The organism is Pseudomonas sp. P4_B4 (assembly GCF_056402255.1).
Genome location: NZ_JBFUHS010000015.1, coordinates 54,503 through 168,809, shown reverse-complemented (window position 1 = coordinate 168,809; position 114,307 = coordinate 54,503). Strand labels below are relative to the sequence as shown.

Sequence of the window (114,307 nt, the reverse complement as noted above, 5' to 3'; positions counted from 1 at the left end):
CAAGTTCAAGTTTCCCTTCATCATGGCGGTAAAAGGCAGCAACCGGCATCAGATCCTCGCAGCGTTCGAAACGCGCATTCACAACCCGGTAGACACCGAGTTCAGATGCGCGCTGGCGGAGATCAACAAGATCGCCCTGTTCCGATTACTGACCCTATAGCAAGCCTGGCCCATGTGAATTCATGAACGCCGAATTCACTCCGGGCCTTGCAAGCATCCCAAGCCACTTATTTAAAGGCAGACAAGAAGAATGAAAGCTTACGCCGTACCTTTCGAGAAGTTCGTCAACCTGGCCGATGCCCGCCTGGGCACCAAAATCATCTCGGTCACCGATGACTGGTTTGCAGACGCCAACCGTCTGTTCCAACCGACCCCGGCCGTATGGAAGGAGGGCGTGTTCGATGACAACGGCAAGTGGATGGACGGCTGGGAATCGCGCCGCAAGCGCTTCGAAGGCTTCGACAGCGCCGTGATCCGCCTGGGCGTAGCGGGTTCGATCAAGGGCGTCGACATCGACACTTCATTCTTCACCGGCAACTTCCCGCCGTCGGCGTCCCTGGAGGCCTGCTTCCTGGCTGAAGGCGAGCCGACCGAAAACACCCAGTGGGTTGAAGTGCTGTCCGCCGTCGAGCTGCAAGGCAACAGCCACCACTACCACGAAATCAGCAACGACCAGGCCTTCAGCCACCTGCGCTTCAACATCTACCCGGATGGCGGCGTGGCCCGTCTGCGCGTGTACGGCGTGCCGTTCCGTGACTGGTCGGCTACCGGCGACAACGAGCAAGTCGACCTGGCCGCGGCCCTCAACGGTGGTCGCGCCCTCGCCTGCTCCGATGAACACTTCGGTCGCATGAGCAACATCCTCAACCCGGGCCGTGGCATCAACATGGGCGACGGCTGGGAAACCGCGCGTCGTCGTACCCCGGGCAATGACTGGGTCATCGTCGCGCTGGGCCATGCCGGCGAAGTCGAGAAAGTCATCGTCGACACCCTGCACTTCAAAGGCAACTACCCGGACACCTGCTCTATCCAGGGCGCGTTCGTGAAGGGCGGTACCGACAGCCAGATCGAAACCCAGTCGCTGTTCTGGCGTGAACTGCTGCCAAGCCAGAAGCTGGAAATGCACGCCGAACACACCTTCGCCGAGCAGATCAAGGCACTGGGCCCGATCACCCACATCCGCCTGAACGTGTTCCCGGATGGTGGTGTGAGCCGCCTGCGTGTACTGGGCAAAGTCGCGAAGTAATGCTGAGCCTGTAGGAGCGAGCTTGCTCGCGATGGACGTGAACGATAACGCGCGCAACCAGGATGAACGCGGTGTCCTTGAGTTCTTCGCGAGCAATCGAACGTCGACCGGCTGCTCCTACAAAGAATCATCCACACCTGAACAAATTAAGAAGAACAGCATGCGCACACTGACGATTGAACCGCTGACCAAAGAAGCCTTCGCCCCTTTCGGTGACGTGATCGAAACCGACGGCAGCGATCACTTCATGATCAACAACGGTTCGACCATGCGCTTCCATAAACTGGCGACGGTCGAAACCGCTACGCCTGAGGACAACGCGATCATCAGCATCTTCCGCGCCGACGCGCAGGACATGCCGCTGACCGTCAGCATGCTGGAGCGCCATCCGCTGGGCAGCCAGGCCTTCATTCCGCTGCTCGGCAACCCCTTTCTGATCGTGGTCGCGCCACTTGGCGATGAACCTGTATCAGGCTTGGTCCGCGCCTTCGTCACCAACGGCAGGCAGGGCATTAATTACCATCGCGGCGTCTGGCACCACCCGGTGCTGACGATCGAAAAGCGGGATGACTTCCTGGTGGTTGATCGCAGTGGCACAGGCAATAACTGCGATGAGCATTTTTTCAAAGAGGATGAGCGTTTGATCCTCGCCCCCCACCAATAAGAGAAGGTCTGATCACTCGACAACAGAGTGACAGGCGAGAGGTAAAGACTGTGGAAGCACATCTGTTGGAATGGCTGAACCTGAGCGTGCGCTGGGTTCACATGATTACTGGCGTGGCCTGGATCGGTGCGTCGTTCTATTTCGTATGGCTGGAAAACAACCTCAATCGGGTCAACCCGAAAAGCGGTCTGGCTGGCGATTTGTGGGCAATCCACGGTGGCGGTATCTACCACCTGGAAAAATACAAACTGGCTCCACCGACCATGCCGGACAACCTGCACTGGTTCAAATGGGAAGCCTACTTCACCTGGATGTCGGGTATCGCGCTGCTGTGCGTGGTGTTCTACTCCAACCCGACGCTCTACCTGCTGGCTCCGGGCAGCTCCCTGAGCGGTCCTGAAGGCGTGGCCATCGGTCTCGGTTCGCTGTTCATCGGCTGGTTCATCTACTCCTTCCTGTGCGACTCGGCCCTGGGCAAACGCCCTGCCCTGTTAGGCTTCATCCTGTTCGTACTGATCATCGGCGCGGCCTACGGCTTCAGCAAAGTGTTCAGCGGTCGGGGTGCGTACCTGCACGTCGGCGCGATCATCGGCACCATCATGGTCGGCAACGTGTTCCGCATCATCATGCCGGCGCAACGCGCTCTGGTAGCGGCGATCGCCGAGAACCGTACGCCCGATCCGGCGTTGCCGGCCAAAGGCCTGCTGCGTTCGCGTCACAACAACTACTTCACCTTGCCGGTGCTGTTCATCATGATCAGCAACCACTTCCCGAGCACCTACGGCAGCCAGTACAACTGGTTGATCCTGGCCGGGATCGCGGTACTGGCGGTGTTGGTGCGTCACTACTTCAACACCCGCCACGACAGCCACAAGTTTGCCTGGACCCTGCCTGTGGCAGCCGTCGGCATGATCAGCCTGGCTTACGTCACCGGCCCCGCGCCGCTGAACAGCCCGGAAGTGGCCAAGGCACCCGCCAAGATCGAATACCAGCCGCTGCCGGAAACAGCAGTGGGCGGTGGTTTGAAACCGGCTGAAGCCAAACCTGAAGAAACGCCAGCCGCCGCACCGGCGCAAGCGTCCAACGCCGGCCCTGGCTTTGACAAAGTGCACAGCGTGATTCAGGAACGTTGCGCGGTTTGCCATTCGGCCAAGCCGACCAGCCCGCTGTTCAGTGCGGCCCCTGCCGGTGTGATGTTCGACACCCCCGAGCAGATCCGCCAGAACGCACCGCGGATTCAGGCGCAAGCCGTCACCAGCCAGATCATGCCACTGGGCAACATCACGCAGATGACCCAGCAGGAACGTGACCTGATCGGTGCCTGGATTGTGCAGGGAGCCCAGACCAATTAATCGTTAAAAGCTTCGCGAGCAGGCTCGCTCCCACAGGTTTTGCATGGCCTGTGTGGGAGCGGGCTTGCCTGCGATTGGCCGCAAAGCGGCCCACCTGATTCGAATACAGCTGCCAGCAGCACGCAGCTGTAAATCACAAGAATAAAAAAGATCCGAGGTGTTGCATGTCCGAGCTATCCACAGCGCGCATCCCCGACGCACCCGCCATTCAGCGTTTGCCCCTCCTGCAACTGATCCTGGTCGGTTTGCAACATGTTCTGCTGATGTACGGTGGTGCCATCGCGGTACCGCTGATCATCGGACAGGCCGCTGGCCTGAGTCGTGAAGAAATCGCCTTCCTGATCAACGCCGACCTGCTGGTGGCGGGTATCGCCACCATCGTCCAGTCCCTCGGCATCGGCCCCATGGGCATTCGCATGCCGGTGATGATGGGCGCCAGTTTCGCCGCCGTCGGCAGCATGGTCGCCATGGCCGGCATGCCCGGTATCGGCCTGCAAGGGATCTTCGGCGCGACCATCGCCGCCGGGTTCTTCGGCATGCTCATCGCCCCGTTCATGTCCAAGGTCGTGCGCTTCTTCCCACCGCTGGTGACCGGAACGGTCATCACCTCGATCGGTTTGTCGCTGTTCCCCGTGGCCGTGAACTGGGCTGGCGGCGGTGCCAGCGCCGCTCAATTCGGTTCACCGATTTACCTGACCATCGCCGCACTGGTACTGGGCACCATCTTGCTGGTGCACCGTTTCATGCGCGGCTTCTGGGTCAACATTTCCGTGCTGATCGGCATGTGCCTGGGCTACGTGCTCTGCGGCCTGCTCGGCATGGTCGACCTCAGCGATATGGCTCAGGCGCCATGGCTGCAATTCGTCACTCCGCTGCACTTCGGCATGCCGAAATTTGAACTCGCGCCGATCCTGTCGATGTGCCTGGTGGTGGTGATCATTTTCGTCGAGTCCACCGGGATGTTTCTGGCGCTGGGCAAGATCACCGGCCAGGAAGTCTGCCCTCGGATGCTGCGTCGCGGCTTGCTGTGCGATGCCGGTGCCTCGTTCTTTGCCGGCTTCTTCAACACCTTCACTCACTCCTCCTTCGCCCAGAACATCGGCCTGGTGCAGATGACCGGCGTGCGCTGCCGTTCGGTGACCATCGTCGCTGGCGGTTTGCTGATCGTGCTGAGCCTGCTGCCAAAGGCCGCATTCCTGGTAGCGTCGATTCCTCCGGCAGTACTGGGCGGCGCAGCGATTGCGATGTTCGGCATGGTCGCCGCCACCGGGATCAAGATCCTGCAGGAAGCCGACATCGGTGACCGTCGCAACCAGTTGCTGGTGGCGGTGAGCATCGGCATGGGTCTGATCCCGGTTGTACGCCCGGAGTTTTTCGCCCACCTGCCCGTGTGGATGAGCCCGATCACCCACAGCGGCATCGCCATGGCCACCCTCAGCGCGCTTACGCTGAACCTGCTGTTCAACATCCTTGGTGGCGCCGAACGCGCGGCCATCAACGACTGCCACGCTCACACCCTTTGATCTGACGGATAACCAAGGGGGCCTGCCTGTGGCCAGCCCCCTGGCCACAACCTGCGCCTCAAAAATAAAAACAAGAGGGAGCAACAGATGATTCGGACACAAACCAACCTGCTGTTGGGTGCTGGCCTGCTGGCCGCGAGTCAGGCCATGGCCGGCGATTTGCTGCTGTGGCAGACCAACAGCCTGAGCTACCTGTACGGCAAGGATTTCGTGGTCAACCCGTCGATCCAGCAGACGATAACCTTCGAGCACGCCGACCGCTGGAAGTACGGCGACAACTTCCTGTTCGTCGACAGCACCTGGTACAACGGCGAGCAAGACCGCAACAAAGGCGCTCACGCCTACTACGGCGAGTTCAGCCCGCGCCTCTCCTTCGGCAAGATCCTCGACCGCCGTTTCGAATTCGGCCCGATCAAGGACGTGCTGTTGGCCATGACCTACGAGAACGGCGAAGACGACACTGAGGCCTACCTGATCGGCCCCGGTTTCGACCTCGCGGTACCGGGCTTCAATTTTTTCACTTTGAACTTCTATTACCGCCAGACCGAAGGCTCGCGCCCCGGCGACGATGTCTGGCAGATCACCCCGGCCTGGTCCTACACCCTTCCATTGGGCAACTCGAACCTGTTGATCGACGGCTACATGGACTGGGTGGTGGAGAACGACCAGAACTCACACGGCACTTATCACGCCAACCTGCATTTCAACCCACAGATCAAGTACGACCTGGGCAAGGCCCTGAGCTGGCGGGAGAAACAGGTGTACGTCGGCGTCGAATACAGCTACTGGAAAGACAAGTACGGCATCGAAAACAGTTCCAGCTTCGACACCAATGAAAACACCACCAGCCTGCTGGTGAAGGTGCATTTCTGATGCAGCCCCGCAACCGTGCCCCAAACCTGTCGTCGGTGCGCCGTTGCGGAGCACTTGAGACCTGGCCGAGGAGTCAGTATTCTCCGCGGCCGCCCGAATCCGGTTTAAAAAAAAGCCCGGATGTAAAACCTGACCAGAAGGCCAACTTATCCCGGCTCTGGCAGGCACCAAGGCACTCCAAAACCCCTCTCAATCGACCGCTCTTGAGCCGCCGAACGGGAGTTTTTTTGCTTTTTGAAAGCCTTGGCTCAGCTCTTGCTAACAGCACCAAAGCTGACCGAATGGATGATTTTTTGCCGCTACGGAAACAGGCGCCACACCAGAGCGCCGACTTTAAAAAAATAACGTGGAACCACCTACTTTTTGGGAGCAACCGAATGAAACGTACGTGCACTAGCCTGATGCTGGCGGGATCATTGCTGGCGGGGGGTCAGGCCATGGCCGGCGACTTGCTGCAATGGCAAAACAACAGCCTGTCCTACCTTTACGGAAAGGACTTCCAGGTCAACCCGCGCATTCAGCAGACGGTGACCTTTGAACACGCCGATGGTTGGAAATACGGCGACAACTTCTTCTTCATCGACAAGATCTTCTACAACGGCAAGGAAGACGCCTTCGCGGGCAAGAACAGCCACTACGGCGAGCTCAGCCCGCGCCTGTCGTTCAACAAGATCTTCGACCAGAAGTTCGAGTTCGGCCCGATCAAGGACGTGCTGCTGGCCATGACCTACGAGTTCGGTGAAGACGATACCGAGTCCTACCTGATCGGCCCTGGTTTCGACCTGGCCATCCCGGGCTTCGACTACTTCCAGTTGAACTTCTACAACCGCCACACCGAAGGCGATCGCCCGGGCGACAACATCTGGCAGGTCACGCCGGTCTGGTCCTACACCATCCCGGTGGGTGGCTCGGATGTGCTGATCGACGGCTTCATGGATTGGGTCGTCGACAACGACGTCAACAACAAAGGCGAATACCACGCCAACCTGCACTTCAATCCGCAGGTCAAATACGACCTGGGCAAGGCGTTGAATCTGGGTGCCAAGCAGTTGTACGTCGGTGTCGAGTATGACTACTGGAAAAACAAGTACGGGATTGAAGACAGCCAGGGCTTCAAGACTGATCAGAGCGTGACCAGTTTCCTGGTTAAGGTTCACTTCTGATGATTCTTTGATCGTTCCGCGCCTCACTAACGAGGCGCAGTTCGATTTTATCGCAAAGCGATATTCAGTACTTCTCCCGGAAACCGCGTGTACGATCTTCTTTTGCTGACAGCCGAAGGAGGTTCAACTGACTTCAACCCTCTATCCACCATCGGTATAGGTCTCACGCTAACAAAACGCTTAGATACAGACTTTTCTGGAGTAATTTCCACGCTCAAATACTGATTAATTGCAGCTTTTGTTTTCACACCACTCAAACCAACCTGTATCTCGAGCAGTCTCTCTTTATGGGTATTTTCTCGTGTAATAATTGACGGCACGTCATGAACTTCAATAGCTAGCACCCCTCCGTTCTTGGAAAGATAGTCCCGCACGGCTTTAGACTTTTCTTCATTTCCTGAGACTTCTCCTCCCAAACCGGCAAGACTCACATTATTCCCCTGCAAATCACGCAAGACTACTGCGCCTCTGACCAGACTGGGCTGACCGGCCGCCGAATTAAATGCCTCAATGTACCTTCTAGGCCAAACCTCCATTGTTCGGCTTGACGGGTTATGCTGAAACATATCCGCCTTAAATCTCCAAGACTGTTTTTTTGAAAAATCATTAAGCGTTATTTTTTCCTTCCATTTTAAGTTTGGCATTTCCTGAAATACGCCAAGCACACTATCTTTCCAATCCGGTTTGTAGGAAAGCTCAATGTTGGCGACAACATTATTCCCGACAGCGTCATCTGAATTCAGATCAGAATAAGAAAACTGCAATTTTTTAAGCTGCCATTTGCCAATTTTCTCAGGCAACTTCGAATTCACATCATCCCCAATCAGCCCTTGCTCATCCTTCAACGACACAGGGCGATTATTCACCATTGAAAACAGGTTCAAACCGTCTACGCTGCCAACAGGATCCGCACTCACCCACCGCTGCAACCACGGTGCGTAATAGCGATAGCCATAATAATAAAGCCCCGTCGCATCCCGCTCCTTGCCCGAGTAACGAATCGTCTTGTATTTGGCCTCAATTTCACTGGTACCCGCCCACACCGCCGTCCCACCAAACGGGTAATAAACCTCCCGACTCAGCAGCGCGCCCTGCTCATCCAGTTCCAGCGTGCACGAGTTCAGGTGGTCATTCAGGCAAAAACGCAGTTGGTCATTGCGCACGCCCTTGGGCAATTTCTCAACCCAGTGCAAGGCCCGCACACGGCTAAGCCCCGCCTCGACATTGACCACATGCCGCTCTTCGCCGGTAGCCGTATCCCGATGGATTTCCAGCCCCGGCAAGTAACGCACTTCAGCACGCAGCGTGCGACGAGCCGTCTCGGTGAGTTGGACTTTTCTTAGCCGATGCCCGGGACTGTCGTAGAAATAACACTCGGTATCGTCAGGCCCATCCTCACGCCGGACCATCGTCACGCGACTCAACTGATTGCGGATGTCCCAACTCATATTCTGGCCGCGTAACAGTTCCAGCTGATTACCGTTGGCATCAAAGCCATCCGCCAGATTGCCTTCATCCGCAACGCTGCGATTGCTGTAGTTCGAGGTAAACATCTCAAACGTTTCCACGCCGCTGTGGTGGCGGGTTTGCAGATTCCCGGCGGCGTCGTAATTGAAGGATTGGGTGTAATTGCGCAGCTGGTTAGGGTCCAGCGGCGTAGTTTGCCAAGCAGGTAATGCGGGACCGTAACCGGGCTGGCTGACTTCCCGGCCAGAGGCTTCGACCAGTTGATACAGGCTGTCATAGCGATAGCGGTTGATCGGCTCGATCCGTTGATGATTGAAATAGCGCCTCAACGCTACCTTGTCCTCGACGCTCGAGATATTGCCGACTGGATCGTAGGCATATTCGAACTGCTGGAGCGGCGTGCCTCGGGCATCGCAAGACAGCAATCCGGCCAGTCGCCCATCTTCAGCCACGTACCGGGCAGTGGTTACGACGCCATTAGCGGCTCGTTCACGCTCAACCTTGCCAACGGCGTCGTAACGGATGTCACCCACCAGCACTTGAGGAGGGCCAGATGCGCCAGCCAACCTCAGTCGGGTTTCCTGCAACTCACCGGCCTGGTTGTAAGCGAATGCCCTGAGGTTATCCTTGGCGTCGGTCTGGTAGAGCATTTCCCCTAAAGGTCCATACTGCTGAGCCGTCCTGAAAACCTCGTCTTCCAGGCGGGCATCGGCAAATTCGGACGACCAGTCCGGCGGGGCCAGCTCGAGCATGAAGCGGGTATCTTCGGCCAGAAGCAAACCACCCACGCCATATTCGCAAAGGCTGCGCCTGCCAGCCGGGTGGTCATGACGAATCAGTTGGCCACACTGGTTATGCGCCGCAAACTCATCACTCGCCCCTGCATAAGCAAAACGCTCGGCGACGCGCGGCGAGTCACCCTTCATCTGCTCTGTCACAGTCGTGGGCCGCTGAAGCTCATCGTACTCAGTATGCAGCTGGCTCCCGCGACCGTCCCAGAACGAACGCATCACGCCAGCCTGATCCAGCAAGCTCAGTTGCCAACCGGCATCGACGCTGTCCACCAGCAGAGGCTGATTCTGTAGATCGTGCGTCGTGGCGAGGTTCGGTTTTGGCGCGGTGCCCCACAATCGTGGATCCCAGGAAGCCACCAGCCGTCCGGCAGCGTCAAAGTGATTGCGGGTGATGCGAGTCTCAATGGACGGGTTCAGCGGATGACGGCAATAGGCGATACTGCGCACAGCCAAACCGCGCGGATCCGCCACCGACACAGTTGGTGTGTGAGCATCAATCCATTGCGCAGCCGCCATCTTCGAACCCTCTGCCTGAGGGGTTCAATTTGATGGAAAAACCTGAGCACATCTACTGTCAGATCTGACAGTTCAAACGGTTTCAGCCACCGAAATCCCGAGAAACCGGCACAACTCCCCGCGCTTGGCCAACGCATCCCGCCGCCCCAGCTCAATCAATTCGCTGCAATACCCCGCCTCGAACAACAGATAGCTCAGCACCCCTGCCCCGCTGGTCTTAGTCGCGCCCGGCCCGCGCAGAAACAGGCGCAGTGCCGCCGGCAATTCCTGACGATGGCGCGCGGCAATCTCGTCGATTGGCTGGCTCGGTGAAATCACCAATACGTCCACCGGCGCCACGCCCAATGCGCGGGTTGGCGTGCCGTCGGGCATGAGGTGACTGAACTGGTTCAGGCGCTGCAACAACTCGATGTCGCTTTCCAGGCTATCAATGAACGTACTGTTGAGCATGTGCCCGCCGATCTGCGCCAGGGTCGGCTGCTGACCGGTGTAGCTGCGCAGCAAGGGTTGTTGCGGGTCGACCCCGCGGGGGTTGCCACTGACGCCCACCACCAGCACCCGACTGGCGCCCAGATGCAGCGCCGGACTGATCGGCGCCGACTGACGCACCGCGCCATCACCGAAATACTCTTCGCCGATTTTCACCGGGGCGAACAGCAGAGGAATCGCCGAACTGGCGAGTAGATGTTCAACCGACAGTTGGGTGGGAACGCCGATGCGTCGATGGCGCAACCAGGCATCGATCTTGCCGCCGCCCTGATAGAAGGTGACTGCCTGGCCGGACTCATAGCCGAACGCGGTGACCGCCACTGCATGCAATTGTTGCTGTGCGATCGCTTCGGCGATGCCGCCCATATGCAGCTTGTCGTTGAGCAAGTCCCGCAGCGGAGAACTGTTGAGCAGCGCCACCGGCATGTGCCTACCGATGCCGAGCAAACTGTGGCTGACAAAGCGGCTGGCCTGGCGGATCACCCCGGGCCAGTCGCTGCGCAATACCAGGTGACTGCGAAAGCCCTGCCAGAAGGCCGTCAGGCGTTCGATGGCGTTACGAAAATCCATCGCCCCGCTGGCGAGGCTGACGGCGTTGATCGCGCCCGCCGATGTGCCGACGATCACCGGAAACGGGTTGCGTGCCCCCGGCGGCAGCAATTCGGCAATCGCCGCCAGCACCCCGACCTGATAGGCCGCCCGAGCCCCGCCGCCGGAAAGAATCAACCCTGTAACCGGTTCAGCTGGACTCATCGCAACACTCCATGGTGCTCAAAGGGATCGATTACTCAACGACGTTTGGCGTACAGCTTGGGCTCGCCCGGTGGACGGCTCTTGAAGCGGCGGTGAGCCCACAGATATTGCTCGGGATGCTCGCGCAGAACGCTTTCGATCCATTGGTTGATGCGCAGGCAGTCCTCTTCTTCGGTTTCGCCGGGGAAGCCTTTGAGCGGCGCATGGATCACCAGGCGATAACCGCTACCGTCCGCCAGACGCTCCTGGGTAAACGGCACCACCAGCGCCTTGCCCAGCCGCGCAAACTTGCTCGTGGCGGTGACGGTCGCAGCCTGAATGCCGAACAGCGGCACGAAGATGCTTTGCTTGGCGCCGTAGTCCTGATCCGGTGCGTACCAGATTGCGCGGCCCGAGCGCAGCAATTTGAGCATGCCGCGCACGTCTTCGCGTTCCACCGCCAATGAGTCGAGGTTGTGCCGCTCGCGGCCCTGGCGCTGGATGTAGTCGAACAGCGGATTCTTGTGCTCGCGGTACATGCCATCGATGGTGTGCTGCTGACCGAGCAACGCCGCGCCGATTTCCAGCGTCGTGAAGTGCAGCGCCATCAGGATCACGCCCTTGCCTTCACGCTGGGCCTGCTGCAGATACTCCAGCCCTTCGATATGAGCGAGATTCGCCAGGCGCTTGCGCGACCACCACCAGCTCATCGCCATCTCAAAAAAAGCGATGCCGGTAGAGGCGAAGTTTTCCTTGAGCAGGCGCTTGCGCTCGACGGCGGTTTTTTCAGGAAAACACAGTTCCAGATTGCGCTGGGCGATGCGCCGTCTGTCGCCAGCCACCCGATACATCAATGCACCCAGAACACGACCGATCCACAGCAGTGCCGGATACGGCAACTGGACGATCAGCCACAACAGCCCCAGGCCACACCACAGCGGCCAGAAACGTGGAGATAGAAATGCTTTTCGAAAACGCGGGCGGTCCATTAATGCTTCCGGAATGACAATGGCCGCGCATTCTACATCGTTCGACCCGGCTTGCGGCCCGCGGGCGTTCTCGTTATAAGTCTCGGCACTTTTAGTGACAAGTCGTTGTATGCCGACCATGAGCCAAACCGAACCGCTAGACCAAGATCCCGTGTTCCAGTTGAAGGGCAGCATGCTGGCCATTACGGTGCTGGAACTGGCCCGTAACGACCTCGAAAGCCTTGATCGGCAACTGGCCGCCAAGGTCGCCCTGGCGCCCAACTTCTTCAGCAACGCGCCGCTGGTACTGGCCCTGGACAAACTCCCGGCCAACGAAGGTGCGGTCGATCTGCCAGGGCTGATGCGCGTTTGCCGCCAGCATGGCCTGCGTACCCTGGCGATCCGCGCCAGCCGCATCGAAGACATTGCCGCCGCCATCGCGGTCGACCTGCCGGTGCTGCCACCGTCCGGCGCCCGGGAGCGTCCACTGGACCTGACCGAAGGCGAACCGAAGAAAAAACCGGAAAAACCGCCCGAGCCGACCATCAAGCCGACGAAAATCATCACCTCGCCGGTACGCGGTGGCCAGCAGATTTATGCCCAGGGCAGCGATCTGGTGGTGATCTCCTCGGTCAGCCCGGGGGCGGAACTTCTCGCCGATGGCAACATCCATGTATACGGCCCGATGCGTGGTCGTGTGTTGGCCGGCGTCAAGGGCGACACCAAGGCGCGGATTTTCTGTCAGCAAATGAGTGCTGAACTGATTTCCATCGCCGGGCATTACAAGGTTTCCGAAGATCTGCGCCGCGACCCTCTATGGGGTTCGGGTGTGCAGGTCAGCCTGTCCGGCGACGTGTTGAACATCATTCGGCTTTAACGGATACTGCCGCATTTTCCAAGCATCTCTAAAACGTAGCGAAAACGGCTCAAACGAAGTAGGAAAAAGGCCGAAAGCAGTGTTTACCGGGGGTAAACGCCGCTCTAAACCGGATTCCAGCCAAGGCTGTCCGACTGCAGTAGTTTTTCAGGAGATGTTTTTCAGGGACTGAAAAGTCCTTTTTCCTTAGGGGTGAAACACCTTGGCCAAGATTCTCGTGGTTACATCCGGCAAGGGTGGTGTGGGTAAGACCACCACCAGCGCCGCTATCGGTACCGGCCTCGCTCTGCGCGGCCACAAAACAGTGATCGTCGACTTCGACGTGGGCTTGCGTAACCTCGACCTGATCATGGGTTGCGAGCGCCGCGTGGTGTATGACTTCGTCAACGTGGTCAACGGCGAAGCCAACCTGCAACAGGCCCTGATCAAAGACAAGCGCCTGGAAAATCTCTACGTGCTGGCCGCCAGCCAGACCCGCGACAAAGACGCGCTGACCGTCGAAGGCGTGGAAAAAGTCCTGATGCAACTCAAGGAAGACTTTGAGTTCGTGGTCTGCGACTCCCCGGCAGGTATCGAGAAAGGCGCCCACCTGGCCATGTACTTCGCCGATGAAGCGATCGTCGTGACCAACCCGGAAGTCTCCTCGGTACGTGACTCCGACCGCATGCTCGGCCTGCTGGCCAGCAAGTCCCGTCGCGCCGAACGCGGCGAAGACCCGATCAAGGAACACCTGCTGATTACCCGTTATCACCCGGAACGTGTGAGCAAAGGCGAAATGCTCGGCGTAGAAGACGTCAAGGAAATCCTTTCGGTGACCCTGCTCGGCGTGATCCCTGAATCCCAGGCGGTGCTCAAGGCATCCAACCAGGGTGTTCCGGTGATTCTCGACGACCAGAGCGATGCCGGCCAGGCCTACAGCGATACCGTAGACCGCCTGCTGGGCAAGACCGTGGATCATCGATTCCTCGATGTACAGAAGAAGGGATTCTTCGAGCGCCTGTTTGGAGGCAACTAAGCAATGAACCTTTTTGACTTCTTTCGTGCCAACAAAAAGCAAAGCACCGCGTCGGTAGCGAAAGAGCGTCTACAGATCATCGTGGCGCACGAACGCGGCCAACGCAGTACCCCGGACTACCTGCCGGCCTTGCAAAAGGAACTGGTCGAGGTGATCCGCAAGTACGTCAATATCGGGTCCGATGACGTGCATGTCGCACTGGAAAGCCAGGGCAGCTGCTCGATTCTGGAACTCAATATCACCCTGCCTGATCGCTGAGTCGATCCGGCTGGAGCCACGGCGGCTCAGGTCCCTTCTGCAACCGGAAGGGACCTGAGCCGCCGTTGGCGTTTGTTACGAGGCTGTTTTAATGCCGTTGTCCAACATCCACATCATCCATCAGGACGCCGCCGTACTGGTGGTGAACAAACCGACCCTGTTGCTCTCTGTCCCTGGCCGGGCCGATGACAACAAGGACTGCCTGATTACCCGCCTGCAGGAAAACGGCTACCCGGAAGCGCGAATCGTCCACCGGCTGGACTGGGAGACTTCCGGCATCATCCTGCTGGCCCGCGACCCGGACACCCATCGCGAGCTGTCCCGGCAATTTCACGACCGCGAAACCGAAAAGGCCTACACCGCCCTGTGCTGGGGCCAGCCGGAACTGGACAGCGGCAGCATCGACCTGCCCTTGCGCTACGACCCGCCGACCAAGCCACGCCACGTGGTCGACCATGAGTTCGGCAAACATGCGCTGACCTTCTGGCGCGTGCTCGAACGTTGCGGCGACTGGTGCCGCGTTGAGCTGACACCGATCACCGGCCGTTCCCACCAGTTGCGCGTGCACATGCTCTCGATTGGCCATCCGCTGCTGGGTGACGGGCTTTATGCCCATGAACAGGCTTTGGCGGCCTGGCCGCGATTGTGCCTGCACGCGAGCATGCTCAGCTTCACCCACCCGCAAAGTGGCGAGCGCCTGCGCTTCGAGTGTCCTGCACCGTTCTGACCTCCTCGATATCTGAGGGTTCTTGCTCCCGTCGGGCTGCACAGCAGCCCCAAAATCGGCTATCGCGCCCGTTCAGGCGGACCGCACTCACCGGATTTGCGACTGCTGCGCAGCCGAGCGGGACGGTGCGGCGATCCGACAAGCTCCCTCGCCACAGTCGATCCAGGTCACCACAAAAACTGCGCAACCCCAATTGCGCAACCAATACGTTAAACTGGCGCCACTGCTGTCTGGAGCTACTTTATGCGCGAAGAGTTGAACCAAGGCCTGATCGATTTTCTCAAGGCCTCCCCTACCCCGTTCCATGCCACCGCCAGCCTTGTTCAGCGTCTGGAAGCGGCGGGCTATCAACGCCTCGACGAGCGCGAGCCGTGGAATACCGAAGCCAACGGTCGTTACTACGTCACCCGCAACGACTCTTCGATTGTCGCGATCAAGATGGGCCGCCATTCACCGTTGCACGGCGGCATTCGCCTGGTCGGCGCCCACACCGACAGCCCGTGCCTGCGCGTCAAGCCGCAACCGGAGCTGCAACGCCAGGGCTTCTGGCAACTGGGCGTCGAAGTCTATGGCGGCGCGCTGCTGGCTCCATGGTTCGACCGTGACCTGTCCCTGGCGGGCCGCGTAACTTTCCGGCGTGATGGCAAGGTCGAAAGCCAGTTGATCGACTTCAAGGCTCCGGTCGCGATCATTCCGAACCTGGCGATTCACCTCAACCGTGAAGCCAACATGGGTTGGGCAATCAATGCCCAGACCGAACTGCCGCCGATCCTCGCGCAATTTGCCGGTGACGAACGCGTGGACTTCCGCGCAGTGCTCACCGACCAGCTCGCCCGCGAACACGGCCTGAATGCTGACGTGGTGCTCGATTACGAGCTGAGTTTCTACGACACCCAAAGCGCTGCGGTCATTGGCCTGCATGGCGACTTCATCGCCGGCGCGCGCCTGGACAACCTGCTGTCGTGCTACGCCGGCCTGCAAGCGCTGCTGACGACCGACACCGACGAAACCTGCGTGCTGGTCTGCAACGACCACGAAGAAGTCGGTTCCTGCTCGGCCTGCGGTGCCGACGGCCCGATGCTTGAGCAAACCTTGCGGCGCCTGCTGCCTGAAGGTGATGAATTCGTACGCACCATTCAGAAATCCCTGCTGGTTTCGGCTGACAACGCCCACGGCGTGCATCCGAACTACGCCGACAAGCACGACGCCAACCACGGCCCGAAACTCAACGCCGGCCCGGTGATCAAGGTCAACAGCAACCAACGCTACGCCACCAACAGCGAAACCGCCGGGTTCTTCCGTCATCTATGTATGGCTGAAGAAGTGCCGGTGCAAAGTTTCGTGGTGCGCAGCGACATGGGCTGTGGTTCGACCATCGGCCCGATCACCGCCAGCCACCTGGGTGTGCGCACCGTGGACATCGGCCTGCCGACGTTCGCCATGCACTCGATCCGCGAACTGTGCGGCAGCCATGACCTGGCGCATCTGGTCAAGGTACTGAGCGCGTTCTACGCCTGCCGCGAGTTGCCGTAACAAAACCCTGTAGGAGCGAGCTTGCTCGCGATGAACGTCAGGGCACCGCGATCATCCCGGTAGGCTCCGTCAACGTTCAAGTCCATCGTCGGATCGCCGCCCGGAGCAAGCTCGCTCCTACACACATCACACCGGCCGCGTCAAAAGCGGCCTAGACTTCAAGTATCCCTTTGACAAGGCTGTCTCCATGATTTCGATGTCTACCTTCCACGCCATGCTGATCCCGATTCTAGCCGGGATGATCATGCTGGCCGTCGGCTTCAACTTTCGCGACAAAAATGCCGGTGTGTTTGTCATGTGGATCGGCATGCTGAGCATCCTCGCGACCGTGGTGATCAAGATCCTCGCCAAGCTCAACGAATAATTCATCGCCCTTGGCTCGCTTTGATTTTGACGGGCTCGTACACTCGGTCGATCCGCTCCCTGCGAGGTTGACCGCCTAGTGTTCGCTCGTCTTTTTGCCCTCCCGTGTATTGTCCTTGTCTGTCTGATGACGCTGCTGTCAGTGGCACCTGCCCAGGCGGCCGGCCTGCCAGGCCTGCTCAACACCCAGGCCAAGGCGCAGCCCGAAGCACAGGAGCCGCTGGGGCAATCCCTGGACGAAGTGATCAAGTCGCTGGAGAACGACCAGCAACGCAGCAAGCTGCTGGCCGATCTGAAAAAGCTCCGTGACACCACCAAACAGGCCCAGCCGATTACCGAAGAAGGCGTGCTGGGCCTGATTGGCGGAACCCTGGCCACTATCGAGAAGAAGTTTACCGGCGACGACAGCCCACTCACGCGCTGGTCCAGTGAGTTCGATCAAGCCAAGGAAGAACTGGTGGCGCTGGCGCTGCCGGCCAATGAATGGCTGCCCATGCTTTTCGCTTTCGCCATGATCCTGATGGTCTGGAGCCTGCTGGCCGCTGCCCTGATCTGGATCAGCCACCGCGTGCGGATGCGTTTCGGCCTGACCGAAGAACTGCCGCAGCATCCCCGTGCACTGGACATGTTGCGTTTTGCGCTGCGCAAACTCGGGCCATGGCTGATCGCCCTGGTTATCACGGTCTACATGAGCTACGCCCTGCCCTCGTCCCTGGGCAAAAGCCTGGCGATGGTGCTGGCCTATGCACTAGTGGTCGGCACCTGCTTCTCGGCCATCTGCGTGATTGCCTTTTCCCTGCTCGACGGCCCGCACCGCCACCGCGCCTTGTACATCCTGCGGCACCAGGCGTTTCGACCGCTGTGGCTGATCGGCAGCTTCGCCGCGTTTGGCGAAGCGCTGAGCGATCCGCAACTGGTCAACAGCCTCGGTAGCCATCTGGCCCATACCGCCGCGACTGTGGCCAATGTCCTCGCTGCGCTCTCCACGGGGCGCTTCATCCTGCGTTTCCGTCGGCCGATCGCCCACCTGATCCGCAACCAGCCGCTGTCCCGGCGCCTGACCCGCCGCGCCCTCAACGACACCCTGTCGATTATCGGCACCTTCTGGTACGTGCCAGCACTGGTGCTGGTGGCCATCTCGCTGTTCGCGACGTTCATTTCCGCTGGCGACACCAGCACCGCCCTGCGCCAGTCGCTGATCTGTACCGTTTTGCTGGTGTTGTGCATGGTCATCAACGGCCTGGTACGCCGCCATGGCCTCAAACCCCAACGCGGTATCCGGCGATACGCCGTGTATTCGGAACGGCTGAAAAATTTCTTCTACACCATCGTCCACCTGTTGGTGTGGCTGGCCTTTATCGAACTCGGCCTGCGGGTCTGGGGCATGTCGTTGATCCGCTTTACCGAAGGCGACGGCCATGAAGTCAGCGTCAAACTGTTCAGCCTCGCCGGCACGCTGCTGTTCGCCTGGCTGATCTGGATTCTCAGCGACACCGCCGTGCACCACGCTCTGACCCGTTCGCGCAAAGGCCTGGCCAATGCCCGCGCGCAGACGATGATGCCGCTGATCCGCAATGTGCTGTTCATAGCGATTTTTATCGTCGCGCTGATTGTCGCCCTGGCGAACATGGGCATGAACGTGACGCCACTGCTGGCCGGTGCCGGTGTGATCGGCCTGGCCATCGGTTTTGGTGCACAGTCGCTGGTAGCCGACCTGATTACCGGGTTGTTCATCATCATCGAAGACTCCCTGGCCATCGACGACTACGTGGATGTCGGCGGTCACCTCGGCACGGTCGAAGGCCTGACCATCCGCACCGTGCGCCTGCGGGACATCGACGGCATCGTCCACACCATTCCGTTCAGCGAAATCAAAAGCATCAAGAACTACTCCCGGGAATTCGGCTACGCGATCTTCCGGGTAGCAGTGCCCGCCAGCATGGACATCGACAACGCAATCAAACTGATGCGCGAAGTCGCCCAGAAAATGCGCACCGATCCGTTGCAGCGGCGCAATATCTGGTCGCCGCTGGAGTTCCAGGGGGTGGAAAGTTTCGAGTCGGGCAACGCAATCCTTCGCGCCCGCTTCAAGACCGCGCCAATCAAGCAGTGGGAAGTGTCGCGAGCGTTCAACCTGTCGCTCAAGCGGCACATGGATGAAGCCGGACTGGATCTGGCGACACCGCGGATGAGTATCCAGGTGATTACCGCCGGAGGTGGGGAGCAGAAGGAATGACGTCGCAACCCGACGACCTGCCGCTTGAAGCTTGAAGCTTGAAGCTGCCTTTAAGCCACATCCACCCCGACATGAATCGCATCATGCCGCCAGAACTCCAGGTCGCAGTCGATCAGGCGTTCGTGCTGGTCATAGTTGACCCGGGCAATCCGCAGGCCCGGGCTGCCCACCGACACCTTCAACGCCGCCGCCGCATCCACCGACAACGCCGTGGGCACAATCTCGAAGCGCACCCGCCCGTAGTGCAAGTCGTAATGCCGCGCATACAACTCGGTGATTGACTGATTCAAATCGAAATCGAGGATCCCGGGAAAGTACTGCGGGTTCAGATAGTGCTCCACATACAGCACCAGCCGCCCGTCGATCCGCCGTGAGCGGCAGATCTGAATCACGCTCGACAACGCCGGCAATTGCAGCCAGGCACACACCGCCGCCGATGCCGGTTGCAATCGCGCCGAAATCACCTCGGTGGACGGCACTCGCCCCTGGGCGCTGACCATCGCGTGAAAGTGGCTGCGCTGCATCAGGTTGTACGCCAGGCGCGGCGGCGAGACGAACCAGCCGCGACGCTCCTCGCGATAAATCTGCCCCTGCGACTCCAACTGCAACAACGCTTCACGCAAAGTGATCCGCGTGGTGCCGAACAATTCACTGAGTTTGCGCTCGGCCGGCAATTTGCTGCCGGGAATCAACAGTCCATGGTCGATCTGTTCCTGAAGCACCTGGCCGATGGCTGTTACCGCTTTGGTTGCCTCTTCACGCATTAATGTTTCCTATCTGGACTAGGCCAGAACCAATTCAGGGCAGAACCGCAGCAAAAACCGGCTCATTCAATAGTCTGCAAGCGTAGGCAGCGCAGATGACCGAGATGTGACAAAACGGCCCAACGGTCGCCATTCGCGACTTCAAGAACCTGCAATACATCGGCAAATCCCCTTGCCCGCTGGGGCTTTGACCATGGTCTACGCTTAGCAGGCCACCCGCGATACCGCTCAACAAAAAGTCATCCCGGGCGACGAACGACATCAAAGTGTCATCCAGCCCCCTTAAATTGGCTCAGGTATTGCTGACCTAGACCAACACAACCGCAATCGCAGCGTTGAACACGACCCAAGGAGCTTCGGAATGAAAAAGCTTTTCCTGGCATCACTGTTAGGCTCGACCATCGCAATGTGCACCGCCGCCATGGCGGCCGATGATCTGAAAACCCTGGAAGCCGCTGCGAAAGCGGAAGGCGCCGTCAACAGCGTCGGCATGCCCGATGACTGGGCCAACTGGGCCGGCACCTGGAAAGACCTGAGCGATAAATACGGCCTCAAGCACATCGACACCGACATGAGCTCGGCCCAAGAGATCGCCAAGTTCGCCGCGGAAAAAGACAACGCCAGCGCCGACATCGGCGACGTCGGTGCAGCGTTTGGCCCGATCGCGGTCAAGCAAGGCGTGGTCCAGCCTTACAAGCCTTCGACCTGGGATCAGGTTCCAGCCTGGGCCAAGGACAAGGACGGCAACTGGGCACTGGCCTACACCGGCACCATCGCTTTCATCGTCAACAAGAAGTTGCTGCACGGTTCCGACGCCCCAACCAAGTGGGCTGACCTCAAGGGCGGTAAATACAAGGTCTCCATTGGCGACGTGAGTACCGCGGCCCAGGCGGCCAACGGCGTACTGGCCGCGGCACTGGCCAACGGTGGCGACGAGAAAAACCTCAAGCCTGCCCTGGATCTGTTCGCCGACATCGCCAAGCAAGGTCGCCTGTCGATGTCCAACCCGACGATTGCCACCATGGAAAAAGGCGAAATCGAAGTCGGCGTGGTCTGGGACTTCAACGGCTTGAGCTACAAGGCCAAGATGGCCAACCCGGATGACTACGTGGTGCTGATCCCGTCCGACGGTTCGGTGATCTCCGGCTACACCACCATCATCAACAAGTACGCGAAAAACCCGAATGCCGCCAAGCTGGCCCGCGAATACATCTTCAGCGACGCCGGCCAGATCAACCTGGCCAAGGGCAATGCCCGTCCGATCCGTGCCGAGCACCTGACCCTGCCAGCCGAAGTGCAGGCCAAGCTGCTGCCTAACGAGCAGTACAAAAAGGTCACGCCGATCAAGGACGCGGACGCCTGGGAAAAGACTTCCAAGGGGCTTCCTCAGAAGTGGCAGGAAGAAGTCATCATCAATATGCAGTAAGCGGGTAGGCCACCAACGGGAGGCCTGATGGAGATCCCTGTGGGAGCGAGCCTGCTCGCGATAGCGTCGTTTCAGTCAGCATCAATGTTGAATGGTCGGCCACCATCGTGAGCAGGCTCGCTCACACAAGGGATTGGTTGCGTACTTGAATCATCTGTTTCACGGAGTCATCGCCCCTATGAAACACAACGTCATCCTTGTCGTGCTCGACGGCCTCAACTACGAGGTCGCCCGCCACGCCATGGGGCACCTGCAGGCGTACGTCGGCGCCGGACGCGCCGCACTCTACAAACTGGAGTGCGAGTTGCCAGCCCTGTCCCGTCCGCTGTACGAATGCATCCTGACCGGCGTGGCGCCGATCGACAGCGGCATCGTCCACAACAACGTTTCGCGCCTGTCCAACCAACGCAGCATCTATCACTACGCCACCGACGCCGGGCTGACGACCGCTGCAGCGGCCTATCACTGGGTCAGCGAGCTGTACAACCGTTCGCCCTTCGTGGCGGCCCGGGACCGTCACACCGATGACCCGCAACTGCCGATCCAGCACGGGCATTTCTACTGGAACGATCACTACCCGGATTCGCACCTGTTCGCCGACGCCGAAAACCTGCGCCTGCGCCATGCACCGAACTTTTTGCTGATCCACCCGATGAACATCGACGACGCCGGGCACAAGCACGGACTCGACACCCCGCAGTACCGCAACAGCGCCCGCTCGGCCGACATCATCCTGGCCGACTACCTGCAAGGCTGGCTCGATGCCGGCTATCAGGTGCTGGTCACCGCCGACCACGGCATGAACAACGACCGCTCCCACAACGGCCTGCTGCCGGAAGAACGGGAAGTACCGCTGTTCGTGCTCGGTGACGCATTCAGCTTCGACGCCGGCGCCGCGCCGAAACAGACCGAGATCTGCGGCACCGTCTGCGAGTTGCTTGGCGTGCCCCACGACAAACCGGTCTGCCGGGAGTTGCTCAAGTGAAGGCCATGACTCGCAGCAAATGGCTCGCTGCCCTGTGCGTGATGCCCTTCGCACTGTTCTTTATCGTGTTCGAAATTGCCCCGTTGACCTGGGTAATGATCAACAGCCTGGAGTCGGAAGAGTTCGGCTGGGGCCTGGCCAACTTCAGCAAGATCTTCAGCTCGAAGTTTTACCTGCAGGCGATCCAGTACAGCCTTGAGATCAGCTTCTGGTCCAGCGCGTTCGGGATCATCATCGCCATACTGGGCGCCTACTCCCTGCGCCGGGTCGATTCGAAACTGCGCAACTTCGTCAACGCCTTCGCCAACATGACCAGCAATTTCGCCGGTGTGCCCCTGGCCTTCGCGTTCATCATTTTGCTCGGCTTCAACGGCAGCTTCACCATCATGCTCAAGCAGGCCGGAATCATTCAGGACTTCAACCTGTACTCGAAAACCGGGCTGATCATTCTCTACACCTACTTCCAGATTCCCCTCGGCGTGCTGCTGCTGTACCCGGCCTTCGATGCCTTGCGCGAAGACTGGCGTGAGTCCGCCGCGCTGCTCGGCGCGAGCGGCTGGCAATTCTGGCGGCACATCGGTTTGCCGGTGCTGACCCCGGCGCTGCTCGGCACGTTCGTGATCCTGCTGGCCAACGCCCTCGGCGCCTATGCCACGGTGTACGCCTTGACCACCGGCAACTTCAACGTGCTGCCGATCCGTATCGCGGCGATGGTGTCCGGTGACATTTCCCTGGACCCGAACCTGGCCAGCGCCCTGGCCGTGGTGCTGGTGGCCTTGATGACCCTGGTGACCATCGTGCATCAGTTGCTGTTGAAGAGGAGCTACCATGTCTCGCGCTGAACTGGGGCCCGTCGGTGTCTACCACCGCGTCGTGGTGTACTTGCTGTTTGCCATCCTGCTGTTGCCGCTGGCCGGCACGCTGATCTACTCGATCGCCAGCAGTTGGTCGGCGACCATCCTGCCCAGCGGTTTCACCCTCAAGTGGTACATCCAATTGTGGAGCGATCCGCGCTTCCTGCATGCGTTCGGGCAATCGCTGCTGGTCTGCGTCGGCTCGTTGATTCTTTCGGTAGTGCTGATTCTGCCGCTGCTGTTCGTGGTGCATTACCACTTCCCGAAACTCGACGCGCTGATGAACATCCTGATCCTGCTGCCCTTCGCCGTGCCGCCGGTGGTGTCGTCGGTGGGGCTGTTGCAGCTCTACGGTTCAGGGCCTTTCGCCATGGTCGGGACGCCCTGGATCCTGATCGGTTGCTACTTCACCGTAGCGCTGCCGTTCATGTACCGGGCGATCACCAACAACCTGCAAGCAATCAACCTGCGCGACCTGATGGACGCCGCCCAGTTGCTCGGTGCCAGCACCTGGCAAGCCGCCTTCCTGGTGGTGCTGCCGAACCTGCGCAAGGGCTTGATGGTGGCACTGCTGCTGTCGTTCTCGTTCCTGTTCGGTGAGTTCGTGTTTGCCAACATCCTTGTCGGTACCCGCTACGAAACCCTGCAGGTCTATCTCAACAACATGCGCAACAGCAGCGGTCATTTCACCAGTGCGCTGGTGATCTCCTACTTCTTCTTTGTGCTGGTTCTGACCTGGATTGCCAATATCTTGAACAGGGACAAAAGCGAATGAGCTATGTCAGCGTCCAACATCTTCAGAAAAGCTTCGCGGGCACCACGGTGTTCAGCGACATCAATTGCGAAATCCAGAAAGGTGAGTTCGTCACCCTGCTCGGCCCGTCCGGTTGCGGCAAATCCACCCTGCTGCGCTGCATCGCCGGCCTGACTTCGGTGGATGGTGGCAAAATCCTGCTCGATGGCGTCGATATCGTGCCGGTGAGCCCGCAGAAACGCGGGATCGGCATGGTGTTCCAGAGCTATGCGCTGTTCCCTAACATGACTGTGGAGCAAAACGTCGCCTTCGGCTTGCGCATGCAAAAGGTCAATGCCGATGACAGCCGTAAACGCGTCGCGGAAGTGCTCAGACTGGTGGAGCTCAATGACTTTGCCGCGCGTTACCCGCATCAGCTGTCGGGGGGCCAGTGCCAGCGCGTCGCCCTCGCCCGCTCCCTGGTGACCCGGCCACGCCTGCTGCTGCTCGACGAACCGTTGTCGGCCCTGGACGCGCGGATTCGCAAGCATCTGCGTGAACAGATTCGTCAGATCCAGCGCGAACTGGGCCTGACCACGATTTTCGTCACACACGATCAGGAAGAAGCCCTGACCATGTCTGACCGGATTTTCCTGATGAATCAGGGAAAAATCGTACAAAGCGGCGACGCCGAAACCCTCTATACCGCGCCGGTGGATGTGTTCGCCGCCGGTTTCATCGGCAACTACAACCTGCTGGATGCCGACAGCGCTTCGAAGCTGTTGCAGCGACCGATCAGCAAGCGCATCGCCATTCGCCCGGAAGCCATCGAACTGAGCCTTAACGGCGAACTGGACGCGCAGATTCGCAGCCACAGCCTGCTGGGCAACGTGATTCGCTACCGGGTCGAAGCCCGGGGCGTGGAATTGGTGGTGGATGTGCTGAACCGCTCGGCGGCCGACCTGCATCCCGATGGTCAGCGCCTGGCGCTTTCCATCGATCCGACGGCCCTGTGTGAGGTAGCTTGAAGACAGCTGCAAGCTTCAAGCTTCAAGTTGTAAACTGCTGACCACCTAAATCAACTTCTTGCAGCTTGAAGCTTGCAGCTGTTCTCAGAGAGAACCCGATGGCCCTGGCAATTTTTGATCTGGACGAAACCCTGATCCACGGCGACTGCGCCACCCTTTGGAGCGAGCAGATGGGCCGCCTGGGCTGGGTCGACCCCGAGTCGTTCATGCGGCAGAACAACGAGCTGATGGATGCCTACAGTCACGGCAAATTGCGCATGGAAGACTACATGACCTTCAGCCTGGAGCCGATGATCGGCCGCACGCCGCAAGAGGTTGAGCATCTGGTTGGTCCGTGGGTGGAAGACTTCATCGAACCAATCATTTTCAGTGACGCCACCAAAGCCATAGCCGCCCATCGCAAGGCCGGCGACCGGATCCTGGTGATCTCGGCCTCGGGCACGCATCTGGTCGGCCCCATCGCTGAGCGCCTTGGCATCGACGAGATTCTGGGCATCGAACTGGAAGTGGCTCACGGCGTTTACACCGGCCACACCGTCGGTACCCTGACCTACCGCGAAGGCAAGATCACCCGTTTGCTGGAGTGGCTGGATGCAGAGGAGGAAAACCTTGAAGGCGCGAGTTTCTATTCCGACTCACGCAACGACCTGCCGTTGTTGCTGAAAGTGGATTTCCCCCACGTGGTCAACCCGGATCCGGTGTTGCGCGAGCAGGCTGAAAAGGCTGGATGGCCAATCCACCACTGGAAATAACACAAGCCCCCTGTGGGAGCGGGCTTGCTCCCACAGTTTTTTGTGTTGTCAGCTCAGGCTTTCATCAATCACCAACACCACCTTCCCCGCCACGGTATTGCTCGCCAGCTCGGCAAACGCCGCCTCGGCATCCTTGATCGGGAACGTCCTGGCCAGCTGCGGGCTCAACCGCCCCTCGGCAAACAACGGCCACACATGCTGACTGAGATCACTGAACAGATCCGCCTTGAACTGATCATCCCGGCTGCGCAGGGTCGAACCCAGCAACTGCACGCGCTTGGCCAGCACCTGGGCCAGGTCGAGTTTGGCCTCGCGGCCGCCCATCAGACCGATCAGCACCCAACGGCCGTCCTGCGCCAGCAGCTTGAGGTTCAACGCCGCGTAATTGCCGCCCACCGGGTCGAGAATCACGTCGAACGGCCCCAGATCCCGCAGGCTCTCCAGATCACCATTACGCACCACGCCGCCCTGGGCACCCAGCGCTTCGCAGTACGCCAACCGCTCGGCGGAGCCGACGCTGACCCAGCACGGGTTGCCGAAGGCCTTGCACAGCTGAATGGCCGCTGAACCAATTCCACTTGCCCCGGCATGCAGCAGAACTTTCTGACCCGGTTTGAGCGCAGCCAGTTGAAACAAATTCAACCAGACTGTTGCATAAACTTCGGGCAATGCAGCCGCTTCGACCAGTGACACTCCGTCGGGAACCGGCAGCACATGCCGTCCGTCGACAACCACCTCTTCGGCCATCCCGCCCCCGGCCAGCAAGGCGCAAACCCGATCGCCAATTTGCCAGGAGGACCCGGCGCCAACCTCGCTGATCACGCCCGAGCACTCTAGACCAAGCACTTGGCTAGCCCCCGGCGGCGGCGGATAAAGGCCTGCCTTCTGCAATAAATCGGCGCGATTGAGACCCGCTGCCGACACTCGGATGCGAACTTGCCCTACATCGCATGTAGGACTCGCCTCATCAACCCACACCACTCGACCGTCAACGCCTTGCAATGCTTTCACAGTGCCTCCATAGTGAGTCTGGACTGAGCCCGAAGCTATAGCGTCGGGCTTTTTGCATTATGCGACCGGTTCCCAAAGAGCCGGCGACTTCAAAGACGGCCTAATATGCGTTATCAATTGTCCCCGCGTCGAATCAGCATGAAGCATCTGTTCCCCAGCACTGCCCTCGCCTTATTCATCGGTATCGGCTTGCTGCCGATGTCGAGCAATACATTCGCAGCCAATAGCTGGGACAAGCTTCAACCCGATCGTGACGAAGTGATCGCAAGCTTGAACGTCGTGGAGTTGCTCAAGCGCCACCACTACAGCAAGCCGCCACTCGATGACGCGCGCTCGGTAATCATCTACGACAGCTACCTCAAGCTGCTGGATCCGTCGCGCAGCTACTTCATGGCCAGCGACATTGCCGAATTCGACAAGTGGAAGACGCAGTTCGACGACTTCCTCAAAAGCGGCGACCTGAACGCCGGGTTCACCATCTACAAGCGCTACCTGGACCGCGTAAAGGCGCGTCTGGACTTCGCCCTTGCCGAGCTGGACAAAGGCGTCGACAAGATCGACTTCACCACCAAGGAAACCTTGCTGATCGACCGCAAGGACGCCCCTTGGCTCAAATCCAGCGCAGAACTCGACGACCTGTGGCGCAAACGCGTCAAGGATGAAGTGCTGCGGATGAAGATCGCCGGCAAAGAGCCCAAGCAGATCCAGGAAACCCTGACCAAGCGCTACAAGAACCAGTTGGCGCGTCTGGACCAGACCCGCGCGGAAGACATCTTCCAGGCGTACATCAACACCTTCGCCATGTCCTACGACCCGCACACCAACTATCTGTCGCCGGATAACGCGGAGAACTTCGACATCAACATGAGCCTGTCCCTCGAGGGCATCGGCGCCGTGTTGCAGAGCGATAACGACCAGGTGAAAGTCGTGCGCCTGGTGCCGGCAGGTCCGGCGGACAAGACCAAGCAGGTTGCACCGGCCGACAAGATCATCGGCGTTGCCCAGGGCAACAAGGAAATGGTCGACGTCGTGGGCTGGCGCCTGGACGAAGTGGTCAAGCTGATCCGTGGTCCGAAGGGCACCGTGGTGCGCCTGGAAGTCATCCCGGCCAGCAATGCGCCGAACGACCAGACCACCAAGATCGTGCCGATCACCCGTGAAGCGGTGAAGCTTGAAGATCAGGCCGTGAAGAAATCGGTCTTGAACCTGAAGCAGGACGGCAAGGACTACAAGCTCGGCATTATCGAAATCCCGGCGTTCTATCTGGACTTCAAGGCCTTCCGTGCCGGCGACCCGGATTACAAGAGCACCACCCGCGACGTCAAGAAACTGCTGACCGAGCTGCAGAAAGAGAAAGTCGACGGCGTCGTCATCGACCTGCGTAACAACGGTGGCGGCTCCTTGCAAGAGGCCACCGAGCTGACCAGCCTGTTCATCGACAAAGGCCCGACCGTACTCGTGCGTAACGCCGATGGCCGCGTCGATGTCCTGGAAGATGAAAACCCGGGCGCGTTCTACAAAGGCCCGATGGCGTTGCTGGTCAACCGCCTGTCCGCCTCGGCTTCGGAGATTTTTGCCGGCGCCATGCAGGACTACCACCGCGCACTGATCATTGGCGGCCAGACCTTCGGCAAAGGCACCGTGCAGACCATTCAGCCGCTCAACCATGGCGAACTGAAACTGACCCTGGCCAAGTTCTACCGGGTTTCCGGGCAGAGCACCCAGCATCAGGGCGTCTTGCCGGACATCGATTACCCGTCGATCATCGACACCAAGGAAATCGGTGAAAGCGCCCTGCCGGAAGCCATGCCGTGGGACACCATCAAGGCGGCGATCAAGCCTGCGGTGGATCCGTTCAAGCCGTACATTTCGCAGCTCAAGTCCGAGCATGACGTGCGTACGGCCAAGGATGCGGAGTTCGTGTTCATCCGCGACAAGCTGGCCCTGGCGCAGAAACTGATGACCGAGAAAACCGTCAGCCTCAATGAAGCCGAGCGTCGTGCCCAGCACGCCGACATCGAAGCCAAACAGCTGACCATGGAAAACATCCGTCGCAAGGCCAAGGGCGAAGAACCGCTCAAAGAGCTGAAGAAAGAAGACGAGGACGCGATTGCAGCCGAGGATGACAAGACCAAACCGGAAGACGACGCCTACCTCAGCGAAACCGGGCGGATTCTGCTGGACTACCTGAAACTCAACACGGCAGTGGCCAAGCACTGAGTTTTCACCAGCAACTGATGGCAATTTAATGCTGACGCTCCCCGGAGCGTCATCAAACAGTCATCACTCTGTCGTGAAATAAAGGACCGGGCGTGCTCTTTCTACCAAGAGCACGCCCGGTCCTTTTTTTATCGCCAGAGATCGCCATGACCACAACCGAACAGCTGAGTGCCTTGAGCTCGATCCTGAGTCAAAGCGGTTTGCACAGCCTGTTCCAACCGATCATCAGCCTCTCTGAACGACGCATCCTCGGCTACGAAGCCCTCAGTCGCGGCCCCTCCAACAGCCCTCTGCACTCCCCTGTCGCCCTGTTCGCCGTCGCCCGCCAGGCCGGACGCCTGAGCGAGCTGGAAATTGCCTGCCGCGAAAGCGCTTGCCGACGCTTCAATGAGCAACAACTGCCAGGCATGTTGTTCCTCAATGTATCCCCGGAGTCCCTGCTCGAAGCGGCCCATCAACCGGGGCGCACCCTGCAATTGCTGCAGGACTTCGGCATTGCGCCGAGCCAGGTGGTCATCGAGCTCACGGAACAGACGCCGACGGATGATTTCCAGCTGTTGCAAACCGCCCTGCATCACTATCGGGCGATGGGGTTTTCGATTGCGCTGGATGATCTGGGGGCGGGCTATTCAAGTTTGCGCTTATGGTCCGAGCTGCGGCCGGATTACGTGAAAATCGACCGGCATTTCATTGATGGCATTCATCAGGACGCGCTCAAGCGCGAGTTCGTCGGCTCGATACTGCAAATCGCCAAGGCCTCACGGGCGCAAGTCATTGCCGAAGGTATCGAGCTGCCCGAAGAGCTCGCGGTGCTGACCGAAATGGGCGTGGACCTGGTGCAGGGGTATCTGCTCTGCCGCCCCCAGGAACACCCACCGCGGGATGCCCGGGCATTGATGCCGCGACAGGACAGCACCGCCGTTGTACTGAGTGAAGACGGCAGCGACCTCAGCGCCCTGCTCAACGAGCTACCCGCGGTGAACCGTGACACCCCGACCGCCACGGTGCTCGAAGCCTTTCGGCGCCAGGCCAACCTGAACTCGCTGGCAGTCCTGGATGAACAGGGTCAGCCCTGCGGCATTGTCCATCGTCATTCGCTCTCCGATGCCCTGCTCAAGCCCTTTGCCACCGACCTGTTCGCCCGCAAGCCCATCAGCCGCCTGATGAACGATGACTTCCTCGCCGTCGAACTGAGCCAGTCCCTGCAACAGGTCAGCCGCCTGATCACCAGCCGTGCCCGCCAGCGTATCGAGGAGGATTTCATCATCACCCTCAACGGCGGTTATCTGGGCCTGGGCCGGGTGATTGACGTACTCAAGCTGATCACGGAACTGAAGATCCAGCAGGCTCGCTACGCCAACCCGCTGACCTTGCTTCCGGGCAACGTGCCGATCCAGCACTGCCTGACGCGGCTGCTGCAACAGCAACGGGAATCGGTGATCTGCTACGTGGACATTGATAGCTTCAAACCCTTCAATGACATCTACGGCTATGGTCGCGGCGACGAAGTCCTGCTGTGCCTGGCGCAATGCCTGAACGACCGCGTCGACCCGTCCCGCGACTTCGTCGGCCACATCGGCGGCGATGATTTTCTGCTGGTGCTCGGCCCGGAAGACTGGCGCAACCGTCTGAACCAGTTGCTCGACGACTTCCAGAGCCAGTGCCGGCGCTTCTACCGCAGCGAACACCTGGAAGCCGGCTGCTTTATCGCACCGAATCGCCAGGGTCAGCGCCAGGAGTTTGCGCTGTTGTCGCTGTCGATCGGCGTGGTGCATTTGCATCCACAGGCCTGTGGACAACTCGATGCGAGTCAGCTGGCGGAAATGGCATCACAGGCCAAGCACCACGCCAAGAATGTGCAGGGCTATAGCGTGCATGTGATTGATAGCCTGGTGGTTTCGACTGTTGATGAGGTGCTCGTTTCCGGGCATCGATAAGGGAGCTTTTCGGCATCACTCCAATCAACGAGGCGCCGAGGAAGACTTCAGTTCTTCGAGCTTGATCGGCGCCAACGGATGCCCGGCCTTCGCCGCGATCTCCCAGAATCGCGCGGCCGCAACCGGGTCCGGAGCCTTGCTCGCCGTCCCTGCCAGACTGATCACGCCCACTTGATACGCCGCCTTGCCATCGCCCGCCAACGCCGCCAGGCGCAACAAACGCACGCCCTCCTCACGAGCACCGAGGCCGACGCCGCGAAACGTCAGGATGTGCCCATAGAAGCTCTGGGCGCCGACATCGCCCAGGTTGGCCATGCGTGCGAACTGGCCTTCGAGCCAGCGCCAGCCGCGTGGCTGACGGACAAACCATGGCCAGTGAAACAATCGGCGCGCGAGCCAGTAACCGGCCCGCGCCTTGAGTTGTAAAAACATTCAGGCCTCGGCCGATTCCGGGTATTCGTACTCGAACACCCGCACCACTTCCGAAGCATGCCAGGACGCGGCGGCAACGCCGTCCGACGGCCCGGAAAAACGCCCGAGACGCTCGACACATTCAAAGAATCCGGTGCGCGGCAAGCGGCTGGCGCCCTGACTGATCACCAGTGAACTGCGCAATGGCTGCTCCGCCCTGGCGTCCAGGGCCGCCAGATGCTCAAGGGCCGCTGTCAGGGTTTGCATGGCCGGAGTCGGTAACTGCAAACGTTCCAGTAATGCCCGATAAGTCAGGAGATGGCGCTGACGACGCGCCTGATCCAGTTCGCCCAGCAATCCGTCCCAATGTTGACGACTGATGCGTACGCTCACGATTCATCCCTCCACCCCGGCACCGTCAATTCCCAGGCCAGGCTGCGACGAATCGCGGCGTCGGGCAGACGCTCGCCACTTTCGATCATGGCCAGGTAAGACGGGCTGATGCCTACCGTGCGGGCCAGCGCCTCGATGGCGATGCCCTTCCCTTCGCGCAAACTGCGTAGTTGATCCAGACCCGGAAGAATCGCGTCTGGTGTTGCCGCCTGAAGCTTCGTGGCTTGAGGCGACGCTTGCTCCTTGACCCCCGCTGCTTTCAGTAACGCCTGATACTGAGCCCATGGCAGAACCGCATATTCGGGTTCGCCTTCGCGTGTAATTATCTGAATATCCATGACTACCCCGTAGGACAACAACACTTAGCGAGTCGGCACTTTTCCCTAGAAGTGTAATCCTAACAGCGGCCAAGGTCGCGGGGGGGAATCAATCTGTGAACAGGTCGAAATCGACTCAGTGTTTTTTCGGGCCTTGAAGTTGCAGTTGCTCGGGGGTATCAGGCAGACGCTCGACCACCGCGAGTTTCTCCGGTACCTGCCGTTTGCGCCAGGCGCGGAAGGCATTGAGCTCGTCATCGAGCACTTTCATCAGCCATGCCAGTACCGCGATGTCATCGAGCATGCCGAACACTGGAATGAAATCCGGGATTGCATCCAATGGACTGAGGAAATACATCAGGCCCGCGACAACCGAAACCAGCGCCTTGGGGCTGATGGCTCGATACTCACCACGCCAGTAGGCCAGGCAGAGTGCCTGCAACAGCTTCAAGTCGTCCTTGATCTTGCCCAGTCGATTGCCCTGGCTCGCGCCTTTGCTGGCAACGGCGAACAACAGCGTCGGCAATCGGCCGCGTGCCAGCAGGCGTCCGGCCAGTGGCAGGAAACGAGCGAAATTCCAGGGTATTTTCATCATTCCTCCCATTGAAATGTTATCCACACAAATTGTGGATAACCTTGTGAACAGAGCTGCTTTTCGTCGCTGTAAGGCCCGTTTTACAAGGCCTGCGTTCAGATCGGGCGTTTTTTACTCATCAAAAAAAACCTATAATTTCATTGACTTGGCGGTCTTGTACGGCTACCGCCAACGCTACTATGCCTAAGACTCCGGCCTAGAGCGTCTGTTCGTTTTGTTTACCCGTGCCGAACGCCAGATGCAACAACGCCCCGCATGAGCGAGGCGTTGTTATCGAAGCAGACGCTGGTTACTGGGCAGCGGCGTCTTCTTTTGCCGGATCCTTGATGGCCAGCAGTTCCAGGTCGAATACCAGCACCGAGTTGGCCGGAATCGCCGGGCTTGGGCTTTGAGCGCCGTAAGCCAGGTCAGCAGGGATGTACAGTTTGTACTTCTCGCCAACGTGCATCAGTTGCAGGCCTTCGACCCAACCCGGGATCACACCGCTGACCGGCAGATCGATCGGGCTGCCGCGCTCGACGGAACTGTCGAATACGGTGCCGTTGGTCAGCTTGCCGGTGTAGTGAACGGTCACTACGTCAGACGGCTTTGGCTGAGGGCCATCGGCTTTCTTCACGACTTCGTACTGCAAGCCCGAAGCGGTGGTGGTCACGCCAGCTTTCTTGGCGTTTTCTTCGAGGAATTTCTTGCCGGCAGCGGCCGACTCTTCGCTCATCTTGGCCATGCGTTCTTCGGCACGCTTTTGCAGTGCGGCGAACGCCTCGACCAATTCTTCGTCTTTGAGCTTCTGCTCTTTCTTGCCGACGGCGTCTTCGATGCCCTGGGCTACAGCCTTGGAATCCAGGTCATCCATGCCTTCCTGAGCCAGGCTCTTGCCCATGTTCAGGCCAATGCCGTAGGAAGCTTTTTGCGCCGGAGTTTTCAGCTCTACGCTGGTCTGCGAATCACAACCCGCGAGTACCAGGCCAACCAGGGCCACCGCCGCCGCCAACCGATGCTGTTTCATGCTATTTCCTTGTTCATGCGCCTAAAGGGCAATCGAGTAAAGCCGCGAGCTTATCAGGCCGCCACGACCAATGGCTACCGGCATGAGAGCCGGAAACAATTGATAAGTTCAGGTGTTTAAACGCTATTCACAATTCGGCTGATGAAGCTTCTTTCATCTTGTTCCGACGCAGGCTCATTCCTGAGCCTACAATATCTGGCGTAATGGCCTCTTGCCGCACCTAGGGTACTCGGGCATAACGGCATGTCAATTCAACAAGGATGTTTATCTTGCGCCTCTTCTTTCGCTTGCTGGCTCTCATCGCAGTACTGCTCGGGCTGGTCATGGCCGTGGTTCTTTACTACGTCGCCAACCCGAAATTGCCGGCCTGGTCGCCTGCACAACAGGTGCATTACCTGGAGCAATGGAGCGCCGCCGATCGCGAGACCTATTACTTCACACCCCAGGGCACTCAGGTCAAAGGCTTGCGCTATGACTGGTTCACAGCCCTCGAACTGCCCTTCTCGCAGCAACGCTTCGCCGCCCCCGAATACCTCGCCCGCTTCGGTTTTCTGGTGGACCCCGGCCAGAAACCGACACCGAACAACCCCGGCAACCTCCCGGCAGGCTTTACCCGGCACCAGAATGCGGGGAGCCCGGATGTGTTTCTGGATATCACCTGCGCGGCCTGCCACACCGGTGAACTGCGTTTCAAGGGGCAAGCCGTGCGTATCGACGGTGGCTCGGCGCAGCATGTCCTGCCTTCCAGTGTTCCTACACTCAAAGGAGGCAGTTTCGGACAAGCTCTGGTGGCCAGCCTCGCCTCCACTTACTACAACCCGTGGAAATTCGAGCGCTTTGCACGCAGCGTTCTGGGTCAGGACTACGAGACGCGCCACCAACAGTTGCGCAAAGATTTCAAATCTTCACTGGACACATTCCTCAAGGTGGCCTGGAACGACACCCATCGCGGGCTCTATCCGACCGAGGAAGGCCCGGGGCGCACAGACGCCTTCGGGCGCATTGCCAACGCCAGCTTCGGTGATGCGATTTCCCCCGATAACTACCGCGTGGCCAATGCCCCGGTCGATTATCCGCAGTTGTGGGACATGTGGACGTTCGAATGGGTGCAGTGGAACGGCTCGGCGAAACAACCGATGGCCCGCAACATCGGCGAGGCGTTAGGCGTCGGTGCCACGCTGAATTTCTTCGACAAGAACGGCCAGCCGCTGATGGGCGATGCCCGCTATCCCTCCAGTGTCCGCGTGCGCGATCTGCACCTGATCGAAGAAACCCTGCAACGACTTTCACCACCGGCCTGGCCGGAAGAACTGTTGGGCGTGGTCGACAAACCTCTGGCAGCCAAGGGCCGCGCCCTGTTCGCCGAAAACTGCGCAGGTTGTCATGTACCGCGCACCAGCCAGGGCGAGGGACGATACGTCCAGCACCTGAAAATGCTCCCGGTGGATTACATCGGCACGGACCCCGGCGCGGCCAACAACATCGCCGACCACCGCTTCGACCTGACAGCGTTGCAATGGAACCAGGCGGAACTGGAAAAGCTCGATGTCGAGCCAAAACCCACCGAGCCTCTGGACCTGAGCAAGCTGTCCGTGGCCAAGGGGCTGGCCTATGTCACGGCATTTGTCCAGGACCGCGCGTATCAAGACGTCAATGTCACCCCTGCCGAGCGTCCTGCAATGGACGGTTTCGGCCTGCCGATCGGTGTGCGCGAATTGCGTTCGTACAAGGCCAGGCCATTGGCGGGTGTATGGGCGACAGCGCCGTTTCTGCACAACGGTTCGGTCCCGAGCCTTTATCAATTGCTGTCGCCTCACGATGAGCGTGCGACCACGTTCTACAAAGGCACTTTCGAGTACGACCCGGGACACCTGGGTTACCGCACCGAAGCCTTTACCAACGGTTTCCTCTTCGACACGCGAATCACCGGCAACCATAACAGCGGCCATGAGTTCCGCGCCGGCAAACTCGGCAATGGCGTGATCGGCCGCTGGTTGCAGCCGCAAGAACGCTGGGCACTGCTGGAATATCTGAAAGTGCTGGGCGGCCCGCTGGAAGCGCAATTGCCATGACCACAGCCGCAGTTCAAAGGACGTTTCCATGCTGATAACGCTCTGGATGCGCCTGGGCGCCTTCCTCGCCAGGCTGTTGCTGTGGCTACTGGGTCTCGGCGTGCTGGGTTGGGCCCTGACCAGCGCCTGGTTTGCCTGGCAGCATCGCGGGCCGGTCTCGGCGCAGGAGTTGATTGCGGACGACGAAGCCGCGATGACCCAGGACATCATCCAGACCGCCGTGCGCATCGTCGATCAGTACCGCGAAAGCACCCGCTACCTGCGCGACGCCCATGCCAAGGCCCACGGCTGTGTGAAGGCCGAAGTTCAGGTGCTGCCGGAACTGCCAGGCGAACTGCGCCAGGGCGTGTTCAGCGAGCCGGGCAAAACCTGGCAAGCGACGATGCGCCTGTCCAACGGCAATGCCTACCCGCAGTTCGACAGCATCCGCGATGCTCGGGGCATGGCGATCAAACTGCTCGATGTGCCGGGCAAGCAACTGTTGAGCGACCGGCAGGGGCGAGGCGAACAGGACTTTGTGATGTTCAGCCACCCGAACTTCTTTGTCAGTAATGTCGCCGAATACCGTCAGAACGTCGCAGCCCAGGCCGATGGTAAAAAGATGATGGCCTTCTTCCCTGGTTGGGATCCACGCACCTGGCAGGTTCGCCACCTGTTCATTGCCCTGGCGACACTGGCCCCTGCCCCGTCGAGCCCGACCCAGACGACGTATTTTTCGGTTTCACCCTACAAATTCGGTGAAGCCAATGCGAAGTTCCGGGTCATGCCCGATCCGGATAGCTGCCCGGCCTACAACCTGCCGGAACAGAATCGCAAGTTGCCGAACTTCCTGCGCAATGCGCTGAACCAACAGCTGTCGACCGACCGGATGCCCGCGTGTTTCGCCTTGCAGATCCAGCGACAGGACGCCAACAAGTACATGCCGATTGAAGACACCAGTATTGAGTGGAGCGAGAGCGATGCGCCCTTCGAGACGGTGGCGCGGATCAAGGTGCCGGCGCAGGACTTCGATACACCGGCGCTGAACCTGCAATGCGACAACCAGTCGTTCAATCCCTGGTTCGGCGTCGAGGCGCACCGCCCCATCGGCGGGATCAATCGCCTGCGCAAGGCCGTGTATGAAGCTGTCAGCGACTACCGTCACGCCCGCAATGCTGGACTGTAGGAGCGAGCTTGCTCGCGAAAAAGCCATGGCCGCCGCTGGGTATCTGAATTTACGCGTTATCGTTCACGACCTTCGCGAGCTAGCTCGCCCCTACAGAGAGCGAGGAAAGCCAAATCCCGGACAGCAAAAAGCCCGCACAAGGCGGGCTTTCTGTGGTGACCTGGCGTTCAGTGTTCCAGGTTACCGAATATGGCGCAGCGGACGGGACTCGAACCCGCGACCCCCGGCGTGACAGGCCGGTATTCTAACCGACTGAACTACCGCTGCGCATAGCGTTGAAAGTAAGTGGTGGGTGATGACGGGATCGAACCGCCGACATTCTGCTTGTAAGGCAGACGCTCTCCCAGCTGAGCTAATCACCCTTTACCTTCGTTGCGGGGCACATTATGCCACAGGTTTTTATAAAGTGTTGATTTATTTGAAGTTTTTTCAAAAAAATCTAAAAACCGGTGAAACGACGCAACCCACAGGAACAACCGTGAAACTTGAGGCAGAAAAAAACCCGCCTAAGCGGGCTTTTCCGTGGTGACCTGGCGTTCAGTGTTCCAGGTTACCGAATATGGCGCAGCGGACGGGACTCGAACCCGCGACCCCCGGCGTGACAGGCCGGTATTCTAACCGACTGAACTACCGCTGCGCGTAACACTTGAAACGAATGGTGGGTGATGACGGGATCGAACCGCCGACATTCTGCTTGTAAGGCAGACGCTCTCCCAGCTGAGCTAATCACCCTTCGCTTCGGTGTGGCGCGCATTCTACGGAGCGACCCAACCTCTGGCAAGCACTTTTTAAAATAATTTTCTCAGGCCTTCCAAAGGCTTAGAGAAAGGTTGGCCTATGGCACGGCGAAGACAATAATGCCCCCCTTTGTATAAAGGAGAGACTCACCCCATGTGGTTCAAAAACCTGCTTATCTATCGCCTGACCCAAGATCTGCCTGTTGATGCCGAGGCGTTGGAAACTGCACTGGCCACCAAACTGGCGCGCCCATGTGCAAGCCAGGAGTTGACCACCTACGGTTTCGTCGCGCCGTTCGGCAAAGGCGAAGATGCGCCACTGGTACACGTCAGCGGTGACTTCCTGCTGGTGTCCGCCCGCAAGGAAGAACGTATTTTGCCGGGCAGCGTCGTGCGTGATGCGGTCAAGGAAAAGGTCGAAGAGATCGAAGCCGAGCAAATGCGCAAGGTCTATAAGAAGGAACGCGATCAGATCAAGGATGAAATCATCCAGGCCTTCCTGCCCCGCGCCTTTATCCGCCGCTCGTCGACCTTCGCCGCCATCGCGCCGAAACAGGGCCTGATCCTGGTCAACTCGGCCAGCCCGAAACGCGCCGAAGACTTGCTGTCGACCCTGCGTGAAGTGATCGGCACCCTGCCGGTGCGCCCACTGACCGTGAAGATGTCCCCGACCGCGACCATGACCGAGTGGGTCACCACCCAGAAAGCCGCGGACGATTTCTTTGTGCTGGACGAGTGCGAGTTGCGCGACACCCACGAAGACGGCGGCATCGTGCGTTGCAAGCGCCAGGACCTGACCAGCGAAGAAATCCAGTTGCACCTGAGCACCGGCAAAGTGGTCACTCAACTGTCCCTGGCCTGGCAGGACAAACTGTCGTTCGTCCTCGACGACAAAATGGTGGTCAAGCGCCTGAAGTTCGAAGACCTGCTGCAAGACCAGGCGGAACAGGATGGCGGCGACGAAGCCGGTACTGACTGATACTCCGCTTTCGCGAGCAAGCCCGCTCCCACATTTGGTTTTGTGGTGCTACTAAATAAAAAGGATCAGGCCATGCGCGCACTGGCTGCATTGAGTCGTTTTGTCGGCAACACCTTCGCTTACTGGGTACTGATTTTCGCTGTCGTGGCGTTTCTGCAGCCGGCATGGTTCCTCGGCCTCAAAGGCGCCATCGTGCCCTTGCTGGGGCTGGTGATGTTCGGCATGGGCCTGACCCTCAAACTCGAAGACTTCGCCGAAGTCGCTCGCCATCCATGGCGCGTGGCCCTGGGCGTGGTTGCCCATTTCGTGATCATGCCCGGCGTGGCGTGGTTGCTCTGCCAGGCGTTCCACTTGCCGCCGGAAATCGCCGTCGGCGTGATTCTGGTCGGCTGCTGCCCAAGCGGCACCTCGTCGAACGTGATGACCTGGCTGGCCCGTGGCGACCTGGCGCTGTCGGTGGCCATCGCCGCCGTCACCACCCTCCTCGCCCCGCTGCTGACCCCAGCCCTGATCTGGCTGCTGGCCTCGGCCTGGTTGCCGGTATCGTTCATGGAGTTGTTCTGGTCGATCCTGCAAGTGGTGCTGTTGCCAATCGTGCTGGGCGTGGTTGCCCAACGGGTGCTCGGCGACAAGGTTCGCCACGCCGTGGACGTATTGCCGCTGGTGTCGGTGGTCAGCATCGTGATCATCGTCACGGCAGTCGTCGCCGCCAGCCAGGCCAAGATCGCAGAGTCCGGCCTGTTGATCATGGCCGTGGTCATGCTGCACAACAGCTTCGGCTACTTGCTGGGTTACTTCACCGGGCGCCTGTTCAAGCTGCCTCTGGCCCAGCGCAAGTCCCTGGCCCTGGAAGTCGGCATGCAGAACTCCGGGTTGGGTGCCGCGCTGGCGAGTGCACACTTCTCGCCGCTGGCGGCGGTGCCAAGTGCATTGTTCAGTGTCTGGCACAATATTTCCGGGGCATTGCTCTCCACGTATTTCCGCCGCATGAGCGAGAAACAGGATCGGGAAATGGCGGCGCAACAGGTCAGTGACTGACTCGCGATCTTGATCCGCGATCTTGATCTGAAAACTTGATCCCCGGGTTAATGCTGGGCACTATATTGCGCATCGCGAGGACGACCTCGCGGCTCGATCGAGTCATTAATCAGGGGACGACCCCCGTCAAACGATGGAGGTCTTCATGTCCTGGATCATTCTGTTTTTCGCCGGCCTGTTCGAAGTGGGCTGGGCCGTCGGCCTCAAGTACACCGACGGCTTCACCCGCCCGCTCCCCACTGTGTTGACCGTTGCGGCCATGGCTATCAGCCTTGGCTTGCTCGGCCTTGCAATGAAGGAGTTACCGCTGGGTACGGCCTATGCGATCTGGACCGGTGTCGGCGCCGTTGGCACGGTGATCGCCGGGATCATTCTGTTTGGCGAATCCATGGCGCTGGTGCGGTTGGCGAGTGTGGCGTTGATCATTTCCGGGCTCGTTGGCCTGAAGGTTAGCGCTTAACTTTCAGACCGCCATCGCGAGCAGGCTCGCTCCCACAGGAATCGCAGGTGTTGCGACAATCTGCGACACACCGTGGATCCCTTGTGTGCGAGCCTGCTCGCGAAGCGGCCCGCGCAAACAACCGCTATCTGACAGCCCCGCGCAACTCACCCACCATCGCCTGCAACTTCGCCGGCTCCGCCACTTCAACCGCCACTGCCGGCCCTGCTACTAATGTCACCCGTGACCACAGGCGATGAAACAATCCCTTGCCCGGATCGCGGCTGAAGAAACTCCCCCACAACCCCTGCAAAGCCAGCGGAATCACCGGCACCGGCGTCTCTTCGAGAATCCGCGTCAACCCGCCCTTGAACTCGTTGATCTCGCCATCGGCGGTCAATTTACCCTCGGGGAAGATGCACACCAGCTCACCGTCCTTCAGATACCGGGCAATGCGCGTGAAGGCCTTTTCGTAGATCTGGATGTCTTCCTGGCGCCCGGCAATCGGAATCGTCCCCGCGGTACGAAAGATGAAGTTCAGCACCGGCAGGTTGTAGATCTTGTAGTACATGACAAAGCGAATCGGCCGACGCACCGCGCCACCAATCAGCAAGGCGTCGACGAAGGACACGTGGTTGCACACCAGCAGCGCCGCGCCTTCATCGGGGATCAGATCCAGATTGCGGTGCTCGACGCGGTACATGGAATGGCTGAGCAGCCAGATCATGAAACGCATGGTGAACTCGGGGACGATCTTGAAGATGTAGGCGTTGACGCCGATGTTCAGCAACGACACCACCAGGAACAGCTGCGGGATCGACAGCTTCGCCACACTCAGCAAGACGATCGAAACAATCGCCGACACCACCATGAACAACGCATTGAGGATGTTGTTGGCGGCAATCACCCGCGCCCGTTCGTTCTCCGCGGTACGTGACTGGATCAGCGCGTACAGCGGCACGATGTAGAAACCGCCGAAGACGCCCAGGCCGAGGATGTCGAGCAACACCAGCCAGGCTTGGCCAAAACCGAGGATCTCGATCCAGCCATGGCCGGCGGCGCTGTCTGGAATTGCGCCGGAATGCCACCACAGCAGCAGACCGAAAACGGTCAGGCCGAACGATCCGAACGGCACCAGGCCAATCTCGACTTTGCGCCCGGAGAGTTTCTCGCACAGCATCGAACCCAATGCGATGCCGACCGAGAACACCGTCAGAATCAGCGTCACCACGGTTTCGTCGCCGTGCATCCATTCCTTGGCATAGGCCGGGATCTGCGTCAGGTAAATCGCCCCGACGAACCAGAACCACGAGTTGCCGACAATCGAGCGCGACACCGCCGGTGTTTGCCCCAGGCCCAGTTTCAACGTGGCCCAGGACTGGCTGAAAATGTTCCAGTTCAGGCGCATTTGCGGCGTGGCGGCCGCCGCCCGGGGAATGCTGCGGCTGGCCAGGTAGCCGAGCACGGCAGTGCCGATGATCGCCATGGACACCACCGGCGCGTAATGCGCCGAAGACATCATGACCCCGGCGCCAATGGTGCCGGCGAGGATCGCCAGGAAGGTGCCCATTTCCACCAGGCCGTTGCCGCCTACCAGCTCATCTTCATGCAGGGCTTGTGGCAGGATCGAGTACTTCACCGGCCCGAACAGCGCCGAGTGGGTGCCCATGGCGAACAGCGCCACCAGCATCAACGACAAGTGATCGAACATGAAGCCGACCGCGCCGACCGCCATGATGGCGATTTCTCCAAGCTTGATCAGGCGGATCAACGCATCCTTGGCGAACTTTTCCCCGAATTGCCCGGCCAGGGCCGAGAACAGGAAAAACGGCAGGATAAACAGCAGCGCACACAGGTTGACCCAGATCGAGCGGTCACCTTCGATGGTCAGCTTGTACAAAATGGCGAGGATCAACGACTGTTTGAACACGTTGTCGTTGAACGCCCCGAGGGACTGGGTGATGAAGAACGGCAGGAAGCGCCGGGTGCGCAGCAAGGTGAACTGTGAGGGGTGACTCATCTTCCATGTGTCCCTGATTTTAGGTAGCGAGTGGCCTGGATTCTTATTGGATTATCAAAAGTCGATCCAGGCCACACCTTACCTAATCTTTGCCGGTTATTTCTTCAATCCGGCAATGCACGGCGAGACAAACAGCTCACCGCGCCAGGCGCCCAGCACCGTGCGCTTGCCGACGATCAGCCACATCACCGCCAGCAATGCCACCAGCACGCAGCCAAACACACTGAAGAACATCAGGTTCAAGGTACTGGCCAGCTTCAACGTCGCCAGGGAATAGACGCCCAACGGAAAAGTGAAGCCCCACCAGCCGAGATTGAAAGGAATGCCGGCACGCAGGTAGCGCACAGTGATAAGCAACGCCATCAGCATCCACCACAGGCCGAAGCCCCACAGGGTGATGCCGGCCATCAGCCCCAGCCCTGCAGCAATCTCACCGACTCCCGGCATACCGTTGGCCGCGAAAATCAGCGGTGCATCGCCGCCCAGTACCAGCATGCCCAACGCGCCGGTGCCGATCGGGCCAAGGGCCAGCCAGCTTGAGGCGGCCATGTTTTCGTGGGGCAGTTTATGCAGGGCCATGCGCAGCAACAGAATGGTCAGGATGCTGAAGGCCACCGGCAGGGAAAAGGCCCAGAGCACATAGCTGGTCACCAGCACCACCAGTTGCGAATGAGCATCGACCAAATGCGGCGCCAACAGCCCCCCGCTGGCGGCCGCCACTTCTGCCGCAACCACCGGCAACAACCAGACCGCTGTCATCTGGTCGATGCTGTGCTCCTGACGGGTGAACATCATGTAGGGAATCAGCACGCCGCAGGCCAGCGACATCGCCACATCCAGCCACCACAGCACCTCGGCGAGGTGAATCACACCGTCGCCCCAGCGCGGCAGGCCAAACACCAGGAAGCCATTGATGATGGTCGCCAGGCCCATGGGGATGGTGCCGAAAAACATCGAAACCGTGGAGTGGCCGAAAATCCGCCGCGCTTCGTCGAAAAACAGCACCCAACGCGCCGTGTATACCACCGTAAACAGCAGAAACAGTGCGATATTGAACAGCCAGAGGGCTTCGGCAAAAGCGTGCAAGGCGGGTATGGCGACCGGCAATTGCACCAGTGCCAACGCCAGCACGCCAGTGCCCATGGTGGCCGCGAACCAGTTGGGGGTGAACTGGCGGATCACCTCGCGGGGATGCTGCAAATGGCTGAAAGGTTTGATTCCGGGCTTGATGCTATTGGCGCATGTCATGGCGAACTCCTGTCCTCTCGTGAGGTAGGGCCCATGTTAGATCCGAATCGAATATCTATATAACGGGTAATATCTCTATATCTTATCGATATAGTCTATATAGAATCAGACACTTCCTTCCGATTCGACCACCAATATCCGAGCCGGCCCTACAGGATGCGCCACATGCTCAGTGCCAACCGAGGCATAAAAAATATCACTGACCTCCAGCAAAGCTTCCCGCTCCACCCCCTCTTCGCGATAACGCATCCGCACCTGGCCATCGAGCACCACGAACACTTCCTCGCCATCGTTGACGTGCCACTTGTAGGGTTGATCGGTCCAGTGCAGCCGCGTGGTGATGCCGTTCATGCTGGCGATGTCCAGCGCGGCCCAGGCACGCTCGCCAGTGAACGATTTGCTGCGGATTATCTTCATGGTCCGATCCTTCGAGTGAGCTGAGTGGGTGCCAAGGCTAACTCAATTTTACCGGTTGACCTCGCAGACTCTGGTCGAACGTGATCGCAGTAAACCCGCCATTGCACTGAGGGCCAGCACCATCAGCACCGCACCATAGCCATCGGTGGTTGCCACCAGACCAAAGGTCCGCGCCAGGTTCCCGGCCAGCAGCGCCGGAAGGCAGAACGCCAGATAACTCAACGCGTAATACGCCGACATCAACCCGGCGCGCTCATGGGGCAAGGCCAGCGGCACCAGACTGCGCACCGCCCCGAGGAAACCGGCGCCGAAGCCACAACCGGCGACCAGCGTGCCGAGGAAAAACAGGGGCAAACTGGCGCTGTGCACACCCAGTAAAATCAAGACGACTCCCGCCGGCAACGAACTGGCGCCCAGTTGCAGCGCCTTGGTCGCAGCCTGATTGCGCAGTGTGTAAATCATCAGGGCACCGGTCACCGTCAATGCGGCGACGGTCGCCCCGCCAATCAGGTTCGAGATCGAACCGGTCGCCGTGCGCACCAATGAAGGTGCCAGCGACGCGTAAAATCCGCCCAGCGCCCAGGTCGCCGTGTTGAGCGGCAACACCCGCCATAACGTCGCACGCGCCTGGACCGGCACATGCAGGGTGGGTCGCAATGATGCCCAAGCCCCGGACTGGCGCGTGACGCTCTCCGGCAAACGCCAGACAAATACAGCCTGCATCGCGAACAGGACCAGTAGCAGCCAATAGGTCAGGTGCAACGGCGCCGGAGCAAACTCGGCCAGCAAACCGCAGCCCAACCCACCCAGAGCCATGCCGAGCAAGGGTGCGACGCTATTGACCAGCGGGCCTTGCTGGCGATCGGTGTCCAGCAGCGTTGCACTCAACACGGCAGTCGCCATGCCGGTGGCAAACCCTTGCAGGACCCGGGCACTGATCAGCCACCCGACGCTGTCGGCGTAGATAAACAGCAACATCGCCAGGATGTTCAGCATCACTGCCGTAAAAATCACCGGTTTGCGCCCCAGGTAATCCGACAGCGAGCCGACCGTCAGCAACGCCGCCAACAGGCTGAGGGCGTAGACGCCGAAAATCAGGGTCAAGGTCGCTGCCGAAAACTGCATCTGCTCCTGATACAGGTGATACAGCGGCGTCGGCGCAGTGGAGGCCGCCAGGAAACTGAGCAAGGTAACGGCCAGAAACCACAGGCTGGCACGATTTGAATGAGAACCGGGCATGGACACACTCCACAAAAGCTAATTTTTTGCTTTTGCGGAGTGTGCTACTGGATCCCTCTTAAAGCAAATTCTTTGTGTTAAGGTCCGATGCATGGCTTTCAGGACCGGATGCCAGCCGCAAGACCCGGTGCAATACAGGAAACACAAGATGACAGCTCCCACATTACGCCCTGGTGGCCGTAGCGCCCGGGTACAAGAGTCGATTCATTCGGCCGTGCGCCAACTCCTTGAGGAGCAGGACCGCGCCAGCGTGACGGTGCCGCAAATTGCGGCGCGCGCGGGTGTCACACCGTCCACCATCTATCGACGCTGGGGCGATGTGTCGGCGCTGCTGGCCGACGTCGCCCTCGCCCGCATGCAACCCGACAACGAGCCGGCCAATACCGGCAGCCTTCATGGTGACGTGCGGGCCTGGGCGGAACAGTACCTGGACGAGATGAGCTCCGAACCCGGCCGCAACATGCTATGCGACGTGCAGGCGGCGTTGAAGCCGAGTTATTGCGCGACGATCATTGGCGGGCAACTGCAGACGATTCTGGATCGCTATCCGAATCAGCCCAAGCCCAGTGTCGATCGGCTGATCAATCTTATCGCCGCGCCGACGGTGTTTCGCATCCTGTTTGCCGAGGCGCCGCTGGAGGTTGAGGAATTGCACCGATTGATTGAAGTTGCATTGAATCAGTGAGGCCCCCATCGCGAGCAGGCTCGCTCTCACATTTGCCCTGTGTTCGCCGCCCCCTGTGGGAGCGAGCCTGCTCGCGATGAGGCCGGTCCAGACACTGCAAATTCCCCTGCGACACCCCACCACGCCACGACCTTGGTCGACACTGACTAACGTTGGCGGTCGTGCGAGACTGTCTGTCCGGGCGGGAGCCCGGGTGTCTTTTGTCTGGAGTCCCCATGTCGCTGTCCACCGGGCTGATTGCCGTCGTCGCCCTGGCCTATATGGCCATCATGTTCGCCATCGCCTTCTATGGCGACCGTCGCAGCGCGCCCTTGCCGCCGCGTGTGCGAGCCTGGGTGTACAGCCTGTCGCTGGCGGTCTACTGCACCAGCTGGACCTTTTTCGGCGCGGTGGGCCAGGCCGCCGAACAGCTCTGGTCGTTCCTGCCGATCTACCTCGGGCCGATTCTGTTGCTGGTCGGCGCACCGTGGGTCCTGCAAAAAATGGTGATGATCAGCAAACAGGAAAACATCACCTCGATCGCCGACTTCATCGCCGCACGCTATGGCAAATCCCAGTCGCTGGCGGTGGTGGTGGCGCTGATTTGCCTGGTCGGTGTGTTGCCTTACATAGCGCTGCAACTCAAAGGCATCGTGCTCGGTGTGAACCTGCTGATCGGTGCCGGCGCTGACGCCATGGGCACCCGTGCCCAGGACACCGCGCTGATCGTGTCCTTGGTGCTGGCGCTGTTCACCATCGTCTTCGGTACCCGCAACCTCGACGCCACGGAGCACCACCGCGGCATGGTGCTTGCGATTGCCTTCGAATCGCTGGTCAAGCTGTTTGCGTTTCTCGCCGTCGGCGCCTTCGTGACCTACGGCCTGTACGACGGTTTCGACGACCTGTTCGACCAGGCCATGCTGGCGCCGCGACTCGAACAGTACTGGAAGGAAACCATCAACTGGCCGTCGATGGTGGTGCAGACCGGTGTGGCGATGATGGCGATCATTTGCCTGCCACGGCAGTTCCACGTGACCGTTGTCGAGAACATCGATCCCCAGGATCTGCGCCTGGCCAAGTGGGTATTCCCGGCCTACCTTGCCCTCGCCGCATTGTTTGTCGTGCCGATCGCCCTGGCCGGCCAGATGATGCTGCCCAGCTCGGTGTTGCCGGACTCGTTCGTCATCAGCCTGCCCCTGGCCCAGGCGCATCCGGCGTTGGCCCTGCTGGCGTTTATCGGTGGCGCATCGGCGGCCACCGGGATGGTGATCGTAGCCAGCGTGGCGCTGTCGACCATGGTTTCCAACGATATGCTGTTGCCCTGGCTGCTGCGTCGCAACAATGCCGAACGCCCGTTCGAAGTGTTCCGCCAGTGGATGCTGTCGGTGCGACGCGTCAGCATCGTGGTCATTCTGCTGCTGGCCTACGTCAGTTATCGCCTGCTGGGCTCGACCGCCAGCCTGGCGACCATTGGCCAGATCGCCTTCGCCGCCGTAACCCAGCTGGCCCCCGCCATGCTCGGTGCGCTGTACTGGAAGCAGGCCAACCGCCGCGGTGTTTTCGCTGGCCTCGCCGCAGGCACCTTCCTGTGGTTCTACACCTTGATCCTGCCGATTGCCGCCCTCAGCCTCGGCCTGTCCTTGAGCACCTTTCCGGGGCTGGCCTGGTTGCACAGCAATCCACTGAACCTGCCGATCACCCCGCTGACCCAGGGCGTGGTGCTGTCGCTGGCAGGCAACTTCACGCTGTTCGCCTGGGTCTCGGTGCTGTCGCGCACCCGGGTTTCCGAGCACTGGCAAGCGGGCCGCTTCATCGGTCAGGAAATCAGTGCCCGCCCCAGCGCACGCTCGATGCTTTCAGTGCAGATCGACGACCTGCTGCAACTGGCGGCGCGCTTCGTCGGCGAAGAACGCGCCCGTCAAAGCTTCATCCGCTTTGCCTATCGCCAGGGCAAAGGCTTCAACCCGAACCAGAACGCCGACAGTGAATGGATCGCCCATACCGAACGCCTGCTGGCCGGTGTGCTGGGTGCCTCTTCGACCCGCGCGGTGGTAAAAGCCGCCATTGAAGGGCGGGAGATGCAACTGGAAGACGTCGTGCGCATCGCCGACGAAGCCTCGGAAGTGCTGCAGTTCAACCGTGCCTTGCTGCAAGGCGCCATCGAGAACATCACCCAGGGCATCAGCGTGGTCGACCAGTCGCTGAAGCTGGTGGCCTGGAACCGTCGATACCTGGAGCTGTTCAACTACCCGGACGGCTTGATCAGCGTCGGCCGGCCCATCGCCGACATCATTCGCCACAATGCCGAGCGCGGCCTGTGTGGCCCCGGCGAAGCCGAAGTGCACGTCGCTCGCCGTCTGCACTGGATGCGTCAGGGCCGCGCGCACACCTCCGAGCGCTTGTTCCCCAACGGCCGGGTGATCGAGCTGATCGGCAACCCGATGCCGGGCGGCGGCTTCGTCATGAGTTTCACCGACATCACCGCGTTCCGCGAAGCCGAACAGGCGTTGACCGAAGCCAACGAAGGCCTGGAGCAACGGGTCACCGAACGGACCCACGAATTGTCGCAGCTCAACGTTGCCCTGACCGAAGCCAAGGGCAACGCCGAGGCGGCCAACCAGTCCAAGACCCGTTTCCTCGCGGCCGTCAGCCATGACTTGATGCAACCTTTGAATGCGGCGCGGCTGTTCTCCGCCGCCCTCTCCCATCAGGACGATGGTTTGTCCGGCGAAGCACAGAAACTGGTCGGGCACCTGGACAGCTCGCTGCGCTCGGCCGAGGACTTGATCAGCGACCTGCTGGACATTTCCCGCCTGGAGAACGGCAAGATCAACCCCAATCGCCAGCCATTCGCCCTTCACGAACTGTTCGATACCCTCGGTACCGAGTTCAGGGTGCTGGCGCAGGAACAAGGGCTGGAGTTCCGGGTTCGCGCAAGCTCGTTGCGGGTCGACAGCGACATCAAATTGCTGCGGCGGATTTTGCAGAACTTCCTGACCAACGCTTTCCGCTACGGCAAAGGGCCGGTGCTACTGGGGGTTCGCCGGCACAAGGAAGCATTGAGCCTGGAAGTCTGGGACCGTGGGCCGGGTATTCCGGAAGATAAACGACAAGTGATTTTCGAAGAGTTCAAGCGCCTCGACAGCCACCAGACACGGGCCGAAAAAGGCCTCGGCCTGGGGCTGGCGATTGCCGACGGGCTATGTCGCGTGCTCGGTCATACCTTGCGTGTACGCTCCTGGCCGGGGCGCGGTAGCGTCTTCAGCGTCAGCGTGCCGCTGGCCCGGGCGCAAACCGCAGCGCCGGTCAAGGTCGCGGAGCTCAATGGCAAATTGCTCAATGGCGCGCAGGTGCTGTGTATCGACAACGAGGACAGCATCCTGATCGGCATGAACAGCCTGCTCAGCCGCTGGGGTTGCCAGGTCTGGACCGCGCGCAATCGGGAGGAATGCGCCGCATTGCTTGGCGAAGGCATGCGCCCGCAATTGGCACTGGTGGATTACCACCTCGATCATGGTGAGACCGGAACCGATTTGATGGCCTGGTTGCGCACGCAAATGGGCGAGCCGGTTCCAGGGGTGGTGATCAGCGCCGATGGCCGGCCGGAGACAGTCGACCTGGTGCATGCCGCGGGACTGGATTACCTGGCCAAACCGGTGAAACCGGCGGCGTTGCGCGCGTTGTTGAGCCGGTATTTGCCGTTGTAACGCGGTTCAACACAGCCCCCTCGCCACAAGGTCCACGCTCGCCCGGGGCTACTCCGGCAACTCGACCAGCCCATCCACATCGGTCATCGCCCGCTCCAGCAAGTCCGCCGGCAGGCTCTTGCTCGCCCGCGCGCCCAGCAGCTTGAGTTGCTCACTGCGACTGACCAGGTTGCCACGTCCCTCTGTCAGCTTGTTGCGTGCCGAACTGTAGGCCTTGTCCAGTTGCTGCAGGCGATTGCCGACCTCATCCAGATCCTGAATGAACAGCACGAACTTGTCGTACAGCCACCCGGCCCGCTCGGCGATTTCCCGGGCATTCTGGCTCTGGCGCTCCTGCTTCCACAGGCTGTCGATGACACGCAGGGTCGCCAACAAGGTGGTGGGGCTGACGATCACGATGTTACGGTCGAACGCCTCCTGAAACAGCGTCGGCTCAGCCTGCAACGCAGCAGAAAACGCCGCCTCGATCGGCACGAAGAGCAACACGAAATCCAGGCTGTGCAAGCCATCGAGGCGTTTGTAGTCCTTGCCGGCCAGGCCTTTGACGTGATTACGCAACGACAGCACGTGCTGCTTGATCGCGATCTGGCCGATGGCCTCGTCTTCAGCCGCCACGTATTGCTGATAGGCCGTCAGGCTGACCTTGGAGTCGACCACCACCTGTTTGTCGCCCGGCAGATAAATGATCACGTCCGGCTGGAAGCGCTCGCCGTCCGGCCCCTTGAGATTGACCTGAGTCTGGTACTCGCGGCCCTTCTCCAGCCCCGCATGTTCAAGCACGCGCTCAAGAATCAGCTCGCCCCAGTTGCCCTGGGTCTTCTGCCCCTTCAAGGCGCGGGTCAGGTTGGTGGCTTCGTCGCTCAGGCGCAAATTCAACTGTTGCAGGCGCTCCAGCTCCTTGGCTAGGGAGAAACGCTCACGGGCCTCGTTCTGATAGCTTTCCTCGACACGCTTTTCGAAGGACTGGATGCGTTCCTTGAGTGGATCAAGCAACTGCCCCAGGCGCTGCTGGCTGGTTTCGGCAAAACGCTGCTCGCGCTCATCGAAAATCTTCCCCGCCAGCTCGGCGAACTGCGCGCGCAACTCGTCCCGCGAACCTTGCAGGTCGTTGAGGCGTTGCTGATGACTGTCCTGTTGCTCGCGCAATTCGGCGTTGAGCGACGCTGCCTGGGCATCCAGACGGCGCAATTCGGCTTCTTTGCCGGCGCGTTCGATATTCCACGCATGGGAGGCGTCCCGGGCGTCGTCGCGCTCGATCTGCAACAGTTCGACTTCACGACGCAGCGCAGCCAGATCAGCCTGTTTGGCGGCGTTGGCCTGGGTCAGGTCAGCCGCTTCATCGCGGCTGGATTCGAGCTGGGCATTCAATCCGTCCTGCGCCAGTTGCGCCATGGCCAGGCGTTCTTGCAGCAGCGCGACATCGGCTTGCGTGCTGCTGGCCCGACGCTGCAGTTGCCAGGCCAATACCAGCAACGGCAACGCAGCCGCTGCCAGACCCAGCAATACGCTGGTCAAGTCCATTGCCATAGCCACTCCTGCCATTCGGATAAAGCCTGAAGGTTAACCAAGGCGTCCGGTCTTGGACAGCTCAGTCTTCGATCAGCCCCAGTTCCTGTTGAGCGCGGTGATCGCCTGCCCGAGCGGCCTGACGCAACAGGTCCTGACCGATCCGGCGGTCCCGGGCATTCCCGCATTCGCGGCACATCAACTGGCCAAGGCGACTTTGCGCAGCCACTACGCCTTCACGGGCCGGTTGCTTGAGCAGACGTCCGGCGATGTGTTTGACGTTACGGTTTTCGCCCAGATGCGGACTGTCCAACAGCCACTCCGCCACGCGCATGGAAAAGCGCTTGGTAGGGGCAACAGAGGGTGGTGTGGAGGAAGAGGAAACGGAGGCTGAGCGAAACTTCATAAAGCACTGTGGGGCAGATCGGAAGGCGCGCAACTTTACTCTCTTTTTCTTACAGGTAAAGCTGAAAATATCCCGGCACGCCCGTCCTAGAGCAAGCGCTCGGGACAATCCACAGAAGCTGTGGATAACTCAGTGGACAACCGCCCTTCAACTCGCTCAAAGCCCTGTGGAATGGGGCTCGCAGTCAAACTGACGATTTTTTCACCAGTAAAAAAAAGCGATGTTTTTCATTGACTTAAATTTTGGTTGCAGGCAGCCATTGCGCTTGAACATGAGATGACAGCGGGGTGACAGACCGCGCAACTAATGTGCACAAGTCCCTTTGCGACGGTTATATCGACGCACTTTTTCGGCGCATTTTTTTGTCGTGCCTGGGGATAAGCCCTGGCAAACCCGCTGTTTAGGCGGCTGCGTTGCTACAAACTTCGATGACCGGTGGTCGGATTCTGTTCGAATACAGGGCGTATCAATCGGAGGCCGCGCAGCTTTATGCGCATCTCTAAATGGCAAAACAGCCCGATCAGGCACCTGCCGGGAAATTCTTTTCGCTAACACACTTCCCTTGGCCAGTTCAATCCGTTAGTATCCGCGGCGTTAGTACCAAGCTGAAAGTCAATTCTGGTCGAACAAATCCCCCCGGTCAGCCTTCCCGACGGAAGCCTCCACCGAACAAGCGGGATCGACCACCTCGATGGTTTCCAGGTAAATCCTGCGCCAACACAACCTTTGAATCGAAAGCAAAGGGTGTTGCTCCGCCTGCTTACTCTGCTCGAACCAACCTGCAAATTGATCAGGATCTTCACCCCGGGCCCAGAACCTTTGCCCTCGATGTGTTGCCTGCCCTCCTAAGTACCTACCTGCCAGCCCAAGCGCGCCAATTTGTCAGCGCTTCAAACTGGCTGCTTTGTTCCAGTCGGGTTCTTCGTTCGATCAATGGTGATCGACGTTACTGGAACGTTTTAACGTTGCACGGTTCTTATCCGTGTCATTTGTAGGAACACCCAATAATGTCTACTCAAATCCACACTCAGGATGCCATTCGCACCCTAACCAACGCTTTTGCACCAATGAACTGCCTGATCATGGCCGCTCGCAAAGGCTGCTTCAGCTTCACCCTGGTCAACGAACACGGTATCGCTCGTCACAGCGAACGCCTGTACCCCGATCAATACTCCAGCGCCGAGCCGCTGCAGGCCGTGATCGAGCGTACCCGTCAGGCACTGGTTGCCTGAAACGCCAGAAAGGCTGAAAAACCGAAAGCCCTGCCCAAAAAGCGGGGCTTTTTATTGCCCGATATTTCCCTTTCCTCGAATCACGACTAAGCACGATCCGATATAACGGTTATAACTGGTCGCTGGAAATATTTTAAAAACAGGCCTTTACAGCGCGAATATGACACTACACTTCAACTCAAGCGGCTTGACCCGCTTGCGGCGAGCCTGAGTCGATTCACTGCTGCCAAGCCCCCCCCTTCAGGTATCGCCGTCCAACTCAGGCTTCGAGGGTTTTATGGGTATCGCTGCCAGCGAACTGTGCCGCTACGTGATTCGTCCGACCCTGATCTACCTCGGACGCCATAGCGCTACTGCCGAATCCCTGCTACTGGGCATTGCCGCCAGCCAGTCCGCCCTTGGTTCCGCCCTGCATGACCGCCGTGGGCACGGCCTGTACCGCATCGCCGAGCCCCGCCACCAGGCCCTTTGGGACCATTACCTGGCCCTTGATCCGGACCGTGCAAGCCTGGTCCGCGGCTTGGCCAGCCAGCATGCGTTTCTCAGTAGCCCGCACCTCGAATTGACCGTCAACCTGCGTTACGCCACAGCCATCGCCTGGCTGCTGGTGGAAGAACAGAATACCCCCCTCCCCGCCCCTGATGATTTGCTGGGTATGGCCAGAATCTGGCGCCAGACCTTTCAACCCCAAGGGCGTCTGCGTGATTTCACCTGCGCCTGGCAAACCTGTGTTTCACCGCTGAATCAGGTAGCCTGCTGACCCCTCTGGATCCAAAGATCGCGTAACACGTCGCGATTCTGGTCGGATTGTCCTACAAAACCGCTCTAAATCAAGCCATACAGCCTATGGCGCTGGGACGAAAATGTTGGTAATTTTCGCCCCGGTGATCACCAGGAGTTCTAATAATGAAAAAAGTAATGCTCAAAACCACCATCAGTCTCGCCGTTGCCATGGCATCCACCCAGATTTTCGCAAGTGGCTTTGCCGTTAACGAACAAAGCATCAGCGGGATGGGTACGGGTTTTGCCGGGCGATCTTCCTCTGCCGATGACGCAAGTACAATTTTTGGCAACCCTGCCGGCATGTCGCGCATCAAGCGCGAACAAGTCACCGGCGGTGTTGCGATGATCGACGCACACACTGATATCAGCCACGCAAGCTCCCGCCCGAACAGCGGCAGCAACGACGGCGACATGGTTCCGCTCATCGCCGTCCCTATGGGCTACTACGTCAAGCCAATCGACGACAAGTGGGCCTTCGGTGTGGGCGTATACGCACCATTCGGTCTGGTAACCGACTATGAAAACGGCTTTGCCGGTCGCTACTTCGGCAGCAAGAGCGAAGTTAAAATCATCACCCTGCAACCGACTGTCAGCTACGCCTTCAACGACAAGGTTTCCATCGGTTTCGGCCCGACCATCAACCGTATTGACGGCACCCTGGAATCGAACCTGTCGATCACCCAGGCCGCGCCGGACGGCAAGGTCAAGATCACAGGTGACGACACCGCGCTGGGCTACAACATCGGCGTGCTGGTTCAAGCCACCGACAGCACCCGCGTCGGCCTGACCTACCACTCGAAAGTGAAGTACACGCTCGACGGTAACACCAAGGTCAACTACAACGTGCTGGGCCTGATCGGCCAGAACCCAAACCAGAAGTACGACGCTTCGCTGGACCTGACCACACCTGAATCGGTGGACTTCTCAGTCACTCACCAGCTCGACGACAAGTGGACTCTTTACGCAGGCAGCACCTGGACCCGCTGGAGCCGCCTGCAAGACATCACCGTTGAAAACAAAGGCGTTCCAGCCGTTCTGAACGGCCAGTTCGGCACCATCACCGAAGAACAGAACTGGCACGACACCTGGGCTCACGCCATCGGCGCGTCCTACCAGCTGAACAAGCAATGGGTACTGCGTACCGGTCTGTCCGTTGACCAGGCACCGACCAACAACGTCAATCGTTCCCCACGTATCCCGACTGGCGATCGCAAGATTTTCAGCGTAGGCGCCGGCTGGAGCCCGACCGACGACCTGACCATCGACCTGGCGTATTCGTACCTGCGCGAAGAATCGGTCAAGGTCAACAACAGCAACAACCGTGGCCAGAGCTACAACGCCGAGTATGAAAACTACGCGAACGGTTTCGGTCTCGGTGCGACCTACCGCTTCTGATGATTCCCGGCGAGCCTGAACCGCTCGCCCGCTGAAAAAAAAAGCCCCGCTCTCTTGTACAGAGGCGGGGCTTTTTAGTGGGTGCGGATCAAGGTTGTGAAGCCAGGGCTTGCTCCACCGCTGCAATGAACTCGGGATCATCGGGCTTGGTCAGGCTGGAAAAGTTGGCGATCACCTTACCCTTGCGATCGACCACATATTTGTAGAAATTCCATTTTGGCGCACTACTCTGTTCGGCCAGCACCTTGAACAGATGGGTTGCGTCGGCGCCACGTACCGACTGCGGCTCGGTCATAGTGAAAGTCACGCCATAGTTGACGTAACAAACCTTGGCGGTTTCGGCACCGTCCTTGGACTCCTGCTTGAAGTCATTGGACGGAACACCCAGCACTTCCAGCCCCTGCCCTTTGTAACGCTGATTCAGCGCCTCAAGGCTTTTGAACTGCGGGGCGAAACCGCAGAAGCTCGCAGTATTGACCACCACCAGCGGCTTACCTTCATACCGCTGGCACAGGTCGATGGATTCCTTGGCGCGCAGCTTTTGCAGTGATCCTTGCAACAGCTCCGGGCACTCGGCCGCGTAGGCCAGCCCGGTAAACGTCACCAGCAACGCGGGGACTGCAATCCAGCGCATCAGCATGTCGGTGCATCCTTGATAATTCGTCAAAAGCGACGTTACTCGCCCTCGCCGCTCGCTAGCAAGCACCCATGCCCAACTGCATCAGCGCCAATCCGCCCTGATGCCAGCCCCACCACGACAACGCCAGCAATAAGGCGCAGACGGCGGCTAAAGCGATCCGCGACCAAAGACTGTTCATATCGCACTCATTTGTGATTGCAGACGCTCTACCGGCCGCTCACGCACCGGCCAGTTGAGGGCAGCGGCCAACAGGCTCAAGAGAATCGCGACCTGCCAGATCAAGTCATAGCTGCCGGTACGGTCGTACACCACGCCACCCAGCCAGCCGCCCAGGAACGAACCGAGCTGGTGAAACAGGAAAACAATCCCGCCGAGCATGGACAGGTTTCGCACACCAAACAAGGTCGCTACCGTGCCATTGGTCAACGGCACCGTCGACAGCCACAGGAAGCCCATGGCCATGCCGAACAGGTAAGCCGTGGTGGTCGTCACCGGCGCCCACAGGAACAACGCAATGACCACCGCCCGCAGCAAGTACAAACCTGTGAGCAGACGCGGCTTGGACATGCGCCCGCCGAGCCATCCAGCGGTATAGGTGCCGAAGATGTTGAACAGGCCGATCAGCGCCAGCACCGTGGTGCCGACCGTCGCCGGAAGATGTTGATCCACCAGATAGGCCGGCAAGTGCACGCCGATGAACACCACCTGGAATCCGCACACAAAAAAGCCGAACGCCAGCAGCCAGAATCCGGAGTGGGAGCAGGCTTCGCGCAGCGCTTCGCCAAGGGTCTGTTCGTGGCCCAGGACGGGCAGCGGTTTGTCCTTGAGCATGCTCACCAGCGGCACGATCAATGCCACCAGCAAGCCCAGCGCCAGCAGCGCCGCGGACCAGCCAAGCCATCCGATCAAACCGAGTGTGCCGGGCAGCATCGCGAACTGGCCGAACGAACCGGCAGCACTGGCGATCCCCATGCCCATACTGCGTTTTTCCGGCGGCACCGCGCGGCCGACCACCCCCAGAATCACCGAGAACGACGTGCCGGACAGTCCGATGCCGATCAGCAGGCCGGCGCTCAGGGACAAGGTCAGCGCCGAGTCGGAGAGCCCCATGCAGATCAGCCCGGCCGCGTACAGGACACCACCGATCAGCACCACTTTCGCCGCACCGAAGCGGTCGGCCAGGGCGCCGGTGAACGGCTGAGCGAGGCCCCAGATCAGGTTCTGCAGGGCGATGGCGAAGGCAAAGACTTCACGGCCCCAGCCGAACTCGGCGCTCATCGGCGCCAGAAACAACCCGAAGCCGTGGCGAACGCCCAGCGACAACGCAAGGATCAGCGCACTCCCCAACAGGACCCAGCCGCATGTACGCCACATCGATGTCATTGTTGTTCTCCGGTAGCGGGTATATACCCGCTTAAGATCGAAAAAACCGGCATCATGCCAGTTCATCCAGCAGCTTCAGTAAGATTTCGCGCTTCTCGGCCCCCAGGCGATCGATCAAGCGTTGCTGCGCGGCTTCCCAGGCCGGCAAGGCAGCCTTGAGGCGCTCTGCCCCGGCCTCGGTCAGCAGGACGATGCGGTTACGCATGTCCTCGCCCTCGACCAGCGTCACCAGGCCATCACCCTCCAGCACCCGCAAATTGCGCCCCAGGGTGCTGCGATCCAGGCCCATGGCCTCGGCCAGGGCCGAGATGCTCGGCTGATCCAGACGCTGCAGATTGCACAGCAAAGAATACTGCGCAACGTTGATCCCGAAGCCGTCGAGAGCGCCGTCGTAATGCCTGCTGACGCCACGGGCGGCGCGACGCAGGTTGATGCATAAACATTGGGAATCGAGCATGGTGCGTGTATATACCCGCGAGTCGGTTAAATCAAGTGGCATGGGGTTTGTTCAGTGATCAGGTGGTGCACCGAAGATCGCTTTCGCGAGCAGGTCGGATCGCCGCACCGTCGCTCCCACATTGGAATGCGATCAACCGTGGGAGTGAGCCTGCTCGCGATGAGGCCGGAACATTCAACACAACCCGATCAGGCCAGCGCCAAGCCTACCAGCACTGCAACTTCCAGCAACTCCAGCATAGCTCCCGCCGTGTCCCCCGTCGTACCGCCCAGGCGCCGCAACATCACCTGGCGCAGCCAGACAAACCCCAGCGCCGCCAACACCACCGCCAGCGCACCGCTGACGCCTGCGATCAACACACAAACCAGCGCGCTGACCGCCAACACCTGCTTGCCCGCCGAACGCGGAAGATGATCAGCCAATGCCTGGCCCAGGCCACCGACACGCACATAGGGCGTAGTCAGGAACAAGCCGAGCAATGCGCTGCGACCGATCAACGGCACGATGATCAATGCCAGCGAATGCGGCTGCTCGATCAGCGCCAGCAGCGCGGTGAACTTAAGCAACAACACCAGCACCAGCGTCACCACGGCGATCGGCCCGCTGCGCGGGTCTTTCATGATGGTCAGCGTGCGCTCGCGGTCGCCAAAACCACCCAGCCAGGCATCGGCGCTGTCCGCCAGGCCATCCAGATGCAAGCCGCCGCTGAGCAGCACCCAAACGCTCAGCAACAGCGCCGCGTGCAACAACGTCGGCGTGCCCAGCAACAGCCAGTTGACTGCCCACAGAATCGCGCCAAACAGCAATCCCACCAGCGGATAAAACAGCAGCGACCGCCCCAGCTCCCGGGGCTCAGGCATACCGGGCAGGCGAATCGGCAGGCTGCTGAGAAATTGCAGGGCGATCCAGAATGGCAGCATGATCAGAGCACTTCCTTCAACAAGCCCGCAGGCCCCACCGTCAGCGAAAACAGCGCGCCATGCCCGACCTCAACGTTGAGCAGTTGCTCACGTGGCAGCCCGCGCGCTTGTGCCAGCAACAGACGCATCACACCGCCATGGCTGATCAGCAGAGTGCGCTCACCGGCACAGGTCGCGTGCAAACGCTCCAGCGCTGCCAGCACCCGTGCCGAAAACTCCGCAACCGGCTCACCCTGAGGCGGCGTGAATGAATAAGGATCGGCCCAGAACAAGCCCAGGGCCTGCGCGTCGGTTTCCATCAACGCTGCCGCGCTCTGCCCTTCCCAGGCGCCGAAATGCAGCTCTTGCAGGTCTTTATCCAGTTGCACCGGCACGCCCAATTGCGCACCGAGCTCCTCGGCAAAGCGTGCACAACGCTGCAACGGCGAACTGACCAGCCGATCCCACGGCCCTTGCCCGACCACGGCGGCGCGCATCTGCGCCCAGCCAAAATCGGTCAACGCGTCATCGATACTGCCGCGCAAGCCGCCGCCAAGTTCGGTTTCACCGTGACGCAACAGATCCAGGTGCAAGGTCATGCCGGACGATCTGCCACGGCGGCTTCGGCGAAGGTCGCCATCTGCCCGTGCAGGTCGCAAGCCAGACGCAGCAGCGGCACTGCCAACGCCGCGCCACTGCCTTCGCCCAGTCGCAGGCCGAGGTCGAGCAAGGGTTGCGCGTCCAGGGTTTCCAGCACATGACGATGCCCCGGCTCGGCGCCGCGATGACCGAACAACAGCCACTGACGACATTCTGGATTCAAGCGCACTGCGACCAGCGCGGCGACGCTGCAAATGAAGCCGTCCACCAGCACCGCGACACCCTCTTGGGCACACGCGAGGTAGGCACCGACCAGCGCGGCGATCTCGAAACCACCGAGGTTGAACAGGGTCTGCAAGGCATCGTCACGCTGTGCGTCATGCAATGCCAGGGCGCGCTCGATCACCTGGGCCTTGTGGCTGACACCTTCGGCATTGAGCCCGGTACCAGGCCCGGTCAAATGCACCACCGGGCAATCGAGCAACGCGCACGCCAGGGCGCTGGCGGCGGTGGTGTTACCGATGCCCATTTCGCCACCGATAAACAACTGCGCACCGCTGGCAATTGCCCGCTGCACGCTGTCACGGCCGGCCTGCAAGGCGAGTTGCCCCTGGGCTTCGGTCATGGCCGGTCCTTGTACAAAATTTGCCGTGCCCGGGCCGACGTTAAGGTGGCGCACGCCCGGCAGGTTCAGCGACGGCGTTACCGTGCCAAGGTCAACCACCTCAAGGGAAGCGCCCAGTTGCCGCGCCAATACGCTGATCGCGGCACCACCGCTGACGAAGTTGAGCAGCATCTGCCCGGTCACTTCCTGGGGAAACGCCGACACGCCCTCGGCGACGACGCCATGGTCGCCGGCAAAAATCGCAATCCACACCTGCTCCAGGCTCGGCTTGACCCGTCCCTGCAATCCCGCCAGTTGCACCGCCACCGCTTCCAGCTGGCCGAGGGAGCCGGCTGGCTTGGTCAGTTGCTGTTGCCGCACCTGCGCCTGTTCGAACACTTGGGTATCGACCGGCTTGCACGGGTTCAGCCACCAGGATTGAGTCATAACGCAGTTCCTTTCAAAGTCAGGGGCAGGCCGGCGACGGTCAGGACGACACGCTGACAACGCTCAGCCAGAGCTTGATGCAGCCAACCGGCTTCATCGACATAGCGGCGAGTCAATTCGCCCAGCGGCACGACACCCATTCCGGTCTCGTTGCTGACAAAAATGATTTCACCCGGCAGCGACGCCAGGCAGTCCAGCAAGGCATCACGCTCGGCTTGCAAGCGCTCGGCATCGTCGAGCATCAGCAGATTGGTCAGCCACAGGGTCAGGCAATCCACCAGCAGGCAGCGCTCGGCACGGGCGGACTCACGCAGCGCCCGGGCCAGTTCCACCGGCTCTTCGATCAATGCCCATTCGGCAGGACGACGGGCGCGGTGATGGGCCACCCGCTCGCTCATTTCGCCATCCAGTGGCTGGCTGGTGGCGATGTAGGTCACGGCCAGGGCGCTGTCGATGGCTAGCTTTTCAGCCAGGCGACTCTTGCCGGAGCGGGCGCCGCCGAGGATCAGTTGGAGCATGGTTACATCCTTTCAAATGGGCGGTGTGGCCACCTCAGATTCCACAGAGTTCCCGCAACAGCCCGGTATCCAGATGCTTCTCCACCAGATCCGCCAGCCGCTCGATATCTCGCTCGCGCAAGGCGTGGTAATCCACGTCCTGCACCTCCTGCAAACCCGCCCAGCGCAGCAGCGCACTGCACGCCGCCGGCGATTCGAACAGCCCGTGCAGGTAGGTGCCGAAAATCTGCCCGTCAGCACTTTGCGCACCATCACAGCGGCCGTCATCCAGTTGCACGGCGGCGTTTTCCAGCGCCGGCCCGGTGGTCACGCCGGCATGAATTTCATAACCCGCAACAGGCGCATCTTCCAGCGCCAACCGACCACGCACATTGCGCAACTGCTTCTCTTGTTCGAGTTGAGTCTGGAAGGCCAATAGCCCCAAACCGGCGCTGGAACCCGGCGCACCTTCGAGACCCAGCGGATCATGTACGTGCTCACCGAGCATCTGCAGGCCGCCACAGATCCCCAGCAGTTTCCCGCCGTAACGCAGATGCCGGGCGATGGCAGCCTCCCAGCCGCTGGCTCGCAGGTACGCGAGGTCGCTGCGCACACTTTTCGAGCCAGGAAGAATGATCAGGTCGGCGGGCGGAATCGCCTGGCCGGGGCCGATGAATTGCAGGTCCACTTGCGGATGCAGGCGCAACGGATCGAAATCGGTGTGATTGCTGATGCGCGGCAGCACCGGTACCACCACCTTCAGCACCTGCTCGGCTTTATCGGCCTGGCGTTGATCGATGCCGTCCTCGGCCTCCAGGTGCAGGTCCATCACGTACGGCAGCACGCCGATCACCGGTTTGCCGGTGCGCTTTTCGAGCCAGTCGAGACCGGGTTGCAGCAACGCGATGTCGCCCCGGAAACGATTGATGACGAAGCCTTTGACCCGCGCCTGTTCGCTCGGCGACAGCAGTTCAAGGGTGCCTACCAGGTGGGCGAAAACCCCGCCGCGGTTGATATCGGCGATCAGCAGCACCGGGCAATCCACCGCTTCGGCGAAGCCCATGTTGGCGATGTCGCCGGCCCGCAGATTGATTTCCGCCGGCGAGCCTGCGCCCTCGACCATCACCAGCGGATACGCCGCGCTCAAGCGCTCGTGGGAGGCCAGCACCGCTTGCATGGCGATGGTTTTGTAGTCGTGATAGGCAACGGCATTCATGGTCGTGACAGCACGGCCATGGATGATCACCTGGGCACCGGTGTCACTGTTGGGTTTGAGCAACACCGGGTTCATGTCGGTGTGCGGTTCAAGGTGCGCGGCCTGGGCCTGTACCGCCTGGGCGCGACCGATCTCGCCACCGTCGGCGGTCACCGCACTGTTGAGGGCCATGTTCTGCGGCTTGAACGGCACCACCCTGACGCCTTGGCGGGTGGCCCAACGGCACAGCGCAGTCACCAGCGTGCTTTTACCGGCATCCGATGTGGTGCCCTGCACCATCAGCGTGGTCATTGGTTTTCCTTGGCGAAATCGTCGAACGCCTGCGCCAGTCGTACCCAGGCGATTTCGTCACCGGGCAAGCCGAATCGCAGGCTGCTGTTGTGCGTGAACAACCGCAGGAGAATGCCGCGCCGGGCCATGAACTCATGCAGTGCTTCGGCGCGCTCGGTGATCAGCCACTGGAACAGCGCACAACCGCCCTGAGGCTTGAAGCCGTATTGCTCCAGCAACGACGCCAGGCGCTCGCTGGCTTCTTCGGCGCGCACCCGTTGCGCCGTATGCGCCTCGGTATCGCGCAGGCAGGCCTGGCCCACGACCCGGGTTGCCCCGCTCACGGCCCAGGGCCCCACTTGTTCAGCGAGCAACTTGAGCAACTTGCGCTCGGCCAGCACAAACCCCAGGCGCACACCGGCCAGGCCGAAAAACTTGCCGAAGGAGCGCAAGACGATCAGCCCGACTTGATGGGCAAACGGCGCCAGGCTCAGTTGCGGCGTGTTATCCATGAACGCTTCGTCCACCACCAGCCAGCCACCGCGCTGGGCCAGTCGCGTGTGCCAGTCGAGCAGGCGACTGGGCGTCAGGCTCAGGCCCGTGGGGTTATTCGGGTTGACCACCACCAGCACGTCGAAACTGTCGATAAAGAAGTCGACTTCCTGCTCCAGCACTTCACGCACGATGTAGCCGTTGCGACGCCACGCCTCGGCGTGCTCGGCGTAACACGGCGACAGCACGCCGACCTTACCCGCCCGACGCAATCGCGGCAGCAGTTGAATCGCCATTTGCGAGCCGGCCACCGGCAATGCCTGCAGGGCGCCGTAGTAATCACAGGCAGCCTGCTCCAGATCATCGTCCGCCTCCGGCAAACGGGCCCAGGCCCGTAGCGGAATATCCGGCACCGGAAACGGCCAGGGCGCAAGCCCCGTGGACAGGTCCAGCCAGTCGGCTTCATCTATGCCGTATTCGAGCGCCGCCTTGCGCAGTCGCCCACCGTGTTCAAGCATAAAATTCGGCCCCCAGGCAGAGAATCAGCAGCCATAACCATACCCCGCGCTGGACCAATTGCCAGCCCCGGTCAATGGAGTCGGCATCCGCCGGCACGCCTTCGCCCAACTGCGGACGCTGATGCAGTTCGCCGTGATAAATCGCCGCCCCACCCAATTCGACACCAAGGGCACCCGCCCCTGCCGCCATCACCGGGCCGGCGTTCGGGCTGTCCCAGGTCGGGCCCTGGTTGCGCCAGCACTTCAACGCCAGGCGGGTTTTGCCCAGCAACGCGTAAGTCAGTGCCACCAGGCGCGCAGGAATGTAATTGAGCACATCGTCGACCTTCGCCGCCGCCCAGCCGAACCGTTCGAAGCGCTCATTGCGATAACCCCACATCGCATCCAGCGTATTGCTCAGGCGGTAGAGCACCACGCCCGGCGCACCCGCCACGGCAAACCAGAACAACGCCGCGAATACCGCATCGCTGCCGTTTTCCAGTACCGACTCGGTAGCGGCGCGGGCGACCTCGGTTTCATCCAGTTCGCTGGTCTGGCGACTGACCAGATAGCTCACGCGCGTACGCGCCGCTTCCAGGTCATTACTGCGCAGGGCCTTGGCCACAGGCGTGACGTGCTCACCGAGGCTGCGCATGCCGAGGGCGCAATAGAGCGCGAGAATCTCGACGATCCAGCCGACATAAGGCGCCCAGGAAAATGCCGTGACCAACAGCGTCAGCGGCAACACGGCGATCACCCACGCGGTGACGCCATGGCTGCGCCAGCCGCGACCGCCGCCGTTGAAACGTTGCTCGATGCGCTCGGCAAAACGGCCGAACGCCACCAGCGGATGCCAGCGTTTGGGTTCACCCAGCAGCGCATCCAGCGCGACCGCGGCGACACTCAACAACGCCACACTCATTGACTCACTCCCCAATAATTTTCATACAGCAATTCATGTAGCGGACGCGCCTGCGCCCAGCCTTCGAGCACCAGCATCGGCGCCGGGTAGAACTCCTTCACCGGCCCAAGGCACAGCACCGCCAGCGGCTTGGCTCCCGGTGGCAACCTCAACAAATCGGCCAGGGCTTGCGGTTCGAACAGCGACACCCAGCCCATGCCCAGCCCTTCGGCGCGGGACGCCAGCCACAGGTTCTGGATCGCGCAGGACAACGAAGCCATGTCCATTTCCGGTAAGGTGCGGCGGCCGAAGATATGCTGCTCGCGGTCGTCCATCAGCGCGGCGACCAGTACCTCGGCACAATCGTTGATGCCTTCGACCTTGAGCTTCATGAACTCATCGCTGCGCTCGCCGAGGGCTTCGGCGGTGCGGATGCGTTCTTCTTCCACCAGGGCCTGGATTTGCCCGCGCAAGGTGCGATCAGTGATGCGAATGAAGCGCCAAGGCTGCATCAGGCCGACACTGGGAGCCTGGTGTGCGGCTTCGAGCACGCGCCGCAGCAATTCGGGCTCGACGGTGCCGCCGCTGAAGTGACGCATGTCGCGGCGCTCGGCGATGGCACGATAGACCGCTGCGCGTTCGGCCTCAGAGAATTCGTTGTCGCTCATGACCGCTTCGCGAGCAAGCCCGCTCCCACATTTGAAAGTGAGCTGCCTGAAGAAACGCAATCCCCTGTGGGAGCGGGCTTGCTCGCGAAGGCGGCTTCAAGGTCCGGCGCAAACAGCGCGGCAATCGCCGAAGGGTTCGACGGAAAATAAAAGTGCACATAGGAGGCAGTCATCCGCCCCTCACGGTAAACCGCCTCCGCTCCGCGCCCGCCGTTAGGGCTCAAGCCACGGGCAATCGGCGCCAGTTCAGTGGTGGTCAGCGAATGGTGATAGGTGTGTCCGCGCAGCGAACCTTCCGGCAATTCCACCGCTTGCAACGCCAGTGCTGCCAGACGCTTTTGCATGACCGCATCACCGGCCAGCAAGCCAACCAGCTCGGCGCGAGTGCCCTCGACATCGGTCAGGGAATCGAGCAGATACAGCATGCCACCACACTCGGCAAGCAACGGTTTGCCTGCCCGGTGGTGGGCGCGGATCGCATCGAGCATCGCGGTGTTTTGCGCCAGCGCAACATGGTGCAGTTCCGGGTAACCGCCCGGCAGATACAGGCTGTCCGCCTCCGGCAACCCACTGTCGCGGATCGGCGAGAAGAACGACAACTCGGCGCCCATCGCCCGCAGCAGATCCAGGCTCGCGCCGTAGGTGAACGCAAAGGCTTCATCACGGGCCACGGCAATGCGCACACCGGCCAGCAGCGGTTCGGCCGCGATGACATCGGGGGCGGCGAACTCGACTGCCGGCGGCAATGCGACCTCGCAACTGCTGGCCAGGGCATCGGCGGCCGCATCGAGGCGCATGTCGAGATCGTTCAACTCACTGGCCTGCACCAGCCCCAGGTGCCGGCTCGGCAATTCGATCCCGGTTTCCCGGGACAGCGCGCCGTACCAGCGCAAACCTTCAGTCAGGCTGCCTTCGAGCAGTTGCGCGTGGCGCAGCGTACCGACACGATTGGCCAGTACGCCGGCGAACGGCAAGTCCGGCTGATAACGCGCCAGCCCCAGGGCCAATGCGCCAAAGGTCTGGGCCATGGCGGTGCCATCGATCACCCCCAGCACCGGCACACCGAAATGCCGCGCCAGATCGGCGCTCGACGGCGTACCGTCGAACAGCCCCATGACGCCTTCGATCAGGATCAGGTCCGCTTCAGCGGCGGCTTCCCACAGCAACCGGCGACTCTCCTGCTCGCCGACCATCCACATGTCCAGCTGATACACCGGCGCACCGCTGGCGCGTTCGAGGATCATCGGATCGAGAAAGTCGGGGCCGCACTTGAACACACGGACCTTGCGCCCCTGATTGCGATGCAATCGGGCCAGCGCCGCGGTGACGGTGGTCTTGCCCTGGCCGGAAGCCGGCGCGGCAATCAGTACCGCCGGACAGTGCCGAGGCTGACTCACAATTCGACGCCTTTCTGCGCTTTGATCCCGGCCTGAAAGGCGTGTTTGATCACACCCATTTCGGTGACGGTGTCAGCCATCTCGATCATTTCCGGCTTGGCGGCACGACCGGTGACCACCACGTGTTGCATCGGTGGTCGGGCCTGCAAGTCGCTGAGCACCTGATCGAGATCGAGGTAGCCGTGCTTGAGGGCGATGTTCAGCTCATCCAGCACCACCAGGCCGATGGCCGGATCGCGCAGCAGTTGCTGCGACACCGCCCAGGCGGCTTCGGCGGCGGCGATGTCGCGCTGGCGGTCCTGGGTTTCCCAGGTAAAACCTTCGCCCATCACATGAAAACGCACCTGCTCGGGAAAGCGCCGGAAGAACAACTCCTCCCCCGTGCTGTTGCGGCCCTTGATGAACTGCACCACGCCGCATTGCATGCCGTGCCCCATGGCGCGGGCGAGCATGCCGAAAGCCGAACTGCTCTTGCCCTTGCCATTGCCGGTCAGTACGAGCAGCAGGCCACACTCGTTCGGGGAATTGGCGATGCGCTCGTCGATCACGGCTTTTTTGCGCTGCATGCGCGCCAGATGGCGTTCGTCACGATCGTGGGTATCAGTCATGGGGGAGCTCTCCGTTGAGGCAGGAATAACGGCGGGCAGGCACAAGAATAGAAGGCAAAAAGCCTGGCATCGCCCACCGTGATGCCGCTGGATGAATCAGGCCGGTCTCCGGGCTCATGAGTGGCGCGGGGCCAGACTGTGCGCCTTCCCGCATCAAATCGACACAGTGGCATCACACACAGTTTTCACTCATATACCGTTGCGGGGGCAGCGCCGGAATTGCGGGCCTTCGACCAACAGAAGGACTCACTCACCGGTTTCCCTGTTTCACTCTATCGACCCAAGCCACAGAGCACCTGAAACAAGCCGCGAAGGTTAGAGGGTTGGGGGTGGAGCGTCAATTAAAGCCGGGCGGCCATCGACCGAATAACTGCCATCAATCAATAAACTGACGTCAATCTTGTGCCACGCTCTCAGCAGTGATATCAAAGAGCCACAAACTCACAACACAACAACAAGGGTGAGCCCATGCAAGGCATGATCATCAGCAATCCAAAGATGGAATTCCTGCGCCCGGTGCTCGAGCACTGGTTCGAATGCATCGACCGTTACAACGCTGTCCGCGGTGATGGCGACACACCGTACTGGCACGACGAAAAGGCCAATCTCGGACTGCTGTCTGCCGCCGCCTGGATGGCCGAGATGGTCACGCTGCAACAGACGCCCACCCGCAAGCAGACCGAAGAAGGCGAACGCAACAGCCGCGCCGACCTGCTCCTGGCCTCGCCCGAAACCCGCGCCTACATCCAGACCAGCCAGCGCTGGCCACGGGTCAACAACCTCAATCTGACCCAGGCCTTGCTCGACATCGCCAGCGATGCGAAGCGCCTGAGCCACGCCAGCGACCTGAAACTCGGCTACCTGTTCGTCGCCCCGCAAAAAGCCCAGCAGGGCGCCACACCGGAAGAACTTCAGGACATGGTCGATGACCTGCAAAAGGAACACAGCTGCGCTGTCGCCTGGTATTTCCCTTATGCCTACCGCAAGTTGCGCAACGAAGCCGGCAACTATCACCCCGGCATTGCGGTGCTGTTCAAGGAAGCACGTGGCTGAGGGTTGAACCATCGGACGACAACGCTTCTCTATGATTAGAACAAGGCATTCATAGGGAAGACCAGCATGCGCACGCCCCCGCTCGTTCTCGTTATCGCGCTCTGCGGAGGGCTCGCCGCTTGTGGCGAGACCTCCCGCCTGCAAGTCTCCGACGGTACCGGCCCGTCACCCCAACTACCAGAACCCAACAAGACACTGGTTCCGACCGTGAACATCGCCCCGGCCATCGGCTGGCCACAAGGTGCGAAACCCGTCGCCGCCACGGGCACTCAAGTGACCGCTTTTGCCGAAGACCTGGATCACCCCCGCTGGCTTTATGTGCTGCCCAATGGCGACGTGCTGGTGGCGGAAACCGCCGCGCCACCCAAACCCGAAGACGGCAATGGCATTCGCGGCTGGGTCATGAAGAAAGTCATGGGGCGTGCCGGCTCTACCGTGCCCAGCCCGAACCGCATCACGTTACTGCGGGACAAGGATCACGATGGCTTCGCGGAAACCCGCACAGTGTTTCTGCAAAACCTCAATTCCCCCTTCGGCATGACGCTGGTCGGCAACGACCTGTACGTGGCCGACACTGACAGCCTGCTGCGATTCCATTATGAAAACGGCGATACGCAGATCAAGTCACCAGCCATCAAGGTGATTGACCTGCCGGGCGGCCCTCTGAACCACCACTGGACCAAAAACGTCATTGCCAGCAAGGACGGCAGCAAGCTGTACGTCTCCGTGGGTTCCAACAGCAACGTCGCCGAAAACGGCATGGACAAGGAAGAAGGTCGCGCAGCGATCTGGGAAGTGGACCGTGCCACGGGCCGGCACCGGATCTTCGCCTCCGGTCTGCGCAACCCCAACGGCATGGCCTGGGAACCGCACAGTGGCGCGCTGTGGACCGCGGTCAACGAACGGGATGAAATCGGCGGCGATCTGGTACCTGACTACATCACCTCGGTGAAGGACGGCGCGTTCTATGGCTGGCCGTTCAGTTACTACGGCCAACATGTCGATATTCGCGTTGAACCGCAAAACCCGGACCTGGTGGCCAAGGCTATCGCTCCGGACTACGCCGTCGGCCCGCACACGGCGTCACTGGGCCTGACCTTCGCCGAAAACAGCAAGTTGCCGCCGCCGTTCACCCAAGGGGCATTCATCGGGCAGCACGGCTCATGGAACCGCAACCCCCGCAGTGGCTACAAAGTGATTTTCGTACCGTTCAGCGCAGGCAAACCTGTCGGAAAGCCCGTTGAAGTGCTCACAGGTTTTCTCAACGACAAGGAACAAGCCATGGGCCGCCCGGTGGGCGTGGTGATCGACCGGCAGGGTGACTTGTTGGTGGCCGATGATGTGGGGAACAAGGTGTGGCGGGTGTCGGCAGTAAAATAAATTTCCAACTGCCTACATATTCCCCTGTGGGAGCGGGCKTGCTCGCGAAGGCGATGTATCAGTCAACAGATGTGGCGTCTGACATTGCGCATTCGCGAGCAAGCCCGCTCCCACAGGGTTCAGGGTTCTAGCGTTTGCGACAGAGTGTGAGCCCGTCACCCAGCGGCAACAACGACAGATCCACCCGCACATCGTCCTTCAACGCCAGGTTGAGTGCCTGGATCGCCCGGGTGTCCGCGCTCTCGGGGCTGGCCTCAAGCACGCGCCCACTCCACAGCGTGTTATCGAACACCGCCAGCCCGCCGACCCGCAGCAATCCCAGGGCATGTTCCAGATAAGCCGGGTAGTTGGCCTTGTCGGCATCGATGAACACCAGGTCGTACTGCCCGCCCTGCCCTTGTCGCTCAAGCTCGGCGAGGGTTTCCAGGGCCGGGGCCAGTCGCAGGTCAATCCGCCCGGCGAGCCCCGCTTCTTGCCAGTAGCGCCGTGCGATAGCGTTGTAGTCGCCGGGGATGTCACAGCAAATCAGCGAACCGTCAGCGGGCAATGCCGCCGCCATGCACAGGGCGCTGTAACCGGTAAAGGTGCCGACTTCGAGCAAGCGCCTGGCCCCCGTCAGTTTCACCAGCAAAGCGAGAAACTGCCCCTGCTCAGGCGCCACCTGCCAGCGCGCCATTGGCAGCGCCTGGGTCTCATCGCGCAAGCGCTTGAGCAGTGGTGTTTCGCGCAGGGAAACATCGAGCAGGTATTGGTACAGGGCGTCGTCAAGATTAAGCGTGCGAGCAGTCATGACCAGCAGCTCCGAACGTTACGGGTTGCGCGCCAGATGTTCAGGCTGCAGAACACGCTTGGCGCTCAGATAAGCCTTTTGCCAATAAGCCTTGGACAAGCTGTCGAGCTTCACAGTGCCGCCGGTGGCCGGCGCGTGGACGAAGCGCCCCTCTCCCACGTAGATGCCGGCATGACTGACCTGGGATCCGCCATTGGTGGCGAAGAAAATCAGGTCACCGGTTTGCAGGCCTTCCTTGCCCACATTCGCCGCTTGCATGGAGATCATCTCGCGAGTGGTGCGCGGCAAGGCAATGCCGGCGACATCGCGGTACACGTAAGCGATCAGGCCGCTGCAATCAAACCCGGAATCCGGCGTGTTGCCACCCCAGCGATAAGGTGTACCCACCAGGCCAAGCGCGCGAAACAGCACGTCTTCCGCCTCGGGTGAAAAAGCTTGTGAGGAGCCAAATACGATAGGAGCGCGAACCACCGGTGCAGGAGGCGGTGTGCGGCTGGCGCAGGCACTGAGCAGCGCTGCGAAGAACATGATTGCGAGGCGGGCCGACGTCGTCATAAGCAGAGCATCCTGATCTGGCTGCGGCTTTTTCTGCAGAGAGCGCAGAAAAGAAAACCGCCTGCGTGGGACGCAGGCGGTTTGCCATCATTCGTAGATCAAGATTCTAGCGGCTACGCGACAAACTTCAAGTAAGACTTTAAGTTCGCGTTACAAAATGTCCGCTTATTTACGTGCAGTGACGATTGGCGACGCGTTCGGTGCCATCGCCAGGGCGCGCTTGGCTTCGATGAAGGTCTTGCTCCAGTAGCTGTCGCCCAGGCTATCGATGCGCACACCACCGCTGCGGCGGCTGCTGGAGTGGATGAACTGGTTGTCACCCAGGTAGATCCCGGCGTGACTGACACGACCACGACGGCCGTTGGTTGCAAAGAACAGCAGGTCGCCCGGCTCAAGCTTGCTGCGCGAGACCAGCGGAGCGTCCACGTTGATCATTTCGCGGGTGGAGCGTGGCAGGTTCATGCCAGCTTCTTCGCGGAACAGGTAACCGATGAAACCACTGCAATCGAAGCCGGCTTCAGAAGTACCGCCGAAACGGTAACGGGTACCGATCAGGGACATGCCACGTTCGAGGATGCTGTCGGCCAGGACCGGAAGCTGGTAGGACTTGCCGCCAGCGAAGTCTGCGAGTTCTTTTTCGGTAGCCAGTTCTTCCTGAAAGAGAGCGGAAGACTGAGCGGTAGCAGAGTTTTGAACCTGTTGTTGCGGGGCTTGCTGGGACACCGGAGTGTGGGCAGCGCAACCGAACAACAGGGTGACGAGTGCGAGAGGCACGAGGGGTGCGAAGCGATTTAGCATGGGCACGACCGTGGCTGAAAGTTGTAAAGAAGCCGAGACTATGCCCGCTATCATCCTCATTTGCAAATTCAATCGATCTTTTTGTGACTTATCCGTTTCTCGTTTACATCTAAGCGCTTAAGCCCATTTTAAACATACACGCAGCCTGCAACCTTGCAGGAAAGCGGGGTTTCTGGCGCCTGCAATATGCCGAACTCGCTAAAAGCCCCGGTTTCAGTGGGTTTACCAGCCGAGGGTTTCTTTCAAAAACGGGATTGTCAGCTTGCGCTGAGCCTGGAGGGAGGCCTGATCGAGACGCTCGAGCAGCTCGAACAGCGCACTCATGCTGCGGGTACCGCGAGTCAAAATGAAATGCCCGACTTCATCGGTCAGATGCAGCCCGCGACGGGATGCGCGCAATTGCAGGGCACGCAATTTGTCCTCATCGGACAGCGGGCGCATCTGGAAGATCAAGGCCAGGGTCAGGCGGGATTTGAGATCCGCCAGCTTCACCGGCAACTCCCGAGGGGATGTCGATGCGGCAATCAGCAAGCGTCGACCGCTGTCGCGCAAGCGATTGAACAGATGGAACAGCGCCTCTTCCCAGTCCGCACGCCCGGCAACCACTTGCAAATCATCCAGGCAGACCAGTTCGTACTGTTCGAGGTTGTCGAGGATTTCAATGCCGCGATCGAGCAGCTCGGCCAGCGGCAGATACACCGCCGGCTCGCCCAATTGCTCGAAGCGCAGGCAGGCGGCCTGTAACAGGTGCGTACGCCCTACCCCGTCCTTGCCCCAAAGGTAGATCAGGCTTTCGGTCCAGCCGGCGTCGGCTTCGCACAGCCGCTCGACATAGCCGAGTGCAGCGGCATTGGCGCCTGGGTAGTAGTTGATAAAGGTGGCGTCGTCACGCAGACGCACACCTAGGGGCAGCTGAATCGGTTTCATGCTGACTGAACAGTTCCAAAGGAACCGTTAGTGGCCTCTGTGTAAAGTTTGCGAAGTTTATACCCGTGAAGCGGACCGCACAATGCGACAGACCACAAGCAAAATCAAAGGTTTGCGTTAACGCACCGGTTTTGTGGCAGATTCTCTGGCAGTGCATGTAACTGTCGCATGAAGCAAGCAGGCTGACTTGGCACGAACCCGGGCAGCCTGCCATCACCTATCGACGCCTCTTACACCTGCGGCTCGTCGACACTCCCGTAGATTTCAGAATCCTTATACAAATCATGTACATGCCGCACCAGAACCATGATCACCGCGGCGACCGGCAATGCCAGTAGCACACCGGTAAAGCCAAACAGCTCACCACCGGCCAGAATCGAGAAAATCACCGCCACCGGGTGCAGGCCAATCCGGTCACCGACCAGCAAAGGGGTCAGCACCATACCCTCCATCGCCTGGCCGACCATGAACACCGCGACAATGCCGAGCATCGGGTAAAGATCACCACCGAACTGGAACAGCCCCGCAAGCAGCGCCGCGCCAATGCCGATGATAAACCCCATATACGGCACGATCGCTGCCAAACCCGCAATCAGGCCAATCAGCAAGCCCAATTCCAATCCGACCAGCATCAGGCCTGCTGCGTAGATCACACCCAAGGCCACCATTACCAGCAACTGTCCACGCACGAACGCTCCGAGCACTTCATGGCATTCACCCGCCAGCGATACCGCGCGCGCTTCACGATCACGGGGCAGCAGACTGCGGACCTTGGCCATCATCAGGTCCCAATCCCGCAACAGGTAGAAGCTCACCACCGGAATCAGCACCAGATTCGCCAACCAGCCAATCAACGCCAGCCCCGAAGCAGTGGCATGACTCAGCACCACACCGACAACATCAGTAGTCTGACTCATATGTTCGCTGATGGCGGCCTTGAGCTTGTCGAACTTCCAGAAACCGTCCGACAGGCCGAACTTCGATTGCGCCCAGGGCAACGCCGTGTGCTGTAGCCAGTCGAGCATCTGCGGAGCCAGCTCATACAAACGAAACAACTGCCTGGCGAGCAACGGCACCAACACCAACAGCAGCGCGGTGAAGATCAATGTAAACAGGGTAAACACCGCCACGACACCCCAGGTTCGAGACAGACCTGCCTTCTCCAGTCGATCCACCAGCGGGTCGAACAGGTAGGCCAACAGCAGCGCCACCAGGAACGGCGTCAGGATCGGATGTAACAACCAGACAAACGCACAAAGCAGGACCACCCCACCGAGCCAGAACCAACGCCGCGTATCGGCCATGAACCACTCCATTGCGTCTATATAAAGAAAGAAAAACTACCAGCGAAAACGCAATTGCGGGGTCGGGGCTGGCGCGGCGGCTGGCACCGAGCCGCCAGTGGCTGGCTGAATTGGCGCTACCGGGGTCGGGGCCTGCCCCGCCGGTGCTTCCTGCAGCCTCGCCAGCGACAGTTGTGCACGCAGTTGATCGGCGCTGCCACTGACCCGATAGAGAATCCGGTCGCCCTCGACACTTTGCACACGCCCGCCAAATGGCTCCAGCAAACGCCCGAGCGCCGCGTAGTGCTCAAGATTCATACCTTGCACTTCCAGCAGTTGCTCGCTCGAAGCACCGGGTTTGGCGACAAACCGCGGCGCCAGGCGCTCGTTGACCGCCAGCATCACCGCATCAGCCACGGCAGCCTGATCGACGCCCTGCACGGTGCCGGCCTCTTTCTGATCGCCCAGCCACAGGCGCCACTTGGCTTGCCACTGCCCGCCCTCTTCCTGGGCGTGTACCGCGAGCAAGGCGTCGGCGTTGTAACGTTCCGATGCGGCATGCAATGGGGCGGGATCTGCGCCTTCCAGATTCGGCGCGGTCGCGACGATCTGTTCGTTCAGGTCCGCCAACGGCAAACGCAATGGCAAGCCACGGTGCTGGGCAGCCCGACGCAGCGGCGCCGCGCTGGCCTGGCCGTCGCCCACCAGGCTTGAACCTTCGGTGGAATCATTCAACCACCAGCCGAGGATCGACGGCCGATTGGGCCCCCACATGGCCAGGCCGGCACGGCGCAAGGCCTGCTCGGTGGTACCCGGGTCGAAATCGACTTTCAGGACTTCCGGCGGCCCGGCCTCAAAGCCGTATTGGCTGATGATCTGTTGCGGGTCTTTGCGAATCGCTGCCAACCCGGGACTTTGAGCAGCCTTGGGGTCGCCGGTCAGGCGCAACACCAAGGTGTCCAACGCACGCTGAGTCGCCTGGTCGCGCTCCTCGGGCGACTGGCCAGTCACCGGCTCGCGCACCTGGTAAAGGCCTTTGACGGTTTCGGCGTGACTGACCAGGCTGACCACTGACAAACAACTCACAAGCAAGAATTTACAAAAACGCATGGAAGATTCCTGACGACAAGAGCGGCTGGAACAGACCGCATGAAGACGATCGAGCAAGACTGTGACCCTTGCCCGACGCAAAACATTCACACGTCCCGGGTAAGTTTTCGCACTGTCATAACGATAGACGGTTAATCGCGATACCTTATACAGCCATGCAGGATGCCACCGACACCGCACATTAACGGTTTTTTTTGACCGGATATGGCCCTGCTGTCGGCCTGAGGATGGCCGCTGCGGCTCAAGCCTGATAAAATCGCGCGCCTTCGCAGACCGGCAACAGCCGGGTAGTGTCCGAATAGCGCGCATGGTTCTCGCCTACGCAGTTTCGGCGCTCCCGACGGACTCGGTCGTTACCCAGAAATCCCCCCCCTAAAGGCCTGGATCATGAGCAAGCAACCCTCCCTGAGCTACAAGGACGCCGGTGTAGACATCGACGCCGGTGAAGCATTGGTCGAACGCATCAAGAGCGTCGCCAAGCGCACTGCGCGCCCGGAAGTCATGGGCGGCCTGGGCGGTTTCGGCGCCCTCTGCGAAATCCCGGCCGGCTACAAGCAGCCTGTGCTGGTTTCCGGTACTGACGGCGTCGGCACCAAGCTGCGCCTGGCCCTGAACCTGAACAAGCACGACAGCATCGGCATCGACCTGGTTGCCATGTGCGTCAACGACCTGGTGGTGTGCGGCGCCGAGCCGCTGTTCTTCCTCGACTACTATGCAACTGGCAAACTGAACGTCGACACCGCTGCCCAGGTTGTGACCGGCATCGGCGCTGGCTGCGAACTGTCGGGCTGCTCGCTGGTTGGCGGCGAAACCGCTGAAATGCCGGGCATGTACGAAGGCGAAGACTACGACCTGGCCGGTTTCTGCGTCGGCGTCGTGGAAAAATCCGAAATCATCGACGGTTCCAAAGTCGCTGCCGGCGATGCCCTGCTCGCCCTGCCGTCTTCCGGCCCGCACTCCAACGGCTACTCGCTGATCCGCAAGATCATCGAAGTGTCCGGCGCCGACATCGAAAACACCCAGCTCGACGGCAAGCCGCTGACCGACCTGCTGATGGCCCCGACCCGTATCTACGTGAAGCCGCTGCTCAAGCTGATCAAGGAAACCGGCGCGGTCAAAGCCATGGCCCACATCACCGGTGGCGGCCTGCTGGACAACATCCCGCGCGTGCTGCCAAAAGGCGCGCAAGCCGTGGTTGACGTGGCCAGCTGGAACCGTCCTGCAGTGTTCGACTGGCTGCAAGAGAAAGGCAACGTTGACGAGAACGAAATGCACCGCGTGCTGAACTGCGGCGTGGGCATGGTCATCTGCGTGGCTCAGGAGCACGTTGAAACCGCCCTGAACGTCCTGCGCGAAGCTGGCGAGCAGCCTTGGGTCATCGGCCAGATCTCCACCGCTGCCGAAGGCGCGGCTTCGGTTGTACTGAACAACCTCAAGGCACACTAATGCAAGAGCGGATGTCTCAGACCTGTGATGTGGTGGTGCTGTTGTCCGGCACCGGCAGTAACTTGCAGGCCCTGATCGACAGCACGCGGACCGGCGACAGCCCGGTCCGCATCGCTGCGGTGATCTCCAACCGCGCCGACGCCTACGGCCTGCAACGCGCCAGGGACGCGGGTATCGACACCCGCTCTCTGGATCACAAGGCTTTCGAAGGTCGCGAGGCCTTCGACGCCGCGCTGATCGAACTGATCGACGCCTTCAATCCCAAACTCGTGGTACTGGCCGGATTCATGCGCATTCTCAGCGCTGGCTTCGTACGCCACTATCAGGGCCGCCTGCTCAATATCCATCCCTCGCTGCTACCCAAATACAAAGGGTTACACACTCATGAGCGCGCGCTGGAGGCTGGCGACACCGAGCACGGCTGCTCCGTGCACTTCGTCACCGAGGAACTCGATGGCGGACCACTGGTCGTACAGGCTGTAATACCGGTAGAGTTACAGGATTCGCCGCAGAGTCTGGCGCAGCGGGTCCATGTTCAGGAACACCTGATCTACCCGATGGCCGTACGCTGGTTTGCCGAAGGTCGTCTGGCCCTCGGCGAGCAAGGTGCTTTACTGGATGGACAGTTACTCGCGGCCAGCGGCCACTTGATTCGAAACTAGGAGATTTTATGCGTCGCGCCCTGCTCTTCGCTTGCGCTCTGCTCGCCTTGCCCTTCGCCCAGGCGGCAGACCTTCAACCTTTCTCCGCCAGCTACACCGCCGACTGGAAACAGCTGCCCATGAGCGGCACTGCCGAGCGCAGCCTCGAAAAAACCAGCGACGGCAAATGGAAACTGAGTTTCAAGGCGTCGATGATGATCGCCAGCCTGTCCGAGGAAAGCACGCTGACCCCGGACAAGGACACGCTTCTTCCAGAGTCCTACCACTTTGAACGTGGCGGTTTGGGCAAGGCCAAGAAATCGGATCTGGATTTCGACTGGAACACCAAAGTGATCACCGGCACCGATCGTGGCGACGCGGTCAAGGTTCCGCTGAACCGCGGCATGCTCGACAAATCCACCTACCAACTGGCCTTGCAGCACGACGTTGCCGCCGGCAAGAAAAGCATGAGTTATCAGGTGGTCGATGGCAATGATGTAGACACCTATGACTTCCGCGTGCTGGGCTCGGAAAAGGTCGACACCAAGGCCGGCAAGATCGATGCAATCAAGGTTGAACGTGTACGCGACCCGACACAGAACAAACGCATTACCGTGATGTGGTTCGCCAAGGATTGGGATTACCTGCTGGTTCGCCTGCAACAAGTCGAAACTGACGGCAAGGAGTACAACATCATGCTCCTGAACGGCACGGTCAACGGCAAGGAAGTCAAAGGCAGCTGATTCGGATCGATACCATGAAGCCCCGCCATTGCGAGGCTTTTTTGTGAGTTCGAAAATTGGAACACCCGACAAGCGCGATGGCTCTATACCTTCAAGGTCTTTTTTGATCGAATGAGTTTTCCTGTCGCCTGCGAGGTTTGCCATGTCTGTTACCGTCAATACCGTCTCCGCCGAAGGTTTTCGCCACAGCGTCCAGATCGATGACCATGAACTCTTCGCTGACGTGCCCGTCACGGCGGGCGGAGAGGGCTCGGCGCCAGAACCGCACGATTATTTCGATGCCGCGCTGGGTGCCTGCAAAGCCCTGACCCTGAAACTGTATGCCAGGAAGAAAGACATCCCGTTGACCGGTGTCGGCGTCGAGGTCAAGCGCGACAACAGCCAGGAACAGAAAGGCCAGTACGCGCTGCACGTCAAACTGACCCTCAAGGGTGTACTCACCGACGCCCAGCGCGATGAGCTGCACCGCGTGGCCGATCGCTGCCCGATCCACAAGCTGATGACCACGTCTGAAATCAGCATCGAAACGCATTTGTCCGAAGGCGCGTTCAGCCAATAGCGGCAAGGGCTGCGCAAGCGGGTTATGCTCGAATGCATCACCCGCTCAGCTTGGAACGCACCATGAACACTCCGCTCGTGATCCGCCCCCGCACCGAAGATGTCGAAGGCCAGCCGATCCTCCGCCCGCTGCCATCCGCCAAGTGCCGCAGCGTCGGGCCATTCGTGTTTTTCGACCACATGCTGGAAACCCGTTATCCACCGGGCAAAGGCATGAACATCCGCCAACATCCGCACATTGGCCTGTCCACCCTCACCTACTTGTTCCAGGGGCAGATCCAGCACAAGGACAGCCTCGGTTCCGATCAAGTGGTCGGGACTGGCGACGTCAGCTGGATGACAGCCGGCAGTGCCATTGCCCACGTTGAACGCACGCCCGAGGCCCTGAGAGAAAGCGGCTTCACGATGCACGGCTTGCAGATCTGGCTGGCTTCGCCCAAGGATAAAGAACAAGGTCCGGGGCATTACAGCCACCATCCGGCGTCCACCTTGCCGGTCAGCGAAAACCTGGGGGTGAAGATTCGCATGATTGCCGGGTCAGGCTTTTGCCTGGAATCGCCAGTGCCGGTGCTTTCTCCTACGCTGTACGCGGAATTGCACCTGCAAACGGCGACGACATTGCTCATCCCCACCGAGCATGAAGAACGTGCGCTGTATGTGTTGAGCGGCGAGGTGCAGCTGGATGGCGAGCCGATAGAGCCGTACTCGCTGGTGGTACTGCCTGCCGGGGAAGAGATGACCCTGTTTGCTGAAAGCGACAGTCACGCCGTTTTGTTCGGCGGTGCTCCGCTGGACGGGCCACGGCGGATCAACTGGAATTTTGTCGCGAGCGATCCGGCAGCGATTGATGAAGCACGCCGGCGTTGGGCGGCCGGGGACTGGCCGACAGTGCCGGGGGAAGTTGAGCGGATCGAATTGCCCTGAGATTTTAGTTGCCCGTGAAACCGCCTTCGCGAGCAAGCCCGCTCCCACATTTGATCGGGTTGATCACAAGATTTGCAAACAATGCAAATCCCTGTGGGAGCGGCGGTGCGACGATTCGACTTGCTCGCGAAGAGGCCGGTTCAGACACTGACAAAGTCGGTGCCTGACACCAGATCAACCCTTGAACACTTCATCCAGCAAGTTATGCATCGACGTGAAGGCCCGGGCAGCCACCTTGGCGTCATACATCATCATGCCCGGCACCTTGGCGTGCGGGTCGGTGAACGAGTGGAATGCACCGCCGTAGCTCAGCAACTGCCAATCCACACCCGCCGCGTTCATTTCATCTTCGAACGCCGGCAACTGCTCCCTCGGCACCAGTGGATCGGAGGCGCCGTGCAATACCAACACCTTACCCTTGATGCTTATCGCATCGGCCGGATTCGGTGTGTCCAGCGTGCCGTGGAACGACACCGCGGCCTTCACCGGCGCGCCGGTACGGGCAAACTCCAGGGCGCAGCAACCGCCGAAGCAGAAACCGAAAGTGGCCAGTTTCGCAGTATCGACAGCCACTTCACCCTGGCTTTGCAGCTGTTCGAACGCCACCTGCATGCGCTTGCGCAGCAATGGGCGGTCATTCTTCAATGGCATCATGGCCGCGCCGGCCTCGTCATTGTTCGTCGGACGAACCGATTGACCGTAAAGGTCTGCGATCAACACCACATAACCCTTGGATGCCACCGACCTGGCGATCTCCTCGGCACCGGCGCTGACGCCCATCCAGTTCGGCGCCATCAACAAACCCGGGCGCGGGCCTTTATGGTCGGCATCGAAGGCCAGACGGCTTTCGTAAGCCTGGCCGTCAATCTGATAGGCAACGGAACGTACAGTGATTTGGCTCATTTCTGACTCCTAATGTTTTAGCACCGGAATGAAAAAACCCGCCGAAGCGGGCTTTTCTACAACACAGTCAGGCCGATAGCTCGACCAACAGCTTGTTCAGACGGCGCACATAGGCCGCCGGGTCTTTCAAGCTGTCGCCGGCCGCCAGGGCCGCCTGATCGAAGAGGATGTGCGACAGGTCGCCGAAGCGCTCGTCGCTCTGCTCGTTGTCGAGCTTCTCGATCAGCGGGTGCGCCGGGTTGAATTCGAAGATCGGCTTCGAATCCGGAACCTTCTGGCCGCTGGCTTCGAGGATCTGGCGCATCTGCAAGCCCAGGTCCTGCTCGCCGATGGCCAGGATTGCCGGCGAATCGGTCAGGCGATGGGACACCCGAACTTCCGCAACGGATTCGCCCAGCGCGGTCTTCAAACGCTCGACCAGACCTTCTTTGGCCTTGGCGACTACTTCCGCGGCTTTCTTGTCCTCTTCCGAGTCCAGGTTACCCAGGTCCAGGTCACCGCGCGCCACGTCGACGAAGCTCTTGCCGTCGAAGTCGCTGAGGTAGCTCATCAGCCACTCGTCGATGCGGTCGGTCAACAGCAGCACTTCGATGCCTTTCTTGCGGAAGACTTCCAGGTGCGGGCTGTTTTTGACCTGGGCATGGGTTTCGCCGGTCAGGTAGTAGATCTTGTCCTGACCTTCCTTGGCGCGCGCCAGGTACTCGGCCAGGCCAACAACCTGCTCGCCATCGTCGCCATGGGTCGATGCGAAACGCAGCAGGCCGGCGATTTTTTCCTTGTTGGCGAAATCTTCTGCCGGGCCTTCTTTCATGACCTGACCGAAGTTTTTCCAGAAGCCCTTGTATTGCTCAGGCTCGTTCTTCGCCAGTTTTTCCAGCATGTCCAGGACGCGCTTGGTCAGCGCCGACTTCATCGAGTCGATGATCGGGTCTTTCTGCAGGATTTCCCGCGACACGTTCAGCGACAGGTCGTTGGAGTCGACCACGCCCTTGATGAAGCGCAGGTACAGCGGCAGGAAGGACTCGGCCTGATCCATGACGAACACGCGCTGCACGTACAGTTTCAGGCCTTTCGGCGCTTCACGCTGGTACAGGTCGAACGGCGCACGGGTCGGCACGTACAGCAGCGAGCTGTATTCGAGCTTGCCTTCGACCTTGTTGTGGCTCCAGCTCAGCGGGTTTTCGAAATCGTGAGCGATGTGTTTGTAGAACTCCTGGTATTCCTCGTCCTTGATCTCGGTACGCGGACGGGTCCACAGAGCGCTGGCGCGGTTGACGGTTTCCCATTCAACGGCCGGTTGCTCTTCGCCTTCGGCGGCTGCCACTTCTTTCGGCAACTCGATCGGCAAGGCGATGTGGTCGGAGTACTTCTTGATGATGTTGCGCAGGCGCCAGCCATCAGCGAACTCGTCTTCACCGGATTTCAGGTGCAGGACGATGCGAGTGCCACGCTCGGCCTTGTCGATGGTCGCAACTTCGAAATCGCCTTCGCCCTTGGACGACCAGTGCACGCCTTCGCTGGCAGCGCTGCCGGCACGACGGCTGTACACATCGACTTTGTCAGCGACGATGAATGCGGAGTAGAAACCGACACCGAACTGGCCGATCAGGTGCGAGTCTTTCTTCTGGTCGCCGCTCAGGTGCTTCATGAAATCGGCGGTGCCGGACTTGGCGATGGTACCCAGGTGGGTGATCGCGTCTTCGCGGCTCATGCCGATACCGTTGTCTTCGAGGGTGACGGTTTTAGCGTCCTTGTCGAAGCTCACACGGATTTTCAGTTCGGCGCCACCTTCCAGAAGCTCTGGCTTGGCCAGGGCTTCGAAACGTAATTTGTCGACAGCGTCAGAGGCGTTCGAGATCAATTCGCGAAGGAAAATTTCCTTGTTGGAATACAGCGAATGGATCATGAGATGCAGCAGCTGCTTCACCTCGGTCTGGAAGCCCAGGGTTTCCTTTTGAGTTTCCACACTCATGGTCATCAAACTCCAATCAGATGGCATAAGCCGCGACCTTGAGGGTCGACGGCGGGTTGTCCTCAGAGTTTGGGGCACCGTTCAGGATTTCAAGGGCTCTTCGAGTTTGAAATGTGCACGGGCCGTGGCAATGGGCTCGGCTTCGGTGCTTTGCCAGGCGGTAATCGCCACATTGGCGACCCGGCGACCCTGGCGCCAAACCTGGCATCGGGCCCAGGTATCGCGAAATTGCCCGGCACGCAGGTAATCCAGGGAGAAGTCGATGATCTTCGGCACCCCGGGCGATCCGGTAAACACCAACAGGTGCAGCGCCGCGGCCAACTCCATGAACCCGGCGATCACACCGCCATGAATCGCCGGCAACAAAGGGTTACCAATGTTGTCCTTGTTCGCTGGCAGTTTGAACAGCAACTCATCTCCCACCCGTGAACATTCGACGCCAATCAGCCGGGCGTAGGGAATCAAATCCAGCAGCGAGGCGTAATCGCCCTGCTCGTGGGCCTTTTGCAATTGCTCCTTCAGAGACTCGCTCATTGCGCACCTCCGGCAACCGCGCCACCAAAGCCCTTGGTGCCTTTGATGCCCTTGCCCATGCGCATGAAAGTGCCCATCACATGGGCAATGGGTTGCCCGGGGTCATCCTGATAGGCGAAGCCACGGGCAAAAATCACGTCGGTGGTGACCCGATAGCACTGGGCAAAGCCATAGACATCCTTATGCGGCTCGGCGGCGTGCATGTAGTCGATGCGCAGGTCGAGGGTCGGGCAGACCTCGAATTCCGGGAGCACGCAGAGGGTCGCCATGCCACAGGCGGTGTCCATCAGCGAGGTCAGCGCCCCGCCATGAATCACGCCGGTTTCAGGATTGCCGACGATCTGCGGGCTGTACGGCAGCACAATCGTCAGCCCTTCGCTGCTGGCGCTGTGAACGCTTAGTCCAAGTACCTGGCAATGTCGCAGCGCCGACAGAAAGCGCATCGCACGCTCAAAAACGGGGTTTTCAGCCATTTGATAAAAACTCTTGTTTATGTCCGTACAGTGCAGTGGCGGTACAGGTAAAAGTTCCGCACTAGAACAAACTTATATATCTGAAAGAATTAAGGAACTTAACCCTGATGCCTGGGCTCTTAATGCCAGTAGATGCTTTTCATCAGGAGAAACACCCCATGCGTAAGACTTTAGCTATTGCCTTGATGTTGACCGCTTCCCTCGGTCTCGCTGCCTGCGATAAAAAATCCGAGGACAAAGCTCAAGATGCTAACCAACATGCTGAGCAAGCCCAGCAAAAAATGAACGAAGCTCAGGATAAAGTGAACGACGCGGCGAAAGAAAACGCCGAAGCCGCCAAAGATCAGGCTGCTCCGGCCGCTCCGGCCGCTCCGGAAGCACCTAAGTACTAATACGGTTTTTAGAGTGGCAAAAGAAAACCCGCCAAGTGCGGGTTTTCTTTTGCCTTGAAAAAAGTGGTTAGAGCAAAATCGTTCGAAAGGTCGGACTAATCATCAACAACAGCGAACAGATTAATCCCACCAGCCAAACCAGACTGAGTTGCCGAGCCAGATCCTTCCAGTAACACACTGGATAGTCAGTGCGCGGGTACCCGATCAGGCTGCCTCTTTATTCATCTCGGGCAATGGCGCCTCTGTTGGGGTATAGACCATCACATCGAGAACGTCGGAGTGAAACTCACGGCGATACAATACGAACACCACACCGGCACTCATCAACATGAACAGCCATGGGCTGACGAACCAGGCCAGCATGGTCATGCCGAAGTAATAAGAGCGCAGGCCAAAGTTGAACTGGTTGGCGGCCATCGAGATGACACGGGCTGCACGGGCGGCAAAGGCCTTGCGCTCCTGCTCGGACACATGGCGTTCACCGACCATCGGCGCCGAGCCGACCAGAATGGCGGCGAAGTTGTACTGGCGCATGCACCAACTGAACGTGAAGAACGCATAGACAAACACCAGCGCCAGGCACAGCAACTTGATTTCCGACATGCCCTGGGACGCCTGTTGCACCATCGGGATATCCGCCAGCAACGATACCGCCCGTTCCGAAGCCCCCAATACCGTGAGAATACCCGCCAGGATAATCAACGTACTCGAGGCGAAGAACGAAGCATTGCGCTCGAGGTTGCCGATCACGCTGGCATCGGCGATGCGATTGTCGCGCAGCAGCATGCGGCGCATCCAGTCCTCACGATACAGGTGCAGCACACTGGCCAGACACGCGGTGTCACGGCCTTTCCAGGTGGCATAGCGGGTGTACCCGCCCCAGCAGATAACGAACCAGATGGCGGCAAGAATGTGGATCAGGTTGGCTTGGATGAACGACATGCAGGTCCTTGTGATGTAAATGCGGGTTACACAGACCCTTTGTGGGAGCTAGCTTGCTCCCACAAAGGGTGTTGCAGTGCTTCGACGTTAGCTCAACGGAAAAGACACCGCATCCCTCACAAAAAAATGCCCCGTATCGATTGATACGGGGCATTTCTGTTTCTGCTCAAGACCCGCTTGTGGCGGGCCGTGAAGCGACTTAAGCCAAGGCTTCGGCGCGCTTGCCCAGCAGACGATCGCAAACCACCGCGACCACCAGTGTCATCACCGATGGCACCAGCCAGGCCAGGCCCTGCTCGCTCAGCGGCAGGTGGGCCATTTGCGTCGGCATCCAGTCCGCCAGGCCTGCACCCTTGAGGGCGTCGATCAGGCCGAAGATGAACGACACCAGCATGACCGGGCCAAGGATACGACCCTGCTCATGCCAGAAGTCCTTGCAGAAGCTCAACGCCACCAGAACGATGCACGGTGGGTAGATCGCGGTGAGCACCGGGATCGAGAACGCAATCAGCTTGGTCAGGCCCAGGTTCGACACCAGTAGCGAGAATGCAGCGAGAATGATCACCAGCGTCTTGTAAGACAGCGGCACCACACGGCTGAAGTATTCGGCGCAGGCACAGGTCAGGCCGACCGCAGTCACCAGGCACGCCAGGGAGATCAGCACGGCAAGGAAGCCGCTGCCCAGCGAACCGAAGGTGTGCTGCACATAAGCGTGCAATACCGCCGCGCCATTGGCAGCGCCAGCGGCTACTTCATGGCTGCCCGAACCGAGACGGAACAGGCTGACGTAAACCAGCGCCAGGCCCACACCGGCGATCAGGCCGGCGATGATCGCATAACGGGTGATCAGTGCCGGCGACTCGACGCCGCGGGAACGGATGGCGTTGACGATGACGATGCCGAACACCAGGGCGCCCAGGGTATCCATGGTCAGGTAACCATTGATGAAGCCTTGGGAAAACGGCGCCGCCACGTATTCAGGCGTGGCTTGGCCAATGTCACCGGCCGGCAAGGCGAATGCTGCAATGCCCAGCACGGCCAGGGCGATGATCTTAAGCGGCGCGAGGAAGCGCCCTACGGTATCCAGCAAACGGCCCGGATACAGCGAGATGAAGAACACCAGCAGGAAGTACACCGAACTGTAGAGGAACAACGCCAGCGGGCTCTCGCCGGTCAGCGGCGCCAGGCCCACTTCGAAGGATACCGTCGCGGTACGTGGCGTCGCGAACAGCGGGCCAACAGCGAGGTAGCACGCAGCCGCCAGCAGGCCACCGGCGACTTTACCGATCGGGCTGCTCAAGGCATCCATTGCACCGCCGACCTTGGCCAGCGCTACAACGGTGATCACCGGTAGACCGACCGCGGTGACCAGGAAGCCCAGCGCCGCCATCCAGACATTGGGCCCGGACTGCAAACCGACGATAGGCGGGAAGATGATATTGCCAGCCCCGACGAACAGGGCAAACGTCATAAAACCAAGTGCCAGGATGTCCTGGCCTTTCAACACTTTCATTAAGGAAATACCACACTACTGAATCGGAATTTAGAGAGGGATTTCCCTATGGGTGAGGGAAATGCTGTCAGTCCGTATAAGACCGACCCTTTTAGCGCGTTGTCGCCTTGTGGGCCGCAGACGCAAAAATGGCGAGTAGCCTAACGAATTTGGTCGATAAACGCACTGTTAGAGGGCAAACTATCCGATATACGACATCTTTGTGTCGTGTTTACATATCTAATTTCCACTACAAGTCCCTGTGGCGAGGGAGCTTGCTCCCGCTCGGCTGCGTAGCAGTCGCAAGTCAGGCGAATGCGATCTACCTGATGTAACTCAATCTCAGGATTTGGGGTTGCTTCGCAACCCGGCGGGAGCAAGCTCCCTCGCCACAAAAATCCCGACACATATCGGATGCCGGAAACGACAAAGGCCACCCGAAGGTGGCCTTTGTTTGGTGAAGCGTCAGCTAAGCGCGAGGCTTATTTGACAGCCCAACCAGTCAGCTCGGCCAGGGCCTTGCCGATGTCTGCCAGCGAACGCACGGTTTTAACGCCTGCGTCTTGCAGAGCAGCGAATTTCTCGTCTGCAGTGCCTTTGCCGCCAGAGATGATTGCGCCAGCATGGCCCATGCGCTTGCCCGGAGGAGCAGTCACACCAGCGATGTAGGAAACAACTGGCTTGGTCACGTGTGCCTTGATGTAGGCAGCCGCTTCTTCTTCAGCCGAACCGCCGATCTCACCGATCATCACGATCGCTTCGGTCTTCGGGTCTTCCTGGAACAGCTTCAGGATGTCGATGAAGTTCGAACCCGGGATCGGGTCACCACCGATGCCGACGCAAGTCGACTGACCGAAACCGGCGTCAGTAGTCTGCTTCACAGCTTCGTAGGTCAGGGTGCCGGAACGGGAAACGATACCGACCTTGCCTGGCAAGTGAATGTGACCTGGCATGATGCCGATCTTGCATTCGCCTGGGGTGATCACGCCTGGGCAGTTAGGGCCGATCAGGATAACACCCAACTCGTCGCACTTAACTTTAGCGTCCAGCATGTCCAGGGTAGGAATGCCTTCGGTGATGCACACGATCAGCTTGATGCCGCCGAAAGCAGCTTCCAGGATCGAGTCCTTGCAGAAAGGAGCCGGAACGTAGATCACGCTGGCGGTGGCGCCAGTGGCAGCTACAGCGTCTTTCACGGTGTTGAACACTGGCAGGCCCAGGTGCTCGGTGCCGCCTTTGCCTGGAGTTACGCCACCAACCATCTTGGTGCCGTATTCGATGGCTTGCTGGGTGTGGAAACTACCTTGCGAACCGGTAATACCCTGGCAGATAACTTTGGTGTCTTTATTGATCAGGACGCTCATTATTTGCCCTCCGCAGCTTTGACAACTTGTTGAGCAGCGTCGGTCAGGCTGGTAGCAGCGATGATGTTCAAACCGCTTTCTGCCAGTACTTTAGCGCCCAGCTCAGCGTTGTTGCCTTCAAGGCGAACAACAACCGGGATTTTCACGCCGACTTCTTTCACAGCGCCGATGATGCCTTCGGCAATCATGTCGCAACGAACGATGCCGCCGAAGATGTTGACCAGCACTGCAGCGACGTTAGTGTCGGACAGGATGATCTTGAACGCTTCGGTAACGCGTTCCTTGGTAGCACCGCCGCCCACGTCGAGGAAGTTGGCTGGCTTGCCGCCATGCAGGTTGACGATGTCCATGGTACCCATGGCCAGGCCAGCACCGTTGACCATGCAACCGATGTTGCCTTCCAGCGCTACGTAGTTCAGTTCGAACTTGGCAGCGTGCGCTTCGCGCGGATCGTCTTGCGACGGATCGTGGAAAGTCTTCAGCTTAGGCTGACGGTACATGGCGTTGGCGTCGATGTTGATCTTGGCGTCCAGGCAATGCAGATCGCCGTCAGCCTTGATCACCAGCGGGTTCACTTCCAGCAGGGCCAGGTCGTGATCCTTGAACAGTTTGGCCAGACCTACGAAGATCTTGGCGAACTGGGCAACTTGCTTGCCTTCCAGACCCAACTGGAATGCCAGTTCGCGACCCTGGAATGGCTGAGCGCCAACCAGTGGATCGATAGTGGCTTTGAGAATTTTTTCTGGAGTGTCGTGAGCGATTTTCTCGATGTCCACGCCACCTTCGGTGGAAGCCATGAACACGATACGACGGCTCGAACGGTCAACGACAGCGCCCAGGTACAGCTCTTTAGCGATATCAGTGCACGATTCAACCAGGATCTTGGTGACTGGCTGGCCATTGGCGTCAGTCTGGTAAGTCACCAGACGCTTGCCCAGCCACTGCTGTGCGAAGGCTTTGGCGTCTTCTTTGCTGCGAACCAGCTTTACGCCGCCCGCTTTACCGCGACCACCGGCGTGGACCTGGGCTTTGACAACCCACTCGCTGCCGCCGATTTTATCGCAAGCTTCTGCTGCTGCTTCCGGGGTGTCTACCGCGTAACCGGTGGAAACTGGCAGGCCGTATTCAGCGAACAGCTGCTTACCCTGATACTCGTGAAGATTCATGCTTATTACCGTCTTCGTTAGGTACTGCGCATTCGGTGCTGCACTCATTCAAGTGCCGCACCACCTGTGACTGCTGCTTGCATAGCCTTTCCGGATACCCGGTGCAGCTATGCAAGACTGCGTCCAGCGGATATTCCGCGGTGAGTCTTGCATGCAAGGCTCACGACGGGCCATACCGCCGTGGTTTCTTATTATCTCTTTCGAACATGTGAAAACTGCTGCGCTAGGAAATACTGCGTTAAAAACAGGCTCGAAATGCTCATTGACTAACGTCAACTCCGCTTCCTCACCTGTTTTTGCCTTGTCTTTCCGTCGCTCGCTACGTTTTCACAAAGCCCTCAACGCTTCTTGCGGTTGGCGATGTGGATGGCGCCGCCATTCACTGCCAGAGCAGCTTCGTGCAAGGCTTCAGACAGGGTCGGATGGGAGAAAACCATCATGCCCAGGTCTTCAGCGCTGGTGCCGAATTCCATACCGATCGCGCCCTGCTGAACCAGTTCGGCAGCGCTTGGGCCAATCACGTGAACGCCCAGTACGCGGTCTGTCTTGGCATCTGCGATGACCTTGACGAAACCACCGGTGTCGTTGGCAGCCATGGCACGGCCAGAGGCTGCGAACGGGAAGGTGCCGACGTTAACTTCAACGCCTTCAGCTTTCAAGGCCTGCTCGGTTTTACCAACCCATGCGATTTCCGGGTGAGTATAAATAACCGACGGGATCAGATCATAGTTCATCTGGGCCTTGTGGCCCTTGATGCGCTCGACAACCATGATGCCTTCTTCCGACGCCTTGTGCGCCAGCATCATGCCGCGAACCACGTCGCCGATGGCGTAGACGCCCGGTACGGTGGTGGCGCAGTGATCGTCAACGTGCACGAAACCGCGCTCGTCCAGGGTCACGCCGCAGTCGGCAGCCAGCAGATCAGTGGTCACCGGACGGCGACCAACGGCTACGATCAGCTTATCGAAAGTGATGTTCTGTTCGCCTTTGGCATCGGTGTAGTTCACCACGACTTCGTCGCCGTTCACTTTGGAACCGGTCACGCGAGCGCCCAGCTTGATGTCCAGACCCTGTTTGGTCAGGGTTTTCAGCGCTTCCTTGGAAACAGCGGCGTCCGCTGCCATCAGGAAGGTGTCCAGGGCTTCCAGGACAGTCACTTCTGCACCCAGACGCGACCAGACCGAACCCAGCTCCAGACCGATCACGCCAGCGCCGATCACGCCCAGACGCTTAGGCACGGATTGGAATTCCAGCGCGCCAGTCGAATCGACGATCACATTCTGGTCAACCGGAGCTGGCGGAATGTCGATCGGACGCGAACCTGGAGCCAGGATGACGTTTTCGGCTTCGATGATTTCTACCGAGCCATCAGGCTTGGTGACTTCGACTTTCTTGCCGGCCAGCAGCTTGCCGTGACCCTGGATGGAGGTCACACCGTTGGCTTTGAACAGGGTCGCAACGCCGGAGGTCAGGCCTTTGACAATGTTGGCCTTGCGGCCGACCATCGCTGGCACGTCCATGGTCACGCCAGCGTGATTGATACCGTGGATCGCGAAACCGTCCTGGGCTTCGTGGAATTTCCACGAGCTGTCCAGCAGGGCCTTGGATGGAATGCAGCCGACGTTCAGGCAAGTACCGCCCAGAGCCAGTTTGCCTTCCTTGTCGGTGTACTTCTCGATGCAGGCAGTGCTGAGGCCCAGTTGGGCGGCCTTGATGGCAGCTACATAGCCGCCAGGGCCCGCGCCGATCACTACTACGTCAAATTTCTGAGTCATAAAAGGTTCCCTTTTAGCAACAAGCTACAAGCCGCAAGCTACAAGCTTGAAGCCCACTCGCTCGCTTTGAGCTTGGGGCTTGCAGCTTGCAGCTTGCCGCTGCTTTTTAGATATCCAGAAGAAGACGAGCCGGATCTTCCAGCAGGTTCTTGATGGTCACCAGGAAGGTCACAGCTTCTTTGCCATCGATCAGACGGTGATCGTAGGACAGTGCCAGGTACATCATCGGACGGATAACGACCTGACCGTTGATGGCCATCGGACGCTGGATGATGTTGTGCATGCCCAGGATGGCGGCTTGTGGCGGGTTGACGATCGGGGTCGACATCATCGAACCGAAAGTACCACCGTTGGTGATGGTGAAAGTACCACCGGTCATTTCGTCCATCGACAGTTTGCCGTCGCGGGCTTTCTTGCCGAAGGTGGCGATGCCGCCTTCGATTTCAGCCAGGCTCATCAGTTCGGCGTTACGCAGAACCGGTACAACCAGGCCGCGATCGCTGGAAACTGCAACGCCGACGTCAGCGTAGCCGTGGTAAACGATGTCGCCACCGTCGATCGACGCGTTAACAGCCGGGAAGCGTTTCAGCGCTTCGGTAGCTGCTTTCACGAAGAACGACATGAAGCCCAGGCGCACGCCGTTGTGGGACTTCTCGAACAGATCCTTGTACTTCGAACGCAGCGCCATGACTTCGGTCATGTCGACTTCGTTGAAAGTGGTCAGCATCGCCATGTTCGACTGAGCTTCAACCAGACGCTTGGCCACGGTTGCACGCACACGAGTCATCGGTACGCGCTTCTCGATGCGCTCGCCAGCAGCGAATACCGGAGCAGCGGCGGCAGGCGCAGCAGCCTTGGCAGGCGCGGCAGCCGGAGCGGCTTTCTTGGCAGCAACGGCTGCAACCACGTCTTCCTTGGTCACGCGACCGCCTTTACCGGTGCCGGCTACGGAAGCGATGTTGATGCCGTTTTCTTCAGCCAGCTTGCGAGCAGCCGGTGCAGCAACAGGATCGTCTTCGCCTTCGGCAGCTGGAGCAGCAGCTTGTGCAGCGGCCGGAGCAGCAGCGGCTGGAGCAGCGGCAGCAGCGCCGCCTTCAACGATGGAGCCCAGGACTTCGTCGGACAGAACGGTTTCGCCTTCGTTCTTGACGATAGCGCCCAGCACGCCGTCAGCGGTAGCCAGCACTTCCAGCACGACTTTGTCGGTTTCGATGTCGACGATCAGTTCGTCGCGCTTGACCGCGTCGCCCGGTTGTTTATGCCAGGTGGCAACGGTGCCATCGGCAACCGATTCCGGGAAAGTGGGGGCTTTGATCTCGATAGCCATTGTCTGTGGTTCCTTAAATTCGGTTTCAGGTGCGCGAAGGCGTTAAACAGTAAAGGCGTCTTGCAGCAGTTGTTCCTGCTGCTCGGCGTGCATCGATGCGTAACCGCATGCAGGTGCAGCAGAAGCCTCACGGCCCGCGTACTCGAGTACGAGAGACTTGTTGAGGTTTCCGACGCTGCGACGCAAGTGGTGTTGGCTGCAGTACCAGGCACCCTGGTTCATCGGCTCTTCCTGACACCAAACGATATGTTTGAGGTTGGTGTAAGGAGCCAGGACTTCATTCAAGTCGTCCTCAGGGAATGGGTACAGCTGCTCGATACGCACGACGGCGATGTCGTCACGACCTTCGGCACGGCGTTTTTCCAGCAGGTCGTAGTAGACCTTGCCGCTACACAGAACAATGCGCTCGACCTTTTTCGGGTCTTGGGCATCGATTTCCGGGATAACGGTCTGGAACGAACCTTCGGCCAGATCTTCCAGCGTCGAGATGGCCAGCTTGTGGCGCAGCAGCGACTTCGGAGTCAGGACTACCAGTGGTTTGCGCAGCGGACGAATGACCTGACGGCGCAGCAAGTGGTAGATCTGAGCCGGCGTCGTCGGCATGCACACCTGAATGTTGTGCTCGGCGCACAGCTGCAGGTAACGCTCCAGACGAGCCGAGGAGTGCTCCGGCCCCTGCCCCTCATAACCGTGCGGCAGCAGCATGGTCAGACCGCACAGACGGCCCCACTTGTGCTCGCCACTGGTGATGAACTGGTCGATAACCACCTGGGCACCGTTGGCGAAGTCGCCGAACTGGGCTTCCCAGATCACCAGCGCATCAGGCGTGGTGGTCGAGTAACCGTATTCGAACGCCAGTACGGCTTCTTCGGACAGGAACGAATCGTACAGGTCGAAACGTGGCTGGCCGTTGTACAGGTTCTGCAACGGGATGTAGGTGCCCGCGTCTTTCTGGTTGTGCAAGACAGCATGACGGTGCGAGAACGTACCGCGGCCGATGTCCTGGCCGGTCATGCGGATCGGGTGACCTTCGAACGCCAGGGTCGCGTACGCCATGGTTTCGGCGTAACCCCAGTTGATCGGCAGGCCGCCGGCTTGCATCTTCTGACGGTCTTCGTAGATTTTCGCGACCTGGCGCTGAACCACGAAGCCTTCCGGGATTTCCAGCAGCTTGGCGGACAGTTCCTGCAAGGTCTTGAGGTCGAAGCGAGTGTCGTGACGTGCGGTCCAGGCGTGGCCCAGATACGGACGCCAGTCCACGAACAGCTCTTTGTTCGGCTCTTTGACCAGGCTTTTCACTACGTGCAGACCGTTGTCCAGCGCGTTGCGGTATTCGTCGACTTTCGCCTGAACACGCTCTGCGTCCAGCACACCGCCCTGGGTCAGACGATCGGCATACAGCTCACGGGTGGTGCGCTGTTTGGTGATCTGCTGATACATGATCGGCTGGGTGCCGCTTGGCTCGTCGGCCTCGTTGTGGCCGCGACGACGGTAGCAGACCAGGTCGATCACCACGTCACGCTTGAACTGCATGCGGTAGTCGATGGCCAGCTGGGTCACGAACAATACGGCTTCCGGATCATCACCATTCACATGGAGGATCGGCGCCTGGATCATTTTCGCAACGTCGGTCGCGTACTCGGTGGAACGCGAGTCCAGCGGGTTGCTGATGGTGAAACCGACCTGATTGTTGATCACGATGTGCACGGTACCGCCGGTCTTGAAACCGCGGGTCTGCGACATCTGGAAGGTTTCCATGACCACGCCCTGACCTGCGAATGCAGCGTCACCGTGGATGGAGATCGGCAGAACCTTCTCGCCGGTTGGATCGTTACGACGGTCCTGACGGGCGCGAACCGAACCCTCGACCACCGGGGAAACGATTTCCAGGTGGGACGGGTTGAACGCCATGGCCAGGTGAACTTCACCGCCGGAGGTCATCACGTTGGACGAGAAGCCCTGGTGGTATTTCACGTCACCGGAACCCAGCTCGACCTTCTTCTTGCCTTCGAACTCGTCGAACAGCTCGCGCGGGTTCTTGCCGAAGGTGTTGACCAGCACGTTCAGACGGCCACGGTGGGCCATGCCGATGACGATTTCCTTGGTGCCGTAGGAACCGGAACGCTGGATCAGCTCGTCGAGCATCGGAATCAGGCTTTCGCCGCCTTCCAGACCGAAACGCTTGGTACCCGGGTATTTGGTGCCCAGGTATTTTTCCAGGCCTTCACCGGCGGTCACGCGCTCGAGCAGGTGGCTCTTGATGTCGGCGGAGTAGGTCGGACGACCGCGCACGCTTTCCAGACGCTGCTGGAACCACTGGCGCTGCTCGGAATCGGTGATGTGCGTGAACTCAGCGCCGATGGTGCGGCAATATGTCTGCTGCAACGCTTCGTGTATTTCGCGTAGGCTCGCTTCCTCTTTGCCGATGAACAGGTCGCCGGCACGGAAGGTCGTATCAAGATCGGCATTGGTCAAGCCGTAATGATTGATCGACAGGTCTGCAGGTGCAGGACGCTGCCACAGTCCCAGCGGGTCAAGCTGGGCTGCCTGGTGGCCACGCATACGGTAGGCCTGGATCAATCGCAGCACTTCAACTTGCTTCTTCTCGTGCTCACTGCTCACGCTGCCGGCGGAAACCGGTTGGGCGCGGCGCTGGTTCTTTGCCAGCAGGACGAAATGATCGCGAATTGTGGAGTGCGAAACATCGGTGGCAGTGTTGCCGTCAGCAGGCAACTTCTGGAAGTAGGTGCGCCACTCTTCTGGCACAGCGTTAGGGTCGTGCAGGTAGAGCTCGTAGAGCTCTTCCACATAGGCAGCGTTACTACCGGATAGGTAGGCGCTGTTCCACATGCGCTGCATCACGCTTTCTTGCATGCTTGGTCACCCTCGGTTAGGGGAACACCATCGGTGTCGACACCGAGCAAACTTGCAGAAGTCCGAATGCAGCGACCAAAACAAGCCACTAGGATCACACTGATAGTCCGGGTACCAGCCCGGATGCCCCTGCTTGTCTCATTTCTTCAAAATAAGAGCCGCAGCCTTTTAAGCTGCTGCTCAGGTTAAAACTACGGCGCCGGTTGAAGCCTGCGCCGTAGCATCTACGGGTACAGCGGTCCTACGGGTACAGCAGCTGAATCACACGCCGCTCGAGAGCAACATGTTACGGATGTGACCGATGGCCTTAGTCGGGTTCAGGCCTTTCGGACATACGCTGACGCAGTTCATGATCCCGCGGCAGCGGAATACGCTGAACGGGTCATCCAGCGAAGCCAGACGCTCGGACGTCTTGGTATCACGGCTGTCTGCCAGGAAGCGGTACGCTTGCAGCAGAGCAGCTGGACCCAGGAACTTGTCCGGGTTCCACCAGAAGGACGGGCAGGAAGTCGAGCAGCAAGCGCACAGGATGCACTCGTACAGACCGTCCAGCTTTTCACGCTCTTCAGGGGACTGCAGACGCTCGATGGCCGGAGCCGGCGTGTCGTTCTGCAGGTATGGCTTAACCTTTTCGTATTGCTTGTAGAAGATGCTCATATCGACGACCAGGTCACGGATAACCGGCAAACCTGGCAGAGGGCGAACGATCAACTTGTTACCTTTTACGACAGCAGACAGCGGCGTGACGCACGCCAGGCCGTTTTTGCCGTTGATGTTCATGCCGTCGGAACCGCAAACACCTTCACGGCAAGAGCGACGATAGGAGAAACCCTCGTCCTGCTCTTTGATCAGGGCCAGCACGTCCAGCACCATCAGGTCTTTACCACCGGTATCAACCTGGAATTCCTGCATGAACGGCGCGGCGTCCTGATCAGGGTTGTAACGATAAACGCTGACTTGCAACATGGCGGCCACCCTTAATAAGTCCGAATCTTAGGTTCAAAAGTCGGAACAGTCTTCGGCGAGAAGTTCACGGCACGCTTGGTCACGCGCTTGTCACCCGGGAAGTACAGGGTGTGGCACAGCCAGTTTTCGTCGTCACGGTCTTCGAAGTCTTCACGGGCGTGAGCACCACGGGACTCTTTACGTACTTCTGCAGCGATGGCGGTGGCTTCGGCCACTTCCAGCAGGTTCTGCAGTTCCAGAGCTTCGATACGCGCAGTGTTGAACGCCTGCGACTTATCGTTGATCTTCACGTTGGCGATGCGCTTGCGCAGGTCAGCCAGCTGGGCAATACCCTTCTGCATGTATTCGCCGGTACGGAATACACCGAAGTAGTTCTGCATGCAGTTTTGCAGCTCGCGACGCAGGGTAGCCACGTCTTCGCCTTCGGTACGCTCATTCAGAGCGGACAGGCGCGCCAGGGCAGCCTGGATGTCGGCGTCGGTGGCGTCGTCGTATTCGATACCGTCGGTCAGCGCCTTTTCCAGGTGCAGGCCGGCAGCACGGCCGAAGACCACCAGGTCGAGCAGCGAGTTGCCGCCCAGACGGTTGGCACCGTGAACCGATACGCAAGCCACTTCACCCACTGCGAACAGACCAGGGATGATTTCATCGACGCCTTCGCCGTTCTGGGTGATTGCCTGACCGTGAATGTTGGTCGGAACACCGCCCATCATGTAGTGGCAGGTTGGAACAACCGGAACCGGAGCAACAACCGGGTCAACGTGCGCGAAAGTCTTCGACAGTTCGCAGATGCCTGGCAGGCGGCTGTGCAACACTTCCTCGCCCAGGTGGTCGAGCTTGAGCATTACGTGGTCGCCATTCGGACCGCAACCGTTGCCGGCGATGATCTCTTTAACCATCGAACGGGCAACAACGTCACGACCGGCAAGGTCTTTGGCGTTCGGAGCATAACGCTCCATGAAACGCTCGCCGTGCTTGTTGATCAGGTATCCACCTTCACCACGGCAACCTTCAGTAACCAGTACACCAGCGCCGGCGATACCGGTCGGGTGGAACTGCCACATTTCAATGTCTTGTACCGGCACGCCGGCACGCAGCGCCATGCCAACGCCGTCACCGGTGTTGATCAGGGCGTTGGTGGTCGAAGCGTAGATACGACCTGCACCGCCGGTAGCCAGTACGGTGGCCTTGGCACGGATGTAGGTGGTTTCGCCGGTTTCGATGCAGATGGCGATCACGCCGACGAACTCGCCTTCGCCGTTCTTCACCAGATCGACAGCGTAGTACTCGTTCAGGAACACGGTACCGGCTTTCAGGTTGCCCTGATAAAGGGTGTGCAGCAGAGCGTGACCGGTACGGTCGGACGCAGCGCAAGTACGCGCAGCCTGGCCGCCTTTACCGTAGTCCTTGGACTGACCGCCGAATGGACGCTGGTAGATACGACCTTGCTCGGTACGCGAGAATGGCATACCCATGTGGTCCAGCTCGTAAACGGCAGCCGGGCCTTCCTGACACATGTATTCGATAGCGTCCTGGTCGCCGATATAGTCGGAACCCTTGACGGTATCGTACATGTGCCAGCGCCAGTCATCGTTCGGGTCAGCGGACGCGATTGCGCAGGTGATGCCGCCCTGGGCGGATACAGTGTGCGAACGGGTCGGGAAAACCTTGGTGATCACGGCAGTCTTGTGACCGCCCTGTGCCAGTTGCAGCGCTGCGCGCATGCCGGCACCGCCACCACCAATAATGATGGCGTCGAAAGAAATCGTTGGAATGTTAGCCATGACTCAGATACCCCAGAGAATCTGCACGCCCCAGACGAAGTAAGCGAACATCGCAACGCCGCATACTGCCTGGAAAAGGAAACGTATAGCCGTCGCGGACTTGCCGAACGCCATTGGCGTCAGGTAGTCGGTCGCGATGGTCCACATGCCGACCCAGGCGTGAGCGCCGAGGGCAACGAGGGCCAGGAGGCTGAAGATACGCATTCCGTTGTGGGCGAACAGTTCATGCCACTGGGCGTACTCGAGGCCGGGATGGGCCACGATGTATCCGATCAGGAAGATGAAGTAAGCCGCGAGAACGACCGCAGACACACGTTGCGCCATCCAGTCATAGAGGCCCGAACGCGACAGGTTCGTGACGTTAGTTACCATATCCAAACTCCTGCCAGAACGATTACCACCACGGAAACGGCGATAACGATTTTCGAGCCCAGCTTGCCGCCTTCCAGCGTCTCACCGATGCCCATGTCCATGATCAAATGGCGCACACCGGCTACCAGGTGATAAAGCAGAGCGGACAGGATGCCCCATGTCACTAGCTTGGCTAGCGGACTGGTCAGACACGCTTTCACCTGACCGAAGCCTTCCTCGGAACTCAGCGACTTGTCCAATGCGTAAAGCATGATGGCAAGGCACACGAAGAGGATGACACCGGAGATTCGGTGAAGGATGGACGTGTAAGCAGTGACTGGGAGTTTGATGGTCCTTAGGTCTAGGTTTACAGGTCGTTGGCTTTTCACGGCTTTTTTTTCACACTGAAGAGCCCCTAACAATCAGGGCAAAGTTGTTGGGGAGTGCACTGGTCAGGTAACCACCACCCAGGGATGCGACCCCCAATGAAAGCAAGCCCAAAAGCCCTTGGCGGTCGGTGGCCGAGTATAGACAGTTAGGCTACTAATGACAACGCAAACACCTAACCCAAACAGCTGATTGCGCAACTGACATAAAAGGCGTAAATGGCAGCCAATTTCGAGAAAAAAGTCCGGTTAAAGCCTTCTGGAGCAAGACTTTAGGCAAATTGACATTCGAATTTATCTCACTATAGTGGTGCGGGCCCTGCGTGGGGGGTCTGTCTGATGATTTCAAGCATAAATAGGAGGCCACATGGCTGACAAAAAAGCGCAGTTGATCATCGAGGGCGCAGCCCCCGTCGAGCTGCCCATTTTAACCGGCACCGTTGGTCCCGATGTTATCGACGTTCGGGGCCTAACGGCCACGGGCCGTTTCACCTTTGACCCTGGCTTCATGTCGACCGCCTCGTGCGAGTCGAAGATCACCTATATCGACGGCGACAACGGCATCCTGCTGCACCGCGGCTACCCGATCGAACAGCTGGCTGAAAAGTCGGACTATCTGGAAACCTGCTATCTGCTGCTCAACGGCGAACTGCCGACCGCAGAACAGAAGGCCCAGTTCGTCAGCACCGTGAAGAACCACACCATGGTTCACGAGCAGCTGAAGACCTTCTTCAACGGCTTCCGTCGCGACGCCCACCCGATGGCCGTCATGTGCGGCGTAGTCGGCGCCCTCTCGGCGTTCTACCACGACTCCCTGGACATCAATAACCCGCAGCATCGCGAAATCTCCGCGATCCGCCTGGTTGCCAAGATGCCGACCCTGGCCGCGATGGTTTACAAGTACTCCATGGGCCAACCCATGATGTACCCGCGCAACGACCTGTCGTACGCGGAAAACTTCCTGCACATGATGTTCAACACCCCGTGCGAGATCAAACCGATCAGCCCGGTACTCGCCAAGGCCATGGACCGGATCTTCATCCTCCATGCCGACCACGAGCAGAACGCTTCGACCTCCACCGTACGCCTGGCCGGCTCTTCGGGTGCCAACCCGTTCGCCTGTATCGCCGCCGGTATCGCTGCACTGTGGGGCCCTGCCCACGGCGGTGCCAACGAAGCCGTACTGACCATGCTCGATGAAATCGGCGATGTTTCGAACATCGACAAGTTCATCGCCAAGGCCAAGGACAAGAACGATCCGTTCAAACTGATGGGCTTCGGTCACCGCGTTTACAAAAACCGCGACCCACGCGCCACGGTAATGAAGCAGACCTGCGACGAAGTGTTGAAGGAACTGGGCATCCAGAACGATCCGCAACTCGAACTGGCCATGCGCCTGGAAGAGATCGCCCTGACCGACCCGTACTTCATCGAGCGCTCGCTGTACCCGAACGTCGACTTCTACTCGGGGATCATCCTCAAGGCGATCGGCATTCCGACCAGCATGTTCACCGTGATCTTCGCCCTGGCGCGGACCGTCGGCTGGATCTCCCACTGGAAGGAAATGCTCTCCAGCCCGTACAAGATCGGCCGTCCGCGCCAGTTGTACACCGGCTACGAGTCGCGTGACATCACCAAGCTGGAAGACCGCAAGTAAGCGCTGTCTTGCTGTAGGTTGTTGAGTTGTACCGGGAACGGCCTCTGCTTTTTATATAAAGAGCAGGAGGCCGTTTTTGTTTGTGCGTTTTGTCGCGACTGGCTTTGGTCGGGTACATATCCGTTTTTTCTGTAACGACCACTTAGGGTTCCGCCCTTACGGCGGGTCACTTTCGAAGAGCGCGAAAGTAACCAAAGCGCTCTGCCCCTTACGTTCGGTGCCTCGCCCAGGCTCGGCATACCCTCGCTCCGGTCCTGCTCCGTGGGCCCGCCGCCATCGGCCATCCATGGCCGGCGGCGGCTAACCCGGCATCCATGCCGGGTTGCCCACTGCGCAGAACCTCCACTCGGCCTCTCGAGGGGGCAAGAAGATCAAGATCAAAAGCCAAAGCGAGGCGGCCTACCGGCCGGCCTGCTTGCTGGTTGAGCTCGCTGCAGAATTTCGGTCGGCGAGCAGGCTCGCTCCTACATAAGAGCAATGGCAGAGCGGCGTACACCTACTGCTCCTCACCACTCATCAGGCCGAGCGTTAGCTCGCCTGCAGCTCTTGATCTTGATCCACCCGCCCCCTCGGCAGGCTGAGTGGAGGCGTTCATCCGGGGGTGGGCGCGCAGCGCCGTTCGGCGAAGCCGAACACATCGAGAGGAGGTCGAGCGAAGCCGACCGGAGGCGATGCCCCCGGATGAATGCCGGAGCGAAGGAACCCCGAGCCTTAGCGAGGGGCCGCACGTTCGGGGCGAGCGTTTTTTGGGTTACTTTTTTTAGGCGCTTGTAAAAAAAGTGACTCGCCGTAAGGGCGAAACCATAAGCCGCCGTTACCGCAGGAATGGATATGTACGCGGCCAACAAAAGACAGGTCGGCTGCCAGGCCGCCTTCGCGAGCAAGCCCGCTCCCACAGTAAATCGGGTACATCCACGAAATTCCGGTCGACTACCGCCCAATAAAAAAATGCCCCGATCTCTCGACCAGGGCATTTCCATTCAACACAACTTAAACAGTCAAACCCAAACGCTTAGTGCGAAACAGCACCACTTGCACCCAGGCCAGTCTGCGAACGAACAAACTGCGGGAAGAACAGCGCCCGCTCATTGTCAGCCGCAGTGGACTTGTCGGTAACTGAGAAGAACCAGATCCCGACAAAGGCAATCATCATCGAGAACAACGCCGGGTACTCATACGGGAAGATGGCCTTCTCGTGATGCAGGATCTGCACCCAGATGGTCGGACCAAGCACCATCAGGCCCACGGCACTGATCAGCCCCATCCAGCCGCCGATCATCGCACCGCGAGTGGTCAGCTTTTTCCAGTACATGGAAAGCAACAGTACCGGGAAGTTGCAGCTCGCCGCGATGGAGAACGCCAGGCCCACCATGAACGCAATGTTCTGGCTCTCGAACAGGATACCCAGACCAATTGCCAGCACCGCCAACGCGATAGTGGTGATTTTCGAGACGCGGATCTCATCCTTCTCGTTGGCCTTGCCCTTCTTGATCACGCTGGCGTACAGGTCGTGGGACACCGCCGAAGCACCGGCCAGGGTCAGACCGGCAACCACTGCCAGAATGGTCGCGAACGCCACCGCCGAGATGAAGCCCAGGAAAATGCTGCCACCGACCGCGTTGGCCAGGTGCACCGCCGCCATGTTGTTACCACCCAGCAACGCGCCAGCAGCGTCTTTGAAGGCGGGGTTGGTGCTGACCAGCAGGATCGCGCCGAAGCCAATGATGAAGGTCAGGATGTAGAAGTAACCAATGAAACCGGTTGCGTACAACACGCTCTTGCGAGCTTCTTTTGCGTCGCTCACGGTGAAGAAGCGCATCAGGATGTGCGGCAGGCCAGCGGTACCGAACATCAGCGCCAGACCGAGGGAGAACGCCGAGACCGGATCTTTCACCAGGCCGCCCGGGCTCATGATCGCTTCAGCTTTCGGGTGAACCTTGATCGCCTCGGAGAACAGCATGTTGAAGTCGAAGTTGACGTGCTTCATCACCATCAGTGCCATGAAGGAAGCACCGGACAGCAGCAAGACTGCCTTGATGATCTGCACCCAGGTGGTCGCCAGCATGCCGCCGAACAACACGTACAGGCACATCAGAATACCGACCATGATCACCGCAACGTGGTAATCGAGACCGAACAGCAACTGGATCAGCTTGCCGGCACCGACCATTTGCGCGATCAGGTAGAACGCCACCACCACCAGCGAACCGCAAGCGGACAGCGAGCGGATCTGGGTTTGCCCCAGGCGATAGGACGCCACGTCGGCAAAGGTGTATTTACCCAGGTTACGCAGGCGCTCGGCGATCAGGAACAGAATGATCGGCCAGCCCACCAGGAAGCCGATCGAATAGATCAGGCCGTCGTAGCCGGAGGTGAACACCAGCGCGGAAATACCCAGGAAGGACGCTGCCGACATGTAGTCACCGGCAATCGCCAGACCGTTCTGGAAACCGGTGATCTTGCCGCCAGCGGCGTAGTAGTCGGCCGCCGAATTATTACGCTTGGAAGCCCAGTAGGTGATGCACAGGGTGGCACCGACGAAGGCGACAAACATCAAGATCGCCGACACATTAAGCGGTTGCTTCTGCACGGCACCGGTCAGGGCGTCAGCCGCCCAGGCGCCAGGCGCGAAAGCTGCGATGCTCAAAAGAGCCATTAGACGGCGGATCATTGCTGAGCCTCCTTGAGAATCGCATTGTTCAGGTCGTCGAATTCGCCGTTGGCGCGTCGCACGTAAATACCGGTCAGGACGAAAGCCGAGACAATCAGCCCGACACCGATCGGTATGCCCCAGGTAATCGAGGACTCAGGGCTGATTTTCGCCCCCAGCACCTGCGGCCCATAGGCAATCAGAAGAATGAATCCGGAGTAAAGCCCTAGCATGATCGCCGAAAGAATCCAGGCGAATCGTTCCCTCTTGCTAACCAGCTCCTTGAAGCGCGGGCTGTTTTGAATCGAGAGGTAAATGCTGTCGTTCATTGTTTTTATCCTCGCAGCACAGATTTAGTTGGAACGGTATCCACTCTATGCGGCTGCGGGGCAGGTTCCAGACGACCTTAGTCTTAGAACCACATGACGGATTCGCCAATCTCCAGCACGCCATAAACAAGTGCGGGAGCGGGCTTGCTCGCGAAGGGGCCATAACATTCAACATTATTGTTGACTGTTACACCGCTTTCGCGAGCAAGCCCGCTCCCACAATTTAAAGCGAGGTGCCTGTTATTTGGTCCAGACAGCCACACGCTCAGGGTGCTTGGCGACCCAGTCCTTTGCGGCGGCTTCAGGCTTGGCACCGTCCTGAATCGCCAGCATCACCTGGCCAATTTCATCCTTGGATTCCCACTGGAAGTTCTTCAGGAACTTGGCCACTTCCGGCGCCTTGGCCTCCAGGCCCTTGCTGCCGATGCTGTTCACGGTTTCAGCCGCGCCATACACGCCTTTCGGGTCTTCGAGGAAGCGCAGTTTCCACTTGGCGAACATCCAGTGCGGCACCCAACCGGTCACGGCAATGGATTCGTTTTTCTTCTCGGCACGGGTCAGCTCGGCGATCATGCCGGCGCCGGAACTGGCCTTGAGTTGATAGCCGGTCAGGTCGTAGTCCTTGATCGCCTGGTCGGTCTTGAGCATCACGCCTGAACCGGCGTCGATGCCGACAATGCGGTTCTTGAAGGTGTCGTCGGTCTTGAGGTCGTCAATGGACTTGGCCTTGACGTACTCCGGCACGATCAGGCCGATTTTCGCGTCCTTGAAGTTCGGGCCGTAGTCGACGACCTGATCCTTGTTCTTCGTCCAGTACTCACCGTGTGTCACCGGCAGCCAGGCCGACAGCATAGCGTCGAGTTTACCTGTGGCCACGCCCTGCCACATGATCCCGGTGGCAACGGCTTGCAGCTTCACGTCATAACCGAGTTTCTGCCTGATCACCTCGGCAGCCACGTTCGTCGTGGCAACACTGTCCGACCAGCCGTCGACATAACCGATCGTCACTTCCTTCCCGGCGGCACTGGCCACGGTAGAACTGATCGCCAGCACCAAAGCGGCACCTGCGCCCAAGAGTCGTCGCATCTTCATCGTTACTTCCCCGAAAGTGCTGCGCTCGACGGATGCCGAGTCGCTTAAACGTATTGTTATGGTGCACAGCGCCCCCTTCACGCCTCACAGCAAACTCGTCCGAACATCAGCGGAGTACTGACACGCCGATCATCAACCTCAAGCCCATGGCGACCTGCTCTGCCAGCGACCTCAAGCCATCGAGAAACGACATCAGAAAGCCATTAATCTTCAGCGCAACACCCCTCCCTGCCAATCCGCCCGAACTTTGCATGTCAAAATCATGCAGGCCACCAAGCACGCGGTAAATGCAGGTAACATGCGCCGCTTTGCTCCCACACGGCCTGACCATGTCCGCGACATCCCGCTTCCCTTTTGCTGCTTATCTATTCGCTTGCCTGCTCGGGCTGTTTGCCCTTGGCGGCTTCTGGTACGGCCTCGGCAAACCGGTGATCCTGCCGGATGTCGCCAGCGCGACGCACAAGCTGCAATGCGCCTCTTACACGCCATTCGACAAGGATCAATCGCCGTTTGACGTGCCATTCAACTTGCGCCCCGAGCGTATGGATGCCGACCTCGCGCTGCTGTCCAAAAGCTTCGAATGCATCCGCACCTATTCCATGACCGGCCTCGAAGCCCTGCCGGACCTGGCGCGCAAGCATGGCTTGAAGTTGATGATCGGCGCCTGGGTCAACAGCAACCCGGTGGACACCGAGAAAGAAGTCGACCTGCTGATCGCCTCGGCCAACGCCAACCCGGATGTGGTGAGCGCGGTGATCGTCGGCAACGAAACCCTGCTGCGCAAGGAAGTCACCGGCGCGCAATTGGTGAGGCTGATCAACAAGGTCAAGAGCCAGGTCAAACAGCCTGTCACCTACGCCGACGTCTGGGAGTTCTGGCTCAAGCATCCGGAAATCGCCCCTGCCGTGGACTTCCTGACCATCCACTTGCTGCCGTATTGGGAAGATGATCCGTCGAACATCGACGCCGCCCTGCAACATGTGGCCGAAGTACGCCAGGTGTTCGGCAACAGGTTCGCACCCAAGGATGTGCTGATCGGCGAAACCGGCTGGCCAAGCGAAGGTCGCCAGCGCGAAACCGCCCTGCCGAGCCGGGTCAACGAAGCCAGATTCATTCGCGGCTTTGTCGCCATGGCCGAGCAACAGGGCTGGCACTACAACCTGATCGAAGCCTTCGACCAGCCATGGAAACGCGCCAGTGAAGGTGCGGTCGGCGGTTACTGGGGGCTGTTCGATGCCGATCGCCAGGACAAGGGCGTGCTGGCCGGGCCAGTGACAAACGTACCGTACTGGTCGCAATGGCTGGCGGTGGGCGGCTTGATCTTCATCGGCACGTTGCTGCTCGGTGGACGGCTCCGCACGACGCGCTCGGCACTGGTGCTGCCGCTGCTCGGTGCATTGGCTGCGTGTTCGATTGGCGCCTTTGGCGACCTGGCACGGGTTACCACGCGTTTTACCAGTGAGTGGTTGTGGGTCGGATTGCTGACCGCTCTGAATCTGCTGGTGCTGGCCCATGCCGCACTGACACTGAGTCCACGTAGCGGCTGGCGCGGACGGGCTTTCAATTTACTGGAGGATCGTGCTGGCTGGCTGGTTGCAACGACAGGTTTCGCGGCGGCCGTAATGATGCTGGAACTGGTGTTCGATCCGCGTTATCGCAGCTTCCCGAGTGTCGCGTTCATCGTGCCTGCGCTGGTTTATCTGTGCCGCCCGGTGAGCGTGCCACGCCGCGAGATTGCGTTGCTGACCTTCATCATTGGTGCCGGCATTGCGCCGCAGCTGTTTCGTGAAGGTTTGCAAAATCAGCAGGCCTGGGGCTGGGCGCTGGTGAGTGTGTTGATGGTGGCTGCGTTGTGGCGCTGCCTGCGGGTTCGCAAGGCTTGACTCTTTAGCGACTTAACCGGCCTCTTCGCGGGCAAGCCCGCTCCCACAGTAGACCTTCAGTGAACACAAAATTTGTGTGCGACAAAGATCAATTGTGGGAGCGGCGGTGCGGCGATCCGACTTGCTCGCGAAGACGGACTTTTAAACGCCGCGAGAAACCCTGACCAACCGCAACCCGGCAATCACCACCGCAAACACCGCCAACGTCGTGTTGTACAAAGCCAGCGCCGGAAACCCGAACACCAGCGCCAGCACCGCCAGCCACCAGCCTGCCCGCCCCGGCACGACAAAGCCGATGATCGCCGCGCCCAGCGCAGCCCAGCCCAGCACCCCGAAATGGATCATCAGCCCCAGGCTCGATCGCACCTGGCATTCCCAGCGATTCGCTTCATCCACGCAAATGCCGACCCACTGCGCATCCTCCATGAAGCCATAACGCGCGCCATAACTGGCGGCCAGCCATACAGGCAGTAAAACAAGCAGCAGAATCACGGGCAGGCGGCGAGACATGAAACACTCCAATTGGCGAAAAACGGCGGCCAGCTTAATCGCCCGAAAGCGTTTCGCAAGCGATAACAACTGTTAACTGGTCATTCAATCGCTGCAAAGTGTATCGTCCAGCTACTATTACTTCGAAATTAAGCCTGTTTGGTGCCGATGGTTGGCACTTTGGCGCAGATCCGGTGGTCATAGCCTGCGAAATTCATTCGGCACCTTCTTCTAAGGGATTTAGTCATGTTCCGTTCCTTGCGCTTCGCCGCCTTGTTTGGCGGCCTTATATTGAGTGCGTCCGCACTGGCGGTCGATATTGACGCCGCCAGTTACGGCTACCCCCTGACCAATCCGTTCGAGGCGACCATCGCGACCACGCCGCCGGACTTGCGTCCGGAGTTACCCCTGGACGATGACATCGATCAGACAGTGCGCAGCGTCACCTTGCGTCCGGAACGGGCGTTCGAATTGCCGGACAATTTCTGGGCGGTCAAGAAACTCGACTACCGCATTGCCACGCAGGATCACGCCGCGCCGCTGATATTCCTGATCGCCGGCACCGGTGCACGTTATGACAGCAGCCTGAACGAATACCTGAAGAAGCTCTACTACAAGGCCGGTTACCACGTGGTGCAGCTGTCATCGCCCACCAGCTACGACTTCATGAGTTCCGCTTCACGCTTCGCCACGCCGGGTGTTTCCAAGGAAGACGCCGAAGACATGTACCGGGTGATGCAGGCAGTGCGGGCACAGAACCCGAAAGTGCCGGTCACCGATTACTACCTGACCGGGTACAGCCTCGGTGCACTGGACGCCGCTTTCGTCGCGCACCTGGACGAAACCCGCCGCAGCTTCAACTTCAAGAAAGTCCTGTTGCTCAACCCGCCGGTCAACCTCTACACCTCGATCACCAACCTCGACAAGCTGGTTCAGACCGAGGTCAAGGGCATCAACAACAGCACCACGTTCTATGAACTGGTACTGAACAAGCTGACCCGCTATTTCCAGCAAAAGGGCTACATCGACCTCAACGACGCCCTGCTCTACGACTTCCAGCAGTCCAAACAGCACCTGACCAACGAACAGATGGCCATGCTGATCGGCACCTCGTTCCGCTTTTCGGCGGCCGACATTGCCTTCACTTCGGACCTGATCAACCGTCGCGGCCTGATCACCCCACCCAAGTTCCCGATCACCGAGGGCACCAGCCTCACGCCATTCCTCAAGCGTGCACTGCAATGCGACTTCGACTGCTACATCACCGAACAAGTGATCCCGATGTGGCGCGCCCGCACCGACGGCGGCAGCCTGCTGCAACTGATTGACCAGGTGAGCCTGTATGCGCTGAAGGACTATCTGCACGAAAGCCCGAAAATCGCGGTCATGCACAACGCCGATGACGTGATCCTCGGCCCTGGCGACCTGGGCTTCCTGCGCAGGACCTTCGGTGATCGCCTGACCGTTTACCCGTACGGCGGCCACTGCGGCAACATTAACTACCGCGTCAACAGCGACGCCATGCTGGAGTTCTTCCGTGGCTAAATATCTCCTGCTTTTCGCAGCGTTACTCTGTGCAGGCGTCGCCAATGCAGACAACAGCAAAGCCAACGCCCCCGTGGTCGTCGACAGTGACGGCTTCAAGGAACCGCTGAGCAAACTCAAATTCAACCCGGGCCTGGACCAACGCGAGTTCGAGCGCTCGACGCTCAGCGCACTGGCTGTCTACGATCCGCTGGAAGAGTGGAACCGGCGCGTCTATCACTTCAACTACCGCTTCGACCAATGGGTGTTCCTGCCGGTGGTCAATGGCTACCGCTACGTCACCCCGAGCTTCCTGCGTACCGGTGTCAGCAACTTCTTCAACAACCTCGGCGACGTGCCAAACCTGTTGAACAGCCTGCTGCAACTCAAGGGCCAGCGCTCGCTGGAAACCACCGGACGCTTGCTGCTCAACACCACCATCGGCATCGCCGGCCTGTGGGACCCGGCCACCGCCATGGGCCTGCCGCGCCAAAGCGAAGACTTCGGCCAGACCCTGGGCTTCTACGGCGTACCGGCCGGCGCTTACTTCATGCTGCCGATCCTCGGTCCGTCGAACCTGCGTGACACCGGCGGCCTGGCGGTGGATTACACAGCCGAGAGTGCGATCAACTTCCTCAACGTCGCCGAAGTCAGCTCCAACCATCCGGAAGTGTGGATCCTGCGCGGCATCGACAAGCGCCACCAGACCAACTTCCGCTATGGCCAGATGAACTCGCCGTTCGAGTACGAGAAAGTGCGTTACGTGTACACCGAAGCGCGCAAGTTGCAGATCGCCGAGTAATTCCGGCAGCTGTAAATCAATGTGGGAGCGGGCTTGCTCGCGAATAGGGTGTGTCATTCGACATCATTGTGTCTGACACACCCTATTCGCGAGCAAGCCCGCTCCCACATTTGTTATGTGCTGACTTCAGCCTTTCAGGGCTTTCCAGATCTTGCTGACAGCCATCACGCCAACCAACACCACCGCCCCTGCGACAATCCCCGCCACGCCATTGAGCAGCACCGGCACGATAAATCCGCCGCCACCCGCCGCCGCACCGACACTTTCGATCCAGTGATGCACCACCGGCACACCGTGCGTGAGGATCCCGCCGCCCACCAGAAACATCGCCGCCGTGCCGATCACCGACAGGCTTTTCATCATGTACGGTGCCGCACGCAGAATCCCACCGCCGATGCTTTTCGCCATCTGCCCAGGTTTCTGGGTCAACCACAGGCCCAGGTCGTCGAGCTTGACGATACCCGCCACCAATCCGTACACGCCGACAGTCATGACAATGGCAATGCCCGAAAGCACGATGATTTGCTGGGTCAATGGAGCACCGGCCACGGTGCCGAGGGTGATGGCGATGATTTCCGCAGAAAGAATGAAGTCGGTGCGGATCGCGCCTTTGATCTTGTCCTTTTCGAACGCCACCAGGTCGGTGGCAGGGTCAGCCACCGCCTCGACCAACTGCGCATGCTCGGCGACATCTTCAGCCTTGCTGTGCAGAAACTTGTGGGCGAGTTTTTCAAAGCCTTCGAAGCACAGATAGGCACCGCCGACCATCAACAGCGGTGTAACCAGCCACGGAATGAACGCACTGATGGCCAGCGCCGACGGCACCAGGATCAATTTATTGATGAACGAACCCTTGGCGACCGCCCATACCACCGGGATTTCCCGCTCGGCACGCACTCCGCTGACTTGCTGGGCGTTGAGTGCCAGGTCGTCACCGAGTACGCCGGCCGTTTTCTTGGCGGCCATTTGGGTCATCAATGACACGTCGTCCAGTACGGCGGCAATGTCGTCAATCAGCACCAGCAAACTGCTTCCTGCCATGAATCAGGTTTCCTTCTGCAATGAATGCGCAGCAGCATAGCGCGGCATCACGGGCTGCGGTGCATTCTTGAGCGCCGCGCGAGGCCGGTGATACCATGCGCAACCGCCAGAATAGGCAAGGAATCACCCGGTTTATGAGCACTATCCGCGAGCGCAACAAACAACTGATCCTGCGTGCCGCCAGTGAGGAATTCGCCGACAAAGGCTTCGCTGCGACCAAAACCAGCGACATCGCAGCCAAGGCGGGATTGCCCAAGCCCAACGTCTACTACTACTTCAAATCCAAGGAAAACCTCTACCGCGAGGTCCTGGAAAGTATCATCGAGCCAATCCTGCAGGCTTCGACACCGTTCAATCCAGACGGCGAACCCGGTGAAGTGCTCAGCGGCTACATTCGCTCGAAAATCCGCATCTCCCGCGACCTGCCTTTCGCCTCCAAGGTGTTCGCCAGCGAAATCATGCACGGCGCCCCCCACCTGAGCAGCGATCTGGTCGAACAGCTCAATGGCCAGGCCAAACACAACATCGAGTGCATCCAGACCTGGATCGACCGCGGGCAAATCGCCCCCATCGACCCCAATCACCTGATGTTCAGCATCTGGGCCGCAACCCAGACCTACGCCGACTTCGACTGGCAGATCACCGCCATCACCGGCAAGGCCCGGCTGGATGAAGAAGATTATGAAGCGGCGGCACAGACGATTATCCGGTTGGTGTTGAAGGGGTGTGAGCCCGAGCGGTAGACCGTATCAAGGCTATTCGCGAGCAAGCCCGCTCCCACATTTAATCTCTATCCTCCTGGCGAAACTCGGTCAAATGTGGGAGCGGGCTTGCTCGCGAATGGCGGCAACTCGGTTTTAGATTAAACCCAGATCGCATCCCACAACGGATAGTCACCAAGCTTCTCGACCAGCCCTGCCCGCAATGGGTTAGCCACAACATATCGAGCCAGCTTTACCAGATCTTCATCTTTTCTCAGCGCACGGTCATGAAAACTCGGTTGCCAGAGACTCCCCGTTCTGCCAGTTGCCGCATTAATTGCTCGGGTGCTCAAGGATTTTGTTTGGCACATCAGTTGACCGAGCGAACCCTTACTCAATTGAATCAACCAATGAAAATGATCGGGCATGACCACCCAGGCCAACGACTCGGCAAAGCCGTCATCCTGTGCTTGCCTGAATTGGTGAACAACCAGTCTGCCAAGGGTGTAATCCCTGAAAACAGGTTCTCGTTTCAGGGTATTGGCAGTCAGTAGGTAAATGCGGTTTTGCTCGGCGTAGCGGCCGATGCGCAGGCGGTGTGATGCTGACAGCTCAGGCATTCCCTTGCCCTCTCTCATGTTGAAGTCATGGAAAGGCTAGTTCAGCGGCTACAGGATAATGGGGTAGACCTTTAGCTGGATGTGTCTGGGAGATCGCCTTCGCGAGCAAGCCCGCTCCCACACTTGATCGCTGTCGTTCACAAAATTTGTGTACGCAAAAAATCCAATGTGGGAGCGGGCTTGCTCGCGAAAGCGGTAGTTCAGTCAGCGAAGATCAAGCCGCCACCCCAGCATCCGCCACCAACCCCAACGCCTCGATGGCATTGATCGCGCACTGCTCGTCAACATCCGACAGATCGCCGCTGATCCCCACCGCCCCCAGCACGTTCCCGTCCTGATCGCGAACCAGCACACCACCCGGTGCCGGCACGACGCTGCCCTGCCCCAGGCTGTTCAACGCGGCGATAAACGCCGGGCGTTGCTGGGCGTCCAGCGCCAGCAGGCGTGAACCCTTGCCCAGCGCGATGGCGCCCCAGGCTTTGCCGATGGCGACGTGCGGGCGCAGCAGGCTGGCGCCGTCTTCGCGTTGCAGGGTGATCAGATGCCCGCCGGCATCCAGTACCGCAATGGTCAAGGGTGCCGCAGAGATTGCACGCCCTGCAGTAATGGCCTCGTTGACCAGGTTGACTGCGACTTTCAAGGTTAAAGCGCTCATGGTGCCGTCCTCATTTTGTTTTTCGGAAAGTCGGTGGGCTGCGCGCTTGCGTCGCAGCCCGATGCAACAAATAGAACACAATGAATTATTTTTTTGTATACAATAATTCTCGAAAGGCGCCACATGCGACGAAAAGCCACAGTAGAACGGGCTTCCGACGAATGAAACAAGCGCTTGAGAAAATGGATTGACCTGCGCCGTCCGCCGTGAATACACTCTGCGCAAAGCCACTTGTATACAATTACAAAACGTAAAGAGGCACAAAACCATGAGCAAAATGAGAGCAATCGAAGCCGCCGTTCTGGTGATGCGCCGTGAAGGGGTCGATACCGCTTTTGGCATCCCGGGTGCCGCCATCAACCCGTTGTACTCCGCCCTGCAAAAGGTCGGCGGCATCGATCACGTACTCGCTCGCCACGTTGAAGGCGCCTCGCACATGGCCGAGGGCTACACCCGCACCAAGGCCGGCAACATCGGCGTGTGCATCGGTACTTCCGGCCCTGCCGGCACCGACATGGTCACCGGGCTCTACAGCGCCTCGGCCGACTCGATTCCAATCCTCTGCATTACCGGCCAGGCACCCCGCGCCCGTATGCACAAGGAAGACTTCCAGGCTGTCGACATCACCACCATCGTCAAGCCAGTGACCAAGTGGGCAACCACCGTCATGGAACCGGGCCAGGTGCCTTACGCGTTCCAGAAAGCCTTTTATGAAATGCGCTCCGGCCGTCCAGGCCCGGTGCTGATCGACCTGCCGTTCGACGTGCAGATGGCCGAAATCGAATTCGACATCGATGCTTACCAGCCGCTGCCATTGGCCAAGCCGAGCGCTACCCGCGTCCAGGTTGAAAAAGCCTTGGCCATGCTGGATCAGGCCGAGCGCCCATTGCTGGTGGCCGGTGGCGGCATCATCAACGCCGATGCCAGCGACCTGCTGGTGGAGTTCGCCGAGCTGACCGGTATTCCGGTTATCCCGACCCTGATGGGCTGGGGCACCATCCCGGACGATCACCCGCTGATGGTGGGCATGGTTGGTCTGCAGACTTCGCACCGCTACGGCAACGCAACCATGCTCAAGTCCGATGTGGTTCTGGGCGTGGGCAACCGTTGGGCCAACCGTCACACCGGTTCCGTTGACGTGTACACCGAAGGCCGCAAGTTCATTCACGTTGATATCGAACCGACCCAGATCGGCCGCGTGTTCACCCCGGACCTGGGCATCGTTTCCGACGCCGCTGCCGCGCTGACCGTGTTCATCGAAGTCGCTCGCGAATGGCAAGCCGCCGGCAAGCTGAAGAACCGCAGTGCCTGGCTGCAAGACTGCCAGCAGCGTAAAGCCAGCCTGCAGCGTAAGACTCACTTCGACAACGTGCCGGTCAAGCCGCAACGCGTTTACGAAGAAATGAACCAGGTGTTCGGCAAAGACACCTGCTACGTCAGCACCATCGGTCTGTCGCAGATTGCCGGCGCGCAGTTCCTGCACGTCTACAAGCCGCGCCACTGGATCAACTGCGGTCAGGCTGGCCCGTTGGGCTGGACCATTCCTGCAGCACTGGGCGTGGTCAAGGCTGATCCGAACCGTAAAGTCGTGGCCCTGTCGGGGGACTATGACTTCCAGTTCATGATCGAGGAATTGGCGGTGGGCGCGCAGTTCAAGCTGCCGTACATACATGTTGTCGTGAACAACTCGTACCTGGGCCTGATCCGTCAGGCGCAGCGCGGTTTCGACATGGACTACTGCGTGCAGCTGTCCTTCGACAACCTGAACGCCCCGGAACTCAACGGTTACGGTGTCGACCACGTCGCAGTTGCCGAAGGCCTCGGTTGCAAGGCACTGCGTGTGTTCGAACCGGCTCAGATCCAGCCTGCCCTGCGCAAGGCCCAGGAGCTGATCGAAGAGTTCAAGGTTCCGGTGATCGTCGAAATCATCCTGGAGCGCGTGACCAACATTTCCATGGGCACCGAGATCAACGCCGTCAACGAATTCGAAGACCTGGCGCTGGTCGGCGACGACGCACCGACCGCGATTTCGTTGCTCGATTAACTGCTGACCGCTCCCCCTGTGGGAGCGGGCTTGCTCGCGAAGACTGCTTCACATCCAACAGAGATGTTGACTGACCCACCGCTTTCGCGAGCAAGCTCGCTCCTACAAGGGGGCTTCACACATTTACGGGAGACCACCATGCCGCGTTTCGCAGCCAACCTGTCCATGCTGTTCACCGAACAGGACTTTCTCGCCCGTTTCGAAGCGGCCGCCAAGGCCGGCTTCAGTGGTGTCGAATACCTGTTCCCGTACGACTTCAGCTCCGCCGAAATCAAGGCCCAGCTCGACGCACACAGTCTGACCCAAGTGCTGTTCAACCTGCCGGCCGGTGACTGGGCCAAGGGCGAGCGCGGTATCGCGTGCCTGCCGGACCGGGTCGAAGAGTTCCGTGCCGGTGTCGACCTGGCCATCGCTTACGCGCAAGTGCTGGGCAACAACCAGGTCAACTGCCTGGCCGGTATTCGTCCGCAGGGCTTTGACGATGCCACCGTGGAGAAAACCTTCGTCGCCAACCTCAAGTACGCGGCCGACAAGCTGCAAGCGGCGGGTATCAAGCTGGTGATGGAAGCGATCAACACCCGTGACATCCCAGGTTTCTACCTGAACAACACGGCGCAAGCCCTGTCGATTCGCGAGCAGGTCGGCAGCGCCAACCTGTTCCTGCAATACGACATCTACCACATGCAAATCATGGAAGGCGATCTGGCCCGCACCCTGCAATCGCACCTGGGCGAGATCAACCATGTGCAGCTCGCGGACAACCCGGGGCGCAACGAACCAGGCACCGGTGAAATCAACTACCGCTTCCTGTTCGAACACCTGGACCGCATCGGTTATCAGGGCTGGGTCGGCTGCGAATACAAGCCGCTGACCACCACTGAAGCGGGCCTGGGTTGGCTGAAAACTCATAACGCGATCTGAGATTAAACAGGGTTTCTGTGGCGAGGGAGCTTGCTCCCGCTGGGGTGCGAAGCGCCCCCAAACCATTCACTGCGGTGAATCAGGCAGAACCGGCTCTCAGGATTTACGACTGCTTCGCAGCTGAGCGGGACGATGCGGCGATCCGACAAGCTCCCTCGCCACAGGGTGTGCTCGTCTCAGCTACGTAGACAAAATTTGGCTACATAAAAACAAGAGGATTTTCTCATGGCTAAAATCGGATTTATCGGCACCGGCATCATGGGCCACCCAATGGCGGCGAACCTGCAGAAAGCCGGTCACAGCCTGTTCCTGTCGGCCCACCACGACCCTGCGCCTGCCGACCTGATCGCCGCTGGCGCCGTTGCCCTGGCGAACCCGAAAGAAGTTGCCCAGGAAGCCGAGTTCATCATCGTCATGGTGCCCGATACCCCGCAGGTCGATGACGTGCTGTTCCGTGCCGACGGTATCGCTGCTGGCGTGGGCAAGGGCAAAGTCGTCATCGACATGAGTTCGATCTCGCCGACCGCCACCAAGGCCTTCGCTGCAAAGATCAATGAAAAAGGCGCGCAATACCTCGACGCCCCGGTATCCGGCGGTGAAGTCGGCGCCAAGGCTGCGACCCTGAGCATCATGGTCGGCGGCGATGCCGACGCTTTCGAACGCGCCCTGCCGCTGTTCCAGGCCATGGGCAAGAACATCACCCTGGTCGGTGGCAACGGCGACGGTCAAACCGCCAAGGTGGCCAACCAGATCATCGTGGCCCTGAACATCCAGGCCGTGGCTGAAGCCCTGCTGTTCGCTTCGAAAAACGGTGCCGATCCAGCCAAGGTGCGTGAAGCACTGATGGGCGGTTTCGCGTCCTCGAAGATCCTCGAAGTGCACGGCGAGCGCATGATCAAGGGCACCTTCGATCCAGGCTTCCGCATCAGCCTGCACCAGAAGGACCTGAACCTGGCCCTGCAAGGCGCCAAGGAGCTGAACATCAACCTGCCGAACACCGCCAACACCCAGCAAGTGTTCAGCACCTGCGCAGCCATCGGCGGCAGCAACTGGGACCACTCGGCGCTGATCAAGGGTCTGGAACACATGGCGAACTTCTCGATTCGCGACAAGAAGTAAGCCCTGCCCCATCCCTATGT

General features: G+C 59.7%; 105 protein-coding genes, 4 tRNA genes, 2 pseudogenes and 1 riboswitch (1 of these 112 only partly in view). Of the genes and pseudogenes, 48 read left to right on the top strand and 63 right to left on the bottom strand.

Going from position 1 to position 114,307, the window contains the following annotated elements:
- The 7 genes from uraD to AC1DVE_RS17485 all read left to right on the top strand — a co-directional run.
- Positions 1–160, top strand: partial view of a 2-oxo-4-hydroxy-4-carboxy-5-ureidoimidazoline decarboxylase gene (uraD, locus tag AC1DVE_RS17515; protein WP_223457907.1) — the end only. 356 nt of this gene lie to the left of the window's left edge; the window shows 160 of its 516 coding nt (coding positions 357–516); its start codon lies beyond the left edge, outside the window; its stop codon occupies positions 158–160.
- A 90-nt stretch (positions 161–250) separates the two neighbouring features.
- Positions 251–1,246, top strand: coding sequence for an allantoicase (alc, locus tag AC1DVE_RS17510; protein ID WP_223457908.1), 996 nt, complete (start codon positions 251–253; stop codon positions 1,244–1,246).
- Positions 1,247–1,406: 160 nt separating this feature from the next.
- Positions 1,407–1,910, top strand: a complete 504-nt coding sequence (locus AC1DVE_RS17505; RefSeq protein ID WP_007960046.1) for an ureidoglycolate lyase — start codon at positions 1,407–1,409, stop codon at positions 1,908–1,910.
- 50 nt (positions 1,911–1,960) lie between these two features.
- The gene (locus tag AC1DVE_RS17500) at positions 1,961–3,262 is read left to right on the top strand and encodes a urate hydroxylase PuuD (RefSeq protein WP_223457910.1); all 1,302 of its coding nucleotides are present in this window, start codon (positions 1,961–1,963) and stop codon (positions 3,260–3,262) included.
- 164 nt (positions 3,263–3,426) lie between these two features.
- The gene (locus tag AC1DVE_RS17495) at positions 3,427–4,785 is read left to right on the top strand and encodes a nucleobase:cation symporter-2 family protein (RefSeq protein ID WP_223457912.1); all 1,359 of its coding nucleotides are present in this window, start codon (positions 3,427–3,429) and stop codon (positions 4,783–4,785) included.
- A gap of 87 nt (positions 4,786–4,872) precedes the next feature.
- Positions 4,873–5,658 (top strand): outer membrane protein OmpK, encoded by a 786-nt coding sequence (locus AC1DVE_RS17490; RefSeq protein ID WP_223457914.1) that lies wholly within the window; start codon positions 4,873–4,875, stop codon positions 5,656–5,658.
- 377 nt (positions 5,659–6,035) lie between these two features.
- Positions 6,036–6,821 carry an outer membrane protein OmpK gene (locus AC1DVE_RS17485; protein WP_223457916.1) on the top strand — a complete coding sequence of 262 codons (786 nt, stop codon included), beginning with the start codon at positions 6,036–6,038 and terminating at the stop codon, positions 6,819–6,821.
- 47 nt (positions 6,822–6,868) lie between these two features.
- Here AC1DVE_RS17485 and AC1DVE_RS17480 read toward each other — a convergent pair whose 3' ends face one another.
- The 3 genes from AC1DVE_RS17480 to AC1DVE_RS17470 form a co-directional block, all read right to left on the bottom strand.
- Entirely contained in the window at positions 6,869–9,598 is a 2,730-nt protein-coding gene (locus AC1DVE_RS17480; protein WP_223457918.1) for an RHS repeat-associated core domain-containing protein, read from the bottom strand.
- Between the two features lie 72 nt (positions 9,599–9,670).
- Positions 9,671–10,840 carry a patatin-like phospholipase family protein gene (locus tag AC1DVE_RS17475; RefSeq protein ID WP_223457920.1) on the bottom strand — a complete coding sequence of 390 codons (1,170 nt, stop codon included), beginning with the start codon at positions 10,838–10,840 and terminating at the stop codon, positions 9,671–9,673.
- A gap of 35 nt (positions 10,841–10,875) precedes the next feature.
- The gene (locus AC1DVE_RS17470) at positions 10,876–11,808 is read right to left on the bottom strand and encodes a lipid A biosynthesis lauroyl acyltransferase (RefSeq protein WP_223457922.1); all 933 of its coding nucleotides are present in this window, start codon (positions 11,806–11,808) and stop codon (positions 10,876–10,878) included.
- 118 nt (positions 11,809–11,926) lie between these two features.
- Here AC1DVE_RS17470 and minC point away from each other — a divergent pair, with 118 nt between their 5' ends.
- The 7 genes from minC (at position 11,927) to AC1DVE_RS17435 (ending at position 18,796) form a co-directional block, all read left to right on the top strand.
- Entirely contained in the window at positions 11,927–12,664 is a 738-nt protein-coding gene (gene minC, locus AC1DVE_RS17465) for a septum site-determining protein MinC (protein WP_056722299.1), read from the top strand.
- A 202-nt stretch (positions 12,665–12,866) separates the two neighbouring features.
- The gene (minD, locus tag AC1DVE_RS17460; RefSeq protein ID WP_007974946.1) at positions 12,867–13,679 is read left to right on the top strand and encodes a septum site-determining protein MinD; all 813 of its coding nucleotides are present in this window, start codon (positions 12,867–12,869) and stop codon (positions 13,677–13,679) included.
- 3 nt (positions 13,680–13,682) lie between these two features.
- Positions 13,683–13,937, top strand: a complete 255-nt coding sequence (gene minE, locus AC1DVE_RS17455; protein WP_007974947.1) for a cell division topological specificity factor MinE — start codon at positions 13,683–13,685, stop codon at positions 13,935–13,937.
- Between the two features lie 91 nt (positions 13,938–14,028).
- Complete coding sequence (locus AC1DVE_RS17450; RefSeq protein ID WP_046037585.1) at positions 14,029–14,664, top strand: RluA family pseudouridine synthase; 636 nt, start codon at positions 14,029–14,031, stop codon at positions 14,662–14,664.
- 243 nt (positions 14,665–14,907) lie between these two features.
- Positions 14,908–16,197 (top strand): M18 family aminopeptidase, encoded by a 1,290-nt coding sequence (locus tag AC1DVE_RS17445; RefSeq protein ID WP_223532888.1) that lies wholly within the window; start codon positions 14,908–14,910, stop codon positions 16,195–16,197.
- 187 nt (positions 16,198–16,384) lie between these two features.
- Complete coding sequence (locus AC1DVE_RS17440) at positions 16,385–16,561, top strand: hypothetical protein (protein ID WP_477784067.1); 177 nt, start codon at positions 16,385–16,387, stop codon at positions 16,559–16,561.
- Between the two features lie 126 nt (positions 16,562–16,687).
- Entirely contained in the window at positions 16,688–18,796 is a 2,109-nt protein-coding gene (locus AC1DVE_RS17435; protein WP_477784066.1) for a mechanosensitive ion channel domain-containing protein, read from the top strand.
- A 50-nt stretch (positions 18,797–18,846) separates the two neighbouring features.
- Here the strand turns inward: AC1DVE_RS17435 and AC1DVE_RS17430 are convergent, their stop codons facing one another.
- Entirely contained in the window at positions 18,847–19,560 is a 714-nt protein-coding gene (locus tag AC1DVE_RS17430) for a UTRA domain-containing protein (RefSeq protein ID WP_223457926.1), read from the bottom strand.
- A gap of 361 nt (positions 19,561–19,921) precedes the next feature.
- Here AC1DVE_RS17430 and AC1DVE_RS17425 point away from each other — a divergent pair, with 361 nt between their 5' ends.
- From AC1DVE_RS17425 to AC1DVE_RS17400, 6 genes are all read left to right on the top strand, one after another.
- On the top strand, positions 19,922–20,986 hold the full coding sequence (locus tag AC1DVE_RS17425; RefSeq protein WP_223457928.1) for an ABC transporter substrate-binding protein: 1,065 nt from the start codon (positions 19,922–19,924) through the stop codon (positions 20,984–20,986).
- Positions 20,987–21,164: 178 nt separating this feature from the next.
- Entirely contained in the window at positions 21,165–21,971 is an 807-nt protein-coding gene (locus AC1DVE_RS17420) for an alkaline phosphatase family protein (protein WP_223457930.1), read from the top strand.
- Positions 21,972–21,976: 5 nt separating this feature from the next.
- Positions 21,977–22,813 (top strand): ABC transporter permease, encoded by an 837-nt coding sequence (locus AC1DVE_RS17415; RefSeq protein WP_223457932.1) that lies wholly within the window; start codon positions 21,977–21,979, stop codon positions 22,811–22,813.
- On the top strand, positions 22,800–23,600 hold the full coding sequence (locus tag AC1DVE_RS17410; RefSeq protein ID WP_223457934.1) for an ABC transporter permease: 801 nt from the start codon (positions 22,800–22,802) through the stop codon (positions 23,598–23,600). The genes AC1DVE_RS17415 and AC1DVE_RS17410 overlap by 14 nt, the downstream gene beginning before the upstream one ends.
- Positions 23,597–24,586, top strand: a complete 990-nt coding sequence (locus AC1DVE_RS17405; protein ID WP_223457936.1) for an ABC transporter ATP-binding protein — start codon at positions 23,597–23,599, stop codon at positions 24,584–24,586. The genes AC1DVE_RS17410 and AC1DVE_RS17405 overlap by 4 nt, the downstream gene beginning before the upstream one ends.
- Before the next feature lie 98 nt (positions 24,587–24,684).
- Positions 24,685–25,338, top strand: coding sequence for an HAD family hydrolase (locus tag AC1DVE_RS17400; protein ID WP_223457938.1), 654 nt, complete (start codon positions 24,685–24,687; stop codon positions 25,336–25,338).
- Between the two features lie 48 nt (positions 25,339–25,386).
- Here the strand turns inward: AC1DVE_RS17400 and AC1DVE_RS17395 are convergent, their stop codons facing one another.
- Positions 25,387–26,349, bottom strand: coding sequence for a zinc-binding dehydrogenase (locus AC1DVE_RS17395; protein ID WP_223457939.1), 963 nt, complete (start codon positions 26,347–26,349; stop codon positions 25,387–25,389).
- A 138-nt stretch (positions 26,350–26,487) separates the two neighbouring features.
- Here AC1DVE_RS17395 and AC1DVE_RS17390 point away from each other — a divergent pair, with 138 nt between their 5' ends.
- Together AC1DVE_RS17390 and AC1DVE_RS17385 are read left to right on the top strand one after the other, a co-directional pair.
- A complete protein-coding gene (locus AC1DVE_RS17390; protein ID WP_223457941.1) occupies positions 26,488–28,569 on the top strand; it encodes a carboxy terminal-processing peptidase in 2,082 nt (693 codons plus the stop codon).
- 146 nt (positions 28,570–28,715) lie between these two features.
- Positions 28,716–30,506, top strand: coding sequence for a bifunctional diguanylate cyclase/phosphodiesterase (locus AC1DVE_RS17385; protein ID WP_223457943.1), 1,791 nt, complete (start codon positions 28,716–28,718; stop codon positions 30,504–30,506).
- A 24-nt stretch (positions 30,507–30,530) separates the two neighbouring features.
- Here the strand turns inward: AC1DVE_RS17385 and AC1DVE_RS17380 are convergent, their stop codons facing one another.
- The 5 genes from AC1DVE_RS17380 to AC1DVE_RS17360 all read right to left on the bottom strand — a co-directional run bounded on the left by AC1DVE_RS17380 (position 30,531) and on the right by AC1DVE_RS17360 (position 33,228).
- A complete protein-coding gene (locus tag AC1DVE_RS17380; RefSeq protein WP_223457945.1) occupies positions 30,531–30,938 on the bottom strand; it encodes an SEL1-like repeat protein in 408 nt (135 codons plus the stop codon).
- The gene (locus AC1DVE_RS17375; RefSeq protein WP_007898892.1) at positions 30,939–31,310 is read right to left on the bottom strand and encodes a hypothetical protein; all 372 of its coding nucleotides are present in this window, start codon (positions 31,308–31,310) and stop codon (positions 30,939–30,941) included. It lies immediately after the preceding gene.
- Positions 31,307–31,648: a helix-turn-helix domain-containing protein gene (locus AC1DVE_RS17370; protein WP_150724569.1), complete on the bottom strand. Its 342-nt coding sequence runs from the start codon at positions 31,646–31,648 to the stop codon at positions 31,307–31,309. Before AC1DVE_RS17370 ends, AC1DVE_RS17375 begins: the two co-directional genes overlap by 4 nt.
- A 115-nt stretch (positions 31,649–31,763) precedes the next feature.
- A complete protein-coding gene (locus AC1DVE_RS17365) occupies positions 31,764–32,219 on the bottom strand; it encodes a YkvA family protein (RefSeq protein WP_223457947.1) in 456 nt (151 codons plus the stop codon).
- 292 nt (positions 32,220–32,511) lie between these two features.
- Positions 32,512–33,228, bottom strand: coding sequence for an FKBP-type peptidyl-prolyl cis-trans isomerase (locus AC1DVE_RS17360; RefSeq protein WP_223457949.1), 717 nt, complete (start codon positions 33,226–33,228; stop codon positions 32,512–32,514).
- A 269-nt stretch (positions 33,229–33,497) separates the two neighbouring features.
- Between AC1DVE_RS17360 and AC1DVE_RS17355 the strand changes: the two genes are divergently transcribed.
- Both AC1DVE_RS17355 and AC1DVE_RS17350 read left to right on the top strand, forming a co-directional pair.
- Positions 33,498–35,300, top strand: a complete 1,803-nt coding sequence (locus tag AC1DVE_RS17355) for a di-heme-cytochrome C peroxidase (RefSeq protein ID WP_223543098.1) — start codon at positions 33,498–33,500, stop codon at positions 35,298–35,300.
- A 28-nt stretch (positions 35,301–35,328) separates the two neighbouring features.
- Positions 35,329–36,465 carry a catalase family protein gene (locus tag AC1DVE_RS17350; protein WP_223457953.1) on the top strand — a complete coding sequence of 379 codons (1,137 nt, stop codon included), beginning with the start codon at positions 35,329–35,331 and terminating at the stop codon, positions 36,463–36,465.
- Between the two features lie 190 nt (positions 36,466–36,655).
- On the opposite strand, the gene AC1DVE_RS17345 is transcribed toward AC1DVE_RS17350, so the two are convergent.
- The 4 genes from AC1DVE_RS17345 to AC1DVE_RS17330 form a co-directional block, all read right to left on the bottom strand.
- Positions 36,656–36,732, bottom strand: a tRNA-Asp gene (locus AC1DVE_RS17345).
- A gap of 19 nt (positions 36,733–36,751) precedes the next feature.
- Positions 36,752–36,827: transfer RNA gene (locus AC1DVE_RS17340), tRNA-Val, on the bottom strand.
- Between the two features lie 198 nt (positions 36,828–37,025).
- Positions 37,026–37,102 (bottom strand) — tRNA-Asp (locus AC1DVE_RS17335).
- Positions 37,103–37,121: 19 nt separating this feature from the next.
- Positions 37,122–37,197: transfer RNA gene (locus AC1DVE_RS17330), tRNA-Val, on the bottom strand.
- Between the two features lie 159 nt (positions 37,198–37,356).
- Between AC1DVE_RS17330 and rdgC the strand changes: the two are divergent.
- From rdgC to sugE, 3 genes and pseudogenes are all read left to right on the top strand, one after another.
- A pseudogene (gene rdgC, locus AC1DVE_RS17325) lies at positions 37,357–38,169 on the top strand (recombination-associated protein RdgC); the annotation flags it as partial.
- Between the two features lie 84 nt (positions 38,170–38,253).
- Positions 38,254–39,219, top strand: coding sequence for a bile acid:sodium symporter family protein (locus AC1DVE_RS17320; RefSeq protein ID WP_007977600.1), 966 nt, complete (start codon positions 38,254–38,256; stop codon positions 39,217–39,219).
- A gap of 145 nt (positions 39,220–39,364) precedes the next feature.
- Positions 39,365–39,679 carry a quaternary ammonium compound efflux SMR transporter SugE gene (gene sugE, locus AC1DVE_RS17315; RefSeq protein WP_007977599.1) on the top strand — a complete coding sequence of 105 codons (315 nt, stop codon included), beginning with the start codon at positions 39,365–39,367 and terminating at the stop codon, positions 39,677–39,679.
- Between the two features lie 124 nt (positions 39,680–39,803).
- Here sugE and AC1DVE_RS17310 read toward each other — a convergent pair whose 3' ends face one another.
- The 4 genes from AC1DVE_RS17310 to AC1DVE_RS17295 form a co-directional block, all read right to left on the bottom strand.
- Positions 39,804–41,678: an MFS transporter gene (locus tag AC1DVE_RS17310; protein ID WP_223455922.1), complete on the bottom strand. Its 1,875-nt coding sequence runs from the start codon at positions 41,676–41,678 to the stop codon at positions 39,804–39,806.
- A 96-nt stretch (positions 41,679–41,774) separates the two neighbouring features.
- Positions 41,775–42,926 carry a TDT family transporter gene (locus tag AC1DVE_RS17305; protein WP_223543250.1) on the bottom strand — a complete coding sequence of 384 codons (1,152 nt, stop codon included), beginning with the start codon at positions 42,924–42,926 and terminating at the stop codon, positions 41,775–41,777.
- Positions 42,927–43,031: 105 nt separating this feature from the next.
- Positions 43,032–43,343 carry a cupin domain-containing protein gene (locus tag AC1DVE_RS17300; protein ID WP_223455924.1) on the bottom strand — a complete coding sequence of 104 codons (312 nt, stop codon included), beginning with the start codon at positions 43,341–43,343 and terminating at the stop codon, positions 43,032–43,034.
- A 48-nt stretch (positions 43,344–43,391) separates the two neighbouring features.
- Complete coding sequence (locus tag AC1DVE_RS17295; RefSeq protein ID WP_223455925.1) at positions 43,392–44,582, bottom strand: MFS transporter; 1,191 nt, start codon at positions 44,580–44,582, stop codon at positions 43,392–43,394.
- 148 nt (positions 44,583–44,730) lie between these two features.
- Here AC1DVE_RS17295 and AC1DVE_RS17290 point away from each other — a divergent pair, with 148 nt between their 5' ends.
- Together AC1DVE_RS17290 and AC1DVE_RS17285 are read left to right on the top strand one after the other, a co-directional pair.
- Positions 44,731–45,267 carry a TetR/AcrR family transcriptional regulator gene (locus tag AC1DVE_RS17290; RefSeq protein ID WP_223455926.1) on the top strand — a complete coding sequence of 179 codons (537 nt, stop codon included), beginning with the start codon at positions 44,731–44,733 and terminating at the stop codon, positions 45,265–45,267.
- 215 nt (positions 45,268–45,482) lie between these two features.
- On the top strand, positions 45,483–48,953 hold the full coding sequence (locus tag AC1DVE_RS17285) for a hybrid sensor histidine kinase/response regulator (protein WP_477784065.1): 3,471 nt from the start codon (positions 45,483–45,485) through the stop codon (positions 48,951–48,953).
- Between the two features lie 48 nt (positions 48,954–49,001).
- Here AC1DVE_RS17285 and AC1DVE_RS17280 read toward each other — a convergent pair whose 3' ends face one another.
- Both AC1DVE_RS17280 and AC1DVE_RS17275 read right to left on the bottom strand, forming a co-directional pair.
- A complete protein-coding gene (locus AC1DVE_RS17280) occupies positions 49,002–50,366 on the bottom strand; it encodes a DNA recombination protein RmuC (RefSeq protein ID WP_223455966.1) in 1,365 nt (454 codons plus the stop codon).
- Positions 50,367–50,541: 175 nt separating this feature from the next.
- A complete protein-coding gene (locus AC1DVE_RS17275) occupies positions 50,542–50,865 on the bottom strand; it encodes an SEL1-like repeat protein (RefSeq protein WP_080925238.1) in 324 nt (107 codons plus the stop codon).
- Positions 50,866–51,872: 1,007 nt separating this feature from the next.
- Here AC1DVE_RS17275 and AC1DVE_RS17270 point away from each other — a divergent pair.
- The 3 genes from AC1DVE_RS17270 to AC1DVE_RS17260 all read left to right on the top strand — a co-directional run bounded on the left by AC1DVE_RS17270 (position 51,873) and on the right by AC1DVE_RS17260 (position 54,275).
- The gene (locus AC1DVE_RS17270; protein WP_007898912.1) at positions 51,873–52,097 is read left to right on the top strand and encodes a hypothetical protein; all 225 of its coding nucleotides are present in this window, start codon (positions 51,873–51,875) and stop codon (positions 52,095–52,097) included.
- 277 nt (positions 52,098–52,374) lie between these two features.
- The gene (locus AC1DVE_RS17265; RefSeq protein WP_223455928.1) at positions 52,375–52,857 is read left to right on the top strand and encodes a hypothetical protein; all 483 of its coding nucleotides are present in this window, start codon (positions 52,375–52,377) and stop codon (positions 52,855–52,857) included.
- A gap of 146 nt (positions 52,858–53,003) precedes the next feature.
- Complete coding sequence (locus tag AC1DVE_RS17260; protein ID WP_223455929.1) at positions 53,004–54,275, top strand: OmpP1/FadL family transporter; 1,272 nt, start codon at positions 53,004–53,006, stop codon at positions 54,273–54,275.
- Between the two features lie 88 nt (positions 54,276–54,363).
- On the opposite strand, the gene AC1DVE_RS17255 is transcribed toward AC1DVE_RS17260, so the two are convergent.
- The 14 genes from AC1DVE_RS17255 to cobO form a co-directional block, all read right to left on the bottom strand.
- A complete protein-coding gene (locus AC1DVE_RS17255; protein ID WP_223533800.1) occupies positions 54,364–54,915 on the bottom strand; it encodes a glutathione peroxidase in 552 nt (183 codons plus the stop codon).
- Positions 54,916–54,970: 55 nt separating this feature from the next.
- Positions 54,971–55,093 (bottom strand): hypothetical protein, encoded by a 123-nt coding sequence (locus tag AC1DVE_RS17250; protein WP_263287484.1) that lies wholly within the window; start codon positions 55,091–55,093, stop codon positions 54,971–54,973.
- A complete protein-coding gene (locus AC1DVE_RS17245; protein WP_151213332.1) occupies positions 55,090–56,298 on the bottom strand; it encodes an MFS transporter in 1,209 nt (402 codons plus the stop codon). The genes AC1DVE_RS17250 and AC1DVE_RS17245 overlap by 4 nt, the downstream gene beginning before the upstream one ends.
- A 52-nt stretch (positions 56,299–56,350) precedes the next feature.
- Positions 56,351–56,755, bottom strand: a complete 405-nt coding sequence (locus tag AC1DVE_RS17240) for a MarR family winged helix-turn-helix transcriptional regulator (protein WP_223455967.1) — start codon at positions 56,753–56,755, stop codon at positions 56,351–56,353.
- Positions 56,756–56,943: 188 nt separating this feature from the next.
- Entirely contained in the window at positions 56,944–57,675 is a 732-nt protein-coding gene (locus AC1DVE_RS17235) for an adenosylcobinamide-GDP ribazoletransferase (RefSeq protein ID WP_223455931.1), read from the bottom strand.
- A gap of 2 nt (positions 57,676–57,677) precedes the next feature.
- Positions 57,678–58,253, bottom strand: coding sequence for an alpha-ribazole phosphatase family protein (cobC, locus tag AC1DVE_RS17230; RefSeq protein WP_223455932.1), 576 nt, complete (start codon positions 58,251–58,253; stop codon positions 57,678–57,680).
- Positions 58,250–59,305, bottom strand: a complete 1,056-nt coding sequence (cobT, locus tag AC1DVE_RS17225) for a nicotinate-nucleotide--dimethylbenzimidazole phosphoribosyltransferase (RefSeq protein WP_223455933.1) — start codon at positions 59,303–59,305, stop codon at positions 58,250–58,252. Before cobT ends, cobC begins: the two co-directional genes overlap by 4 nt.
- Positions 59,302–59,823 (bottom strand): bifunctional adenosylcobinamide kinase/adenosylcobinamide-phosphate guanylyltransferase, encoded by a 522-nt coding sequence (cobU, locus tag AC1DVE_RS17220; RefSeq protein ID WP_223455934.1) that lies wholly within the window; start codon positions 59,821–59,823, stop codon positions 59,302–59,304. Before cobU ends, cobT begins: the two co-directional genes overlap by 4 nt.
- 34 nt (positions 59,824–59,857) lie before the next feature.
- The gene (locus AC1DVE_RS17215; RefSeq protein WP_477784064.1) at positions 59,858–61,309 is read right to left on the bottom strand and encodes a cobyric acid synthase; all 1,452 of its coding nucleotides are present in this window, start codon (positions 61,307–61,309) and stop codon (positions 59,858–59,860) included.
- On the bottom strand, positions 61,306–62,298 hold the full coding sequence (cobD, locus tag AC1DVE_RS17210) for a threonine-phosphate decarboxylase CobD (protein ID WP_223455936.1): 993 nt from the start codon (positions 62,296–62,298) through the stop codon (positions 61,306–61,308). The genes AC1DVE_RS17215 and cobD overlap by 4 nt, the downstream gene beginning before the upstream one ends.
- Entirely contained in the window at positions 62,291–63,199 is a 909-nt protein-coding gene (cbiB, locus tag AC1DVE_RS17205) for an adenosylcobinamide-phosphate synthase CbiB (RefSeq protein ID WP_223455937.1), read from the bottom strand. The genes cobD and cbiB overlap by 8 nt, the downstream gene beginning before the upstream one ends.
- Positions 63,196–63,846 carry a 5,6-dimethylbenzimidazole synthase gene (gene bluB / locus AC1DVE_RS17200; RefSeq protein WP_223455938.1) on the bottom strand — a complete coding sequence of 217 codons (651 nt, stop codon included), beginning with the start codon at positions 63,844–63,846 and terminating at the stop codon, positions 63,196–63,198. The genes cbiB and bluB overlap by 4 nt, the downstream gene beginning before the upstream one ends.
- On the bottom strand, positions 63,843–65,243 hold the full coding sequence (locus tag AC1DVE_RS17195; RefSeq protein WP_223455939.1) for a cobyrinic acid a,c-diamide synthase CobB: 1,401 nt from the start codon (positions 65,241–65,243) through the stop codon (positions 63,843–63,845). The genes bluB and AC1DVE_RS17195 overlap by 4 nt, the downstream gene beginning before the upstream one ends.
- A complete protein-coding gene (gene cobO, locus AC1DVE_RS17190; protein ID WP_477784063.1) occupies positions 65,240–65,851 on the bottom strand; it encodes a cob(I)yrinic acid a,c-diamide adenosyltransferase in 612 nt (203 codons plus the stop codon). The genes AC1DVE_RS17195 and cobO overlap by 4 nt, the downstream gene beginning before the upstream one ends.
- Positions 65,852–65,933: 82 nt before the next feature.
- Positions 65,934–66,166: riboswitch (cobalamin riboswitch) on the bottom strand.
- Between the two features lie 153 nt (positions 66,167–66,319).
- Between cobO and AC1DVE_RS17185 the strand changes: the two genes are divergently transcribed.
- The gene (locus AC1DVE_RS17185) at positions 66,320–66,904 is read left to right on the top strand and encodes a hypothetical protein (RefSeq protein ID WP_477784062.1); all 585 of its coding nucleotides are present in this window, start codon (positions 66,320–66,322) and stop codon (positions 66,902–66,904) included.
- Between the two features lie 66 nt (positions 66,905–66,970).
- Positions 66,971–68,284, top strand: coding sequence for a PQQ-dependent sugar dehydrogenase (locus AC1DVE_RS17180; RefSeq protein ID WP_223455942.1), 1,314 nt, complete (start codon positions 66,971–66,973; stop codon positions 68,282–68,284).
- Between the two features lie 127 nt (positions 68,285–68,411).
- Here AC1DVE_RS17180 and AC1DVE_RS17175 read toward each other — a convergent pair whose 3' ends face one another.
- The 6 genes from AC1DVE_RS17175 to AC1DVE_RS17150 all read right to left on the bottom strand — a co-directional run bounded on the left by AC1DVE_RS17175 (position 68,412) and on the right by AC1DVE_RS17150 (position 73,747).
- Positions 68,412–69,074, bottom strand: coding sequence for a class I SAM-dependent methyltransferase (locus AC1DVE_RS17175; RefSeq protein WP_223455943.1), 663 nt, complete (start codon positions 69,072–69,074; stop codon positions 68,412–68,414).
- Between the two features lie 18 nt (positions 69,075–69,092).
- A complete protein-coding gene (locus AC1DVE_RS17170; protein ID WP_223447824.1) occupies positions 69,093–69,629 on the bottom strand; it encodes a C40 family peptidase in 537 nt (178 codons plus the stop codon).
- 165 nt (positions 69,630–69,794) lie between these two features.
- Positions 69,795–70,427 carry a C40 family peptidase gene (locus AC1DVE_RS17165; RefSeq protein ID WP_223533584.1) on the bottom strand — a complete coding sequence of 211 codons (633 nt, stop codon included), beginning with the start codon at positions 70,425–70,427 and terminating at the stop codon, positions 69,795–69,797.
- A gap of 222 nt (positions 70,428–70,649) precedes the next feature.
- Positions 70,650–71,354 (bottom strand): DnaA regulatory inactivator Hda, encoded by a 705-nt coding sequence (gene hda / locus AC1DVE_RS17160; RefSeq protein WP_007984552.1) that lies wholly within the window; start codon positions 71,352–71,354, stop codon positions 70,650–70,652.
- A 230-nt stretch (positions 71,355–71,584) separates the two neighbouring features.
- A complete protein-coding gene (locus AC1DVE_RS17155; protein ID WP_223455945.1) occupies positions 71,585–72,658 on the bottom strand; it encodes an AI-2E family transporter in 1,074 nt (357 codons plus the stop codon).
- Positions 72,659–72,694: 36 nt separating this feature from the next.
- Positions 72,695–73,747, bottom strand: coding sequence for a DUF2066 domain-containing protein (locus AC1DVE_RS17150; RefSeq protein WP_477784061.1), 1,053 nt, complete (start codon positions 73,745–73,747; stop codon positions 72,695–72,697).
- A 387-nt stretch (positions 73,748–74,134) separates the two neighbouring features.
- Between AC1DVE_RS17150 and purM the strand changes: the two genes are divergently transcribed.
- The 5 genes from purM to AC1DVE_RS17125 all read left to right on the top strand — a co-directional run bounded on the left by purM (position 74,135) and on the right by AC1DVE_RS17125 (position 78,059).
- Complete coding sequence (gene purM / locus AC1DVE_RS17145; RefSeq protein WP_223455947.1) at positions 74,135–75,193, top strand: phosphoribosylformylglycinamidine cyclo-ligase; 1,059 nt, start codon at positions 74,135–74,137, stop codon at positions 75,191–75,193.
- Positions 75,194–75,204: 11 nt separating this feature from the next.
- A complete protein-coding gene (purN, locus tag AC1DVE_RS17140) occupies positions 75,205–75,855 on the top strand; it encodes a phosphoribosylglycinamide formyltransferase (RefSeq protein ID WP_223447827.1) in 651 nt (216 codons plus the stop codon).
- Positions 75,856–75,863: 8 nt separating this feature from the next.
- Positions 75,864–76,577, top strand: coding sequence for a DUF3108 domain-containing protein (locus tag AC1DVE_RS17135; RefSeq protein ID WP_223455948.1), 714 nt, complete (start codon positions 75,864–75,866; stop codon positions 76,575–76,577).
- Positions 76,578–76,719: 142 nt separating this feature from the next.
- The gene (locus AC1DVE_RS17130) at positions 76,720–77,136 is read left to right on the top strand and encodes an OsmC family protein (protein ID WP_223533585.1); all 417 of its coding nucleotides are present in this window, start codon (positions 76,720–76,722) and stop codon (positions 77,134–77,136) included.
- Between the two features lie 62 nt (positions 77,137–77,198).
- On the top strand, positions 77,199–78,059 hold the full coding sequence (locus AC1DVE_RS17125) for a pirin family protein (RefSeq protein ID WP_150814883.1): 861 nt from the start codon (positions 77,199–77,201) through the stop codon (positions 78,057–78,059).
- 174 nt (positions 78,060–78,233) lie between these two features.
- Here the strand turns inward: AC1DVE_RS17125 and AC1DVE_RS17120 are convergent, their stop codons facing one another.
- From AC1DVE_RS17120 to AC1DVE_RS17105, 4 genes are all read right to left on the bottom strand, one after another.
- Positions 78,234–78,962, bottom strand: a complete 729-nt coding sequence (locus tag AC1DVE_RS17120) for a dienelactone hydrolase family protein (protein WP_223533586.1) — start codon at positions 78,960–78,962, stop codon at positions 78,234–78,236.
- Positions 78,963–79,029: 67 nt separating this feature from the next.
- Entirely contained in the window at positions 79,030–80,934 is a 1,905-nt protein-coding gene (gene htpG / locus AC1DVE_RS17115) for a molecular chaperone HtpG (RefSeq protein WP_223533587.1), read from the bottom strand.
- Between the two features lie 81 nt (positions 80,935–81,015).
- Positions 81,016–81,468: a PaaI family thioesterase gene (locus tag AC1DVE_RS17110; RefSeq protein WP_046037644.1), complete on the bottom strand. Its 453-nt coding sequence runs from the start codon at positions 81,466–81,468 to the stop codon at positions 81,016–81,018.
- Positions 81,465–81,941 (bottom strand): PaaI family thioesterase, encoded by a 477-nt coding sequence (locus AC1DVE_RS17105; protein ID WP_223455952.1) that lies wholly within the window; start codon positions 81,939–81,941, stop codon positions 81,465–81,467. Before AC1DVE_RS17105 ends, AC1DVE_RS17110 begins: the two co-directional genes overlap by 4 nt.
- A gap of 158 nt (positions 81,942–82,099) precedes the next feature.
- On the opposite strand from AC1DVE_RS17105, the gene AC1DVE_RS17100 reads away from it, so the two are divergent.
- Positions 82,100–82,333, top strand: coding sequence for a hypothetical protein (locus AC1DVE_RS17100; protein WP_223455953.1), 234 nt, complete (start codon positions 82,100–82,102; stop codon positions 82,331–82,333).
- A gap of 67 nt (positions 82,334–82,400) precedes the next feature.
- Here AC1DVE_RS17100 and AC1DVE_RS17095 read toward each other — a convergent pair.
- From AC1DVE_RS17095 to sdhC, 12 genes and pseudogenes are all read right to left on the bottom strand, one after another.
- Positions 82,401–82,526: pseudogene (locus tag AC1DVE_RS17095) on the bottom strand (MAPEG family protein); the annotation flags it as partial.
- Between the two features lie 11 nt (positions 82,527–82,537).
- Positions 82,538–83,275, bottom strand: coding sequence for a DUF599 domain-containing protein (locus tag AC1DVE_RS17090; protein WP_223455954.1), 738 nt, complete (start codon positions 83,273–83,275; stop codon positions 82,538–82,540).
- Between the two features lie 199 nt (positions 83,276–83,474).
- Positions 83,475–84,788, bottom strand: coding sequence for a branched-chain amino acid transport system II carrier protein (gene brnQ / locus AC1DVE_RS17085; protein ID WP_223455955.1), 1,314 nt, complete (start codon positions 84,786–84,788; stop codon positions 83,475–83,477).
- Positions 84,789–85,249: 461 nt separating this feature from the next.
- On the bottom strand, positions 85,250–86,131 hold the full coding sequence (sucD, locus tag AC1DVE_RS17080) for a succinate--CoA ligase subunit alpha (RefSeq protein WP_017127973.1): 882 nt from the start codon (positions 86,129–86,131) through the stop codon (positions 85,250–85,252).
- A complete protein-coding gene (sucC, locus tag AC1DVE_RS17075) occupies positions 86,131–87,297 on the bottom strand; it encodes an ADP-forming succinate--CoA ligase subunit beta (RefSeq protein ID WP_007919879.1) in 1,167 nt (388 codons plus the stop codon). Before sucC ends, sucD begins: the two co-directional genes overlap by 1 nt.
- A gap of 338 nt (positions 87,298–87,635) precedes the next feature.
- The gene (lpdA, locus tag AC1DVE_RS17070; protein WP_223455956.1) at positions 87,636–89,072 is read right to left on the bottom strand and encodes a dihydrolipoyl dehydrogenase; all 1,437 of its coding nucleotides are present in this window, start codon (positions 89,070–89,072) and stop codon (positions 87,636–87,638) included.
- A 106-nt stretch (positions 89,073–89,178) separates the two neighbouring features.
- Complete coding sequence (gene odhB, locus AC1DVE_RS17065; RefSeq protein ID WP_223455957.1) at positions 89,179–90,399, bottom strand: 2-oxoglutarate dehydrogenase complex dihydrolipoyllysine-residue succinyltransferase; 1,221 nt, start codon at positions 90,397–90,399, stop codon at positions 89,179–89,181.
- 42 nt (positions 90,400–90,441) lie between these two features.
- Positions 90,442–93,273, bottom strand: a complete 2,832-nt coding sequence (locus AC1DVE_RS17060; protein WP_223455958.1) for a 2-oxoglutarate dehydrogenase E1 component — start codon at positions 93,271–93,273, stop codon at positions 90,442–90,444.
- 261 nt (positions 93,274–93,534) lie between these two features.
- Complete coding sequence (locus tag AC1DVE_RS17055; RefSeq protein WP_095944019.1) at positions 93,535–94,239, bottom strand: succinate dehydrogenase iron-sulfur subunit; 705 nt, start codon at positions 94,237–94,239, stop codon at positions 93,535–93,537.
- 11 nt (positions 94,240–94,250) lie between these two features.
- On the bottom strand, positions 94,251–96,023 hold the full coding sequence (sdhA, locus tag AC1DVE_RS17050) for a succinate dehydrogenase flavoprotein subunit (RefSeq protein ID WP_223533590.1): 1,773 nt from the start codon (positions 96,021–96,023) through the stop codon (positions 94,251–94,253).
- 3 nt (positions 96,024–96,026) lie between these two features.
- On the bottom strand, positions 96,027–96,395 hold the full coding sequence (gene sdhD / locus AC1DVE_RS17045; protein WP_046037653.1) for a succinate dehydrogenase, hydrophobic membrane anchor protein: 369 nt from the start codon (positions 96,393–96,395) through the stop codon (positions 96,027–96,029).
- Positions 96,389–96,763: a succinate dehydrogenase, cytochrome b556 subunit gene (gene sdhC, locus AC1DVE_RS17040; RefSeq protein ID WP_032829628.1), complete on the bottom strand. Its 375-nt coding sequence runs from the start codon at positions 96,761–96,763 to the stop codon at positions 96,389–96,391. The genes sdhD and sdhC overlap by 7 nt, the downstream gene beginning before the upstream one ends.
- 364 nt (positions 96,764–97,127) lie before the next feature.
- Here sdhC and gltA point away from each other — a divergent pair, with 364 nt between their 5' ends.
- Positions 97,128–98,417, top strand: coding sequence for a citrate synthase (gene gltA, locus AC1DVE_RS17035; RefSeq protein ID WP_007977501.1), 1,290 nt, complete (start codon positions 97,128–97,130; stop codon positions 98,415–98,417).
- A 1,012-nt stretch (positions 98,418–99,429) separates the two neighbouring features.
- Here the strand turns inward: gltA and AC1DVE_RS17030 are convergent.
- The 3 genes from AC1DVE_RS17030 to AC1DVE_RS17020 all read right to left on the bottom strand — a co-directional run bounded on the left by AC1DVE_RS17030 (position 99,430) and on the right by AC1DVE_RS17020 (position 102,488).
- Complete coding sequence (locus AC1DVE_RS17030) at positions 99,430–101,088, bottom strand: cation acetate symporter (protein WP_223455960.1); 1,659 nt, start codon at positions 101,086–101,088, stop codon at positions 99,430–99,432.
- Entirely contained in the window at positions 101,085–101,396 is a 312-nt protein-coding gene (locus tag AC1DVE_RS17025) for a DUF485 domain-containing protein (RefSeq protein WP_110746318.1), read from the bottom strand. Before AC1DVE_RS17025 ends, AC1DVE_RS17030 begins: the two co-directional genes overlap by 4 nt.
- A gap of 240 nt (positions 101,397–101,636) precedes the next feature.
- Positions 101,637–102,488, bottom strand: coding sequence for a glycine betaine ABC transporter substrate-binding protein (locus AC1DVE_RS17020; RefSeq protein WP_223543245.1), 852 nt, complete (start codon positions 102,486–102,488; stop codon positions 101,637–101,639).
- Between the two features lie 287 nt (positions 102,489–102,775).
- On the opposite strand from AC1DVE_RS17020, the gene AC1DVE_RS17015 reads away from it, so the two are divergent.
- Positions 102,776–104,371 carry a glycoside hydrolase family 17 protein gene (locus AC1DVE_RS17015; RefSeq protein WP_477784060.1) on the top strand — a complete coding sequence of 532 codons (1,596 nt, stop codon included), beginning with the start codon at positions 102,776–102,778 and terminating at the stop codon, positions 104,369–104,371.
- Between the two features lie 141 nt (positions 104,372–104,512).
- Here AC1DVE_RS17015 and AC1DVE_RS17010 read toward each other — a convergent pair whose 3' ends face one another.
- Positions 104,513–104,881: a hypothetical protein gene (locus tag AC1DVE_RS17010; protein ID WP_477784059.1), complete on the bottom strand. Its 369-nt coding sequence runs from the start codon at positions 104,879–104,881 to the stop codon at positions 104,513–104,515.
- 225 nt (positions 104,882–105,106) lie between these two features.
- On the opposite strand from AC1DVE_RS17010, the gene AC1DVE_RS17005 reads away from it, so the two are divergent.
- Complete coding sequence (locus AC1DVE_RS17005) at positions 105,107–106,405, top strand: serine/threonine protein kinase (protein WP_223455964.1); 1,299 nt, start codon at positions 105,107–105,109, stop codon at positions 106,403–106,405.
- The gene (locus AC1DVE_RS17000; RefSeq protein WP_223455965.1) at positions 106,398–107,186 is read left to right on the top strand and encodes an MlaA family lipoprotein; all 789 of its coding nucleotides are present in this window, start codon (positions 106,398–106,400) and stop codon (positions 107,184–107,186) included. The genes AC1DVE_RS17005 and AC1DVE_RS17000 overlap by 8 nt, the downstream gene beginning before the upstream one ends.
- A gap of 126 nt (positions 107,187–107,312) precedes the next feature.
- Here the strand turns inward: AC1DVE_RS17000 and AC1DVE_RS16995 are convergent, their stop codons facing one another.
- Positions 107,313–108,227: a DUF808 domain-containing protein gene (locus tag AC1DVE_RS16995; protein ID WP_223538125.1), complete on the bottom strand. Its 915-nt coding sequence runs from the start codon at positions 108,225–108,227 to the stop codon at positions 107,313–107,315.
- 134 nt (positions 108,228–108,361) lie between these two features.
- Here AC1DVE_RS16995 and AC1DVE_RS16990 point away from each other — a divergent pair, with 134 nt between their 5' ends.
- Positions 108,362–108,970 (top strand): TetR/AcrR family transcriptional regulator, encoded by a 609-nt coding sequence (locus tag AC1DVE_RS16990; RefSeq protein WP_015096199.1) that lies wholly within the window; start codon positions 108,362–108,364, stop codon positions 108,968–108,970.
- Between the two features lie 119 nt (positions 108,971–109,089).
- Here AC1DVE_RS16990 and AC1DVE_RS16985 read toward each other — a convergent pair whose 3' ends face one another.
- Both AC1DVE_RS16985 and AC1DVE_RS16980 read right to left on the bottom strand, forming a co-directional pair.
- Entirely contained in the window at positions 109,090–109,548 is a 459-nt protein-coding gene (locus AC1DVE_RS16985; protein ID WP_223453508.1) for an REP-associated tyrosine transposase, read from the bottom strand.
- 214 nt (positions 109,549–109,762) lie between these two features.
- The gene (locus AC1DVE_RS16980) at positions 109,763–110,203 is read right to left on the bottom strand and encodes a GlcG/HbpS family heme-binding protein (RefSeq protein ID WP_150757696.1); all 441 of its coding nucleotides are present in this window, start codon (positions 110,201–110,203) and stop codon (positions 109,763–109,765) included.
- A 268-nt stretch (positions 110,204–110,471) separates the two neighbouring features.
- Here AC1DVE_RS16980 and gcl point away from each other — a divergent pair, with 268 nt between their 5' ends.
- From gcl to AC1DVE_RS16965, 3 genes are all read left to right on the top strand, one after another.
- Positions 110,472–112,247, top strand: a complete 1,776-nt coding sequence (gene gcl / locus AC1DVE_RS16975; RefSeq protein ID WP_223460732.1) for a glyoxylate carboligase — start codon at positions 110,472–110,474, stop codon at positions 112,245–112,247.
- Positions 112,248–112,385: 138 nt separating this feature from the next.
- Positions 112,386–113,168: a hydroxypyruvate isomerase gene (gene hyi, locus AC1DVE_RS16970; protein WP_223460730.1), complete on the top strand. Its 783-nt coding sequence runs from the start codon at positions 112,386–112,388 to the stop codon at positions 113,166–113,168.
- Positions 113,169–113,393: 225 nt separating this feature from the next.
- Positions 113,394–114,287: a 2-hydroxy-3-oxopropionate reductase gene (locus tag AC1DVE_RS16965; protein WP_223447959.1), complete on the top strand. Its 894-nt coding sequence runs from the start codon at positions 113,394–113,396 to the stop codon at positions 114,285–114,287.
- The last annotated feature ends 20 nt before the right edge of the window (positions 114,288–114,307 follow it).

Coding starts and splice junctions, on each gene's coding strand:
- AC1DVE_RS17055 (WP_095944019.1), bottom strand. CDS start 94,239: ATGTTGCAAGTCAGCGTTTATCGTTACAACCCTGATCAGGACGCCGCG.
- AC1DVE_RS16985 (WP_223453508.1), bottom strand. CDS start 109,548: ATGCCTGAGCTGTCAGCATCACACCGCCTGCGCATCGGCCGCTACGCC.
- AC1DVE_RS17110 (WP_046037644.1), bottom strand. CDS start 81,468: ATGAGCGAGTCTCTGAAGGAGCAATTGCAAAAGGCCCACGAGCAGGGC.
- purM (WP_223455947.1), top strand. CDS start 74,135: ATGAGCAAGCAACCCTCCCTGAGCTACAAGGACGCCGGTGTAGACATC.
- brnQ (WP_223455955.1), bottom strand. CDS start 84,788: ATGAAAGTGTTGAAAGGCCAGGACATCCTGGCACTTGGTTTTATGACG.
- cobC (WP_223455932.1), bottom strand. CDS start 58,253: ATGACCTTGCACCTGGATCTGTTGCGTCACGGTGAAACCGAACTTGGC.
- AC1DVE_RS17015 (WP_477784060.1), top strand. CDS start 102,776: ATGCAGGTAACATGCGCCGCTTTGCTCCCACACGGCCTGACCATGTCC.
- hyi (WP_223460730.1), top strand. CDS start 112,386: ATGCCGCGTTTCGCAGCCAACCTGTCCATGCTGTTCACCGAACAGGAC.
- AC1DVE_RS17215 (WP_477784064.1), bottom strand. CDS start 61,309: ATGACCACGCTGATGGTGCAGGGCACCACATCGGATGCCGGTAAAAGC.
- AC1DVE_RS17105 (WP_223455952.1), bottom strand. CDS start 81,941: ATGGCTGAAAACCCCGTTTTTGAGCGTGCGATGCGCTTTCTGTCGGCG.
- AC1DVE_RS17180 (WP_223455942.1), top strand. CDS start 66,971: ATGCGCACGCCCCCGCTCGTTCTCGTTATCGCGCTCTGCGGAGGGCTC.
- hda (WP_007984552.1), bottom strand. CDS start 71,354: ATGAAACCGATTCAGCTGCCCCTAGGTGTGCGTCTGCGTGACGACGCC.
- AC1DVE_RS17235 (WP_223455931.1), bottom strand. CDS start 57,675: ATGCTGCCATTCTGGATCGCCCTGCAATTTCTCAGCAGCCTGCCGATT.
- AC1DVE_RS17415 (WP_223457932.1), top strand. CDS start 21,977: ATGACTCGCAGCAAATGGCTCGCTGCCCTGTGCGTGATGCCCTTCGCA.
- AC1DVE_RS17185 (WP_477784062.1), top strand. CDS start 66,320: ATGCAAGGCATGATCATCAGCAATCCAAAGATGGAATTCCTGCGCCCG.
- AC1DVE_RS17030 (WP_223455960.1), bottom strand. CDS start 101,088: ATGATCCGCCGTCTAATGGCTCTTTTGAGCATCGCAGCTTTCGCGCCT.
- AC1DVE_RS17485 (WP_223457916.1), top strand. CDS start 6,036: ATGAAACGTACGTGCACTAGCCTGATGCTGGCGGGATCATTGCTGGCG.
- AC1DVE_RS17290 (WP_223455926.1), top strand. CDS start 44,731: ATGACAGCTCCCACATTACGCCCTGGTGGCCGTAGCGCCCGGGTACAA.
- AC1DVE_RS17090 (WP_223455954.1), bottom strand. CDS start 83,275: ATGTCGTTCATCCAAGCCAACCTGATCCACATTCTTGCCGCCATCTGG.
- AC1DVE_RS17005 (WP_223455964.1), top strand. CDS start 105,107: ATGTTCCGTTCCTTGCGCTTCGCCGCCTTGTTTGGCGGCCTTATATTG.
- AC1DVE_RS16980 (WP_150757696.1), bottom strand. CDS start 110,203: ATGAGCGCTTTAACCTTGAAAGTCGCAGTCAACCTGGTCAACGAGGCC.
- AC1DVE_RS17435 (WP_477784066.1), top strand. CDS start 16,688: ATGACGCTGCTGTCAGTGGCACCTGCCCAGGCGGCCGGCCTGCCAGGC.
- AC1DVE_RS17305 (WP_223543250.1), bottom strand. CDS start 42,926: ATGACATGCGCCAATAGCATCAAGCCCGGAATCAAACCTTTCAGCCAT.
- AC1DVE_RS17320 (WP_007977600.1), top strand. CDS start 38,254: ATGCGCGCACTGGCTGCATTGAGTCGTTTTGTCGGCAACACCTTCGCT.
- AC1DVE_RS17430 (WP_223457926.1), bottom strand. CDS start 19,560: ATGCGTGAAGAGGCAACCAAAGCGGTAACAGCCATCGGCCAGGTGCTT.
- minE (WP_007974947.1), top strand. CDS start 13,683: ATGAACCTTTTTGACTTCTTTCGTGCCAACAAAAAGCAAAGCACCGCG.
- AC1DVE_RS17240 (WP_223455967.1), bottom strand. CDS start 56,755: ATGCTCGATTCCCAATGTTTATGCATCAACCTGCGTCGCGCCGCCCGT.
- odhB (WP_223455957.1), bottom strand. CDS start 90,399: ATGGCTATCGAGATCAAAGCCCCCACTTTCCCGGAATCGGTTGCCGAT.
- AC1DVE_RS17385 (WP_223457943.1), top strand. CDS start 28,716: ATGACCACAACCGAACAGCTGAGTGCCTTGAGCTCGATCCTGAGTCAA.
- sugE (WP_007977599.1), top strand. CDS start 39,365: ATGTCCTGGATCATTCTGTTTTTCGCCGGCCTGTTCGAAGTGGGCTGG.
- sdhD (WP_046037653.1), bottom strand. CDS start 96,395: ATGGTAACTAACGTCACGAACCTGTCGCGTTCGGGCCTCTATGACTGG.
- AC1DVE_RS17405 (WP_223457936.1), top strand. CDS start 23,597: ATGAGCTATGTCAGCGTCCAACATCTTCAGAAAAGCTTCGCGGGCACC.
- AC1DVE_RS17150 (WP_477784061.1), bottom strand. CDS start 73,747: ATGCGTTTTTGTAAATTCTTGCTTGTGAGTTGTTTGTCAGTGGTCAGC.
- AC1DVE_RS17380 (WP_223457945.1), bottom strand. CDS start 30,938: ATGTTTTTACAACTCAAGGCGCGGGCCGGTTACTGGCTCGCGCGCCGA.
- AC1DVE_RS17025 (WP_110746318.1), bottom strand. CDS start 101,396: ATGAACGACAGCATTTACCTCTCGATTCAAAACAGCCCGCGCTTCAAG.
- AC1DVE_RS16995 (WP_223538125.1), bottom strand. CDS start 108,227: ATGGCAGGAAGCAGTTTGCTGGTGCTGATTGACGACATTGCCGCCGTA.
- AC1DVE_RS17370 (WP_150724569.1), bottom strand. CDS start 31,648: ATGGATATTCAGATAATTACACGCGAAGGCGAACCCGAATATGCGGTT.
- AC1DVE_RS17175 (WP_223455943.1), bottom strand. CDS start 69,074: ATGACTGCTCGCACGCTTAATCTTGACGACGCCCTGTACCAATACCTG.
- AC1DVE_RS17170 (WP_223447824.1), bottom strand. CDS start 69,629: ATGACGACGTCGGCCCGCCTCGCAATCATGTTCTTCGCAGCGCTGCTC.
- AC1DVE_RS17250 (WP_263287484.1), bottom strand. CDS start 55,093: ATGAACAGTCTTTGGTCGCGGATCGCTTTAGCCGCCGTCTGCGCCTTA.
- AC1DVE_RS16965 (WP_223447959.1), top strand. CDS start 113,394: ATGGCTAAAATCGGATTTATCGGCACCGGCATCATGGGCCACCCAATG.
- AC1DVE_RS17120 (WP_223533586.1), bottom strand. CDS start 78,962: ATGAGCCAAATCACTGTACGTTCCGTTGCCTATCAGATTGACGGCCAG.
- cobD (WP_223455936.1), bottom strand. CDS start 62,298: ATGCTTGAACACGGTGGGCGACTGCGCAAGGCGGCGCTCGAATACGGC.
- AC1DVE_RS17480 (WP_223457918.1), bottom strand. CDS start 9,598: ATGGCGGCTGCGCAATGGATTGATGCTCACACACCAACTGTGTCGGTG.
- AC1DVE_RS17410 (WP_223457934.1), top strand. CDS start 22,800: ATGTCTCGCGCTGAACTGGGGCCCGTCGGTGTCTACCACCGCGTCGTG.
- lpdA (WP_223455956.1), bottom strand. CDS start 89,072: ATGACTCAGAAATTTGACGTAGTAGTGATCGGCGCGGGCCCTGGCGGC.
- AC1DVE_RS17245 (WP_151213332.1), bottom strand. CDS start 56,298: ATGACATCGATGTGGCGTACATGCGGCTGGGTCCTGTTGGGGAGTGCG.
- AC1DVE_RS17505 (WP_007960046.1), top strand. CDS start 1,407: ATGCGCACACTGACGATTGAACCGCTGACCAAAGAAGCCTTCGCCCCT.
- AC1DVE_RS17260 (WP_223455929.1), top strand. CDS start 53,004: ATGAAAAAAGTAATGCTCAAAACCACCATCAGTCTCGCCGTTGCCATG.
- AC1DVE_RS17445 (WP_223532888.1), top strand. CDS start 14,908: ATGCGCGAAGAGTTGAACCAAGGCCTGATCGATTTTCTCAAGGCCTCC.
- AC1DVE_RS17295 (WP_223455925.1), bottom strand. CDS start 44,582: ATGCCCGGTTCTCATTCAAATCGTGCCAGCCTGTGGTTTCTGGCCGTT.
- AC1DVE_RS17475 (WP_223457920.1), bottom strand. CDS start 10,840: ATGAGTCCAGCTGAACCGGTTACAGGGTTGATTCTTTCCGGCGGCGGG.
- cobT (WP_223455933.1), bottom strand. CDS start 59,305: ATGACTCAATCCTGGTGGCTGAACCCGTGCAAGCCGGTCGATACCCAA.
- AC1DVE_RS17310 (WP_223455922.1), bottom strand. CDS start 41,678: ATGAGTCACCCCTCACAGTTCACCTTGCTGCGCACCCGGCGCTTCCTG.
- AC1DVE_RS17060 (WP_223455958.1), bottom strand. CDS start 93,273: ATGCAAGAAAGCGTGATGCAGCGCATGTGGAACAGCGCCTACCTATCC.
- htpG (WP_223533587.1), bottom strand. CDS start 80,934: ATGAGTGTGGAAACTCAAAAGGAAACCCTGGGCTTCCAGACCGAGGTG.
- AC1DVE_RS17350 (WP_223457953.1), top strand. CDS start 35,329: ATGCTGATAACGCTCTGGATGCGCCTGGGCGCCTTCCTCGCCAGGCTG.
- AC1DVE_RS17155 (WP_223455945.1), bottom strand. CDS start 72,658: ATGGCCGATACGCGGCGTTGGTTCTGGCTCGGTGGGGTGGTCCTGCTT.
- sucC (WP_007919879.1), bottom strand. CDS start 87,297: ATGAATCTTCACGAGTATCAGGGTAAGCAGCTGTTCGCTGAATACGGC.
- AC1DVE_RS17100 (WP_223455953.1), top strand. CDS start 82,100: ATGCGTAAGACTTTAGCTATTGCCTTGATGTTGACCGCTTCCCTCGGT.
- purN (WP_223447827.1), top strand. CDS start 75,205: ATGTCTCAGACCTGTGATGTGGTGGTGCTGTTGTCCGGCACCGGCAGT.
- gcl (WP_223460732.1), top strand. CDS start 110,472: ATGAGCAAAATGAGAGCAATCGAAGCCGCCGTTCTGGTGATGCGCCGT.
- AC1DVE_RS17255 (WP_223533800.1), bottom strand. CDS start 54,915: ATGCTGATGCGCTGGATTGCAGTCCCCGCGTTGCTGGTGACGTTTACC.
- bluB (WP_223455938.1), bottom strand. CDS start 63,846: ATGAGCGACAACGAATTCTCTGAGGCCGAACGCGCAGCGGTCTATCGT.
- AC1DVE_RS16990 (WP_015096199.1), top strand. CDS start 108,362: ATGAGCACTATCCGCGAGCGCAACAAACAACTGATCCTGCGTGCCGCC.
- AC1DVE_RS17125 (WP_150814883.1), top strand. CDS start 77,199: ATGAACACTCCGCTCGTGATCCGCCCCCGCACCGAAGATGTCGAAGGC.
- AC1DVE_RS17470 (WP_223457922.1), bottom strand. CDS start 11,808: ATGGACCGCCCGCGTTTTCGAAAAGCATTTCTATCTCCACGTTTCTGG.
- AC1DVE_RS17265 (WP_223455928.1), top strand. CDS start 52,375: ATGGGTATCGCTGCCAGCGAACTGTGCCGCTACGTGATTCGTCCGACC.
- AC1DVE_RS17440 (WP_477784067.1), top strand. CDS start 16,385: ATGATTTCGATGTCTACCTTCCACGCCATGCTGATCCCGATTCTAGCC.
- AC1DVE_RS17425 (WP_223457928.1), top strand. CDS start 19,922: ATGAAAAAGCTTTTCCTGGCATCACTGTTAGGCTCGACCATCGCAATG.
- gltA (WP_007977501.1), top strand. CDS start 97,128: ATGGCTGACAAAAAAGCGCAGTTGATCATCGAGGGCGCAGCCCCCGTC.
- AC1DVE_RS17450 (WP_046037585.1), top strand. CDS start 14,029: ATGCCGTTGTCCAACATCCACATCATCCATCAGGACGCCGCCGTACTG.
- AC1DVE_RS17420 (WP_223457930.1), top strand. CDS start 21,165: ATGAAACACAACGTCATCCTTGTCGTGCTCGACGGCCTCAACTACGAG.
- AC1DVE_RS17135 (WP_223455948.1), top strand. CDS start 75,864: ATGCGTCGCGCCCTGCTCTTCGCTTGCGCTCTGCTCGCCTTGCCCTTC.
- AC1DVE_RS17400 (WP_223457938.1), top strand. CDS start 24,685: ATGGCCCTGGCAATTTTTGATCTGGACGAAACCCTGATCCACGGCGAC.
- AC1DVE_RS17165 (WP_223533584.1), bottom strand. CDS start 70,427: ATGCTAAATCGCTTCGCACCCCTCGTGCCTCTCGCACTCGTCACCCTG.
- sdhA (WP_223533590.1), bottom strand. CDS start 96,023: ATGGCTAACATTCCAACGATTTCTTTCGACGCCATCATTATTGGTGGT.
- sucD (WP_017127973.1), bottom strand. CDS start 86,131: ATGAGCGTCCTGATCAATAAAGACACCAAAGTTATCTGCCAGGGTATT.
- AC1DVE_RS17490 (WP_223457914.1), top strand. CDS start 4,873: ATGATTCGGACACAAACCAACCTGCTGTTGGGTGCTGGCCTGCTGGCC.
- AC1DVE_RS17130 (WP_223533585.1), top strand. CDS start 76,720: ATGTCTGTTACCGTCAATACCGTCTCCGCCGAAGGTTTTCGCCACAGC.
- AC1DVE_RS17495 (WP_223457912.1), top strand. CDS start 3,427: ATGTCCGAGCTATCCACAGCGCGCATCCCCGACGCACCCGCCATTCAG.
- AC1DVE_RS17275 (WP_080925238.1), bottom strand. CDS start 50,865: ATGAAGTTTCGCTCAGCCTCCGTTTCCTCTTCCTCCACACCACCCTCT.
- cbiB (WP_223455937.1), bottom strand. CDS start 63,199: ATGAGTGTGGCGTTGTTGAGTGTCGCCGCGGTCGCGCTGGATGCGCTG.
- AC1DVE_RS17300 (WP_223455924.1), bottom strand. CDS start 43,343: ATGAAGATAATCCGCAGCAAATCGTTCACTGGCGAGCGTGCCTGGGCC.
- AC1DVE_RS17020 (WP_223543245.1), bottom strand. CDS start 102,488: ATGAAGATGCGACGACTCTTGGGCGCAGGTGCCGCTTTGGTGCTGGCG.
- minC (WP_056722299.1), top strand. CDS start 11,927: ATGAGCCAAACCGAACCGCTAGACCAAGATCCCGTGTTCCAGTTGAAG.
- AC1DVE_RS17270 (WP_007898912.1), top strand. CDS start 51,873: ATGTCTACTCAAATCCACACTCAGGATGCCATTCGCACCCTAACCAAC.
- cobO (WP_477784063.1), bottom strand. CDS start 65,851: ATGACTGATACCCACGATCGTGACGAACGCCATCTGGCGCGCATGCAG.
- AC1DVE_RS17010 (WP_477784059.1), bottom strand. CDS start 104,881: ATGTCTCGCCGCCTGCCCGTGATTCTGCTGCTTGTTTTACTGCCTGTA.
- AC1DVE_RS17285 (WP_477784065.1), top strand. CDS start 45,483: ATGTCGCTGTCCACCGGGCTGATTGCCGTCGTCGCCCTGGCCTATATG.
- cobU (WP_223455934.1), bottom strand. CDS start 59,823: ATGCTCCAACTGATCCTCGGCGGCGCCCGCTCCGGCAAGAGTCGCCTG.
- alc (WP_223457908.1), top strand. CDS start 251: ATGAAAGCTTACGCCGTACCTTTCGAGAAGTTCGTCAACCTGGCCGAT.
- AC1DVE_RS17365 (WP_223457947.1), bottom strand. CDS start 32,219: ATGAAAATACCCTGGAATTTCGCTCGTTTCCTGCCACTGGCCGGACGC.
- AC1DVE_RS17360 (WP_223457949.1), bottom strand. CDS start 33,228: ATGAAACAGCATCGGTTGGCGGCGGCGGTGGCCCTGGTTGGCCTGGTA.
- AC1DVE_RS17390 (WP_223457941.1), top strand. CDS start 26,488: ATGAAGCATCTGTTCCCCAGCACTGCCCTCGCCTTATTCATCGGTATC.